This window comes from Gracilibacillus alcaliphilus (genome assembly GCF_016909015.1).
GTDB classification, from domain to species: Bacteria; Bacillota; Bacilli; order Bacillales; family Amphibacillaceae; genus Gracilibacillus; species Gracilibacillus alcaliphilus.
The window spans coordinates 1-115,343 of sequence record NZ_JAFBFA010000002.1; the positions used below are offsets into that span (position 1 = coordinate 1).

At 40.0% G+C, this 115,343-nt stretch carries 93 protein-coding genes and 1 riboswitch (1 of these 94 running past the window's edge); of the genes, 62 read left to right on the forward strand and 31 right to left on the reverse strand.

What is annotated here, in order from left to right:
* Positions 1–120 precede the first annotated feature (120 nt).
* From JOD18_RS01850 to JOD18_RS01865, 4 genes are all read left to right on the forward strand, one after another.
* Entirely contained in the window at positions 121–951 is an 831-nt protein-coding gene (locus JOD18_RS01850; protein ID WP_204667208.1) for an aldo/keto reductase, read from the forward strand.
* Between the two features lie 409 nt (positions 952–1,360).
* Positions 1,361–2,197 carry a S1C family serine protease gene (locus JOD18_RS01855; RefSeq protein WP_204667210.1) on the forward strand — a complete coding sequence of 279 codons (837 nt, stop codon included), beginning with the start codon at positions 1,361–1,363 and terminating at the stop codon, positions 2,195–2,197.
* A gap of 564 nt (positions 2,198–2,761) precedes the next feature.
* The gene (gene sigI, locus JOD18_RS01860) at positions 2,762–3,484 is read left to right on the forward strand and encodes an RNA polymerase sigma-I factor (RefSeq protein WP_204667212.1); all 723 of its coding nucleotides are present in this window, start codon (positions 2,762–2,764) and stop codon (positions 3,482–3,484) included.
* 4 nt (positions 3,485–3,488) lie between these two features.
* Positions 3,489–4,274 carry an anti-sigma-I factor RsgI family protein gene (locus tag JOD18_RS01865; protein WP_204667214.1) on the forward strand — a complete coding sequence of 262 codons (786 nt, stop codon included), beginning with the start codon at positions 3,489–3,491 and terminating at the stop codon, positions 4,272–4,274.
* 161 nt (positions 4,275–4,435) lie between these two features.
* Here the strand turns inward: JOD18_RS01865 and JOD18_RS01870 are convergent, their stop codons facing one another.
* Complete coding sequence (locus JOD18_RS01870) at positions 4,436–4,669, reverse strand: YhdB family protein (RefSeq protein WP_204667216.1); 234 nt, start codon at positions 4,667–4,669, stop codon at positions 4,436–4,438.
* A 172-nt stretch (positions 4,670–4,841) separates the two neighbouring features.
* Between JOD18_RS01870 and JOD18_RS01875 the strand changes: the two genes are divergently transcribed.
* From JOD18_RS01875 to JOD18_RS25110, 18 genes are all read left to right on the forward strand, one after another.
* The gene (locus tag JOD18_RS01875) at positions 4,842–5,423 is read left to right on the forward strand and encodes a YhcN/YlaJ family sporulation lipoprotein (RefSeq protein ID WP_204667218.1); all 582 of its coding nucleotides are present in this window, start codon (positions 4,842–4,844) and stop codon (positions 5,421–5,423) included.
* A 288-nt stretch (positions 5,424–5,711) separates the two neighbouring features.
* Positions 5,712–6,179 carry an S-ribosylhomocysteine lyase gene (locus JOD18_RS01880; protein WP_204667220.1) on the forward strand — a complete coding sequence of 156 codons (468 nt, stop codon included), beginning with the start codon at positions 5,712–5,714 and terminating at the stop codon, positions 6,177–6,179.
* A gap of 396 nt (positions 6,180–6,575) precedes the next feature.
* The gene (locus tag JOD18_RS01885) at positions 6,576–7,949 is read left to right on the forward strand and encodes a dipeptidase (protein WP_204667221.1); all 1,374 of its coding nucleotides are present in this window, start codon (positions 6,576–6,578) and stop codon (positions 7,947–7,949) included.
* Between the two features lie 39 nt (positions 7,950–7,988).
* On the forward strand, positions 7,989–8,369 hold the full coding sequence (locus JOD18_RS01890) for a rhodanese-like domain-containing protein (protein WP_204667223.1): 381 nt from the start codon (positions 7,989–7,991) through the stop codon (positions 8,367–8,369).
* A 333-nt stretch (positions 8,370–8,702) separates the two neighbouring features.
* On the forward strand, positions 8,703–9,989 hold the full coding sequence (locus tag JOD18_RS24735; RefSeq protein WP_204667225.1) for a protoglobin domain-containing protein: 1,287 nt from the start codon (positions 8,703–8,705) through the stop codon (positions 9,987–9,989).
* Between the two features lie 378 nt (positions 9,990–10,367).
* Positions 10,368–10,883, forward strand: coding sequence for a DoxX family protein (locus JOD18_RS01900; protein WP_204667227.1), 516 nt, complete (start codon positions 10,368–10,370; stop codon positions 10,881–10,883).
* Positions 10,884–11,319: 436 nt separating this feature from the next.
* Positions 11,320–12,729: a SpoVR family protein gene (locus JOD18_RS01905; RefSeq protein ID WP_204667229.1), complete on the forward strand. Its 1,410-nt coding sequence runs from the start codon at positions 11,320–11,322 to the stop codon at positions 12,727–12,729.
* Positions 12,730–12,929: 200 nt separating this feature from the next.
* Entirely contained in the window at positions 12,930–13,409 is a 480-nt protein-coding gene (locus JOD18_RS01910) for a hypothetical protein (RefSeq protein ID WP_338029476.1), read from the forward strand.
* 393 nt (positions 13,410–13,802) lie between these two features.
* Positions 13,803–14,939, forward strand: coding sequence for a sensor histidine kinase (locus JOD18_RS01915; RefSeq protein ID WP_204667231.1), 1,137 nt, complete (start codon positions 13,803–13,805; stop codon positions 14,937–14,939).
* Between the two features lie 14 nt (positions 14,940–14,953).
* Positions 14,954–15,619 (forward strand): response regulator transcription factor, encoded by a 666-nt coding sequence (locus JOD18_RS01920; RefSeq protein ID WP_204667232.1) that lies wholly within the window; start codon positions 14,954–14,956, stop codon positions 15,617–15,619.
* 292 nt (positions 15,620–15,911) lie between these two features.
* Positions 15,912–16,295, forward strand: a complete 384-nt coding sequence (locus JOD18_RS01925; protein ID WP_204667234.1) for a cytochrome-c oxidase — start codon at positions 15,912–15,914, stop codon at positions 16,293–16,295.
* An 81-nt stretch (positions 16,296–16,376) separates the two neighbouring features.
* Positions 16,377–22,742, forward strand: coding sequence for a MucBP domain-containing protein (locus JOD18_RS01930; RefSeq protein WP_204667235.1), 6,366 nt, complete (start codon positions 16,377–16,379; stop codon positions 22,740–22,742).
* Between the two features lie 220 nt (positions 22,743–22,962).
* Entirely contained in the window at positions 22,963–24,693 is a 1,731-nt protein-coding gene (locus JOD18_RS01935) for a sensor histidine kinase (RefSeq protein WP_204667237.1), read from the forward strand.
* A 5-nt stretch (positions 24,694–24,698) separates the two neighbouring features.
* A complete protein-coding gene (locus JOD18_RS01940; RefSeq protein ID WP_239587878.1) occupies positions 24,699–25,811 on the forward strand; it encodes a response regulator in 1,113 nt (370 codons plus the stop codon).
* A gap of 367 nt (positions 25,812–26,178) precedes the next feature.
* On the forward strand, positions 26,179–26,469 hold the full coding sequence (locus tag JOD18_RS01945) for a hypothetical protein (protein WP_204667241.1): 291 nt from the start codon (positions 26,179–26,181) through the stop codon (positions 26,467–26,469).
* The gene (locus tag JOD18_RS01950) at positions 26,466–31,034 is read left to right on the forward strand and encodes a MucBP domain-containing protein (RefSeq protein WP_204667243.1); all 4,569 of its coding nucleotides are present in this window, start codon (positions 26,466–26,468) and stop codon (positions 31,032–31,034) included. The genes JOD18_RS01945 and JOD18_RS01950 overlap by 4 nt, the downstream gene beginning before the upstream one ends.
* Before the next feature lie 424 nt (positions 31,035–31,458).
* Complete coding sequence (locus JOD18_RS01955) at positions 31,459–32,460, forward strand: Rpn family recombination-promoting nuclease/putative transposase (RefSeq protein ID WP_204667244.1); 1,002 nt, start codon at positions 31,459–31,461, stop codon at positions 32,458–32,460.
* A 296-nt stretch (positions 32,461–32,756) separates the two neighbouring features.
* The gene (locus tag JOD18_RS25110; RefSeq protein ID WP_204667246.1) at positions 32,757–38,225 is read left to right on the forward strand and encodes an OmpL47-type beta-barrel domain-containing protein; all 5,469 of its coding nucleotides are present in this window, start codon (positions 32,757–32,759) and stop codon (positions 38,223–38,225) included.
* A 142-nt stretch (positions 38,226–38,367) separates the two neighbouring features.
* Here the strand turns inward: JOD18_RS25110 and JOD18_RS01965 are convergent, their stop codons facing one another.
* The 3 genes from JOD18_RS01965 to JOD18_RS01975 all read right to left on the reverse strand — a co-directional run bounded on the left by JOD18_RS01965 (position 38,368) and on the right by JOD18_RS01975 (position 41,511).
* Positions 38,368–39,288: a cation diffusion facilitator family transporter gene (locus JOD18_RS01965; protein WP_204667248.1), complete on the reverse strand. Its 921-nt coding sequence runs from the start codon at positions 39,286–39,288 to the stop codon at positions 38,368–38,370.
* A 152-nt stretch (positions 39,289–39,440) separates the two neighbouring features.
* Complete coding sequence (locus JOD18_RS01970) at positions 39,441–40,829, reverse strand: ATP-binding protein (protein ID WP_204667250.1); 1,389 nt, start codon at positions 40,827–40,829, stop codon at positions 39,441–39,443.
* Entirely contained in the window at positions 40,816–41,511 is a 696-nt protein-coding gene (locus JOD18_RS01975) for a response regulator (protein WP_204667251.1), read from the reverse strand. Before JOD18_RS01975 ends, JOD18_RS01970 begins: the two co-directional genes overlap by 14 nt.
* Before the next feature lie 581 nt (positions 41,512–42,092).
* On the opposite strand from JOD18_RS01975, the gene qoxA reads away from it, so the two are divergent.
* From qoxA to JOD18_RS02000, 5 genes are all read left to right on the forward strand, one after another.
* The gene (gene qoxA, locus JOD18_RS01980) at positions 42,093–43,157 is read left to right on the forward strand and encodes a cytochrome aa3 quinol oxidase subunit II (protein ID WP_204667252.1); all 1,065 of its coding nucleotides are present in this window, start codon (positions 42,093–42,095) and stop codon (positions 43,155–43,157) included.
* A 17-nt stretch (positions 43,158–43,174) separates the two neighbouring features.
* Positions 43,175–45,121, forward strand: coding sequence for a cytochrome aa3 quinol oxidase subunit I (gene qoxB / locus JOD18_RS01985; RefSeq protein ID WP_204667253.1), 1,947 nt, complete (start codon positions 43,175–43,177; stop codon positions 45,119–45,121).
* Positions 45,118–45,714, forward strand: a complete 597-nt coding sequence (gene qoxC, locus JOD18_RS01990; RefSeq protein ID WP_204667254.1) for a cytochrome aa3 quinol oxidase subunit III — start codon at positions 45,118–45,120, stop codon at positions 45,712–45,714. The genes qoxB and qoxC overlap by 4 nt, the downstream gene beginning before the upstream one ends.
* Entirely contained in the window at positions 45,715–46,020 is a 306-nt protein-coding gene (gene qoxD / locus JOD18_RS01995) for a cytochrome aa3 quinol oxidase subunit IV (protein WP_204667255.1), read from the forward strand.
* Between the two features lie 301 nt (positions 46,021–46,321).
* A complete protein-coding gene (locus JOD18_RS02000; protein WP_204667256.1) occupies positions 46,322–46,750 on the forward strand; it encodes an N-acetyltransferase in 429 nt (142 codons plus the stop codon).
* A 104-nt stretch (positions 46,751–46,854) separates the two neighbouring features.
* On the opposite strand, the gene JOD18_RS02005 is transcribed toward JOD18_RS02000, so the two are convergent.
* The 4 genes from JOD18_RS02005 to JOD18_RS02020 are packed head-to-tail and all read right to left on the reverse strand — an operon-like array spanning position 46,855 to position 50,386.
* Entirely contained in the window at positions 46,855–47,628 is a 774-nt protein-coding gene (locus JOD18_RS02005) for an energy-coupling factor transporter transmembrane component T family protein (RefSeq protein WP_204667257.1), read from the reverse strand.
* A complete protein-coding gene (locus JOD18_RS24740) occupies positions 47,625–49,199 on the reverse strand; it encodes an energy-coupling factor transporter ATPase (RefSeq protein ID WP_204667258.1) in 1,575 nt (524 codons plus the stop codon). The genes JOD18_RS02005 and JOD18_RS24740 overlap by 4 nt, the downstream gene beginning before the upstream one ends.
* A complete protein-coding gene (locus JOD18_RS02015) occupies positions 49,177–49,782 on the reverse strand; it encodes an ECF transporter S component (RefSeq protein WP_204667448.1) in 606 nt (201 codons plus the stop codon). The genes JOD18_RS24740 and JOD18_RS02015 overlap by 23 nt, the downstream gene beginning before the upstream one ends.
* A gap of 1 nt (position 49,783) precedes the next feature.
* Positions 49,784–50,386, reverse strand: a complete 603-nt coding sequence (locus JOD18_RS02020; RefSeq protein WP_204667260.1) for a Ykof family thiamine-binding protein — start codon at positions 50,384–50,386, stop codon at positions 49,784–49,786.
* Between the two features lie 103 nt (positions 50,387–50,489).
* Positions 50,490–50,593, reverse strand: a riboswitch (TPP riboswitch).
* Positions 50,594–51,115: 522 nt separating this feature from the next.
* On the opposite strand from JOD18_RS02020, the gene JOD18_RS02025 reads away from it, so the two are divergent.
* The 8 genes from JOD18_RS02025 (at position 51,116) to JOD18_RS02060 (ending at position 58,439) form a co-directional block, all read left to right on the forward strand.
* The gene (locus JOD18_RS02025; protein ID WP_204667262.1) at positions 51,116–51,958 is read left to right on the forward strand and encodes a DegV family protein; all 843 of its coding nucleotides are present in this window, start codon (positions 51,116–51,118) and stop codon (positions 51,956–51,958) included.
* A gap of 302 nt (positions 51,959–52,260) precedes the next feature.
* Positions 52,261–53,394, forward strand: a complete 1,134-nt coding sequence (locus tag JOD18_RS02030; RefSeq protein ID WP_204667264.1) for a trans-sulfuration enzyme family protein — start codon at positions 52,261–52,263, stop codon at positions 53,392–53,394.
* Between the two features lie 10 nt (positions 53,395–53,404).
* On the forward strand, positions 53,405–54,157 hold the full coding sequence (locus JOD18_RS02035) for an SDR family NAD(P)-dependent oxidoreductase (RefSeq protein WP_204667266.1): 753 nt from the start codon (positions 53,405–53,407) through the stop codon (positions 54,155–54,157).
* A 208-nt stretch (positions 54,158–54,365) separates the two neighbouring features.
* Positions 54,366–54,470 carry a YjcZ family sporulation protein gene (locus JOD18_RS02040; RefSeq protein WP_204667267.1) on the forward strand — a complete coding sequence of 35 codons (105 nt, stop codon included), beginning with the start codon at positions 54,366–54,368 and terminating at the stop codon, positions 54,468–54,470.
* 416 nt (positions 54,471–54,886) lie between these two features.
* Complete coding sequence (locus JOD18_RS02045; RefSeq protein WP_204667268.1) at positions 54,887–56,143, forward strand: rhamnogalacturonan acetylesterase; 1,257 nt, start codon at positions 54,887–54,889, stop codon at positions 56,141–56,143.
* Between the two features lie 315 nt (positions 56,144–56,458).
* The gene (gene map / locus JOD18_RS02050) at positions 56,459–57,220 is read left to right on the forward strand and encodes a type I methionyl aminopeptidase (RefSeq protein WP_204667269.1); all 762 of its coding nucleotides are present in this window, start codon (positions 56,459–56,461) and stop codon (positions 57,218–57,220) included.
* A 51-nt stretch (positions 57,221–57,271) separates the two neighbouring features.
* Positions 57,272–57,472: a hypothetical protein gene (locus tag JOD18_RS02055; RefSeq protein ID WP_204667270.1), complete on the forward strand. Its 201-nt coding sequence runs from the start codon at positions 57,272–57,274 to the stop codon at positions 57,470–57,472.
* Between the two features lie 439 nt (positions 57,473–57,911).
* Complete coding sequence (locus JOD18_RS02060) at positions 57,912–58,439, forward strand: GNAT family N-acetyltransferase (protein ID WP_204667271.1); 528 nt, start codon at positions 57,912–57,914, stop codon at positions 58,437–58,439.
* Between the two features lie 295 nt (positions 58,440–58,734).
* Here the strand turns inward: JOD18_RS02060 and JOD18_RS02065 are convergent, their stop codons facing one another.
* On the reverse strand, positions 58,735–59,607 hold the full coding sequence (locus JOD18_RS02065; RefSeq protein ID WP_204667449.1) for a cation diffusion facilitator family transporter: 873 nt from the start codon (positions 59,605–59,607) through the stop codon (positions 58,735–58,737).
* Between the two features lie 277 nt (positions 59,608–59,884).
* Between JOD18_RS02065 and JOD18_RS02070 the strand changes: the two genes are divergently transcribed.
* Entirely contained in the window at positions 59,885–60,124 is a 240-nt protein-coding gene (locus JOD18_RS02070) for an IDEAL domain-containing protein (protein WP_204667272.1), read from the forward strand.
* A 293-nt stretch (positions 60,125–60,417) separates the two neighbouring features.
* Entirely contained in the window at positions 60,418–61,179 is a 762-nt protein-coding gene (locus JOD18_RS02075; RefSeq protein WP_204667273.1) for a M15 family metallopeptidase, read from the forward strand.
* A gap of 281 nt (positions 61,180–61,460) precedes the next feature.
* Here the strand turns inward: JOD18_RS02075 and JOD18_RS02080 are convergent, their stop codons facing one another.
* Entirely contained in the window at positions 61,461–61,694 is a 234-nt protein-coding gene (locus JOD18_RS02080; RefSeq protein WP_204667274.1) for a hypothetical protein, read from the reverse strand.
* A 284-nt stretch (positions 61,695–61,978) separates the two neighbouring features.
* On the opposite strand from JOD18_RS02080, the gene yabG reads away from it, so the two are divergent.
* The 4 genes from yabG to JOD18_RS02100 all read left to right on the forward strand — a co-directional run bounded on the left by yabG (position 61,979) and on the right by JOD18_RS02100 (position 67,164).
* Entirely contained in the window at positions 61,979–62,839 is an 861-nt protein-coding gene (gene yabG, locus JOD18_RS02085; protein WP_204667275.1) for a sporulation peptidase YabG, read from the forward strand.
* Between the two features lie 582 nt (positions 62,840–63,421).
* Positions 63,422–65,176 carry a cache domain-containing protein gene (locus JOD18_RS02090; RefSeq protein WP_204667276.1) on the forward strand — a complete coding sequence of 585 codons (1,755 nt, stop codon included), beginning with the start codon at positions 63,422–63,424 and terminating at the stop codon, positions 65,174–65,176.
* Positions 65,177–65,491: 315 nt separating this feature from the next.
* Positions 65,492–66,877, forward strand: coding sequence for a class II fumarate hydratase (gene fumC, locus JOD18_RS02095; protein ID WP_204667277.1), 1,386 nt, complete (start codon positions 65,492–65,494; stop codon positions 66,875–66,877).
* A gap of 86 nt (positions 66,878–66,963) precedes the next feature.
* A complete protein-coding gene (locus JOD18_RS02100) occupies positions 66,964–67,164 on the forward strand; it encodes an alpha/beta-type small acid-soluble spore protein (protein ID WP_204667278.1) in 201 nt (66 codons plus the stop codon).
* 341 nt (positions 67,165–67,505) lie between these two features.
* Here JOD18_RS02100 and JOD18_RS02105 read toward each other — a convergent pair whose 3' ends face one another.
* The 3 genes from JOD18_RS02105 to JOD18_RS02115 all read right to left on the reverse strand — a co-directional run bounded on the left by JOD18_RS02105 (position 67,506) and on the right by JOD18_RS02115 (position 71,122).
* Positions 67,506–68,606: an ABC transporter ATP-binding protein gene (locus JOD18_RS02105; RefSeq protein WP_204667279.1), complete on the reverse strand. Its 1,101-nt coding sequence runs from the start codon at positions 68,604–68,606 to the stop codon at positions 67,506–67,508.
* 221 nt (positions 68,607–68,827) lie between these two features.
* Positions 68,828–69,727, reverse strand: coding sequence for a PucR family transcriptional regulator (locus JOD18_RS02110; protein ID WP_204667280.1), 900 nt, complete (start codon positions 69,725–69,727; stop codon positions 68,828–68,830).
* Positions 69,728–69,910: 183 nt separating this feature from the next.
* Positions 69,911–71,122: a YheC/YheD family protein gene (locus JOD18_RS02115; RefSeq protein WP_204667281.1), complete on the reverse strand. Its 1,212-nt coding sequence runs from the start codon at positions 71,120–71,122 to the stop codon at positions 69,911–69,913.
* Between the two features lie 193 nt (positions 71,123–71,315).
* Here JOD18_RS02115 and JOD18_RS02120 point away from each other — a divergent pair, with 193 nt between their 5' ends.
* The 6 genes from JOD18_RS02120 (at position 71,316) to JOD18_RS02145 (ending at position 79,904) form a co-directional block, all read left to right on the forward strand.
* Entirely contained in the window at positions 71,316–72,428 is a 1,113-nt protein-coding gene (locus JOD18_RS02120) for a DUF445 domain-containing protein (protein ID WP_204667282.1), read from the forward strand.
* An 82-nt stretch (positions 72,429–72,510) separates the two neighbouring features.
* Positions 72,511–72,858 carry a YlbF/YmcA family competence regulator gene (locus tag JOD18_RS02125; RefSeq protein ID WP_204667283.1) on the forward strand — a complete coding sequence of 116 codons (348 nt, stop codon included), beginning with the start codon at positions 72,511–72,513 and terminating at the stop codon, positions 72,856–72,858.
* Between the two features lie 415 nt (positions 72,859–73,273).
* Positions 73,274–74,173, forward strand: a complete 900-nt coding sequence (locus JOD18_RS02130) for an ABC transporter ATP-binding protein (protein ID WP_204667284.1) — start codon at positions 73,274–73,276, stop codon at positions 74,171–74,173.
* The gene (locus tag JOD18_RS02135; RefSeq protein WP_204667285.1) at positions 74,166–75,416 is read left to right on the forward strand and encodes an ABC transporter permease; all 1,251 of its coding nucleotides are present in this window, start codon (positions 74,166–74,168) and stop codon (positions 75,414–75,416) included. Before JOD18_RS02130 ends, JOD18_RS02135 begins: the two co-directional genes overlap by 8 nt.
* A gap of 454 nt (positions 75,417–75,870) precedes the next feature.
* Positions 75,871–77,064 (forward strand): metallophosphoesterase family protein, encoded by a 1,194-nt coding sequence (locus JOD18_RS02140; protein ID WP_204667286.1) that lies wholly within the window; start codon positions 75,871–75,873, stop codon positions 77,062–77,064.
* Between the two features lie 11 nt (positions 77,065–77,075).
* Positions 77,076–79,904, forward strand: coding sequence for an AAA family ATPase (locus tag JOD18_RS02145; protein ID WP_204667287.1), 2,829 nt, complete (start codon positions 77,076–77,078; stop codon positions 79,902–79,904).
* A gap of 42 nt (positions 79,905–79,946) precedes the next feature.
* On the opposite strand, the gene JOD18_RS02150 is transcribed toward JOD18_RS02145, so the two are convergent.
* The 5 genes from JOD18_RS02150 to JOD18_RS02165 all read right to left on the reverse strand — a co-directional run bounded on the left by JOD18_RS02150 (position 79,947) and on the right by JOD18_RS02165 (position 83,762).
* Entirely contained in the window at positions 79,947–81,209 is a 1,263-nt protein-coding gene (locus tag JOD18_RS02150) for a hydrolase (RefSeq protein ID WP_239587867.1), read from the reverse strand.
* Between the two features lie 141 nt (positions 81,210–81,350).
* Positions 81,351–82,343, reverse strand: coding sequence for a peptidylprolyl isomerase (locus JOD18_RS02155; RefSeq protein WP_204667288.1), 993 nt, complete (start codon positions 82,341–82,343; stop codon positions 81,351–81,353).
* Positions 82,344–82,458: 115 nt separating this feature from the next.
* The gene (locus JOD18_RS24125) at positions 82,459–82,638 is read right to left on the reverse strand and encodes a hypothetical protein (protein ID WP_239587868.1); all 180 of its coding nucleotides are present in this window, start codon (positions 82,636–82,638) and stop codon (positions 82,459–82,461) included.
* 274 nt (positions 82,639–82,912) lie between these two features.
* Positions 82,913–83,275 (reverse strand): YtxH domain-containing protein, encoded by a 363-nt coding sequence (locus JOD18_RS02160; RefSeq protein ID WP_204667289.1) that lies wholly within the window; start codon positions 83,273–83,275, stop codon positions 82,913–82,915.
* Positions 83,276–83,342: 67 nt separating this feature from the next.
* Positions 83,343–83,762, reverse strand: a complete 420-nt coding sequence (locus JOD18_RS02165) for an HIT family protein (RefSeq protein WP_204667290.1) — start codon at positions 83,760–83,762, stop codon at positions 83,343–83,345.
* A gap of 355 nt (positions 83,763–84,117) precedes the next feature.
* On the opposite strand from JOD18_RS02165, the gene JOD18_RS02170 reads away from it, so the two are divergent.
* Together JOD18_RS02170 and JOD18_RS02175 are read left to right on the forward strand one after the other, a co-directional pair.
* On the forward strand, positions 84,118–84,864 hold the full coding sequence (locus JOD18_RS02170; protein ID WP_204667291.1) for an ABC transporter ATP-binding protein: 747 nt from the start codon (positions 84,118–84,120) through the stop codon (positions 84,862–84,864).
* Positions 84,857–86,068, forward strand: a complete 1,212-nt coding sequence (locus JOD18_RS02175; RefSeq protein ID WP_204667292.1) for an ABC transporter permease — start codon at positions 84,857–84,859, stop codon at positions 86,066–86,068. The genes JOD18_RS02170 and JOD18_RS02175 overlap by 8 nt, the downstream gene beginning before the upstream one ends.
* Positions 86,069–86,114: 46 nt before the next feature.
* On the opposite strand, the gene JOD18_RS02180 is transcribed toward JOD18_RS02175, so the two are convergent.
* Positions 86,115–87,281 (reverse strand): M20 metallopeptidase family protein, encoded by a 1,167-nt coding sequence (locus tag JOD18_RS02180; protein ID WP_204667293.1) that lies wholly within the window; start codon positions 87,279–87,281, stop codon positions 86,115–86,117.
* Between the two features lie 450 nt (positions 87,282–87,731).
* On the opposite strand from JOD18_RS02180, the gene JOD18_RS02185 reads away from it, so the two are divergent.
* The gene (locus JOD18_RS02185) at positions 87,732–88,154 is read left to right on the forward strand and encodes a disulfide oxidoreductase (RefSeq protein WP_204667294.1); all 423 of its coding nucleotides are present in this window, start codon (positions 87,732–87,734) and stop codon (positions 88,152–88,154) included.
* A gap of 1 nt (position 88,155) precedes the next feature.
* Complete coding sequence (locus JOD18_RS02190) at positions 88,156–88,638, forward strand: thioredoxin domain-containing protein (protein ID WP_204667295.1); 483 nt, start codon at positions 88,156–88,158, stop codon at positions 88,636–88,638.
* Between the two features lie 108 nt (positions 88,639–88,746).
* Here the strand turns inward: JOD18_RS02190 and JOD18_RS02195 are convergent, their stop codons facing one another.
* Positions 88,747–89,241, reverse strand: a complete 495-nt coding sequence (locus JOD18_RS02195; RefSeq protein ID WP_204667296.1) for an antibiotic biosynthesis monooxygenase family protein — start codon at positions 89,239–89,241, stop codon at positions 88,747–88,749.
* A gap of 299 nt (positions 89,242–89,540) precedes the next feature.
* Between JOD18_RS02195 and JOD18_RS02200 the strand changes: the two genes are divergently transcribed.
* From JOD18_RS02200 to hemY, 4 genes are all read left to right on the forward strand, one after another.
* Positions 89,541–91,712 (forward strand): transglycosylase domain-containing protein, encoded by a 2,172-nt coding sequence (locus JOD18_RS02200; protein WP_204667297.1) that lies wholly within the window; start codon positions 89,541–89,543, stop codon positions 91,710–91,712.
* A gap of 201 nt (positions 91,713–91,913) precedes the next feature.
* The gene (hemE, locus tag JOD18_RS02205) at positions 91,914–92,945 is read left to right on the forward strand and encodes a uroporphyrinogen decarboxylase (protein ID WP_204667298.1); all 1,032 of its coding nucleotides are present in this window, start codon (positions 91,914–91,916) and stop codon (positions 92,943–92,945) included.
* Positions 92,946–93,345: 400 nt separating this feature from the next.
* Complete coding sequence (gene hemH, locus JOD18_RS02210; protein WP_204667299.1) at positions 93,346–94,284, forward strand: ferrochelatase; 939 nt, start codon at positions 93,346–93,348, stop codon at positions 94,282–94,284.
* Positions 94,281–95,678: a protoporphyrinogen oxidase gene (hemY, locus tag JOD18_RS02215; RefSeq protein WP_204667300.1), complete on the forward strand. Its 1,398-nt coding sequence runs from the start codon at positions 94,281–94,283 to the stop codon at positions 95,676–95,678. Before hemH ends, hemY begins: the two co-directional genes overlap by 4 nt.
* A gap of 93 nt (positions 95,679–95,771) precedes the next feature.
* On the opposite strand, the gene JOD18_RS02220 is transcribed toward hemY, so the two are convergent.
* The 3 genes from JOD18_RS02220 to JOD18_RS02230 form a co-directional block, all read right to left on the reverse strand.
* Positions 95,772–96,710: a hypothetical protein gene (locus tag JOD18_RS02220; protein ID WP_204667301.1), complete on the reverse strand. Its 939-nt coding sequence runs from the start codon at positions 96,708–96,710 to the stop codon at positions 95,772–95,774.
* 21 nt (positions 96,711–96,731) lie between these two features.
* On the reverse strand, positions 96,732–97,901 hold the full coding sequence (locus JOD18_RS02225; protein ID WP_204667302.1) for a M48 family metalloprotease: 1,170 nt from the start codon (positions 97,899–97,901) through the stop codon (positions 96,732–96,734).
* Between the two features lie 253 nt (positions 97,902–98,154).
* Positions 98,155–99,150 (reverse strand): lipoate--protein ligase, encoded by a 996-nt coding sequence (locus JOD18_RS02230; protein WP_204667303.1) that lies wholly within the window; start codon positions 99,148–99,150, stop codon positions 98,155–98,157.
* 797 nt (positions 99,151–99,947) lie between these two features.
* On the opposite strand from JOD18_RS02230, the gene JOD18_RS02235 reads away from it, so the two are divergent.
* Complete coding sequence (locus JOD18_RS02235; protein ID WP_204667304.1) at positions 99,948–101,132, forward strand: IS110 family RNA-guided transposase; 1,185 nt, start codon at positions 99,948–99,950, stop codon at positions 101,130–101,132.
* Between the two features lie 642 nt (positions 101,133–101,774).
* On the opposite strand, the gene JOD18_RS02240 is transcribed toward JOD18_RS02235, so the two are convergent.
* The gene (locus tag JOD18_RS02240; RefSeq protein ID WP_204667305.1) at positions 101,775–102,224 is read right to left on the reverse strand and encodes a DUF3939 domain-containing protein; all 450 of its coding nucleotides are present in this window, start codon (positions 102,222–102,224) and stop codon (positions 101,775–101,777) included.
* A 193-nt stretch (positions 102,225–102,417) separates the two neighbouring features.
* On the opposite strand from JOD18_RS02240, the gene JOD18_RS02245 reads away from it, so the two are divergent.
* Positions 102,418–102,957: a competence protein ComK gene (locus JOD18_RS02245; RefSeq protein WP_239587869.1), complete on the forward strand. Its 540-nt coding sequence runs from the start codon at positions 102,418–102,420 to the stop codon at positions 102,955–102,957.
* A 149-nt stretch (positions 102,958–103,106) separates the two neighbouring features.
* On the opposite strand, the gene JOD18_RS02250 is transcribed toward JOD18_RS02245, so the two are convergent.
* The gene (locus tag JOD18_RS02250; protein ID WP_204667306.1) at positions 103,107–103,514 is read right to left on the reverse strand and encodes a YhjD family protein; all 408 of its coding nucleotides are present in this window, start codon (positions 103,512–103,514) and stop codon (positions 103,107–103,109) included.
* Between the two features lie 179 nt (positions 103,515–103,693).
* Here JOD18_RS02250 and JOD18_RS02255 point away from each other — a divergent pair, with 179 nt between their 5' ends.
* The 4 genes from JOD18_RS02255 (at position 103,694) to addA (ending at position 112,634) form a co-directional block, all read left to right on the forward strand.
* Positions 103,694–104,353 carry a TVP38/TMEM64 family protein gene (locus tag JOD18_RS02255; protein ID WP_204667307.1) on the forward strand — a complete coding sequence of 220 codons (660 nt, stop codon included), beginning with the start codon at positions 103,694–103,696 and terminating at the stop codon, positions 104,351–104,353.
* Between the two features lie 242 nt (positions 104,354–104,595).
* Entirely contained in the window at positions 104,596–105,126 is a 531-nt protein-coding gene (locus JOD18_RS02260; protein WP_204667308.1) for a GNAT family N-acetyltransferase, read from the forward strand.
* Between the two features lie 325 nt (positions 105,127–105,451).
* Positions 105,452–108,925 carry a helicase-exonuclease AddAB subunit AddB gene (addB, locus tag JOD18_RS02265; protein WP_338029477.1) on the forward strand — a complete coding sequence of 1,158 codons (3,474 nt, stop codon included), beginning with the start codon at positions 105,452–105,454 and terminating at the stop codon, positions 108,923–108,925.
* Entirely contained in the window at positions 108,918–112,634 is a 3,717-nt protein-coding gene (addA, locus tag JOD18_RS02270) for a helicase-exonuclease AddAB subunit AddA (RefSeq protein ID WP_204667310.1), read from the forward strand. Before addB ends, addA begins: the two co-directional genes overlap by 8 nt.
* Before the next feature lie 13 nt (positions 112,635–112,647).
* Here the strand turns inward: addA and JOD18_RS02275 are convergent, their stop codons facing one another.
* From JOD18_RS02275 to JOD18_RS02300, 6 genes are all read right to left on the reverse strand, one after another.
* Positions 112,648–112,866, reverse strand: coding sequence for a spore germination protein (locus tag JOD18_RS02275; protein ID WP_204667311.1), 219 nt, complete (start codon positions 112,864–112,866; stop codon positions 112,648–112,650).
* Between the two features lie 145 nt (positions 112,867–113,011).
* Positions 113,012–113,386, reverse strand: a complete 375-nt coding sequence (locus JOD18_RS02280; protein WP_204667312.1) for a spore germination protein GerPE — start codon at positions 113,384–113,386, stop codon at positions 113,012–113,014.
* Positions 113,367–113,576 carry a spore gernimation protein GerPD gene (locus JOD18_RS02285; protein WP_204667313.1) on the reverse strand — a complete coding sequence of 70 codons (210 nt, stop codon included), beginning with the start codon at positions 113,574–113,576 and terminating at the stop codon, positions 113,367–113,369. Before JOD18_RS02285 ends, JOD18_RS02280 begins: the two co-directional genes overlap by 20 nt.
* A gap of 4 nt (positions 113,577–113,580) precedes the next feature.
* Positions 113,581–114,114: a spore germination protein GerPC gene (gene gerPC / locus JOD18_RS02290; protein ID WP_204667314.1), complete on the reverse strand. Its 534-nt coding sequence runs from the start codon at positions 114,112–114,114 to the stop codon at positions 113,581–113,583.
* 25 nt (positions 114,115–114,139) lie between these two features.
* Positions 114,140–114,343, reverse strand: a complete 204-nt coding sequence (locus JOD18_RS02295) for a spore germination protein GerPB (protein WP_204667315.1) — start codon at positions 114,341–114,343, stop codon at positions 114,140–114,142.
* Positions 114,344–114,351: 8 nt separating this feature from the next.
* Complete coding sequence (locus JOD18_RS02300; RefSeq protein WP_204667316.1) at positions 114,352–114,573, reverse strand: spore germination protein; 222 nt, start codon at positions 114,571–114,573, stop codon at positions 114,352–114,354.
* A 137-nt stretch (positions 114,574–114,710) separates the two neighbouring features.
* On the opposite strand from JOD18_RS02300, the gene JOD18_RS02305 reads away from it, so the two are divergent.
* A protein-coding gene (locus JOD18_RS02305; RefSeq protein WP_460578294.1) for a DUF418 domain-containing protein crosses the window boundary here: on the forward strand, positions 114,711–115,343 show its 5' portion. Its footprint extends 555 nt past the window's final position; the window shows 633 of its 1,188 coding nt (coding positions 1–633); the start codon lies at positions 114,711–114,713; its stop codon lies beyond the right edge, outside the window.

Here is a 115,343-nt window from a genome sequence, read left to right on the forward strand (position 1 = left end):
ATAATAAATCCCCCCTACGAAAAGTAGGAGGGAACAATAAATAACGGTTCAAGAAAACCTTGAACCGTCTGAATCGGCGAATGCCGAGAGTCTATATAGGTAAAAAGGAGGCATACATACATGGGTTTAACTAGCACACTAACACTAAACAATGGCACTAAGATTCCAGCAATTGGACTCGGTGTATATAAAGCAGAGGCAGGAGAAGAAGTTTACCAAGCTGTACGATCAGCCTTAGAATTAGGCTACCGCCATATTGATACAGCTTCCCTTTATGCAAATGAAGAAGGAGTTGGACAAGCCATCAAGGATAGCGGTATACCGCGAGACGAGATTTTTGTTACTACCAAGGTTTGGAACGATGAACAAGGGTTCCAAGAAACAAAAGCAGCGTTTGCCCGCAGCTTAGAACGGCTTCAAATGGATTATGTGGACTTATACTTAGTACATTGGCCAGTACCAGGCAAATTTATCGAAACTTATCAGGCGCTAGAAGATATTTATCGTGAAGATCAAGCAAAGGCAATCGGAGTAAGTAATTTTGAACCACATCATTTAGAAGCACTGTTAAAAGAAGCGAGGGTAATACCAGCTGTTAATCAAATAGAGTTGCATCCGCAGCTACAACAGCAGCATATTCGTGAGTTTTGTGCTAAACATGATATTCTGATTGAGGCATGGGCTCCTTTAGGGAAGGCACAATACTTTGATCATCCAACTTTACAGGAATTAGCAAATAAGTATCAGAAGAAGCCATCCCAAATTATTATCCGCTGGCAATATCAAAGCGGGATTATTACGATTCCGAAGTCTGTACGCAAAGCGCGTCAGCAGGAGAATGTCGATATTTTTGACTTTGCCTTATCCAAGGAAGATATTGCTAAGATCGAAGCGATGGATGCGAATCAGCGTCTTGGTCAACATCCTGATGAATTTGATTATGGTGTTTAAAAGCTAGACAGATAATTTTCAAGCACAAAGTTTTCATGGGACAAAAGTGTAGTTGTCAAGTCAGCTTTCGAATAATAAATTGAATGATGATCGCTCCGTTCGGATTTTAGAAGAAAAGGACTTGTACAGAGATGAAGTGCGTTTGTTGAACAAGAGGAGGGGGGACAGATCCAGAAATGGGATGCCCTCTTCTTATTTTGGCTTAATTTCCATGTATATCTGGCTTGTGCTGCATCTATTCCACTACTAGTTCTGCAACATAATCTTAACCAGTTAATCTTTCCTCTGCTTGTTTCCAAGTAGTTAGCAGCTTAAAGCTTCTCTGTCTTTCACACTGATCGAGAATAAACATTTATGGGAAAGAAGATGATATAATAATGATGTATACTAAGCTGGAATGAGGTGACTCATGAAAGAGACAGACGATCGCCAGGATGATATTATCGATGAGGATTTGTATGAAGAAATTGATCCTGAGGAAATGTATGAACTGATTCAGGAAGAAAGGCGTAAATTGCAAGAGAAACAACGAGCAGAGCAAGAAAAACCAAAAAAACGATTTCCAAAATGGATTTTTTGGGTGATTGCAGCAGCCATGTTTATTCAAGTTATTGCCATTTTTCCTCAGACGTTCTCGATACCAGCCATACAATTTATTCAAACTTCGATTACCTTAATGCAGGATGATGATGTCCGCAGTTATCGAGAGGCCGTAGTGGTGATTGAAGGGGCAGACAATAAAGGAACTGGTTTTGCCATTTCAGAAGATGGTTATATTTTGACGAATTACCATGTGATTGAAGATCAGCCAATGATTACTGTTGCCTTCGCACAAGAAGGTTTATATAGAGGGGAAGTCGTGGCCAGCTTTCCAGAGATTGATCTGGCTTTACTTACAGTGGAAGGCAGTCATTTACCAAGTTTGCCGTTAATTCAAGAAGAACAGCCGCATGAAGCAGAGGATGTTATTTTTATAGGGAATCCTTTACAGTTTAACGGTATTGCCAATCAAGGTGACATTATCGGCATGACATGGTTAAAAAATTGGGATCAACCTGTGTACATGCTAGATGCCCCGGTTTATCGAGGTAATAGCGGCAGTCCAGTCATTAATGATCAGGGAGAAGTGATCGCTGTTATCTTTGCAACACAGTCACATCCAGAACATGGTAAAATTGGATTAGCCGTACCGATCAACTATTTTCAGACTTTATATGATAAAACAAGTGAACAAAACCCCGAGTAATAATCGGATTTTTTTATAAATGAGTGTTAAAAAAATAGGTGTTTTATGTTGTCGACTATAGAAATGTAGTCGGCATTTCTACTTTTGTGCCATTTTTTATGAAGCGGAATGGATATATGTTCCATTGTTAAGTGAATGTAAAACAATACTACCATAAATAGTAGAGAGTGTTTAGGTAATTAGGTTTATGTTGAGTCAATGTGCCCATTATCTGCAAATGAATCTTAATGATTTGTAATTAAAACATGGTAGATTGAGACATAGTTTTCTTTTATTCTAGAAAAAACGATCATTTTTGCATGATAAACAAGAATGGAAAATTTGGACTATCTTATAAGTATAAGGAAACAGTGAATAAGTATGGACGAGTTAGCTCGATCCAGCCAATATGTATCATTCCGGCACTTGTCACTTTTTGTGGATTCTTTAGAACAGCTGTAAGCTATCGATCATGCAAAAAAAATAAATAAAAAAATTGGTGAAAATGATGAAAAAAATAAATGAAAACAGACAAAAAATTGTAAATATCAACCGAATTTTTATAAAGGACTGGTGGTGTACATTATGTTAGGAAGCCAGTTAGTCGATAGAGAAAGAAGTCTTGAAGAGCAAATTGAATTGATACAATTAGGGAATGAAGAATTACGGAATCAGATTATTAAATCTTATCAGCCATTTATCGCAAAATGTGTATCAGACGTGTGTAAAAGGTATATTCAGAAAAATAATGATGAATTTAGTATTGGCATGATGGCATTTAACGAAGCCTTAGATATATATACTTGTGAAAGAGGAACCTCATTTCTTTCTTTTGCTCAAGTCATTATTAAACGTAAGGTAATTGATCATATTAGAAAAGAACAGAGACAATATATGTATCCTTCCTTAGATGCAGCCGATGACGATGAATTAGAGGAAAGTCCAATTCAAATTGTGGAAGCCAAAAAGGTCTATCAGTTAAAAGAAGAATCATGGTATCGTAAACAAGAACTCCATGAGCTATCTAGGCAATTAAAGGAGTACCGTATTTCCTTCTCCGAATTGACTGTGATTTCTCCTAAACATAGGGATGCACGGGAATCCGCTATTTTTGCAGCAAAACAGTTAGTAGAAGATAAGGAATTAAAGCAATACGTACTAAATAAGAAACGAGTCCCTATTAAGAAATTATTAAATTTGGTTTCTGTAAGTAAGAAAACATTAGAAAGAAACCGAAAGTTTATTTTAATGATCTTTATTATTTTAACTGGAGACTATCTATACTTAAGAGAGTACTTAAGGGGGTAGATCTGTGAAGAAAGGAATCATTGTGGAACACCGCTCTCATTATACGATTATCATGGATAATGAGGGGATGTTTCACAAAGCAGAACCAATACAGGAGAAGGATATAGGGGTGGAGACGGCTTACCAGCCAAAAACCTTCCCTCTGGATGCTTTTTTTGTTTTTTTAAAGAGGGGGAGATGGACATTACTATCGATGGTCTTGATATGCTTGTTATGCATTAGTCCCCTCTATTTATTGCTGGACAGAAATGAGGCCTACGCTGTTGTCAGTCTTGATGTTCATCCCAGTTTAACAATTAAAGTGGATGAAAATTATAAAGTACTGGATGTAATGGCCATGAATAAGGTAGCTCAAGATGTTGTCCAACAATTAGAAACAAAAGGAAAGACTCTGATTACCTACACCGATGATCTGCTCACATATTTAGAAACACAAGACAATATGTCACCACCAGCTTCCCTGTTAATGGCATTCAGTTACTATGGGGAGCGAAATGGGCGTGGCTGGCAGGAGAATATCAAACAACATTATCAAGACTATAGTTATCCGGTCGTCATTTATGAGGTATCCGAAAAACTGAGAAAAAAAGCGGAAAATGAAAGCATATCGATGAATCAGGCAGTTGCTGATCTGCTAGCCGCAGAAGAAGCAGCAGAAATCCAACCGGTTTTTTTAGAACAAGAAGATTCCAACCTTTTTTTAAATCAAGAACAAAAAGAACTTATAAAAAATTTTTACCAAGCACCTTCTTTCAAGAGTACCGAACTTCAGGAAATAAATAGCTATTAACCTGATTAGCGAGGCAATGGCCTTTCTATCTTGTTTTTGTATGTGCTTGAATAAGTACATAGCAGATAATGGATGAGATCTGATTGCTTTTTTAGAAGGAGAAGGGTTACCTGCTTTATTTGTTGCTGGAAATAGTTTTCTGTATAACCCTCACTTTCTCATTAGGAGATGGTGAGGGTTTGTTTTTGGAATAAGGCATAATCGATATATTCGATTAATTGGTTATACTTGTAGGTTAAATACATTTCGGAGATTGGGTAATGATAAGCATGTAAGAAATGTTCAATTTTTTTGGAGAGTAAATCGTCGTTGGTGCGAACCATTAAGACAAGCAGGTTATCCCACTGTCCCCAGATGGTATAATACAATGCTTTATCATAATCGATAGATGTCAAAGAAAAACCCCCTTATAGTAATTAGTTGCTAAAGCTGGGGTTAAGGATAGCTTGTGCGAATATCGGGTAAAGCAGTCCAACAAACTGCTGGATGGTTTTCCATTTTTTTAATAGCATAGCTTGCTGCCTCTTCACTCATACTAGGAAAGAATAATGTGAAGGAGGTAATGAAATGAAATTCCCTAAGGTTGCTTTAGGCTTAGCGGCAACAGCAATGATCGCATTGGCTGGCTGTAATGGCAATAATCCGGATAATGTTCAAGAAGAAGGAAGCGGAGCACGTAATATCAACTATCAGCAAACAACAGATAATACAGGTGTTGATGATAGGACACGCAATCGTGACGCTGTTGATGAACGCATGAACGATGATAATAATCGTGACCAAAGACAGTATGATGTTTCTGCCGAAGCTGCGGATAAGATCACTGCTGAAGTACCGGATATTAACAATGTCTATGTCTTAACAACAGACAACAATGCTTATGTTGCTGCTTCATGGGACAAAGGTGAAGAAGGTAATACAGACAAGAATGCAGCAGAATTAGACGATGATACCAAGAAGAAAATCACTGACGTGGTAAAATCTGTTGATTCTGACATTGATAATGTCTACATTTCCACTAATCCAGATTTCTTTGAATTAAGCGGTCAATATATCAATGATATGGAAAATGGTCAGCCTGTTGAAGGTTTCTTTGGACGTATTGGTAACATGATTGAACGTGTATTTCCAGATGACAGAGCAAGATAATCATCAGCTTCATTTCTTGTTATTAAAAAGGTTCTGACCGAATCAAGGATCAGAACCTTTTTTGTATGGAATTAGTGTAAAAGCCTTTCTATAGTTATTTTATTGCAGCATACATATAAGTGAATCTCCCAAGTAATGTCTGTCATATCTGCTTCTTTTCCATTATAGAATGGAAGGCTTTTATGCATAAATGGATCAAGTTAGTGAAAATAGATAGGATATCCCCTAAGCATGTGATACAATATGAAGGAAATCGACATAGTGAAGAAATAACAAGGAGTGGTATCGATGGTAAACAAAATGAATGTAGAAAGCTTTAATTTAGATCATACCAAAGTCAAGGCGCCTTATGTACGTCTAGTGGGAGTAACAACTGGAGAACATGGGGACAAGGTATATAAATACGACATTCGTTTCTGTCAGCCTAATCAGGATCATATGGAGATGCCAGGTCTTCATTCCCTTGAACATTTAATGGCGGAGAATGTCCGCAATCATATCGATAATATATTGGATGTAAGTCCAATGGGGTGTCAAACCGGCTTTTATTTAGCTATTATAAATAATGACAGTTACGATGAGGTAGTCGAAGCTTTGGCAAAAACATTACAAGATGTACTAGAGGCAACAGAAGTACCGGCTTGTAATGAAGTACAATGCGGCTGGGCTGCTAGTCACAGCTTGGAAGGCGCACAGGCTATTGCAAAGAAAATGCTGGCTAAGCAAGACGAATGGCATATTGTGTTTGCAGAGTAAGATGATGAAGCAATCCCACATACAATTGTTGAGCTGAATATTTTAATAACGAAAAGACTGTCGCACAATTTATTTCTCATCGTGCAACAGTCTCTTTTTTACTTTACACTATAAGAAAACATACTTCCAAATAAGAGGCTGAATTTTATCAAATACTGACCGTCTGCAACTCCCATCCTAAGCCTTGGTGAAGGGTTAGGAACACTGATTTAGTTTGTAAGTCTAAACGGAAATTCATCACAAATTAGTTTTTTAAGCTTTAATAATGAATTAGTACATTTTATTTCTGTGGGAGGGTGCTTCTTATAAAAAAATCAAAAACTCAAGCTGTTCTAATGTATCATTTGTCACAAACATGTTAAACTATGGAAGTGATAAGAAAGGATAGTGATCCATATGAAGGCAGTTCTTGATTATTTAGAACAACAGCAGGACACACTCTTAGATGAATTGAAACAATTTTTACATATACCAAGTATCAGCACAGATTCCAGTTACAAAGAATCAACTAAAGAAGCAGCTTCGTTTGTAGCTGATTACTTAACAGAGGCTGGCTTTGACCAAGTGACACTGCAGGAGACAGAAGGGCATCCACTTGTATATGCAGAATGGCTGAATGCGGGGGAGGATGTCTCGACAGTATTGATTTATGGCCATTATGATGTACAGCCGCCAGATCCGCTCGAACATTGGAAAAGCGATCCATTCAGCCCGGAAGTAAGGGATGGCCGGTTATATGCACGTGGAGCAAGTGATGATAAAGGTCAGGTATTTATGCACTTAGCTGTCTTGAAAGCTTTTCTCAAAGTAACAGGAAAACTACCGTTGAATGTGAAGATATGTATCGAGGGAGAAGAAGAGATTGGCAGTGCCCATTTATATGATATTCTTCAGCAGCAGCGAGAGAAGTTTCAAGCTGATTTTGTGATGATTTCTGATTCTGGCATGGTAGCCAAGGATCAACCTACCATTTTATACGGACTAAAAGGATTTACAGGTTTAGAGTTCACCTTAAAAGGGCCAGATAGTGATTTACATTCTGGGTTATATGGCGGTGCGGTAAGAAACCCGGCAATGGCAATGGCCCATTTGTTAGCCAGTATGAAAAATGAACAAGAAGTAGTGACGATCAACGGTTTTTACCATGGTGTAGAACCGCTTGATGATGAAGAACGTCAGTTAATCCAACAAGCACCTGGCGAAGATTTTCAAGCAACAACAGGGGTGGAGACAACCATTTCTGAATTAGGTTATACGCCCAAAGAACATACGATGGCTCGGCCAACGCTTGAAATAAATGGTCTTTACAGTGGTTATCAAGGAGAAGGCACCAAGACGATTATCCCAGCTGAGGCTACAGCAAAGATAACGTGCCGTTTAGTACCTGGGCAAGACCCTGATACGATTCAGGATTTACTAGTGCAGCATTTGGAAGAACATGTACCAACAGGGGTAAGCTTGTCTATAAAACGGGAGCCATTATCGGCAAAGGCATATAAGGTTGACCCAGATCATCCATTAATTACACATGCTGCGGAGAGTCTGGAAGAAACATTTGAGAAAAAAGCTGTTTTTGTCAGGATGGGCGGCTCGATACCGGTTGTGGAGTGGTTTGAAGCTTTGTATCACCTGCCTATTGTGTTATTAGGGTTTGGTACGCCAGATGATCGTTTACACTCACCAAATGAAAGTTTTCCTATTGCCCATTTTTATAAAGGGATGCGGACACTAGTTCATTATTGGGAGAAAGTACGCCATACGACAGTTTAATTCGGCGTGATAAATCATATTAACAGTGGGAGGAGAAAGATGGGGATTATTTGGGTAGCTTTATTGATAAGTGCATATTTATTATTTCTATTATTTCGTTTAATGTATACCCGTTATGTCCCGGTAAAAGGTGTGCCGTGCTTAGATAAGGAAAGCATGGAGCCGCATCGGCACGCTATCTTAGATATCCGTGACTATCAAGAAGCAAACAATGATCGAATAGAGGGGGCATTAATGCTGCCATTAGCATATTTAGGAAGATATTATAAAGAGATTCCTTGTAAATCTGTGCATGTGATTGCTTCCAATCGGCTGGAGAAAAATTTGGCGATTCGCTTGCTGAAAAACAAAGGATATCAGATTACTGGATACACACTCACTTCCTGTAACTGTCAAAAGAAAATTGGCAATTTAGCCTGAGTAGGAAAAAGGCTGTTGCACCATGTAATTCTCATGGTGCAACAGCCCTTTTTATATATAAAGAATAGAAGTATACTGCAACAGATGTTTTGTGTATAAAAATATGGGTTGAAGCTCTTCAAAGAAATGAATTTTACTGACAAGGTGAAGTAACTAAGTCATGTGGATTCAATAGAAATTTAGAAAAGTTTTAACGTCTGATTGCCCTATTTTTCCTTGTATATGGTAAAATAGTCTTTAATATGTGGCTGCTGAGCAGGTAAACTCGCCACATGATACTAGTTAGTCTGAAATAATCATACATAACGGCTAGGAAGATGGGGGTATTTTGCGGTGAGAAACATTTTTAAAAGAGAAAAAACAGAAAAAGAAATTCCTAATATTTCAACATTAGACGTATCACTAAATGTACCCAAAGAGAGCACGTTTGCAGTACAATTGAAAATGCTGGCTCTAACAGAACAAGATCTAAGAATGCTGAAGTATGTGCATCCATGGATTGAAGCGAATATTGCTGAAATAGTAGATCAATTTTATGAAAATCTGGAAAATGAATCATCATTATCTAAAATTATAGAGGATAACAGTTCAGTAGAACGTTTGAAAAAGACATTGACTATTCATATTCAAGAAATGTTCAACGGACAGATTGATCCGTCCTTTTTAGAAAAACGTATTCGTATTGCACAGATTCATGTTAAGATTGGTTTGGAAATTAAGTGGTATATGTGTGCTTTTCAAGGAATGTTAAATTCTATCATTACTATTCTGCATGAGAAAATCCCACAACAAACTTTATTTAGTGAGGTCATTAAGGCTACCACTAAAATGTTTAATTTGGAACAGCAATTAGTGTTGGAAGCTTTCCAAGCCGAGATTGATCATGAGAGAAACAGGCAAGAGTCAGAAAAAGAAGAATTACACCAGAAGATCAAGGAGACGTCCGAACAATTGTCTGTTATCTTCCAACGATCTCGATCTTCGACAGCCTCTCTTGTCAGTCAATTGGATGAGATTCTCCAATATGCCCAACAAGGTTCGGAAACAAGCGAAAATGTGGAGGCAGCTTCACTTGATAGACGTAATGATTTACAAAAACAGGAACAACAGATGGAAGTTATTGAAGAAAAGATGAATGGTATCAAGCAAGAAAGTAAGAACTTGACAACTATTTCACAACAGATTGAATCGATTATTCGTTTAGTAACGGATATTGCAGAACAAACCAATTTGTTAGCCCTTAATGCTGCGATTGAAGCTGCCAGAGCTGGAGAAGAAGGAAAAGGATTTGCAGTAGTTGCTGATGAAGTACGCAAATTATCTGAACAAACCAAAAGTTCCGTTAAGAATGTTACGGCACTAATTAAAGAAACCAATGATCAAGTTTCTAAGGTAACCGATTATGTAAATGATATGGAGGACTCTGTTTCAAGCAGCAGTCAAAATATGCGTCATACTTATCAATTCTTTGAAGAACTGGTGGAGAAGATGCATGAATCAAAAGGCCATAATAATACGATTGAAACGGAAATTGAGAAATTCTTTAATCAAATGGACGAAGTCAATCAATCTTTTGGTGATATTTCACAAGCAATTGATGATCTCGTTGCTATGACATGACCTTTTAACAGCTTCCTGCTTGATAGACAGGAGGCTTTTTGTCTGCCTTGAAAAAAGGGAGGATGCAACATATAAAATAAATGTCTAGCCTCAGAATGGGAAATTTCCATCCATAATGATTTGCTATATCCCTATTACATAGTGCTGTGTTCACGTTTCTGTCACAAACAACATATTTTATGTGATTAATTTCACAATTAGTATTGATGCAAAATAATGATCATGCTATGATGTAAGTGTAATAAATAATCATTCATTAAACAATATATTGTTAAATAATGAACAAGGTTTATTGTTAAATAATGAACAAGATTCATTATGAAGTAGCTAGTACATTTTAATGTGAATTAATGAACAATTAAAAAGGAGATGGGAATCATGTTTGTACAATTTTTAAGGGAAAATAAGTATGCAGCCATTATTTTAACGTTTATTCGTGTTTATCTGGGTTATCAATGGTTAACAGGAGGATGGCACAAAATCACTGGCGGTTTCGATGCCAGCGGTTATCTGCAAGGAGCAGTCGCCAATGCCGGAGGTGAGAACCCAACTGTACAGGCTTGGTGGGGTGTATTTTTAGAAAAAGTGGCTTTGCCTGGTGCCGATGTCTTTACTTTCTTGGTGATGTGGGGAGAATTGCTGGTAGGGATTGCCTTAATCCTAGGCTTATTTACTAACTTTGCTGCTTTAATGGGCATTGTAATGAACTTCGCTTTCTTATTCAGTGGTACCGTCAGCACCAACGCACAAATGGTCTTGTTAACGGTATTCTTACTAGTAGCAGGCTACAATGCTGCAAGAATCGGTTTGGATCGTTACGCCTTACCATTCTTAAAACAAAAAATATTTCATCAAGATACCAATAAAACGGTAAAAGAAACGGTGGAAGTATAATCATGAAATAGTCAGCACTTCTCTATTATATAGGGAGGTGCTGTTTTGCTTGTTGTCCAGGAAATAAAAATTTTTTTGCATGTGGACAACTATTTGTAGATAAGCGGCTGCGTCCAGCTCCAAGCGCCAAACTTTAGAGCCTTCACGTCGTGCCCTGCGATAAGTCATTAGCGGTTCGTAAACTCACCGTGATTCCTTTATCTCCGTTACGCCGCTCCAGTCTCTATGTTTTTAAACGGGCGCTTTTGGTTCCACTATAGGAAAGTATAAAAGTTTATAGGTTATAGTATAAGTAAAACTAAGGCTTTCGCTATAAAGACTTGGCGATAAGTCAAGTTTTTCTAAAAATCATGCATAAGTTATTCACTTGGAAAGAGTTTCGGCATGGTTAATTATTTTCATCAGACCTTCATATAGTATAGTGGAGGTGTTTTCTTTGAAATCAGATGAACGAAAGAAACTAGAAACAGCTATCGTTGAGATTACCGAAATTGCTGAAGGATTCGGTTTGGATTTTTACCCGATGCGTTATGAAATCTGTCCACCCGAGATATTATATACGTTTGGGGCATATGGGATGCCTACCCGTTTTTCCCATTGGAGCTTTGGCAAACAATTTCATCGCATGAAGCTTCAATACGATCTCGGATTGAGTAAAATATATGAACTGGTGATTAATTCTGATCCTTGTTATGCCTTTTTGTTACATTCTAATAGTCTGATCCAGAATAAATTAATTGTCGCCCATGTATTAGCACATTGTGATTTCTTTAAGAATAATATCCGCTTCCAACAGACGAAAAAGGATATGGTAGAAAGCATGGCTGCAACGGCAGATCGAATCGCAGCTTATGAGAAACAGCATGGGATACAGGCGGTGGAGACCTTTCTTGATGCCGTGCTGGCTATTCAGGAACACATTGATCCGTCTTTAATCAAAGCAAAGGAGTTAAAACAGGAAGAATCCAAAAAAAAGCCTAAACCAGCCAGTTCCAGTTACGCTGATTTATGGGAACTAGATCAGACATCGAAGGATCACAAACCGGAGGCAGGGAAAAAGAAGAAAAAGTTTCCTGCGCAGCCTGAGAAAGATTTGCTGTTATTTATCGAACAGTATAGCCAAGAATTGGAGGAATGGCAGTGTGACATTTTAACTATGATGCGGGAAGAAATGTTATATTTTTGGCCGCAGCTGGAAACAAAGATTATGAATGAGGGATGGGCTACTTATTGGCACCAGCAAATTTTGCGTGAATTAGATTTAACAAGTGATGAGACGATTGAATTTGCTTCACTTAATGCCAGTGTTGTTCAGCCATCAACTACCCAAATCAACCCCTACTATTTAGGGTTAAAGATATTTCAAGATATTGAGGAGAGATATAATCATCCAACAGAAGAAATGAAACGATTTGGTGTTCAACCAGGAACAGGACGGGAAAAAATATTTGAAGTTCGCGAACTCGAATCTGATATTTCTTTTATTCGTAACTATTTAACGAAGGAATTAGTACAGCAAGAAGATCTATATTTATTTCAAAAGCAGGATACACAATACAAAGTAGTCGATAAAGATTGGCAGCAGGTGCGTGATCAGTTTATTACCAATCGCTTTAATGGAGGCTTCCCTTATATTACAGTGACAGATGGAGATTATATGCGAAATGGAGAACTCTACTTAAAACATCATTATGAAGGAGTAGAATTGGACCTGCGCTATTTGGAAAAAACTTTACCATATATCTATCAATTATGGGGGCGGCCAGTACATTTAGAAACAGTCGTGGAAGGGCGGGATTGCTTATTTTCATGCAGTGATACCAATGTCACTAAAAAAAGCCTTTAGATATATCTCAGGGCTAACCTTGATTCAAGGAGGTCAAAAAATTAGCAGGAAGACATCAGCCTCTAACAACCTGATAAGTTGCGCTAAACCTCAGTAAGGATGGAAATTTTCACTGAGGTTTCATTTTCTTTAGAAACAATGCACTGGACAAATTGCCTAAACCGTAACACCGCATATAGTGTTAGGGATAGGAGGTAACAATGATGGAATCATTTTATCCAAACGAAAATTATGTCTATGATACAAATATGGATTATGGCAGTTATTATGATCCAAACTTTGATGCGCGTCAAATCACGATGTTTCCCGGATTTCCACCGTTTGGCCAGGGAGGTCCTGGTTCTCCGCCGCCATTTGTACTTCCGGGTCAAGGTTCTTCCCCCTCACCAGGATTTAATCCATCTGGTCAAGCCGCCCCTCCATTAGGGCCACCGCCTCAACAGATACCACAGCTGATGAGTAGCGGTCCGGGAGGTGCACAGACGCTAGCAATAGATGCTGGCTCAATGAGACACTGTTTGTTTCGTTTTACGTATGTATGGCTGAGTCCTAACCGTGGCTTTTGGTTCTATCCTACCTTTTTGGGGCGGAGATCAGTAGCTGGCTTTCGCTGGACCGGATTCAATTGGATCTATTTCGGGATTGACCTAAATCGAATTCATTCTTTTACCTGTGTGTAAGAAACTGGAGAAAAGGTGACCCTTTATTCTCTCGCCGCCTTTCTCCTCACTTTTCCACTATTGGCAGTTTCTTATTAAGTGAGACTGCTGGCTAGTGAGGGTTTTATGGATAGCCGCCTCAGGATAAGCAGGCGAAAATGTTGCTGTGATGACAACATTTTCGCCTGCTTTAAATTGGTCTTGTGATGAAAAATATAATCATTTGAATAGTCAGCAAGAACCATTTTAAGAAAATTATATTTATACCCAGAATAAAAAAGATTGAAAAGTTCGGACATCTAACCTATGAATATGGTATTCTTTTGTTAATGATATTAAAACATACATAGATATTTCATGTATGCGTGATTCTTACAAAAAAAGTGATAGGACGCACATAGGGAGAGGATAAGCTTGCAGCTTTGGCCCAAATGGATTGGCTATATTCTGATTAGTATCCAAGTGCTAGTTGTTTTTTTGCTTATTTATGAAAATGAACTATCTATCCAATTAATAGGAAGCAGTATCTTATTTATTTTATGTAGCATAGGCAGGGAACTATTTATTGACATGGATCATCAGCCCCGCTTACATAAGTTTTTTCTATGGGTGCAGCTAGCGATAGGATTTCTGGTTACTTGTTTCGATACTTCTTTTATTTCCAGTATCTATCTATATTTTTTGATTTCGGAAATGGCGTTAACTTGCCGTTTTCGAGAAAGCTTCTTATATATGATATGCTCCTATATCCTCTATGTAGTAAGCCGGTGGATTGTCTTTGATTTTCCGGCGTTCCAAGAAATTAGTTTTGTAATTCCTCGCAGTCTGGAATTTGTGATCATTTATGCTGCTTTTTATGTAACCAAAATTGCCATTGATCAAAAACAGGAGCTAGCAAAAGCATACGACAAATTAGATGAATCCAGTAAAGAAATCGATACTTTATTGATAGAAAATGAGCGTGTTCGCATCTCAAGAGAAATTCATGATTCGGTTGGTCATGTGTTGACCAATACGATCGTAGGTATTGATACTGCCAGAAAAATTCTTCAGCATGATCAGGCAAAGGCAGTTGCGATGTTGGACAGTGTTAGATCATCTGCTCAAGAAGGCTTGGAGGAAGTGAGAGCAACTGTTCACAAGATGAAAGCAACAGACGATGCTTTTCTCGATTATCGCTTAGCTGTCGATCAGCTGTTTTTAAAAACGGAAAAAAATACAGAAGTACAAATCACAAAAGAAATGCCTCCGGATATTCCGATCCGCTCTCCAAAAGTCCAAATGGCGGTCTATCGTATGCTGCAGGAAGGACTGACCAACGGATTGCGTCATGGTAAAGCAAATCGGTTTACTTGTCTTATTACAGTCTCTGCGGAAGATGTGGTGATTCAACTTAAAGATAATGGGAGTGGTTTTGAACCGCCAATAAAAGAAGGATTTGGATTACATGCCATGAGGGAAAGAATAGAGGATTGTGGAGGCAAGCTGCAAATAGAATCGACGCTTAGGGAAGGAACTGTAATTACTTGCAGAGTGCATGCTGAAAAATAAAGGAGCAGGGCATCATGAAACAATCGGTACGGATAGCTATTGCGGATGACCAATCCATTATTAGAGAAGGACTGGCTACTATGATCAATTTGGAGGGGAATTGTAACGTGGTCATCCGGGCACAAAATGGAGTAGAACTGATAGAGAATTTAACTAACAATTCAGTTGAGTTAATTTTATTAGATATTCAGATGCCAGTAATGGGTGGCCTGGATACATTAAAACAGCTTAGAAAAATGGCATATAGTGTACCAGTTATTATGTTAACTACATTTGCAGATGATCAATATATGATAGATGCAATGAAGCTAGGTGCAGCCGGGTATGTATTAAAGGATATCGAGATAGAAGAGCTGTTTATGGCGATGGAAAGAGTGGTCCATGGACATATGGTGTTTCCTCAAATAGTGCAGAAGAAGTTGATAGAACAGCTAAGTCAGCAACAAAAACCAGAAGTCACAATGAAAGAACAACTGCTTGAACAGGGGATTTCTATTAATAGCAGAGAGGAAGAACTGTTAAAATTAATTGCGCTGGGATACTCGAATCAGCGGATAGCAGATGAAGTCTATCTCTCCTTAGGGACAGTCAAAAATTATTGCAGCAAACTTTATGGAAAGTTACGGGTAGAAAACCGGGCAGAACTGGTTTCTTACCTCCATCAATTATTGAAAATATAGCTGCATGGATAGAAATACGATGTGTACGGGAGTCCTTTATTCAAAGGAAGGATTCCCGTACACATTTTTATTAGAATTGATCAAGTCAATAGAGGAACATAGAGATAGATTCTTTTTACATAAAATTATCCCTGTGATACATTCAATAATTTATAAAGGGAAAAGTGACGGAAGGACGGAAAGATGTGACTTTAGTCATTCCCTTTTTATTATATACTTTTAACCAAGAGGATTGCTTTATTTATTATAAATATTTTGGCAGGAGAGCAGGGAGAGGAAGGGGTATCATATCATGGGAGTAAAATTAATTAAAATCTCGGTTGTTTATTTTGTATTAGGAGTGTTACTTGGTCTTTATATGTCTATGGCGCAAAATTACAGCTATACGGGAGTACATGCACATATGAATTTGTTAGGCTGGTCTTCTTTGACCTTAGCAGGCATTTTGTATTTGATGTTTCCGCGAGCTGGCAGTAGTCTGTCTGGGAAGATTCACTTTTGGCTGCACAATCTTGGTCTGCCTTTGATGATGATTGGATTATTCATGGGAATTAGCGGATACACACCATTCCTTATTTTGATTCCAATAGGAGGAATGACCGTTGTCTTAGCTATTCTAGTTTTTGCTTTTAATGTGATGAAAAATATTAGTCTTTCTGATTATTCTTCATCGTAAAAGAGCTGCAGTGATAAGAGATAGCTGTCTATAAAATGAATTTGTATGCTTTCTTAGCGGTACAACGAAAGGATGGATAGGATGCCAAAACAGAAACAAAAATCAGGGGTCTTTTTGATGGTAACTTTGCTTATCGGCTTATTATTTACACTAATATTGATGCCTAATAAAGAAGTGGCTTATGCAGAGGGTTCTCCAGTTAAACAACTGAAAGATCTGAACCAAGGCGATGAAATCTCTTTTGCTGATCAAGAGTGGACTGTGTTGGAACCGGAAGAAGGCTATATTTTGATCAAAGATTCACTTGGAAGAGGACAGTTTGATCAGGAATGGTCTACTAGGTTTGATGTATCGAGGGAGGTCAATATTGGTTATTATTTAAATACAACATACTACGATACATTAAACGATGAGGAAAAGGAAGCGATCTTACCGAGGGAATGGGGAATTGGTCATGAGGGTGATGAAAATGGCGGAACGGTGGAAGCAAAGATTGGCTTATTATCCCACAGTGAATGGTCGAAGTATAGCAAGCGTCATAATAGGGAGGCGGGTTTTTTAAATCCTCCTGCAGAAGACACCTGGCTGCGGACACCTTATTCTGCTAGCATTGGTCATGTTTGGGGAATCTGGGCAGAGGCTCGTGGTAATTTTAATCGATATCAAGTGCACAGCGGTCGTGCAATTAGCCCCGCTTTGACTTTGAATCCGGAACTTTTTATCTCTGTAGAAAATGAGGTTATCTTGACGGAAAGAGTAGAGGGAGAGCCGCCTTTTCAGTTACCTACTCATATCGCTGCCGCAGCAACTTTTACGATCGGTTTAAGAAGTGATGGCACAGTCATTGCAAAAGGTGATAATAGTCAAGCTCAGACAAATGTCAGGAATTGGAGCAATATTGCACAGGTTGCAGCAAATAGTTATCATTCAGTCGGATTAAAGGAAGACGGTAGTGTGGTTGCAGTCGCATCGGGCCTTTATGGTCCGTTGGATGTGAGTGGCTGGAGAGATATTGTTCAAGTGGCGGCAGGTCAGCTGCATACGGCTGGTGTTAAGAGTGATGGAAGCGTAGTTGCAACGGGTTATAGTCTTCATGGGCAAACAAATGTGGATGAGTGGGAGGATATCATTCAAGTGGCAGCGGGTGCTCATCATACAGTTGGCTTAAAAAATGATGGCAGTGTGATCGCAACAGGCAGGAATAATTATGGTCAAACAGACGCGGAAGACTGGGAGGACATCATCCAAATTGCAGCAAGCGGTGAACATACGGTTGGTCTTAAGAGTGATGGAAGTGTGGTTGCAACGGGTTATAATCTTCAGGGTCAAACGGATGTAGGGGATTGGGAGAATATTACCCAAGTCGCAGCAGGTAATAGTCACACAGTAGGTCTAAAAAGTGATGGTCGTGTCATTGTGGCGGGGCGAGATCCTTTTGGGTTTGGTCATACAGATGTGAAGGCATGGGAGAATATTATCCAAGTCGCAGCAAGTGGTGGTCATACGGTCGGTCTAAAAAGTAATGGACGTGTCGTCGCAACAGGCTCGAATTCTAATGGCCAGATAGAATTGAATGATTGGACTATAAAAACGTTTGCTCCACAGCCTGCTCAAAGGTTGACCGCAAAAAGTGCTCCTAATGCCGAAACAGACGTAGAAGTGAGTTGGCAGCCTACACCAGATTGGGGGATTGGGACAGCTTTCTCCCGTAAGTATGAACTGGAGCAATGGGATGGAGAGGGCTGGATCGTGTTGGATGAATTTTCTGAAAGCGATACATCATGGCAAGGAGAATTGCCAGAGATAAATCAGTCACAACTGCGAATTCGTACAGTTACAGATTTTCATGTATCTGACTATACAGAGTCTAATTTATTCCGAGTCGGTTCCCCGGCCTCGCCGGAGATTACCGCTTATCCAGAGATAACCAATCAATCTGCCATTGATATTTCAGGAACAGCAGAAGCTGGCAGTGATGTAAAGGTCACATATGGCGATGAAGAAAAAAGTGTATCAGCTGATGAAAAAACAGGCGAATTTACAATAGAGGGAGTGGAGCTGATTCCCAATCAGGAAAATCTATTAGAAGTTGTAACCATTTCTTATGGTATAACAAGTGATTCGGTCCAGCTATCCATTTTACATGATGATATAGCTCCGCTTGCTCCAACAGTTGAATTAGAACCAAATGGTTGGACAAATGAGGAAGAAGTGCTAGTCACCATTACGAATGGAGAGGAAGCAGGAAGCGGTGTGGCAAGAACGGAATACCGTATTGGCGAAGAAGCTTGGAAAACTTATGAGGAAGCATTTACGATAACAGAAGAAGGCGAGACACAGGTAGAAGCTCGTACGATAGATCAGGCAGGAAATGAAAGTGATATGGCTACAGCTACGGTAAAAATCGACCGTACCGATCCAAGTATTACGATTTCTATGACACAAGGTGATGAGGAAGCGGATTACGAACATGATACATGGACGAATCAAGCAGTACATCTATCGGTGCAAGCAGAAGATCAAGTGTTGGAGGATTTAGTGATTCGTGTAAACAATGAGGAGATCGAGGATATTGCTGACTTTCAGCATGTGTTCTCTATTTCCGAAGCAGGAACATACGCCATAGAGGTGAGCGCTTCTGATCAGGCAGGGAATAAAGCGGAAGAAGAGCGTATCGTCAAGATTGATCAAAGTGCTCCAGGCGCACCGGTGATAGAACTTGACCCAGAAGGCTGGACTAATCGAGAGAAAGTAACCGTTACGATAGAAGACGGTGAGGATGAAGCGAATGGCAGTGGTATTGCGGCTACGGAATACCGAATAGGAGAAACAGGTGATTGGATGACATATGAGGATCCTTTTGATGTGGAAGCAGAAGGGAAGACAGCCGTTTATGCCCGAACGATAGATAAAGCAGGGAATACCAGTGAAGGATCCGAAGCAATCGTCCGAATCAAACGAACGACACCAGCGGCTCCAAGTATAGAAGTGGAAACAAGCGAGTGGACAAACGCCGCCAGTGTTGCTGTAGACTTAACAACAGAGGAAGATACAGCAGAGATCGTATACCAGCTAAATCGTACTGAAGCAGACGAATGGCTAACCTATGCTGGTGATTTGGTGATAACAGCAGAAGGAGAAACAACCATTTATGCCCGATCGATAGATCAAGCAGGTAATAGCAGTAAGATTGTGGAAGCAGTTGTAAAGATAGATCACACTGCTCCAGAGTTGACTCTGCTTGGTGAAAATCCGCTGTATATATTATATGGGGAAACGTTTGAGGAACCTGGTTATCAAGCGGAGGATAATTTTACCGATGATTTAGAAGTAGTTGTGACAGGAGAAGTGGATACGAACCAAATAGGCAAGCAAGAATTAATCTATGCCGTACAAGATCACGCTGGGAACAAAACAACCCAAACTCGAACGGTATATGTTGTGGATGAAGACCAGCCTGTCATTATCCTGAAAGGCGATAACCCGCTTATTCTTGAAGTGGGAACAACCTATGAAGAAGCTGGAGCAACTGCTGAAGATAATGTCGATGGTGATATCAGTGATCAAATTAACATCACAGACAATATGGACACAGCCAAACTGGGAGTCTATCAGGTCATCTATCAAGTAGAAGACAGTTCTGGCAACCAAACGGAAGTGATTCGCACCATAGAGGTTGTAGATACTACCGCTCCAGAAATGACACTGGATGGAGAAGAAGAGATAACCATCGAACTTGGTGATGATTATCAAGAAGCAGGTGCTCAAGCCCTAGATAATTATGATGGCGATCTGAGCGATCGTATCGAAATCACTGGGAGTGTTGATACCAGCCGGATAGGAACATATCAGCTAACCTATCGGGTGGCAGATAGTTCAAATAATGCTGTCAGCCAAATCCGTACCATCCATGTGACAGATACAACACCGCCAACAGATGTTATTTTCGAAACAACAGGAGTAACAACAGAGCATGTAACATTCACTTTCTCTGCACAAGATTTGGGTGGGATCAAAAATTACATGCTGTCACGGGATGGAGAAGAAATCGCTCTTATCGCTGGAGACGAAACAACCTACACAGATAATGAGGTACGGGCGAGAACCACTTATCTTTATCAACTTACAGCCGTTGATTTTTCTGATAATGTTTCTTCCGCAGTAACTGTCAAAATTACAACAAAAGAAAAACCTAAAACAGGCGCACCAATAACCGTAGAGTATGTAGATGAAGAAGGAAATCAGCTCGCTGATACAGAAGAAATCACCGGAAAGATAGGAGAAGTCTATGAAACTACAGCCAAAGAAATCGAAGGTTATCAGTTAATTCAACATCCAGAGAATGCAGCTGGTGAATTTACCGAAGAAGCGCAAACGGTGAGATATATTTATACACCAATAAAAGAAGAGCCATTACCAGGAGCACTTGTCACAGTGAAATATGTGGATGAGCAAGGAAATGAACTGCTTCCAGCTGAGGAGCTGAACGGAAAGATAGGCGAGCCCTATCAAACGTATCCAAGTAACATCGCAGGTTATGAATTAATCCAGACACCTGATAATGCAGCCGGTGAGTTCACAGATAAGGCGCAAACAGTGACATATGTGTATGCACCTGAGGAAGGAAATCTTGAGGGAATGATTATCATTGCCTATGTAGATGAAGCTGGTCAGCCAATCGCTAGTCGAGAAACAAGGGTAGGCATAGTGGGAGAGCAATACGAAACCGAGCCCAAAGAAATCGAAGGCTACGAATTAATCCAAACACCGGAGAATGCAACTGGTAAATTTACAGAAGAGGTACAAATGGTGACATATGTATATGCCCTAGAGAAAGAAGAGCCGACACTGGGAGCACCCGTCACGGTAAAATATGTAGATGAAGAAGATAACGAACTTATCCCTTCAGAAGAATTAACGGGGGAAATAGGAGAAGTCTATAAAACCGAGCCAATCCAAATTGGCGGCTATGAATTAATTCAAATACCAGGTAACGCAGCAGGTGAATTTACAAATGAAGCCCAGACTGTTATCTATGTGTATGCGTCAGTGGAAGAAGCAGTTGAGGGAACGATTATTATTGCCTATGTAGATGAAGCCGGTCATGCGATTGCTAATCGAGAAACAAGGTTAGGCGTGGTGGGAGAGCGATACGAAACTGAACCAAAAGCAATCGAAGGCTATCGATTAATCCAAACACCAGAGAATGCGACGGGTCAATTTACAGAAGAGATACAAATGGTGACATATGTATACGCCTTAGAGAAAGAGGAACCAAAACAGGGAGCACCTGTCACGGTAAAATATATTGACGAAGCAGGTGTTGAGCTTCTTCCAGCCGAGGAATGGAACGGAAATATAGGGGAATCTTATCAAACGTACCCAGCGAATATCGAAGGTTATAAATTATTACAGACTTCTGAGAACGCAGCAGGTGAATTTACAAATGAAGCCCAGACTGTTATCTATCTATATGCGCCAGTGGAAGAAGCGGCTGAGGCAATGATTCTTATTGCATATGTAGATGAGGCTGGTCAGCCAATCGCTAGTCGAGAAACAAGGTTAGGCGTGGTGGGAGAGCAATACAAAACTGAACCAAAAAAAATCGAAGGCTATCAATTAATTCAAACACCGGAGAATGCAACAGGTACATTTACAGAAAAAGCGCAAACCGTTACGTATGTGTATGCACAAGAGAAAACTATAGAACCAAAAGCGCCGGAAACAATAGAAATTGAGCTGGATCAGCCACCATTAGAGATGTTTCCAGCTATAACAGTAACCATTAAAGAGACACAGACAATCATCGAATTGCCGGCTGATTTACCAGAAGGAACGAGACTGCAGGTAAAATCAGTCGATAGCCTGACTTTTGAAGGCTTTCAAGTAGCTGGCGAGCTCTATGACTTTATCTTTATCTATCCAGAAGGAAAGGAAGATTACACCGGTGAATTTATCCTGACGATGGGAGTAACAGAAGCTAGCGACCAAGCCGTTATCTATTATTATCAGGATGATAGTGGAGAATGGGAACGTATCGGAGGAACAAGAGAGAAAGATTTGGTGACAGCAACAGTCACTCACTTCTCCATCTATGGTGTTTTATTGGCAGAAGCGGACTCACCAATACCAAAAGAAGAAACACCAGAGCCGAAAGAATCTGGCAAGGAAGAGCAGAAACAGAAACCGAAAGAAACCAAAAAAAGCACACAGCCTCAAACAGATAGTAAGCAAGCAGCAGATTCCGCATTACCTAAGCAAACAATTGGCTCTACAGCAGTTACAGGAGCCGGAGAACAAGGAACTGGTCTCGAACAGAATACTGAGGCCAAGACAGGTGACTTACCTAATACGGCTACACAGCAATATCACTGGCTGCTAGCAGGTAGTATATTAATACTATTGAGCGGCAGTATCTGGTGGTTCCGAAGAAACAGTAAACAGTGACAAGTTTCTATAACAGAAGGTATTTACCGATTATTTGGTAAATACCTTTCTTTATTTCTAGGGAATCATTTAATCTAGGAGTAATTTTTTCTTTTATAAAAATATAGGAAAAAACAGTTAGATCGTTTATCATAAACTTAAGACAATATTATCTAGCTTTCATTAAGAATTAGAAAATGATAATACGGATTCTCAAAAACTTAATATGGAGAAGCAAACCATGAATTATATCTTATATTTAACGTTAATTGTCTCGGCGATGATGATGTGCCTATTGCTTATCTATTCATTCTTACACTTGCAGCAGCGTGCTGTTCGTTATTTCGCTTGGGCTATGGTCTGCCGAGTGATATTTGGCTGCAGTGTCATTATGGAATTATACAGTGATGAGTTATCCATGAAACTGTTTTTCCGACAAATCGAACAGACAGCATTGGTGATGAATATTCCATTGATTATCATGTGTGCGCTGGATTTATATGGCCGAGATAAATGGCTGAAATGGCAGCGGCAGTTTGTCCTATTTCTTCCCTTTATGGGCTGGACGGCACTGATTTGGACAAATAATAAAACACATGCTGTCTTTGAGTCGGCTATTCTTGTAGACGGTTACTTAGAAGTATCAAGGACGAATTTAGCATTTGGTTTTATTAGTATTTGTTATTGTATTTTATTGACATGTGTTTATTTCATTATGACTTACTTTCGAAAGGCACGCCCGGAAATTCGCAAACCGGGCATTATGGTGATCGTGCTGGCTTCGATCCCGGCAATAGTTGAACTGATTAAATTAGCATACCCAAATCTGTCGGAATGGCTGCTTCCCCTGTCTGTTTATTGCGGGGTGGGTGGTCTTATCATCCTCTGGGTCGTTTACCGAAATAAATTATTTGCTATTGTCCCTATGGCAAGAGATTTCATCGTTGATACGGTGAGGGAGGGGATGTTGACGGTCGATCAGAAAGGAATAATTATTGATTGTAACCCCTTTATACAGCCGCTATTTGAAAAGAACGGCACGTCTATTATTGGGAAAGATATTGCTGAACTCTTGAGGGAGTGGCCTGAATGGCAGACAGCCTGCAGGCTGAAGCAAGAGGCAGCAGTAGAAATAAAGAGTGAGATAAATGGAGAAGAGAAGTACTTTATGACAAAGGTTTATCCGCTTTATTCCAAGAGAGACCGGGTACTTGGAACGGTCTCAATACTGTTTGATATAACAGAAAAGCAGCAGCGATTAGAGGAAATTGCTCATCTCAATTTTATGAAAGATCAGTTGTTTACCCTTGTATCCCATGATATTCGCGAGCCGATTGCGACGCAGGTCAGTTTAATAGAAATGCTGGAGGAAGAAAAACGCACATTTACACCAGAGAATGCGGAGCTGGTTGATTTTTTAAGTGTCCAGATTCGATCCACCTATATGACGGTTAACAATGTATTGGAATGGTTTCGCGGTCAAAAAAATGACGTATCGCTTCATCCCGAGTCCATCGCTTTGTTCGACCTTATCTATGAAGCATACCGTATTCTGTTTATTAAAAGTAAGGAGAAACATATTAACATTGATATCCATGTCGATGAAGCGATTTATGTCTATGCCGACCGTGAGGCGATCATTATGGTGCTTCGTAATTTATTGTCCAATGCAATTAAATTTTCTGAGCGGAAAGCAATGGTTGAGATACTGGCGGAAAAGGATCAGGAAGACAAGGTTATGATTACTGTACGTGATCAAGGGATTGGCATGACAGAGGAAAGAATCCGGAGATTATGGAAGGAAGAATCATTAACTTCTACACTTGGAACAGAAGGGGAAAAGGGAACAGGATTAGGTTTACAAGTTAGTCAACAATTTGTCAAAATGAGTGGTAGTGTTCTGAGCGTAGAAAGTGAATTAGGGAAAGGCAGCGCCTTTTATTTTTCATTGAAAGAAGGTGAAAAAAGTTGAAAGTTATGATTATTGATGATGAACTAGCGATGCTTACGGTTATGCAGCGATTATTACACAAAATAGAAGGCATAGAAGTAGTAGGAAGTTTTCAGCATATGAAGGATGCCCTCCGGTTTACTCAAAAAGAATTGGTAGATATAGCTTTTATTGATATTATGATAGCGGATGAAAGCGGCTTAGAGCTTGCTCGTCAGCTCCGTGCCGAACAAGCACACCTGGAGATTGTTTTCGTCACCTCGCACAGGGAATATGCAGTAGATGCATTTGATACCTATCCATTGGATTATATGGTGAAGCCAGTATCACAAAAAAGACTCGCACAAACACTGGAAAGAGCCAAAGTTAAAAAAAGAAAATCAGTCAGCGAACCAATAAAAACAGACTCGAATCAATTAATAGTGAAGACATTAGGTGGTTTAGAGGTGAGCAGTAGCGTGGCCGGTGAAGTGAAGTTTATTTCAAAAAAGAGCCAAGAGTTATTTGCCTTACTGTTGCTTCAGCGCGGCCGAACTATATCCAAAGACAAGGTAATGGATGAAATGTTTGCAGAAATGCCGCTAGAGAATGCAGTGGGTTACCTTCATACGATTGTTTATCAATTGCGCAAAGCCTTGAAATCACATGGTTTGAAATCAATTGTTCGTTCTTTTGATGAGCAGTATCTGCTAGAAATAGATCGAATCGAGGCAGACTTTATTGCTTTTGAATCCTATGTAAATAGTAAAGAGGAATGGAATGAAACGACGGTAAGAAAAGCAATCGAATGGGAGACAAGATTTGCCGGAGATTTGTATGAAGGTAAAGCCTATCCATGGTCTGTCCTCGAACAAGAGGCACTCGCCATACAATATCATGATTTTGCTGTCCGGCTTGTCCGCTGGCTGTTGGAACATAAGCAAGTAACACAAGCGATTCTGATTGCCAAAAAGTTAGTTTCTCGAAATGAATTAGATACAGAAGCTAATGCCCTTTTACTGCAAGCCTATCATTTAGCGAAGGACAACATCTCCTTTCAAAAGCATTACCAACGTTTCTCTAAATTGTACCAACAAGAAATCGGTGATTCTCCATCTATAGAAGGGGTGGAGTATGAGCATGAAAGAAAGCCACTGTAAGCTGTAGATCTGCCTCTTTAGACCTTTATCGAAAAAAATACGTCACAGAGAGTAGTTCTTCTGCTCTTTTTTTGCAGCTTTAGGCTATAACATGTTTATTCTTTCATTTTTCTTTCATTATAGAATGATAGACTGTTTTCAAACTTGTGAAAAGTTGCAGAACGGAAGGGAGAGGAAAGATGGTATCAAGAAAGCGAAAAATGAAAGCGATACACAAAGGAATCGAACTTGATACGAAGCGAACAGAAAAGCGAACACAAACGGTCAAAGCATAGGAAAGCCTATCGATTGCGAAAAAAGTGTTGACAACTCCTTTGTTTTTCATCGATAAATAGCAGCTGGTATTAGATAAGAAGGGACGGGTTAGATGGAGAAACGAAAACGTGAAATAGGAATATTTTTGCTCATTATTTTAATAATCAGTACATTATTTCCTCCAATGGAAACGCTGCATGTACAGGCAGAAGAATCCGAGCTTCAGCAATTGCAGAATTTGAACCAAGGTGAAGAAATTATTTTTGCTGGTGCGGAATGGATTGTGTTGGATCCGGCAAGGGGTATATTTTCAGTAAGGAATCGATTGGGAGAAGAGCGTTTGATACAAATCGGTCGAACCTATTTAATCCCTCGAATACAAGTAATCTTGCTCACTATTTGAATGGAGAATACTATAACGAGGCATTTACCCCTGGTGAACAAGCTGTTATCGAAGAAAAAGCTTGGGAAATTGGAGGCATTGATTTACATGATGATGGCGATGAGAGTGCGGATGAAGTAAACGCCTCGATTGGTTTATTGTCCTATAGAGAATGGAAGGAGTACAGCAAATATTATAATGATAGTAATGGATTTTTAGAAAACCCTGGCCTTCTAATGTGGTTACGGACGCCAGATTCCTACAATCCGGATCCTCATATTTGGGCAGCCTGGGAAGATGGTGTGCTCCGTAATACGCGTGTGTCCTACGAACGTGTCGCAATCCATCCCGCTTTGACACTGCAATCTGACCTCTTTGTGTCGGAAGATAATGAAGTGATTGTGCCACCTCGACAAATACAATATTTAGACCAAGGCGATGAAATTATTTTTGCTGGTACGGAATGGATTGTGCTGGATCCGGCAGAGGGGTATATCTTCAGTAAGAACTCAATTGGAAATAGGGTGTTTGATGACACAGAACCTCACACGAATCAATTTGACCCAGAGGATGAAAGCCATCTTGCATATTATTTGAATGGAAAATACTATAATGAGGCGTTCACCCCTGCGGAACAAGCTGTCATTGAACCGAAGACTTGGGGAATTGGAGATGAGACTAATGAGGGTGCGGAAACAGTAGAAGCCAATATCGGTTTAATGTCCTATGAAGAATGGAGAGAGTACAGCAAATATCAAAATAGCAGTAATGGATTTTTAGATAATCCGAACACTGCTATGTGGTTACGGACGCCAAATTCTCAATATATTTTTGATAATGTTGTTTGGGGAGTCTGGGAGGATGGTGTTCTAGTTGGGGTTCCTGTGACGTACACCCATCTCTTTGTGCATCCCGCTTTGACTATGAAACCTGACCTCTTTGTATCGGAGGATAATGAAGTGATTATAGCAGGCGTAACGTTTGATCCAAATGGAACAGGGGATACATGGGCACAGGCACATGAAATAATAGTAAACGTAAAGTTTGTCGATATGTCTGAGACTGTACAATATGCATGGTCGCTGGAACAGGAGAAGCCAAGTGACGGATGGGAAGTCTTAATGTTAGATGAGAATGGTCAATCGGAGACCATTCAGACACCTGAAGAGGCAACAGGAGAATATTATCTTCATATCCAAGGGAAAGACATATTTAGTGAAGACTTTCATCTGTATTCCCAAGTGTTTAAAATGGATAATCAAAACCCTACAGAGCCAGCAATCCATGCACCAGATGAATGGACAAATGAGGAGGTAACGGTGACGATAACTGCTGGAGAAGATGATCACAGCGGAGTAAATCAAATCGAATACCGACTTCAGGAAGCAGCTAGTGAGGATTGGGGAGACTGGCAGACACTGGATGATTCCGGCGAGCTGAAAATAGCAACAGAAGGAGAAACCAAACTGGAGGCACGTACCGTGGATCAGGCAGGTAACCAAAGTGGGGAAGCCAAAGCTGTGGTTAAAATCGATCAAACAGAACCAACTATAGCCTTTGAGCCAAATGGTGATACAGAAGCGGCAAAAGAAGCTGCTACACAGGTAACGGTGACAGATGCATTAAGTGGTGTCAACGAAGATTCGCTTCTCTATGTTTGGTCGGAAAGTGATGAAGTGCTAGATGAGGAAGCGGATTGGGAAGCCTTTGCGAATGAAGATGAATTAACGAAAATAGAAGCAAACGGCAATTGGTATTTGCATATTCAAGCGACAGACCAGGCAGGGAACCAGGTATACGCAGTAACGAATCCTTTTGTACTGGACAATACACCGCCGGAATTGACCTTACATGGTGAAACAGAAATGACGATAGAGCTAGGAGCCAGTTATACAGAAGCAGGGGCAGAGGCTATAGATCAACAGGATGGCGATATCAGTGAAATGATTGAAATCACTGGCAATGTGGATACCAGCCAAGTGGGTACCTACCCAATTACCTACACTGTAACAGATCGTGTTGGACATACAGCCAGTGCTGCACGTACGGTGGATGTGGTAGATACTACAGCTCCAAGTGATGTGACTCTTGAAGCGGTCGAAGTAACCACAGAAGCGGTTGAGTTCACTTTCTCCGCAGAAGATCTAGGTGGAATCAACACATACATTTTATCGCGGGATGAGGTAGAGATTGCCCGCATCGATGGCGGGGAAACAACGTATACGGATGAATCAATCGAGGCAGGAACCAAGTATCAATATGAGCTGATCGCTGTAGATGCCTCTGATAATACATCTTCCCCAGTGACGGTAGAGGTGTTCACACCGTTAGTGTATGGCGAGCCAGTGACAGTAGAATATGTAGATGAAGAAGGCAATGAGCTGGCGTCTTTCGAAGAGTTAACCGGAAAGCTGGGAGAAAGTTACGAAACAGAAGCGAAAGAAATCGAAGGCTACGAATTAATAGAAATACCAGACAATGCAAGTGGTGAATTTACAGAAGCAGCCCAGACAGTGACATATGTATATGCACTGGAAGAAGTAGAGCCAATTCTAGGTGAACCAGTGACAGTAGAACATGTAGATGAAGAGGGAGCCGAGCTTCTTCCACCAGAGGAGCTGATTGGGAACATTGGAGATTCCTATCAAACCGATCCGGCTGACATTGCAGGCTATGAATTACAACAAACTCCGGACAATGCAGCTGGTACATTTACAAATGAAGCACAAACTGTCGTCTACGTCTATACCCTAGTAGAAAGGGAGATAGAAGGAACTATCATTATAGACTATGTCAATGAAGCAGGGCAGTCCATTGCAAATAGAGAAACCCAAACAGGCATAGTAGGAGCAGCCTATGAAACAGAGCCAAAAACGATTGAGGGCTATGAATTAGTAGAAATGCCAGAAAATGCGACTGGCGAATTTACCGAAGAGCCGCAAATCGTGGTCTACATCTATGCGCCAATCAAAGAAGAGCCAGCATCGGGAGCACCAGTGACCGTGAAATATGTGAATGAGGAAGGCGAAAACCTGATTCCATCTGCAGAATTAATCGGAAATATAGGTGAATCCTATCAAACAGAAGTAATCGAGATAGGCGGCTATGAAGTGGTACAAACACCAGACAATGCAAACGGCAAATTTACAAGTGAAGCACAAACCGTCATCTACGTCTATACCCCAGTAGAAAGTGATGTGGAAGGAACGGTCATCATTGAATATGTCGATGAAACGGGGCAGGCGATTGCAAATAGAGAAACCCAAACAGGCGTAGTAGGGGAAACCTATGAAAAAGAGCCAAAAACAATCGAGGGCTATGAATTAGTAGAAATGCTAGGCAATGCAAGTGGCGAATTTACCGAAGAGCCGCAAATCGTGGTCTACGTCTATGCGCCAATCAAAGAAGAGCCAGTATTGGGAGCACCAGTGACCGTGAAATATGTGAATGAGGAAGGCGAAGACCTGATTCCATCTGCAGAATTAATCGGAAATATAGGTGAATCCTATCAAACAGAAGCAATCGAGATAAGCGGCTATGAAATGGTGCAAACACCAGACAACGCTTCTGGTACATTTACAGAAGAAACACAAACGGTGCTTTATGTGTATGCCTCAGTGAAGGTAGAAGAGCCTTTAGAAGGAACCATTATGATAGCGTACGTGAATAAAGATGGTCAATCACTGGTAAACAGAGAAACGCAAACAGGAAAAGTAGGCGAAGCGTATACAACAGAAGCAAAAGAAATCGAAGGCTATCAATTAATCGAAACACCAGAGAATGCGACAGGTACATTCACCGAAGAAGTACAAACCGTGACGTATGTGTACGCACCGGTAAAACCAGAGGAACCAAAAGAACCCGAAATCCCAGAAAGCCTCGAAATTATTCTGGATGAAACGCCAGTACAAGTATTTCCGGGAATTCTGATAACTATTAAAGACACGCAAACAACGATTCATTTGCCAGATGATTTACCGGAAGGCACGTTATTACAAGTTCTCACTGTACAACTGGAAGAACAGGAAGGTTTGAAGCAAGCAGGCGAAGTGTATGACTTTCTCTTTACCTATCCAGACGGACAGGAAGATTATCATGGGGACTTTATCCTGACAATGGGTGTAGATGGAACCAGTAACCAAGCAGCCCTTTATCATTATCAAGAAGAATGGCAGTTGATTGGTGGAAACGTAGAAGGAGATACAATCACAGCAACAGTCTCTGACTTTTCTATGTATGGTGTGTTTATGGAAGTAGAGACAGAAGCAGAGCCACCAGTGAAGGAAGAATCAGAAGAGAAGGAACCAAGGCAAGAGCCGAAAGAGCAAGAAGCAGAAGAGAAGGAACCAAAGCAAGAGCTGGAAGAGCAAGAAGAGCAAGAAGCAAAAAGAAAGGAACCAGAAATAGAACGAAAAGCGGAAAAAACAGCAGAGAAAGAAGCTACAGCCTTGCCAGCTACCGCAACCAATCAATATAATTGGTTAATCGCTGGTATTATATTGCTGGTATTGGGAAGTGGCCTATGGTTCATCCGTCAAAAAAGGAAGTCTAATGAAGATATTTTTAAGAGCGGAGACAGCATGTAACATTTTCATAAACCTAAACGTATCCTGTATTCTGTCGTTAGAATAGAAGGAACGTTTAGGTTTTTAAGAAAGTATAAGCGCAATGAAGGTTGTCCTCTAAAGATTTGGTGACGTGACAACCTTCATTTTTTTATTGTGCAGGAAATAATAGAATGGACGAGCCAAAGTCATATCCGATTTGGCACTGTCAAATTCAGCACATTCTTATGTTAATACAAGTGTACGAATCCATATTTTTTCTAAAATGCATTAAAAATTAAATACGACTGTATTTTTATGATCAGAAATCGCAAAATAACAAGCTGGCATACCATTTTTATAGACGTTTTTACGAAAGAAATCTTTTTTTACTGTTTTGTCTTCCCCATACAAAGTCGATATGATGAAAGCCTAATTTATTATTACTTGGGGATGTGATAAAATAATGATAACCGCAGTAACAGAAAATAAACAGGCTTATCGTGCAAGGAATACGGATTATGATGGGCTTTGGAAAAACTTGATTGAAGAACTATTTCAAGAATTCATAGTCTATTTTGCACCGGATCTGTACCCGAAAATTGATTTTGAAAAAGGAGCAGACTTCTTGAATTTGGAGCTTTCTCAGTTTGTGATAGATTCGAGAAAAGGAAGAAATTATGTGGATAAATTAGTAAAGGTGCTGCTGAGGAGTGGAGAAGAAAAATACGTCTTCGTTCACATCGAAGTACAGGCCATCATGGAGCAAGCCTTCGCTGAACACATGTTTAAATATTTTTACCGAATCTACGATAAATATAATCAGCCGGTATATTCTATCGCTCTGTTGACGGACGCGAGCTATCCACATCATGCAGAGGCGCTTCATTATTCTTTTTATGGTACAGAGTTAACTTATGCGTATAATACTTATCGATTTTATGGAAAAGATACGGAAGAACTGAAAAAATCTGATCATCCATTTGCTTTGGCTGTTCTGGCAGGAATTTATACGAGTAAAAATAAAGGCAAGACAAATGAAGATAACGAAGAAAGGTTCCAGTTTAAACAACAACTTATCAGCTTGGCATTCGAAAAATATTCGCACCGTGCGAGCTATCTTTCAGCCCTATTGTACTTTATTGATTATATCCTGCAGATACCATTGGAATTACAGGAAAAACTGTATGAATCGTTACCAATCATCCAAAACGAAAAGGAGGAAGGGAAAATTATGGGAATGGAAAAACTAAGAGATACCCCGACTTTTGGAAGGCTGTTTAGAGAAATTGAGGAAGAAGCAACGAAAAGGGGCATGGAAAAAGGGATAGAAGCAGGCATGGAAAAAGCGGAACGAAATTTTGTTAAAAAGCTTTTAAACAAGAACTATTCGGAGAAAGAAATAGCTGAATTAACCAGCCTTGAAGTGAAGGAAGTAAAAATACTTCGAAAATCATTTAGGGATTAATGTAAGAATGTAACTGAGGTTGTTACTAAAAGGTTTTGTGACAATCAGGTTTTCTAATAAATTAAGAAAGCATAAAATTTTGGTACGACCATAGTGATGAACATTGTTGTCAAGGAGATAGAAAAGTTTAGATGATATTCCTATCGCTATTATGGAGAGAGTAGTTCTTCTGCTCTCTTTTTTTTGCGTTTTCAGTCTATAACATACCGATTCTTTCATTTTGTTTTCATTACATGATGATAGACTATTTCCAAGCCTGTTAAAAGAGAGAGAAGGAAATTGGGGGCATCATAAATATGTCAGGTGTAGCGGACTGGAAAAATATTGTTCAAGTCGCAGGCGGTAGCAGCCATACCGTTGGGTTAAAGGAGGATGGCACCGTTGTAGCCACGGGAATTAATTGGGAAGGTGAAATGAATGTAACGGATTGGGAAGATATTGTTCAAGTTTCTACCAAAGGGGTAGTTACCGTTGGTTTAAAAAGTGATGGTACTTTAATCGGTGTAGGTCGGCAGAACTTCGGTCAGCTGAATTTCCTTCCTCAAGAACCACGAGCATTAGAAGTCACAAGTGTCGCCGACCTGGAAACAGACGCAGAAGCGACCTGGGAAGCCCCGGCAACTTGGGGAACAGGAGCAGCGGCCTCCCGTAAGTATGAATTGGAACAACAAGATGGAGAGGATTGGGTTTTATTAGCAGAGGTAACTGGGGATCAGACATCATGGACAGGAAAACTGGCTGAGACAAAACAAACAACATTGCGTATGCGAGCAGTTACTGATGCTGGTGAATCGGGTTATACAGAGTCCGATTCATTTCGAATCGGTGCACCTGTTCCACCAGAAATTAGTGATTATCCAAAGCGAACGAATCAAACTGTTGTTGATATTGCAGGGACTGCTGAACCTGGCAGTGAAGTAATCGTCAGCTATGGTGAGGAAGAAGCAAGTGCCATGGCAGATGAAGAAACCGGCGAATTTACGCTGGCAGGATTAGAATTGACTCCAAATCAGGTGAATGCATTCGAGGTTACAGCTGTTTCTTATGGGCTCACCAGTGTTCCTGTGTCCCTGTCTATCCTGCATACGGAGTTAGAATTTCCTGCATATCCTACGCGAATTGCAGCAGGCGACGGGCATACCATTCATTTGAAAGAAGATGGTACAGCCGCCTCTGTAGGAAGGAATGCAGCAAATATACTCAATTTGGATGATTGGGAAGATATGACGCAAATTGCGGCAGGTGACTTGCATATTGTGGGTGTAACCAATGCTGGTAAGGTGAGAGCGGCAGGCTGGAATAATCATGGAGAGATGAATGTTACAGACTGGGAGCATGTCGAACAAGTTGCAGCAGGTGAAGCGCATACTGTCGGTTTAAAAACAGATGGCATCGTTGTCGCTGTGGGGACCAATGCCTCTGGTCAGCTGAATATAGGCGATTGGGAAAATATCGTCCAAGTTGCAGCAGCCGCCAATCATACGATTGGTCTAAAAGCAGATGGTACTGTTATCGCAGCTGGGAATAATTCGCAAGGTCAACTAAATGTAACGGATTGGGAAGATATGATCCAAGTGGAGACAGGCGCTCTACATACGGTTGGTTTAAAACCTGATGGTACCGTTGTCGCTGTCGGGAATAATTCGCAAGGCCAATTAAATGTAGAAGAATGGCAGGATATTGTTCAAGTTGCAGCAGGTACCTTGCATACGATTGGTTTAAAAGCAGATGGTACAGTGGTAGCTGCAGGGCACAATTTTTGGGGGCAATTGAATGTAGGAGGCTGGGAAAATATTGTTCAAGTTGCGGTAGGGAGTTATCATACCGTCGGTTTCACAACAGAAGGAAAAATAGTTGGTACGGGCAGCAATAGCTATAGACAACTCGATTTTTCACCTCAAGCACCTCTAGCTTTAGAAGTTACTAGTGTAGCAAACCCAGAAACAGAGGTAGAAGTGAACTGGCGTTGGTCACCATTTATTTCGGTAATCTGGGGGATTGGAGAAACAGATTCCCGTACCTATAGATTGGAACAATGGGATGGAGAGGATTGGACTTTAGTAGCGGAGTTCGACGGGGATCATACATCATGGATAGGAAAATTACAAGAGACGAACCAGACGAAGCTGCGTATTCAATTAATTACAGACATTGGAATATCCGCTTATACAGAATCTAACCTGTTTCGAATCGGCGCCCCTGAGTCACCAGATATCGAGGACTATCCAGAGGTGACAAATCAATCTACCATTGATATAGAGGGAATAGCAGAACCCGGCAGTGAAGTAAAGGTCACATATGGTGAGGAGGAAAAAAGTGTAACAGCAGAGGAAGAAACAGGCGAATTTACGCTGGAAGGTGTGGAGTTAACGCCAAATCAGCAAAATCAATTAGAGGTCATAACGATTTCTTATGGTATAGCAAGCGAGCCAGTCGTTTTATCGATTTTACATGATGATATTGCTCCTGACGCTCCAACGATTGAACTGGAACCAAGCGGCTGGACCAATGAGGAAAACGTGCTTGTTACCATCACAGATGGAGAGGATCAAGGCAGTGGAGCAGCTCGAACCGAGTATCGAATCGGGGAAGATGGAGAATGGATACTTTACGAGGCAGCTTTTCCTGTTTCAGAAGAAGGGGAAACCACTGTATATGCACGAACGATCGATCAAGCAGGCAATATCAGTGAAGTTGCTGAAGCCATGGTACAAATTAACCGTAATCTTCCCGCTGCCCCAAGTATTTCGGTAGATATCAAGGAGTGGACCAATGCTGATCAGGTAACTGCTCGTATCATAGTTACGGAGGAACACACCACGATTGAATATCAACTAGACGGTACAGAGGGAGATTGGCTGACTTATGAAGAAGAAATCGTCCTTAGCAAGGAGGGCGAGACCACGATTTATGCCAGGGCAGTGAACCAAGCTGGCACTAGAAGTGAGATTACAGAGGAGACGATTCGGATCGACCGTACCAATCCAGTGATAAATGTCACGATGACACAAGGTGAGGATGGAGTTGCCTATGAACATGACACATGGACAAATCAAACGGTTTATTTATCCGTGGAAGTGGCCGATCAAGCGATGGAGGAGTGGATGATCAGCATCAATGGTGAAATTATTGAGGATAAGACTGATTTTGCCTACGATACCTCCATTACTGAAGCAGGGACACATCAAATAGAGATAAGAGCCTCTGATCAAGCAGGAAATCAAGCGGAAACAACACAGATCATCCATATAGATCAAACGGCTCCAACGTCCCCGTCAATACAGCTGAATCCAGTTGGCTGGACCAATGCGGATGCAGTTACAGCAATGATTACAGCAGGTGAGGATAGGAAAAGTGGTGTAGATCGGACAGAATACCGTATAGGCGAAGGCGAATGGCAAACCTATGATACAGCTTTATCGATTACAGATGCAGGCGAAACGGCGATTGAGGCTCGTACTGTCGATCAAGCAGGCAATACTAGTGAAATAGCCAAAGCGATGGTACAAATCAAACGGACCATGCCTGCTGTTCCAACCCTCACCGTGGAAACGAATGATTGGACCAATGCTAGCAGTGTGTCGGTGACGATGGCAACCAGTGAGGACAACAGCAACATCGAGTATCAATTAAATGGTGAAGGAGCATGGTTTACTTATGCAGATGGATTAGCTATTACCAGAGAAGGAGAAACAACGATTGTAGCCCGAGCTGTTGATCAAGCAGGTAATATCAGTGAGACGGTACAGGATGTGGTCCGAATCGACCGTACAGCACCAGAACTGACTTTGCTTGGAGATAATCCTCTGACTGTTCAGCATGGTGAAGTCTTTACGGAACCCGGTTATCAGGCAGAAGATAATTTTACGGGTGACTTACAAACAACGGTTATAGGAGAAATAGACACGAATAAAATAGGAGCGCAAGAGTTAGTTTACATGGTGCAGGATGTGGCCGGGAATCAAACCAGCAAAACACGTGTGGTACTGGTAGTCGATAAGGAATACCCTGTTATTACTTTAAAAGGTGATAACCCACTTATCTTAGAGGTAGGAACAGACTATCAAGAAGCTGGAGCTGCTGCAACAGATAATGCAGACGGTGATATCAGTGATCAAATTGAAATAACAGGTTCTATCGATACCTCAAAGATAGGATCTTACCCAGTGACCTACCAAGTAACCGACCATTCTGGAAATCAGACCGAGGTAATCCGTACAGTAGAGGTTGTAGATACCACAGTTCCCGAGATAACGTTACAAGGAGAGGAAGAGGTCACCATTGAACTTGGTGATGACTATGCTGAAGCAGGAGCCACCGCTTCAGATAATTATGATGGCGATATCAGTGAACAGGTTACTGTCACAGGCAGTGTTGATATCAGTCAAATCGGAACATATCGGTTAACATACATCGTGATGGACAGCTCTGGTAACACAACTCGTGTGATACGCACGATCAATGTGATAGATACGATAGCACCGACAGAAGTTACGCTAGAAGCTACTGAAGTCACCACAGATAACATTGTATTCACATTCTCTGCCCGAGATTTGGCAGGTATTAAGGAATATCGCTTAATTCGTGATGATGAGGAAATTGCACGAATCGATGGCGAAGCAACAAGCTATACGGACCATTCTGTGCAGGCAGGCACAACCTATCATTATCAGCTAATAGCAGTTGATCCATCGGATAATACTTCAGCAGCGAATATAGAAGTTACTACCAAACAAGCTTCGGTACCAGAAGAGCCGGAAGTAAGTATTCAGAGAATTTTCACACTGGTGAAACAGCAAGTAGCCAAGGGGACTCCTTTGTTTAAGCTGTCACTTCCAGAAGAAGTGGAAGTATTATTAACTGATGGAGAGCAAGTTAACTTATCTGTTACTTGGGATGAAGGCATACCTGTTTATGATGGCGAGATGGCTGGCAATTACTTTTTTACCGGAGAGGTAACTTTACCAGATGGTGTAACAAATCCCAATCAACATAAGGCGTTAATAGAAGTTATTGTGGAGGCTGAACTAGAAGAACCACAAGAGTCAGCAGTAACCGAGGTTATAGTAGATAAACCGCCAGTATTGGTTGCAGCAGATACAACGATTACTGTGAGAGATACACAGACAACGATCCAATTGCCGGCTGACTTGCCGGAAGAAACGAGACTACAGGTGAAATCAGTCGATAACCTGACTTTTGAAGGTTTTCAATTAGCTGGTGAGCTCTATAATATCATCTTTATATATCCGGAAGGGGAGGAAGATTACACCGGTAAGTTTATTCTAACGATGGGGGTAACAGAAGCCAGTGATGAGGCCGGATTCTATCATTATCAAGAAGATAACAAAGCATGGGAACGTATTGATGGAAAAAGGGCAGGAAGTATCATAACAGCAACAGTCACCGATTTTTCGATCTATGGTGTATGGATGACAGAAGAAATTTCACCCATACCTGATAAAGAGACATCTGAACCAGAGAAAACAGATAATCACATGCCGACTGAGACAGATGATACAACAGAACAAGGAACCCCAATACCAGACCAGACACCCGAAGCGAAGCCGAACACATCGGACACCGCTGCACGGACTGGAGCTGCAAAACAAACAGCCGGTACTGAGCAGGATTCGGAGCCCACACCTACCGTCGATTTACCGAATACCGCCTTACACCAATACAACTGGCTTCTGGCAGGAGGCATATTACTTGTATTAGGAAGCAGTATCTGGTGGTTCCGCAGTAAAAGAAAGCAGCTATAAATTCCAATAAAAGAGGCACTTACCAAATACTTGGTGAGTGCCTGCTTTGTTATTGGATAGAAAATTGGTTAGGTTCATTTTTATGGTGCAGCATGATCAATCGATTGCTTAAGCCTCTTGTTGAGGAAAATCTCCCGTTGGATTATTGACAATGATTTTCTGACTGTTGAATATCTGCTTGTACCCCTTCGATTTGAATAGTGGTATGCTCGATCTGGAATGTATCTTTTAATAAGGCAGAAGCCTTTTGTAACAATTGATCTCTGTCAGTTGATTCTTCTACCACGATATGACAAGTGAAAGATGGAAAATCAGATGTAATCATCCAAATATGCAAGTCATGGATATTAATTACGTTATCCAATTTCATTAAAGCTGCCTCTATTTCTTGATAAGAAAGGTGTGTCGGTGTTCCTTCCATTAAAATATGGAAAGAATCACGTGTGACACGGTAACCGCTAATCAAAATTAAGACAGCCACGACAATACTGGCAATAGGGTCTGCAAGATTCCAGTTAAAGAACAAAATCAATAAACCGGCAATAATTGCCCCAACAGAACCTAATAAATCGCCCATGACATGCAGCAGGGCACTGCGCATATTCAAATTGCCCTTGGTATCGCCGCCAGACATCAAGATAAAGGCTACGACAATATTAACAATCAAACCAATAATGGCAATCCAGAGCATCATTGGGCTGACATTTGGCGGATCAAAGAAGCGGTGATAAGCTTCATAAAATATATAAACAGAAATAGCCAGCAAGGTCACACCATTAATTAAGGCTGCTAGAATTTCAAATCGTTTATAACCGTATGTTTTAGAAGCATTGGCGGCCTTCTCGCTTAGTTTAAAGGCGAATAAACTTAAACCAAGTGCAACGGCATCACTTAGCATATGGCCTGCATCTGACAATAATGCCAGACTATTTGTCAGCAAACCGCCGATGACTTCAACAATCATGAAAGTTGCTATTAATATGAAACTAAGCAATAATGCCTTTTTATTATTTGTATGGTGATGATGGTGGTCATGACTGTGACCATGATGATCGTGTCCCATAAATAAACTCCTCCTAAATCAAATATATGAACATATATTCATATTATAAAATAATAAAAACACAGATGCAAGCCCATTTTATAGGCTAAACAATAAAAGATGAATAGATCCGTTTATTTTGTAAGCTAAAAAGACTAGGCGGTCACCTAGTCTCACTGTTTAGGAAAGTATAAACTAACCGTAGTACCTTTGTTTAATTCACTGTTTATTTCAATACTGCCTTCATGCATTTCTACTAAGTGCTTAACAATAGCCAGCCCAAGTCCGGTGCCGCCATTTGCCCGTGAACGGGATTTGTCCACACGGTAGAAACGCTCAAATAGATAAGGAACATCTTCCTGCTTAATGCCGATTCCCGTATCTATCACTTGCACGAGTACTTGATCGGATTGATTCGCTATTCTTAAGGTGATCCTGCCCTTTTCTGTGTAACGAACGGCATTTTCTACTAAGTTGGTAAGTATTTGATCCATTCGGTTTCGATCCGCCTTAATCCAGATGGTATGGTCAGGTATATCTAAGTGTAATTGGAGTCCTTTTTCTGCTGCTCGAAATTGAGATCTTTTCAGCATTTCTTCAGCTAAATGGTTCATATCCAACTCTTCCACATTGAGATCGATTTTACCCTCTTCAATTTTCGACATATCTGTTAGGTCATCCATTAAATTGCTGATATGATCACTCTCATTCTCAATAATTTCGAGAAATTCGTCTCGTTCTTCTTTGGATTGGTACATCTCATGGCGGACAGCATTGGCATAACCTTTCACATAAGTAAGAGGTGTTTTCAACTCATGTGTAATATTAGAAAAGAACTCATTTCGATTGGTTTGATAACGTTCTAATGTTTCAGACAAATGATTGATCGCCTGAGCTAAGGAACCTATTTCATCATTCGCTTTATAATCCACTCGCAAGGAAAAATTCTTCTGTTCTGCTATTTCCTTGGCTACTTTCTCCATCGTAACGAGTGGTGCACCTAATTTTTTGGAAATAAAGATAGTAAAACCAATGGCTAAGACAACGGCGCCGAGACTGGCCAGAATAACAAGAAAGATAATGTTATGAATGGAATTGCTAATTAACCCAAATGATGAAAATAAGACGACACTTCCTTGAATTCCATCGGGAGTAGCGATTGGCTGTGCTACTTTCAAGTAATTCGAGCCATTGAAATTATATCCTTCGACAATCGTTTCCCCTTCTTTTAATTGTTGAAGCTGAGGGTTTTCTAATGCCTCGTCTACAATGTTATCGTGCCAATTGGTCTGCAGTACCATTTCTCCTTGTTGGTTAAGGATAGCGGCACTTGTATCGGTCATTGTGGTTAATTGTTCCAACAATTGTTGATTTTCCGGTGCTTTTAAATCATCGACTTGTTCGGCATATTTTTCTGACAGCTGGATGAGCTGTGTTTCTGTCTGATTGATCGAGTAGTTCAAAATTAATTGTAAGATAATATATCCTAATGGAATAAGAATAATCAATTGTAAGAATAAAATCGTAGCCCCAAGCTTAAAAACCACACTATTCAGCTTCATGTTTATCCTCCCAATCAAATTTATAGCCTACTCCCCAGACAGTTTGGATTGGCTGATAGGACAGACCGGCTTTTTTTAATTTATCACGTACATATCGAACATGAGAATCCACGGTCCGGATGTCAACGACTTCGTCTAATCCCCAGATGATATCAAGCAGCTGCTCTCTCGTGTATACTCGATTTGGATGGGCAGCTAATAAATATAACAGCTCAAACTCTTTCGGGCTATATTTTACCTCTTTGCCTTTTACCTTTACAAAATGAGAGACAGGATTAATCTCCAGTTCGGCAAACTGTAAGATATTAGCGGGCTTCTCTTTGTGAAAATGACGTAATTGTACATGAATTCTAGCCAGTAATTCTTCTGGTTCAAACGGTTTGACTATATAATCATCTGCCCCATTAGTCAACCCTTCTACTTTTTGAGAGGTTTCATTTCGTGCAGTCAGTAAAATAATAGGCACATCAGGGTTCAATGCCTTCATTTGTTTACAAGCAGCAACACCATCCAGGTCTGGCAGCATTACATCAAGCAAGACAAGGTCAACTGAATTATTTTTAAAAAGCTGTACGGCCTGCTTGCCATTTTCTGCTTCCATTAATTCAAAATTATTTCGTAAAAACAACTGCAGCATAGAACGCATCCGTTGTTCATCATCGACAATCAAAAGCTTCGTCATCGTTATCCCTCTCAATTTATACAAATTAATCGCAGTGTAATTGACTGTAAGTCTTCCACTTCATAAAGTTTCACTTTATCATAGTTTGCAGCTTAATGATGAAGGGAATGACATCCCCTATTCAAATAGTATATAAAAATAGGCAATTAGTAAAATAGATTGTGTTAAATATACTTAAATGAGCAATATACCCGGCAATTATTATAAATGTAACAAGTTGTTTCCTAATTGAAGATTTATTAGTTCACCTCCTCCTCCTCACAAAAATGACGGACAAAGTCTTGTGACTAGTCGTTTTACTGTCCGTCAAAACGAAACTAAAGGGCAAAACCCTGTAAGTAATCGCTTAGCTGTCCGTCATCACAAACATATGATGAAATCAACTACCTAGGTTTGCTTGCCTATGCATTCATTATAACGTTATCAGTATATGGATTTTTAAAACAAGGTTTAATTTTGAACAATTTTTGACAAATTTTAATCCATCATAATTTCATCATATTTTGTTGAGAAAATAAATAATCGTGAGCTTATTAATCAATTAAAAAATATAGAAAGTGTACAGAGAGAGGGGAACAACTATGACAGCGATGAAGAAGTTACTATATACTTTCACATTGTTACTACTTCCTGTCTTCCTTGCGGGCTGTGAATCAAAGTTATTGGTCTTTGATCCAAAGGGGCCGATTGCAAGAAGTTTAACAGACTTAATTATATATTCGATTATTTTCATGCTGGTGATTGTAGTCGTTATATTTGTCTTATTTGGTTACTTTATTTGGAAATATCGGGCTCGGAAAGACGATGGTGATTTTGAACCGAAAGAAGAAAAAGGAAATCATTGGCTTGAAATTACATGGTTCACCATCCCAGTTTTAATTGTTATTGCCTTGATGATACCAACTGCCAAAACCATTTATGAAGTAGAGGATGTTCCACAAGGCTATGAAGAAGAGGAGCCATTGGTTATTCATGTGACCTCAGCGGATTGGAAATGGATCTTTAGTTATCCGGATCAGGATATTGAGACAGTCAATTATATCAATATCCCAGCAGATCATCCTGTTCAGTTTAAAATGACATCTGCTGGTACGATGCAATCGTTCTGGGTGCCAGAATTGGCAGGTCAGAAATACACAATGGCCAATATGCAGACAGAGCTTTATATGGTTGCCGATAAACCAGGAACGTTTTATGGCAGAAACACGAACTTTAATGGGCAAGGCTATGCCCACATGACATTTGATGTAGAAGCATTAGAAAAGGATGACTTTAATGAGTGGGTCAATGATGTAAAGAATACAGCATATGACCTCACGGAAGATCAATATGGCGAATTGCTGGAGCCGAGTGTATTGGGGCGGATGACGTTCAATGGCACGCATTTAGACTGGATTGATCATGCTCATGGCGGTTCAGAACAATATATTGATCCGGAACTATATAAAGAATACCATCAAGAAGGTTTTCAAGATGGGGAAGTTCCTGTTCGAGAAATAGAACAATCAGGTGTGAGAGAAGAAACTGATAATGAGCAGGAAACACATCAACAGCATGAGACCGAAGCTTCCGAACAGGGAGCTCATGAACATCATGATATGGAACAAGACAGTGAATCTGATACAGCAGATCACTCACATCATTAATAGAGGTGGTGAACAACATGACATTTGATGAATTTTTCGTTACTGGTGACCCATTAATTTTAGCATCACAAATTGCCATAGGTCTTACCTTAATCGGTTTGGTTGCTTTAGTCAGCTATTTAAAACGATGGAAATGGTTATGGCGAGAATGGTTCACAACAGTTGATCATAAAAAAATTGGGATTATGTATATTTTGGCAGGGGTGTTAATGTTTTTCCGCGGTGGTGTGGATGGTTTATTGATGAGGGCACAGACGTCCCGCCCGGAACTGCAGTTACTCGATGCCCAGCACTATGATGAAATCTTTACGACACACGGTGTGATCATGATCTTATTCATGGCGATGCCATTGTTAATCGGGATTATGAACGTGGTGATCCCGCTGCAAATCGGGGCAAGAGATGTTGCCTTTCCGAAATTAAATGCATTAAGTTTCTGGCTATTCTTTGCTGGAGCAATGTTATTTAACTTATCATTTGTTATCGGTGGTTCACCTGATGCAGGCTGGACTTCTTATTTCCCATTAGCAGGGAAGGAATTTACTCCTGGTGTCGGTAATAACTACTATGCGATTGCCTTGCAGATTGCAGGGATTGGTACATTGGCAACAGGTATTAACTTCGTGGTGACCATTATCAAAATGCGTGCACCTGGTATGTCTTGGATGAAGCTGCCGATTTTCGTCTGGACGACGTTTATTACATCGATCATTATTGTGGCGGCCTTCCCAATCTTTACAGTAGCATTGGCTTATATGTCACTAGACAGGCTCTTTGGCACCCATTTCTTTACGGTTGCCAGTGGCGGTGATCCGATGCTATGGCTGAACTTATTCTGGTTATGGGGCCACCCAGAGGTATATATTGTTGTATTACCGGCATTTGGCATGTTCTCAGAGGTGATTGCTACCTTTGCGCGTAAGAACCTGTATGGCTATAAATCGATGGTATATGCTGTCGCAGGTATTGCCTTCCTCAGTATGCTGGTATGGGTACACCATTTTTATACGATGGGGAATAGTGCAGCAGTTAACTCGATTTTTTCGTTAACTACGATGATGATTGCTATTCCAACTGGTGTGAAGATATTTAACTGGCTGTTTACACTACGAAAAGGCAGGATCGAATTCTCCACATCAATGTTATGGGCGTTGGCCTTTATCCCTTGTTTCACCATTGGCGGGGTAACAGGTGTTATGCTTGCGATGGCAGCGGCCGATTATCAGTATCATAATACGATGTTCTTAGTCGCGCACTTTCACTATGTATTGATACCAGGTGTGGTGTTTGCGGTATTTGCGGGATTATATTACTGGTGGCCAAAAATGTTTGGCTTCAAATTGAACGAAAAGATTGGGAGATGGCATTTCTGGCTGTTCGTAATTGGCTTTAATTTGACGTTTATGCCAATGTTCTTTGTTGGATTAGACGGTATGTCCCGCCGTATGTACACTTATTCTGAAAGTACTGGCTGGGCTCCGCTTCTGGGCTTATCAGCGATAGGAGCATTAATTATGGCAGCAGGCTTTGCCGCCTTATGTTATAACATTTATTGGAGTTTCCGTTATGCGTCAAGAGATGTAGGTAATGACCCATGGAATGGACGGACATTGGAATGGGCAACAGCTTCACCTGCACCGGAATATAATTTTGCGGTCGAACCGCAAGTAGAACAATTAGATGATTTTTGGCATAAGAAAAAACAAGGTAAAACCGGCTTAAAAAAATCAGAGTTGAAATCCGTTCATATGCCAAGTAACTCGTGGACACCGATTGTGTTAGCTGTAGCCTTTGGTGTAGTTGGTTTCTTCCTGGTATTTGAGTGGTTTACTTTAGCGGTGATTGCTTCCATTGGTATAATTGTCGGTCTGGTAGCCAATTCATTTGATTATGATGAAGGCTATCATATTGAACCGGAAGAGTTGGAAGAAGAGGAAAGAAAGTGGAGAGGTGATTTACAATGACATCACAGACAACACCATTAGAATATAAATCTCATCAAAGCCAAATGAATATCTTAGGTTTCTGGGTATTTCTTGGTGCGGAGATAGTGTTATTTTCAACCTTATTCGCCTCTTATTTTATATTGGAACACAATACGGCAGCTGGGCCGTCCGGTCAAGACATCTTTATTTTGAAAGATGTCTTGATAGAGACCTTCTTATTATTGACCAGTAGTTTTACATGTGGTTTGGCGATACATTCGATGCGCAATCATGATAAAAAGGGCTTGCTTATTTGGATGATCGTAACCTTATTATTAGGGGCAGGCTTCTTATACATGGAGATTAATGAGTTTATCCATTATATCCATGAGGGGGCCACGATTCAAACAAGTGGTTTTACTGCTGCCTTTTTCACTTTACTAGGAACGCACGGAGCCCACGTCACATTTGGTGTCTTTTGGATTATTATGTTACTCATTCAACTGGTGCGCCGAGGTATTACAGAGAAAACATCTAGTAAACTATTTATTGCTAGTTTATACTGGCACTTCCTTGATGTCGTTTGGATCTTTATCTTTACCTTTGTTTATTTGAAAGGGATGGTGATGTAAATGAACGCAAAATCACATCGTTTTCCATGGAATCACTTAGTTGGATTTGTACTATCGATTGCCTTCACGCTGTTAGCTGTCTTTGTTGCCTTTAATACGGATTTCTCAGCAAGCACTATCCTGTGGATTATTGGTATCTTCGCCATCTTCCAAGCGGCAATTCAGTTATTTATGTTTATGCACGTTACGGAAGGAAAAGAAGGTAAGATAAACCTCTTCAATATAGGCAGCAGTGTGATATTAGCATTAATTATTGTGTTCGGTACGATCTGGGTATTAACGTCAGGTCATGCTCATTTACACTAATGCAAAACAAGAAGAAGCTTCCAGTCGGGGCTTCTTTTTTGTTCCAATTAAAAGATGTTTATTCTGGTGCAATCGTTCGTAAGCTCAGTGCTTGCAGTGTTGCCAATGGGGATATATAATGACATATCAAGGGCGGTTGGCAGCGGCCAAGATCCAGTGCAAGGCTTGGAACCATCAGATAACTACGTATAAAATCAGTTGATATGGACAGGAATATAACTGCCTTAACTTCTGTGATATAGTAGGATCGCAACCGTTGGAGGTTATAGTGGCAAATTAGTAACAAGAAGGAGAAAAAGCAATGAATATTAGAGCATTTCACATAGAGGATTCTGATAAATTAGCAGAATTATGGTATCAAAATTCGATTAAAGCCCATCATTTTATTAATAAAGATTACTGGGCTTCGCAAAAACAAGCTATGAAAGAAAAATATTTACCGATGGCAGATACCTATGTGATTACTGATCAAGGTGGAATCCAGGGATTCCTTTCCGTTGTCGATGAAACACTGGCGGCTATTTTTGTAGATGTTGCACAGCAAGGAAAAGGTTATGGAAAACAATTATTAGAATTTATCAAGGGAAAAAAGGATAGATTGGAATTAAAAGTTTATCAAAAGAATCAGCCTTCGATTGATTTTTATTTGAAGAATGGTTTTGAACTGACAGGCGAATCCCTTGACGAAGATACAATGGAAAAGGAATTTATCCTAGAATGGAAGAAATAATCAGGAAACACATGGGAATCAGCTGATGATGAGCCTCCCATGTGTTTTTTGATGTTGTTATAGACTATAGAGGAAGAATTGGCGGTAAATCATCACTCCTGCCTTTACTGACCGATCAGGCGTAAGTACCCTAGCTGGTAGGAGAGATAGTAAGCGAGTGCTAAGGCTGCTAACATCCCAGCTAAAAAAAGCCAATCTTTGAGAGAAATCGTTAAGGCATGATAAAAAGTGCGATGACGATCACCAGTAAAACCTTTGGACTCCATTGCAACAGCCACTCGTTCGGCTTTTCGAATTGAATTGGCAAGTAAGGGAATGGCATATTGCTTATAATGCTGCCACTTTTGCTTGAAGCCTTTTGCTCGCTGTACCCCCCGAATTTGATGGGCTTGTTTAATAAGAACAAGCTCGGTTTGGAAGGTAGGTAAGAAACGATATCCTGCCAGAATACCATAAGTTATCTTAGGTGAAAGCTTTACCTGTTGCATTAAGCTAAGCATAAATTTCGTAGGGTCCGTGGTTAAGGCAAACAGCAGGGATAAGGTGATAAAGCATAAAGAACGCAATGCCAAGCTCACACCTACTTGCAGACTACCCAGAGTAACTTCAAACCAAAGAAATTGAAAAAGGACCGGGCCGGTTTGATAAGATTCATCCGTATAGAGCATGGTCATCCAGGCGACACCCATTGCAAATATAGATAATGGTAAAAAGAACAACAGCCACTTTTTCCAAGGAATAGCAGCAAAAAAGAAAGTTAAAACCAACAGATATACAAGGAACAGCAGTGGTGTGACTATATCAAAGGCAAAGCTTAGTAAAATACCGGGAATTAACACAGCGACTGCTTTTATGGTTGGGTTAATGGTCTGTATCATCCGATGGTCGCCGCCTTTTGTGTAACTCGCTCGTGATAAGGAGCTCGTAAGCGAGCCTTATCTAAAAGCTGATTCTCTTTCCATAAGTGACATGGGGGGCCGTCAAACACAATACCACCTTCACTTAATACGATGGCCCGCTGACAATGTTGTGCCACTAGTTCCATATCATGTGTCACCATAACAACAGCCGTTCCTTGTTGCTGCAAGTTATCGATAATACCTAGCAATTCCTTGGTGGTCTGTGCATCTTGTCCATAAGTCGGCTCGTCAAAAAATAATATTTCCGGTGTCTCATCCAGCATGGTAGCAACACTTAAACGCCGCTTCTGTCCGCCACTTAACATAAAGGGATTTTGAAATTGATGTTGTTCTAAATCTAATAATCTCAATAAAGCAGCGGCTCTGTTTTCGATATAGGCTGAAGGCATTTCGTTGACTTCCATTCCAAACGTAATTTCTTGATAAACCGTATCACAAATAAATTGATGCTCTGGTTGCTGAAAGACAAAGCCGGTTCGTTGTCTTAATTCATATTCAGACCATTGTGCTAACGGTTTCTGCTGGAAAGTAATCTCACCCTCCAGAGGCTGTTTTAATCGTGTAAGCAGCTGTAATAACGTCGATTTACCTGCACCATTTTCACCTAATATCGCCAATAGTTCCCCCGGATAAATAAAGAAGGATACGTCATGTAATATAGATTGAGACCTATGTCGGAAAGCGAGCTGTTGAACTTCCATGACCGGCACAGCAGCGGTTGGACTGCTTTGCGGCAGTGACTGTCTTTTAAGATATGCAGGAGGCAGGGCAATGCGTTGTGCATGTAATATATCTTGATAGTTAGCAAAAACTTTTGCTGGCTGGTCATCAATAATCACTTGACTAGCTTGATTGAACACCACCATTCGATCGGCGCGCTCTACCCAATCTTCAGCTTGGTGTTCAATCACAAGTATGCCTTGCTGTTTCTCCTTTTGTACCTTGATAATCACCTCGATAAATTCAAGTCGAGAGACCGGATCTAAGTTTGCCGTTGGCTCATCTAAGATCAAATAGTCTGGTTTCATCAGCAGCACAGAGGCTAAGGCGATCTTCTGTTTTTGACCGCCAGATAAATCATGAATTCGGTGATAAAGGTAATCTTCCATACCTACCAGTTCCAATGCCGCTTGGATTTGTGCCTGCATGTCTTCTCTAGGTACCGCTAGATTCTCTAAAACAAAGGCTAGTTCATCTTCGACACGGATCATACAAAATTGGCTTTCGGGATCTTGAAAGACTATACCGACCTTTTGATTAAGTAATCCCTTGGCATAGGCTTGCGTTGGTTTTCCTTGATATAGAATGACTCCTTCTGTCTTTCCTTCTACTGCTTCTGGATACAGGCCATTTAAGCAGAGGGCAAGAGTGCTTTTCCCTGCCCCGCTTGCCCCCATTAATAAGGTGATTTCGTCCGCAAATAAAGAAAGCGAAAGCTGATCAATTACGGCTTGCTCCTGACCTTGATAATAAAAGGAGAATTGCCTTAATTGAAATAAGGGCTGGCTATGCGGATCGCTGTTCTTCACGTTGCTGTCGCTCCTTTCCTAATGGATACCCACTAAGCACACCGGTTGCAGCTAATTGATCTGCTATATATTTTCCTAATAAACCGGCAATCAGTGCTCCACTAATCATACGGGTGATAAACATGGTGATAACCAGCCAGCTGGCATGGGCAGCAAAACCAGACATAAAGTAGTGATAAGGGAAGCTGACCATAGCTGCTGTAACACCCGATAAAAGCAGAATCCGTAAACGGTAATCCTGCCATTTAGTAGCAGCAAAAGCTAATTCAGCTCCCAGCCCTTGTACCATTCCAGCCAAAATAAGGGTAGGTCCTGCCGTAGAACCAACTAATACCTCTGTTAAGGCAGCAATCGTCTCAGAAGCAAAAGCAACACCTGGTTTCCTAATAATATAAGCAGCGATAATCGATACGATAAACCAGATGCCAAAAATCAATTCATAACTAAGCGGCCCTAAGCCTACAGGGGTCAACAGGCCATAGAGGACATTGCCTACCCCGAAGAAGGCCAGATAAATCAGCCCAAATACTACACCAAGCATCGATAGTAAAACAATATCCTTTAGCTTCCATTGGTTCATGATACTAATTCTCCTTCACTGTTTGTTGAGAGGGACTGTTGGCTGAAATCGTAAAGGACATCGTTACATGTGAGACTACAGCCTGCACTTGTTCAAATGAATGCTGCAATACACGGAAAATATCATGAACATCACCATCTAGTCTTGTTGCATAATGGGCATGGCTCACCGTCACTTCTGTTGTTTTTGACCAATCAATCTGTTGATAGATCTTATCCATATAGTCTTCTCGTCCTAGTGGATACAAAGAGAATTTGCATCCAGCTTGCTGTTGTATGTTGCTCGATGAAGGCTCATTCATTAATTGATTAGACTCATCCATATAGACATCTCCTGCTGTATCTCCTGGACAGCCAATCGAGAAGGTGCCGCTCATAGCAACATGTTCCCCCGTTTTCGCTGCATGAAGAAAGATGGCTTTTGTCACATCAAAGATATGCACTTGCTTTCCTCTAATACAAGTTGTCACATCATCTGTCTGTTTCCACACTTTAGACGTATCGACTTCTTCTAATGTCGATAAAATGATCTCAACAAAAGCATCACTCATTGGAAAGAGTGTAAACTGACATCCGGCAATTCGACTTGTTCCACAATGATTTAGCATAGTTATCCCTCCAGTTTGATTTTCTCCATAAAAAAACTGCACTCCGATGGGAATGCAGTTTGTACGTATGTGTAAAAAAGAGTATCACCATAAAAGGATCAACATACGGTTCACTACACTTCCCCACGCTAGTATTATCTAGATCGGGTAATAAGGGTCAGGTATTTACCTTCTCAGCCGTTTGTAACAGCTCCCCTAGTGACTCGGTTTATGCAATTTTTGTTATGGAAGGGAAGTTTGTTCCCTTTCTAAATGCTATCATACATAATTCTTAGCAGGATGTAAAGATGTTTGTGTCAAAAAGATTGGTGGAGCCATTCTTCATATATGCAGCAATCAACAATCTTTATAAACTGTAACTATCGATTATATCTTTATTACTAAATTTTGATTATTTTTTGTGGTATAATTGCTTTGTACTGCTTTAAGTGTGTGTTCAGAAAGACCTCGTAAAAAAAGCAAAAAACGGGAACCAATATAGAAATTTCTCGAACATCCCCTTTAAGTCAAATAACATTTCCTCCCCTATCTCCTTTGAATTTTTTAATATCCAATTAATATATAAATTTCAACGCGGGTAGTATAAGGATATCAATAGGTACCAACCAACTGGACTTTTTCAAACATCCATTTTTACAGAACGGGTCTAGCTAACCTTTTTTCAAGGAATTGGATCATGATTAACTGAAATATAACTGCATTAGCAGTATAAGAAATGGGGCTAACCATATGACAAAAATCGCATGGGTAACAGACAGCACATGTGGATTAGATCAAACTTTTGCTAAGAAAAATGATATCTTTATTATTCCGTTGCATGTTATTGTTAATGGAGTTTCCTATAGAGAAGATATTGACCTATCAAAGGAAGCCTTCTATGAAAAGCTGAAAGTACATGGAGAGGGGGCAAAAACCAGTCAACCGGCCTTTGGTGACTTTGTTTCGCTGTATGAACAATTACAAAAGGACTACGATATGGTAATTGCTATCCATGCCTCCAGCAAGCTTACAGGAACCTATCAAAGCTCTGTAGCAGCCTCTGATATGTATGATATACCCGTACATGTGGTTGACTCAAAGATCGGTGATTTTGCCTTAGGTCAAATGATTAAAAAAGGGATTAAACTAGCTGATCAAGGTTTAGCAGTTGATGAAATAGTTAGAAAATTACAAAGTTATCCTAGTAATGCCCAAATGTATCTAATGCCTCAGAGCTTTGAACAGATGCGCAGAAGCGGCAGAGTTAGTGCAGCACAGTCCTTGTTTGCCTCTTTGTTGAAGCTTCATTTAATCCTTGGATTTGAGGATGGGAAAGTAGTTGTTAAGGATAAAGTACGAATTAAGAAACGTGCCAAGCTGCAGATGTTTCACTTGCTAGAAGAAGCGATGGAGACATATCGGTTAAAGGAAATCTGCATTTCACATGCAGGTGTGATAGAGCAAGCTAATCAGTGGAAAACAGAAATTACTGAGAAGTACAGCGAGCTCAAAGTACATGTCCAAACATTGGTCCCTGTAGCTGGTGTACACACTGGACATGGTACGATGTGTATTTCATGGCTGCGGGACTAATCAAGTTTATTTCAAGGCATACTTCGTAAAGGAGGTATGCTTTTTTTGTCTAGACAGTACAAGCTGCAGGGAAGAATTGAAGAACGCTTTTTCTGCCTCCATCTTTTTGCTTATCAAAGGTAGTTATTTTCCTCTAAGAACCTGAACCTATCTTAGTCTCATTCCCGTGATATATAGTATAATAAACGGACGGATAATTTTTCCTTTTAGATCGATTTTTCTCATTGGAAAAACGCCATTTTTGCGTTAAAGTAGTATAATAGAAAATACAGAATATTTAGACAGAGAGGACGTTAATAATAATGGGACAAGGATTTGATACAAAATCTGTACACGTGTCGATGCAAAGGGAGGGGATTCCAACTAAAGTAACCCCTATTCATCAAAGTTCGGCATTTACCTTTAAAGATTTACAGGACATAGAAAATTTTTATCATGGTGAACGAGATTATTTATATAGCAGAGTAGGGAATCCAAATACCGATGAATTGGGAAAAGCAGTTGCCCAATTAGAAGAGGCACCAGATGGTATTGCTACGTCTTCGGGCTTGTCTGCTATTTTGATAGGAGTTCTTGCAGTGGCAAAGGCAGGAGATCATATCATAGCATCGGAGGACTTATATGGCGGTACATATGAATTATTATCGGAAGAATTGACTGCTTTTGGCATCGAGGTAAGCTTTGCTGATTTTACCGAAGATCTTTCACCGTTTTTGCAAGATAATACCGTACTGCTTTATACAGAATCAGTGACCAATCCGTTGCTGCGTGTGGAGGATCTTACGAAAGTGAAAGAATTTGCAGATCGCTACAACTTGAAAGTAATGGTAGATAATACATTTGCTACTCCGTATTTGATACAGCCATATTTACAAGGTGTTAACTTAGTCGTCCATAGTGCGACCAAGTATTTGGGGGGGCATAGTGATATTACGGCAGGAGTGTTAACCGGTGACAGTCCATTAATTAAAGCGGCCCGAACGAAGGCAATCAATTTAGGAACCAATTTAAGTCCGTTTGAAGCCTGGCTGACAGTTCGTGGCATTAAGACATTAAGTGTGCGGATGGAACGTCATGTCAGAAATGCTGCTGCTTTAGCGGAAGCATTAAAGAAGCACCCTGCTTTAGATAAAGTATATTACCCTGAATTTATTTCAGAACGCGGCAATGGTGCGATTGTTACAATAGAACTGAAAGAAGATACAAACGTGGAAGCATTTTTTCAATCGTTGGGATGGATCAAAATTGTAGCCACATTAGCCGGAGTTGAAACAAGTGCATCTTATCCAATGGGGACTTCCCATCGCAATATGCCAGAGGCGGCATTAAGGCAGCTAGGTATCACCAAAGGCATCGTGCGTATTTCGGTTGGATTAGAAGATATTGCAGATATTATTGAAATGATGACAAATGCATTAGATCAATCACAGAAATGAGGGAACAAGCTTGAAGTATGCAGTAGTAACAGGTACATCGAAGGGATTAGGAGCCGCTATTGCCAAGTTATTGATGGAACGATCAATCCATGTGATTGGCCTAGCTAGAAACGATAACCCGGCATTGTCACATGCTGAATTACCAGGTAGCTATCAACATGTTACCGTTGATTTAGCAGATATAGGTCAAACAGAACAAGTATTTCAACAAATAAAGACGCAACTGGAAACAAAACCGTTAGAGGCATTGTATTTGATTCAAAATGCTGCTGTTGTATCACCGATCGAGCAGGTAGGAAAGCAAGAAACGAGTGCACTATCACAACATCTACATGTAAACCTCTTATCACCAATGGTAGTAACAAACTACTGGCTTGGAGCATGGCGTGAAGCAAATCTTCCACTCGTGGTGATCCATGTGACATCAGGTGCTGCTAATCGTTCCGTTTATGGCTGGAGCGCTTATGGAAGTTCTAAGGCAGCCTTGGATCGCTACACAAAAACTGTTGCCTTAGAACAGGACATATTAGGGACAGGGCATAAAGTTATGTTATTTGATCCTAGTATTATGGATACGGATATGCAAGGGGAAATTCGATCATCTGATTCTGCTCAATTTCATGATGTCGAGCAGTTTAAAAACTATAAAACAGATGGCAAGCTGCGTGATACAGAAGTAGTTGCCAAGGTGTTGACGGATTATATAACCAACATGGAAAAGATAGAGAATGGCAAATATCTTAGTGTGAAAGATATTCTTTAATATCTAAACAACGAACTTCTGTGTTACCGACACAAGTCGGATGGACCTAAGTAAAGATATGGTTGCGGTAATACAGTAATCCGCTGTATCCTTTTTTAGGACTTTTTCTTTAATATAGTAGGTGAATACCCATTTCGCTCATTTGCAGGGACTTTTTTTGCTCTTTTACATACTTTATAAGTGTAAGTATGAAAAGGAGGGATTTTTGATGAGCGGACAATACGGAGGTTATGGTTCAGGATTTGCATTGGTTGTGGTGTTATTCATTCTTTTAATCATCATCGGTGCTTCTTGGGGCTATGGTGGTTACTAATTCAAACGTTCAGAAACCTAACAATCAGTTCATGGTTGTTAGGTTTCTTTGTGAGGAAACAAGGTGAAAATCTTACCACTTTCATCAACGGAGTCGCGGATTTATTTAAACAAAATTTCTCTCGAAGCAGGGGGAATTTTTTCAAAAAGTATAAGTAAGATCTAACGGGGTTCTTTGGTTTTCCTAATGAATAAAATGAGACAAGCAGCTGGAAAATTAAGCTTTATTCGACAAATTGCCTGCTTATTTCTAGAAATAAAGTCGAAAAAGATAGCGTTATTTTTTAACACAAAGCCGGATTTTATATACTTAATTATCCGATCGTTTTTTAGCGGTTACAATAAAAAGCGGTGACATATTTAGTGAGTATTCGTGTAATCTAATTAGTAATTCCAAAAGAAAGGTTGAATAATGTGTTGAAAAAAAGAAATATATGGATGTTGATATGTTTATGTATACTGCTCCCTCCTCCAAATATATCATTAGATCATGAATCCATTATTGCAGCCGAAGAGATACAAAAATTTGATTTTGGAACAGGGGAGAGTAAGGTAGAAAAAGGATATACGAGGGTAACCGACACAACGGCTTATTCGGAAGAACAAGGATATGGATTCCTTGATACAGAGATGGTAACCGCAATTCAATTCGATGTGGAGGATCATATACAAATGGATGCTGTTAGCTTTACGGATACAAGCTTTGAAATAGATCTTGAACCAGGTGATTATGAGATAACGGTGATAGCTGGCGATCCAACTGAATCCATGTCGTTAGGCATTCTTGCTGAAAATATACAGAAAATAGAGGAACAGGCTTTAGATAGTGGCGAATTCTTAGAGGAAACATTTGAATTGGCACTTATTGATGGAACATTATCTATTCAATTAACCGGAGAGAATACGAGACTAAACAGTTTAACCATTAACAAATTGCCGAAACGGAGGCCCGCTGATCATCCAACAGTATATGTAGCGAGTGATTCTACCGCTCAGACCTATGCCCCTTATTGGAAACCGCAAGCAGGCTGGGGGCAAATGTTAGATCGATTTGCAGCAGATGAGATAACGGTAGCTAATCATGCCATCAGTGGCAGAAGTTCGAAGACATTTTATACCGAGGGCAGATTAGATAATATTTTGCGCGAAATCAAACCAAATGATTACTTATTCATTCAATTTGGTCATAATGATGCAACCATCAGCCGTCCGGAACGATATACGACGGTAGAGGAATTTAAAGTTTATTTAACGGATTATGTGATGGGTGGACGGCAAAGAGAAGCGATCCCTATTCTGATCACTCCAGTCAATCGGCGTGATTTTAATGCAGAAACTGGTGAATTTAATATCAGTTTTCCGGAATATAAGCAAGGTGTGGAAGAAGTTGCTGAGGAATTAGATGTCCTTTTAGTTGATTTAAATAGTTTAAGTCGTGCTTATTTTGATGAAATGGGTCCAAAAGGTACGAAGGCAATTTTTTTACATGCAGATTCAGGTTTGTATGAGGCCTTTCCAGAAGGGGTAGCCGATGATACACATTTCCAAGAATATGGTGCAATTCAAGTGGCGAGATTGCTGTCAGAAGGTATTTCTGAGTTGGATACACCACTGGCGGGTTATATCGACGTGGAAGAAGCGGAACATGTTCCAAGCGCTCCAGTAAATGAATAGTATAAATATCAGGAACCCTGTACGATGGGGTTCTTTTTGTTTAATAAAAATGGCCTGTATCACGTCTCTTTTAAGCAACATAACGAATTAGATAAGCAGACGAGACAAAAAATATTTGGATAGGAAAAGGGAAAGAATCTTGTATGATTTTTAATTTCTTTGGAACAGTACATTTGAAGCGTGTATAATATAATGGATCTGTAAATAACTTTTTGATTCCAAATACCAGTGTTTTTTCAAAGAGTTTTTATGTGAAGTATGGTAAACTTTAAAGAGAAGAGATATGTTATTGGAGCTAGAAAGGAAGTTAAGGAAATGATTACAAGAAAGAGCCAACGTGAAATAGACATGATGAAAGCGGCTGGCCGAATACTGGCTCGCTGTCATCAGGAAATTGCCAAGCGAATCAAACCAGGCGTTACAACAGCAGAGATTGATGCATATGTGGAACAATTCTTGGCAGAACACGGTGCTAAACCAGAGCAAAAAGGTTATAACGGATATGAATTTGCTACTTGTGCCTCCATTAATGATGAGATATGCCATGGTTTCCCGCGTGACGAAAAATTAGTAGAAGGCGATATCGTAACAATCGATATGGTGGTCAATCTAAACGGTGGTTTGGCTGACTCAGCGTGGACTTATTGTGTAGGAGAACCAGATGAAAAGACGCAGAAATTACTAGATGTAACCAGGACTTCTTTATATAAAGGAATTGAGCAGGCACTGCCAGGCAATCGTATAGGTGATATTGGCTATGCAATTCAGCAATATGCAGAGGGAGAAGGTTACTCTGTTGTCCGGGAATTTACTGGTCATGGAATTGGACCAACCATTCATGAGGATCCGCAAATTCCTCATTTCGGCCTTCCAGGCAAGGGTTCTAGGCTGAAGGAAGGAATGGTTATCACCATTGAACCTATGATTAATGAAGGGGTTTGGCAAAGCAAAATGGATGATAATGGCTGGACGGCTAGAACAGCCGATGGTGAACGATCTGCACAATATGAGCATACATTAGTTATTACAAAAGATGGTGCGATGATTTTAACAGATCAAAATCATATGGAAGACTAAACACAATAAGCATAATGTGAAGCCCCCACCTAGGAGGTGGGGGGAACAGGTATGGCTAGATATGGAGAATGCTCCTTAGTCTATGATTTCTTCCTAATTCAGAAGTTTCTGACAGAACAGTTTGTAAACGGTAACATAAGGGTGTTAGAACTGAAATACCTGACAAAAAGACAATCAATTAGTTTGGCTGCTTGTATCGTTGCCATATATTTGCATGGCTTCGTATACATAGTTAATAAAAGAACGATATAGTGTGTGTTCAAAAAGTTCGGTGAAAAGGCCCATCATCGGTTCAGTTCGCAACATCATGGGACTGCAGTTACTCGTCCCACAGAAAACATTTGTTGCAACACCGATACTAGTACGTCCGTACGTCGAAAGTTCCAAGCCGCGCAGCCTTTGAGCAAACGATCTTGCACGCAGAAAAAGCGACCTTCTTTTTCAAGGAGATGGTCTTGCACGCCGGAAAAGCGATCTTCTTTTCCAAGGAACGGAGCGTATGCTTTTCATACGTGAGTAGCAGACTTGCACAGGATGTGTTGACTTCAGCGTTACCCACACGATTGGGCGGTCTTCTTAGATGTTCCTCTACTGTAAACGCAGAAATTCGCCGTGTCATTTTTATTGGGCTTTTTTGCACAACCACTACTATCATCAGATTCACAATATAACAGGTTAGGGTGTTCATACCATGTATCAAATTCGTAAAGCAACACTTGAAGATGCAAAGTTTATTGCGGAAGTTTATATACACAGTTGGAAGGCTACTTATCAAGATTTAATTAACGAACAAGATTTATCAAACACAACTGTCGATCATCATCAAATTTATTGGGAAACAATTTTGAAATTATCGAGAAAACAACAGCCGGTAACGGTTATTGAAGATCAAGGGGAAATAGTCGGGTTTATTTCTGGAGGAAAAGAACGGACCGAACGATTTGGCTATGATGGAGAAATTTTTGCCATTTACTTACTGCCAGATTATCAAGGGAAAGGCTTAGGCAAGCAGCTTTTAAAGGCGTTCGCTGAAGAGATGCAAGAATTAGGTTATCAGTCTTTACTTATATGGGTATTAACACATAACCCTACTCATCATTTTTACCTGCATTTTGGTGCAGAAAAAATTGAACAGGAACAAACGACAATTGGTGATGGCACTTATCAAGAGACAGCATATGGCTTTTCCAGTATTCAAAAATTATTACAACAATTGTGAGAAACTGGTCTTTCAACAGAGTGTTAGCATTTTTAAAGAGATTGGGACAATTGTGCAGTTTTCAGCAAGGATTGGAGGCTATTTTTGTTTGACTATAGGAAAACAAAAAAGTTGATGGATTGTAGTATAAGTAACACTTAGGCCTTTGCCATAAAAACATAGTGATAAACCCAAGCTTTCTAATGAAAATGTATAGAGGAAGCTAGCTGGGGTTTTCATTCGCAGCTAGCTTTTTCGGTTTTTGTTAAAATAGACGTGAACGATAAACTCGTGTAAAATTCTCTTGTTTATCCATTTAGTCCTTTTCGTATGGTTCAATATGGATATGGGCATGTGGAACATCGTGTTTTTCCTTTAGAATAGTTTCAATCTGTTCAGTTATATCATGACTTTCCTTGACGGTCATATAAGGATCGACGTATAACGTAACTTCTATATAGGATTGATTACCATGTAATCGCCCCTTTATATCTTTCACTTCTATTACCTTAGGTTCGGTTGCAATGGTTGCCTTTATTTCTTCTACCTCACTGGGATGAAAACCATCAGTTAGTGTATGGGTAGCTTCTCTAAAGATATCCCATGCCGTCTTACAAATAATCATACCTACAATGGTACCGGCTAGCGGGTCAAACCAGAAAAGCTGAAATTGTGCGCCGATAATACCAACCAAAGCGCCGATACTTACTAATGCATCGGCCTTATTATCTTGGGCAACTGCCTTAATGGCTGTGCTGTTAATTTTTTTTCCGAGCCGTACGTTGTATTGGTAAACACAGAACATCACAATAGCAGAACCAAGTGCCGTCCATGCTGTTAGCATACTAGGAGGAGTATATACCCCGGCAATGATAGTTTGCACGGTGTCATACAATACATGCAGCCCAATTGTCATCATGATAAAGGCGGCAATCAATGAAGCAATCATCTCTGCACGGACATGCCCATAGTGATGATCGGCATCAGGGGGTTTCCGGGAGATTTTTAATCCGACAAGGACTGCGATAGAGGCAATGACGTCTGTTGTATTATTTAATCCATCTGCTCGTAATGCAGCAGAGTTGCCAATAGTTGCAATAATCAATTTAATACAGGCAAGAAGAATATAGGTTATTATGCTTAACCAAGCCCCTTTTTCTCCCTCTTTATATTTTTCGTACTGATTCACAGCCATCCCCTCACTCCATTAGCGTAAAATAAGTTTATCACAGCATTAAGTGTCCGTAAAATTTCCGCTTGAATCCATCTTATTATTGTGTGATGAGACGGCCGAATTATGTAAGATTACACAAGTATTGAGAGAAGATGTTTCACAGATATAGAATTTGGGAATATATTATTAAATATTATTTATTAAAGGGCAGACCATCAGATAGAGAGAGGCCCTTTGATGACAAATGCATGTTTATGAACCTTAGAAAAATTCAATTGAGGGGGCGTTCTTTATGAAAAAACATATGATTGATTATCAATTGAAGAAGTTTGATCGTAATGCGTCAAAGGTTATTTTCGCTAGAAGGGAAATCTCCTTCGAGGTTCGTTTAACAGCACAAATGATATTGGATGAAATATGCTTTCAGGGAAATAAGGCGCGTTTAGATCAGGCGATTAACCAATCCTTAGATCAAAAGGACAAAGAGCGGTTTCAAACCTTAAGCAAACAATACAGCTATATATGGAATTAAAAAATACCTCCTTTGGGAGGTATTTTTTTACACTAGTTATAAAAATTTATGGATTTTTGTATAAGTAGAACTCAGGTTTTTCGTCATAAAGACTTAGCGATAAGCCAAGTTTTTCTTATGGTGATAGATACATAAAGTCACAAAGCTGTCTAGGTAAAGTACTTGAGGTACAGCTGCTTTTCTTAACAATTTTCTGACATATTTTAAATTGATAGGATAACTGGATGTCAATGTGTTATATTATAGGAAGAGTTTTTGGATATAGGTGATTAATGAAGAAGGAAGGATTTACAATGGGTTCAATATTTAGTGTTTTATTATTGATTTTCTCTATTTCAAATGGGGAAGAAACAACGCTAACAGCAAAAGACATGCCAGCCAGTCACATTCAATTAATGCATAAAGCACATGCTCCTGAGTTTGTTGCAGCGTTAAGCAGTAATCAAGAAGAAATAGATGAAGATGGTCTGACCATTGTCAGTGATCCTAGAGATGTTGAAGTGGTTGTAAATAAGCAGCGTAAATTACCAGATGGTTATGAACCAGATGATTTGGTGGAAGCCGATGTTCCTTATTTGGCACCTAGCGGAGATCCTAAACGTTTATTGCGAGAAGAGGCAGCCAAAGCCTTGGAAGAATTGTTTGCTGGAGCAGCCGCTGATGGCCTCGATTTAGTAGCTGTCTCTGGTTATCGATCTTATGAACGGCAACAGGATGTCTATGAGGCAAATGTAAGGAAAAATGGCGAAGAACATGCCAACCAATTTTCCGCGAAACCAGGCACAAGTGAGCATCAGACAGGCTTGGCTATGGATGTGGCTTCGGCAGCCCAAGTAGCAGTTCTGGAACCTAGTTTTATTGAAACAGAAGAGGGACAATGGTTAGATGAGCATTCCCATGAGTATGGTTTCTTGATCCGTTACCCGGAAGGTAAAGAGGATATTACAGGTTACAGTTATGAACCATGGCATCTGCGTTATGTTGGCAAGGAAACAGCAGCTGATGTCCATCAGGCTGAGGAAACATTAGAGGAATACTTTGGCTTAATAGAATAAATAAAAAACAGCTCCCTTATTCGATACGACTCGAAATGAGGGAGCTGTTTTTGATACTGCTATAGGAGTATGCTTAGCCAAGGAATCCTCACCTCACCTAAATCAAAGAAGTGGACAGAAACGTTTTAAACTTTCAACAGAACGCTGCCTGAAAATCCTTAATTGGTCAGTCATTTCAGCGTGTTTATCTGCCCATGCAACACCAGCTAAGCCTTCAAGTGATTAATAAAGGGTTAAACGCTTCCTATCGAGGGATTTTGGAGATACCTTTTCCCATCCACTTATGAAATGCTGCTGTAATTCAGGGTTATTATTATTTGCGGTACTCTAACATCTTTGGTATATAGAAAGTTTAAGCTCTTTATTTCTCTATTAAATGACTCCTCTTGCTGATGGATCTTCATGGCAATCGTTTTGTCGTTTGACCTTCCTTTATAAACAGATACATCTGGCCTAGCTGTTACCAAATTAAATGATTCCACACCAAATTTCTTGCTGATAAGTGTTAAATTCATATTTTCCTCCCTCCATAAAATTTTTCTTAGAATTTCATCGTTTGGCTCAGTATATCACCATGTGCCATTTATTCGCTCATACTGAGGGCTTTTTTAATGTATGCTGCCAGGTTAGGTTCTTGTTACCAGAATGGTTATTTTTATTATATATCAGTAATGTGAGTATTTACCATATAAAAATTGATGATGAAAGCCGTTCGATTGATCACTTACAATCGAGACAAATCACCAATTATGTTTGTTAAACATAAGCTATTCTAGTAGTACTAATTGGAGGTGAAATGGTGAAATTAATGACAGGAATGCTTGTCACTCGTTATTCTCACCAACATGATATTGTTTTTCGAATTCAGCATATTTATGATGATAAAGTGATTCTGCATGGTGAAGATCTGCGGCTAGAAGCGGATGCACCGATAGAAGATTTGCGAATTCTGCCAGAAAAGGATATTAGGAAGCGTCAGGAAGAAATGAAAGAACAAGAGGAGTTCTCCTATCGATTATTTCGCCAAGATTATCAATTAATGAAAGAGCGAAAAACAGCTGATCATAAGAAACAAGAACCACGAAATGTCAAACGATTTCAGCTGCCTGCAAAGGTGCTCCATATTGACGGAGATCGTTTGTATTTAAGGAAATGTATCGAATTATATCAGCGATTGGGCCTCCAAGTACATGGTGTATATGTACCAGAGTCTGAATTGCCGCTGGAAATCGAAAGCTTGATTCAAAAGATTCAGCCTGAGATTCTAGTGATAACTGGTCATGATGCTTATTCGGAAGGGAAAGGCAGCAAAAAAAATATCGCAGCATATCGTAATACTCGCTTCTTTGTAGAAGCAGTGCGAAAGGCACGCGCCATTGCACCAAGTTTGGATCAACTAATTATCTTTGCTGGGGCTTGTCAATCCCATTTTGAATCACTTATTCGCGCTGGTGCTAATTTTGCTAGTTCCCCAGACCGCATTAACATTCATGCACTGGACCCCGTCTATGTAGTCGCAAAGGCAGCTTATACCCCTTTTATGGAGAAAATAAATATTTATGATATTTTGCATCATACATTAACAGGCGAAAAAGGACTTGGCGGTATTGAATCGAGAGGCCTGTATCGAACTGGTATCCCTTTTTTAGAAATGGAATAGGGTAAATAGCTTTGACTGGACAGCTATCGTCCATTTAAAGCTATTTTTCTTGGGCTAGAAAATAATAGAATTCTTACTTGTGGATATCTATTTGTTAAAGGATAACCACGTCTAGCCCCAAGGCTCAGCAACTAGCGCAACTTCCCTCAGCTCCGTACGATACTAGAACATCTAAGTAAAAATAAGGCTTTCATCACAAAGACTTGGCGGTAAGTCGAGTTTTTCTAACATGGTTATTCTTGAATAAGAATGTATTCATTATATACTTGCTGACCTTATCTAATACTAATGGAGAAACATTCTTTTTTAAAAGAGACTAAGTGCTTAGGTATTTTGAACTTGTTATAAAATGTTTGTGGTATAATAGTAATAATAATCACTTGAGTTGCAATTCTATAAATAATTTATCAAGCAGAATGAGCGGAAAACCATATAAGCGATGGAATAACGTTTTTCAGCGCTTTTTTGATGTAAATGTGTGAATGTTAATAAGAATTTCTCTCTAGCTGGATCTAAATGTTTATCTGACCAGACAATTCCAGTGATTATTCATATATACATTATACATAATGGGGGATTAGCGTGAAAAAAATAAATATAAATTTTCATTCCATTAAGACCAAATTGATAATTGTTTCGATACTGCTCTTAACGGTACCAATTATTGTGCTAGGCTTTTTCAGTTATCAGAAGAGTTCCTCTAGTTTATCCGAATTAGGAGAGACAAACTTAAAAAACAGTGTTGTCATGACGATTGGATTAATTGAGTCCTTAAATGAGGCTGTTGAACAAGGAGATATGACGTTAGAAGAAGCACAAGAACAGGTAAAAGAAACTATTTTAGGTGAGATGAATAGTGACGGCACACGTCCAATCAATGAAAGGCTAGATCTAGGTGATAATGGTTATATGTTTGTGTTGGATGATGAAGGAAATGAGATTGCTCATCCTTTTCTAGAGGGAGAGAATGCCTGGGATTCAGTCGATCCGAATGGTGTGTATTCGACACAGGAAATCATTAAAGCAGGAAATGAAGGTGGTGGATTTACCTATTTCGACTGGCCGCTGGGTAATAATAATAATATCATTGAACCGAAAGTAGCTTATTCGGAAAAGGATCCAAACTGGGGATGGATTGTCGTATCAGGTACTTATATGATGGATTTTAATAAACCCGCTGATGCGATTCTGTTCAATATCTTTATTATAGCGGGAGTAACATTAATCATCGGCATTTCTGTGATCTGGATTTTTGCGAGTAACATTTCGAACCCAATTAATAAAGTGTCGAAACAGATGAATCTATTGGCAAACGGAGATCTGACCGCAGATGATATCACTGTCAACTCTAAGGATGAGATGGGCAATTTAGCCAATTCGATGAATTATATGCAAGGCAAATTGAGAAATTTAATATCCAATGTATCCAGTGCGTCTGAAAGAATGACAGCTCAAAGTGAAGAATTGACACAATCCGCTAATGAAGTAAAAGCGGGCTCGGAGCAAGTAGCAACTACTATGGAAGAATTGGCCTCAGGTGCTGAGAAGCAGGCAGATAGTGCAACTGATTTATCAGCTGCGATGCAAAATTTTTCAAAAGAAGTAGCCACAGCTAATGGAACTGGCACAAGGATTCATGAATCATCTGGAAATGTATTAGACCTTACAGAAGAAGGAAATCAAGCGATGCAAGTTTCTAAACAGCAAATGGAAAAAATTGATCAGATTGTCCAAACCGCTGTTGACAAAGTAAGAGGGTTGGATGCTCAATCACAGCAAATTTCTAAACTGGTTATTGTGATTAAGGATATTGCTGAACAAACAAATCTTCTGGCTTTAAATGCGGCTATTGAGGCGGCCAGAGCAGGGGAACATGGAAAAGGTTTTGCTGTTGTAGCGGATGAAGTAAGGAAGCTGGCAGAGCAAGTATCAGAATCGGTAGAAGATATCACTAAAATTGTAACCAATGTCCAAAATGAATCTGCTGTTGTAGCAGATTCATTATTAGGTGGCTACCAAGAGGTGGAAGAAGGTACGAATCAAATTGAGGCTACTGGTGAGAAGTTTAAGAAGATAAATCAAGCGGTGCTGGAAATGGTTAACAATATGAAAACAGTAACCGATAATTTAGCAACTATTGCTGAGAACAGCCAGCAAATGAGTGGTTCGATTGAAGAAATTGCTGCAATATCGCAAGAATCTGCCGCAGGAGTGGAAGAAACATCGGCTTCCTCACAACAGACGAGTGCTTCCATGGAAGAAGTGACACAGAGCTCTAATGACCTCGCAAAGCTAGCAGAGGAATTAAATAATTTAGTAAACGAATTTAAAATATAAGTAAATAAAGGGGCAGGGTTGTCCTCTTTATTTATACAGCAAACCCTATTTTTGTTTTTGCGATAAAATCGATAGATGAAAACTGATTCCTTGTGAAAATGGTTATCACATAAAAAAACGCTTGGTATCATTTAATAGCCAGATGAGTTTTTACTTAGCTTCAGCGATTACACCTATCGATTAATGGGGTTTCCTTGACTTTAGTTGAGCTATTGTGTGTATGTTTTTCTAACGTAGTTTTCCCTTTTGTCTCTATTTTTTATGTCTTTTTTGATACAATAGAGAGGAATGATACGAGAAAAGGAGAGAGAGTTAATGGATTACCGTGTAGAACGCGATACAATAGGCGAAATAAAAGTAGCAAGTGATAAGTTTTGGGGTGCACAAACACAGCGCAGTAAGGAAAATTTCCCAATTGGTAATGAATTAATGCCAGTGGAAATTATTGAGGGATTCGCTATCTTAAAACGAAGTGCTGCTATTGTAAATAGCGAACTTGGACTAATGGATGAGATCAAGGCAGAAGCAATTAAGGCGGCCGCAGATCGTATTTTGACTGGTGAATTAGCGGAACATTTCCCATTAGTTGTTTGGCAGACAGGCAGTGGAACCCAATCCAATATGAATGTAAACGAAGTAATTGCTTATGTCGGAAATGAGTGGTTAGCAGATCAGAATAGTGATGTTCGATTACATCCAAATGATGATGTCAATAAATCACAAAGCTCAAATGATACGTATCCAACAGCCCTACATATTGCTGCTGTACGTAAACTAGAGGCAGTTGTACTTCCTGCTTTAGCTACATTAAAGCAAACATTTAAAGAGAAAATGGAAGCGTTTGATGATGTTGTGAAAATTGGCAGAACCCATTTACAAGACGCAACACCATTAACTTTAGGGCAGGAAATTAGCGGCTGGCATCGGATGTTAGAAAAAACAGAATCCATGATTAAAGATAGCATTCCGTATGTAAAAGAATTAGCGATTGGCGGTACTGCAGTAGGTACTGGTTTAAATGCACATCCTGAATTTTCGGAACGAGTCACAAAGAAAATTAGTGATTATACAGGGATAGAATTCATCTCCGCCGCAAATAAATTTCATGCCTTAACGAGTCATGATGAATTGGTATATGCTCATGGCGCCTTAAAAGGTCTTGCTGCTGATCTGATGAAGATTGCTAATGATGTTCGCTGGCTGGCAAGCGGACCGCGCTGTGGAATCGGCGAAATTACCATTCCTGCCAATGAACCGGGTAGTTCTATTATGCCAGGTAAGGTGAACCCAACGCAGAGCGAGGCTATTACCATGGTGGTAACGCAAGTCATGGGAAATGATGCAGCTATTGGTTTTGCTGCGAGCCAAGGCAATTTTGAATTAAACGTATATAAACCGGTTATTGCCTATAACTTCTTACAATCCGCACAATTATTAGCAGATAGTATGCTGTCATTTAATGATCGCTGTGTGGCAGGATTAGAGCCTAATCATGAACAAATTGAGAAAAACTTAAATGACTCACTTATGTTGGTTACGGCTTTAAATCCGCATATTGGTTATGAGAATGCTGCGAAAATTGCGAAAAAGGCATTTGAAGATAATTCTACATTGAAAGAAACGGCTATTGCATTAGGATTGGTAACAGCAGAGCAGTTTGATGAATGGATTAAACCAGAGGAAATGACTTACCCTAAATAATCGATAAATTGTTATAAATTACTAATATAGTTTGCGAATATCGATCACTTTTTGGTTCACAATATGTGTACAGGAGGTGATTACAGATGGCAACTAACAATTCAAATCAATTGGTTGTTCCTGGTGTAGAACAAGCACTTAATCAAATGAAGTATGAAATCGCACAAGAATTTGGTGTGAACTTAGGCCCAGACAGTACTTCTCGCGCGAACGGTTCTGTTGGTGGAGAAATCACAAAACGTCTAGTAACAATGGCTGAACAACAATTTGGTGGACAACAACAATAAATACAAACTAGAAGAAGAGTTGATGAGTATTCATTAGCTCTTCTTCTTTTGTCACAAACGCTGACCCTTTAGTTTTGCTGTTGCAAGGTTCTAACAAGCGGGAGGATATGGTGATTTCTAATTATAATCAAAAGAGGCTGTTGGCATTTCGTAACAGATTTTTTGAATATTGAGTAGTTTATTTTGATTATTGCTAATGATGGCAACAACCTTCACATAAGATATCTTTTATGTCCTCGTCTTCCAATTATTATACACAAGAATCTGCTTTTGTCTGGCACAAAAAAGGCTGTCGCAAAAAGTAGTTCTCATTTTGCGACAGCCTCTCGTTTATCATATTATTATTTAATTCTTTCTTCTGAATCTTTGTCAAAGAAGTGACATTTATTCATATCAAATGCAAGTTCAATGCTTTCGCCGCCTTGAATATCTGTACGAGAATCTACACGAGCAACGAATTCTTGTCCGTTAACTTCAGAGTAAAGGTAAGACTCAGAACCCATTAATTCGGCAACATCGATAGTTGCTGTAATTTTCTTACCTGGGTTAGCGTCTAAGAAAACAGGCTCATCATGGATATCTTCCGGGCGAACACCTAATACTAATTCTTTACCGACGTAACCTTGGTCACGAAGGATTTTCATTTTTCCTTCAGGGACTTCTACAGCGGTATCTCCAAGCTTGATAGAACCTTCAGAAAGTTCACCATTAAAGAAGTTCATAGCAGGTGAACCGATGAATCCACCAACAAATATGTTGTTAGGCTTGTCATATACTTCTTTTGGTGCCCCAACTTGCTGGATTAGACCATCTTTTAGTACAACCAAACGAGTTGCCATTGTCATTGCTTCTGTTTGGTCGTGTGTAACGTAAATAGTGGTTGTTTGCAGACGATGGTGAAGCTTTTGAATTTCCGCACGCATTTGCACACGAAGTTTCGCGTCCAAGTTTGATAAAGGCTCATCCATCAAGAATACTTTTGCGTCACGAACGATTGCACGTCCAAGTGCCACACGTTGACGCTGACCACCGGAAAGGGCCTTTGGTTTACGATCTAAGTATGCTTCTAGACCTAAGATACGAGCTGCTTCTTTTACACGACGCTCAATTTCGTCTTTTTTGAATTTCCGTAATTTTAAACCAAATGCCATATTATCGTATACATTCATGTGAGGATATAGGGCATAGTTTTGGAATACCATTGCGATGTCGCGGTCTTTTGGTGCCACATCGTTCATTAATTTACCATCAATATAGAATTCTCCAGCGGAGATTTCTTCCAGACCTGCGATCATACGAAGTGTGGTTGACTTACCACAACCAGATGGACCTACAAAAACGATAAATTCTTTATCTGCTATTTCAAGATTGAAATTATCAACCGCTTTTTGTCCACCTTTGTCGTAAATTTTGTCAATATTTCTAAGTGATAGTTCTGCCATTGTATTCCCTCCTAGATTTGAAAGCGTTTCATGATATGTTACTTAGTTTACTAGGTAATCCCTTTCATGTAAATAGAAAGCGTGCACAAAAAATAAAGCTTTATTTGTGCACGGTTACAAAAAAGTACTTGTCATGTCAAAAAGGTCTGCATGATCGAACATTAACCGTTTTCAATATATGGATAGATAAACAGCGGGTGCTGTTTCCCACTGTCTTCAAATTAACTTTTATTCCACTTCAAAATAAGGCACAAGTAAACAGCAATCGCTCCCTCGAACTGTTTCACATCGATGCCTGTTTTTTCAATGAATTTATCGACACGATACTGCAAACTGTTCCGGTGCATATACATTTTCTTGGCTGCTAGAGTGGCATTGGAGTTTGATTCTAGGAACACTTGTACCGTTTTTAGTAATTCTTCCTCTTCTTTTACATGATATAGAATAGAGTCTAGGATAAGCTGCCGCTCTTTTGAACTGATATTATGTAAGAAGAGGTAAGGGATAGCCTGAATGTAAGGCATAACATCATGGTTATGCTGTTTCGTAATATGGAAGCATTTCTTGATCCATTGATAAAAGGCAGGTGCTTGCTGAATATCGTGTAAGGTTGGACTGACAAACAACTTGATATTAATATAAAAATCGGATGTCAGCACTTCAATGATTTCACCATAGGATACCATGTCTTCGATTGAATGTGCTTCTTCCTGAATAATGACACCTTCCCGGCTATTTTCCCATAAGATCGGTGTTTGATTAGGGAATAAACCATAAATGGCTTCCCGAAAGGATTCAGGGTCAATTAATTCTTCTGATAATGAGAAATAGACAAAGTGAAAAGCAGAGACAGGATGATCGGCTGTGCTTTTCGAGGATTCTTGATGAAATAGAACATTCATCCACCATTTTTCCTGCTCAGTAGTTGGCAGTTGATTGCCTTTATGCGGCGTTAGAAATAGTTCTAACAGATCTATTTCGCGCTCAGATAATTCATCTTCTGGAATACCCACAATCTCATGATCTGCCGTGACGTACCATTTATAATCACCAGCTTCAGCTGGTGATTCATCCGAAATCATGATTATATTGGGAAACATTTGTTGTAGTTGCTCAAACATAGTTAGGCCTCTTTCATTGATAGTCTCCATTCTATTATAACAAATAAAAAAAAGAATGGGACAAAAGAAGGCTTTCCCAAGCAGAATAAGTTGGAAATGGTAAACGCAAACAGCCTCCAACTGCCTATTCCTTCACACATATTTCTTGATCAAAAACAACATGACAGATACCTATCCATGGAATTAGTCGATAACCTGAACTTGTAATAATTTTTGGAAATAACCTGAAGCAAACGGCGAGAATGTGTTCTTCATAAAGATCTCCCAGCTAGGTTTGGCATACAGATCCAGCAGCCAGATACGCTGTTCATTATCTAGTACAAATTCCAGCATTAGTTCACTTATACCTTCATCTATTAGTATTTCACTAACTTGTAAGGCACACTTCGCCATCTTTTTCAGTTGATAAGAAGGGATCTTTGTTTCTGTAACTGGCTGTAAGTTTCCATCCAAGTGATGTTTTCCATACTGTAAAACCAGTTCCCATTCACTTGTATGAATGGTATGGATACGAATGGTATAAGGTTCATGAAATGTAGTTGCTTCTTGTAAAACCGTATGACTCAGCCCTTTAGGAAAATAAGCCGCTATCAGCTGTTCTAAAGCTTGATAACGATCTTGCTTGCTGGAACCTATCGTCGCTGTAAATGATCCCTGGTGTCTTTCGATATATACTGCTTGATGATTTTGCTGATTATACAGGTAGACCGGCTTTTGTTCCAACTTTTGTGCAAGTGTTTCAAACGAAGGCTTGAAGATACATTCTGGTAAAAGATAAGACAAGTCCTGACGTTGTATTAGCTGATCATATATTTTCCATTTGTTAAAAAAATCAGGATTAAATATAATAGAATGTGCAGTCAAATAGTTTTTTGTCTGCTTAATAGATGGATGAGATTCTATGGTGCGATTAGGCAGACGGTTATAAATTATAGGCGGTATATCAAGAGTTATGGACTGCCACTGTTGATCTTTCCAGATGAGTCCCGTTAATTGATCTTGCTGGATGTCGACTTGATCGGCAGTGAAAAAAATAACCTTGAAACCAAGCACCTCGCCCGTTTCTGCCATTTCCTGCAGCAGTGTTTCCCATTTTGATTGATTGGGATGTTGATGTAACATAACTGCAAATGGATGATAAATGGAAGCGTACTCGTCTTCTTTTAAGATCATGATTTTGCCAGCTTCATTTACTTGCAGCTGATAAGCCAGGGCGGACGATAAATATATTTGATCTGCCTGTTTTTGGTGGCTTAATATATCATAAGGGAGACGCTTAGTTTTATGTTGAAGGAAGCGGGCCGGCTGAAAAGATGAATAATCCGTTTGCGGGATAATCATCCGGTACTTATCACTGGCATATATGGTCACCTTATATACATGTTCGATGTTCAACACCTTCTTTTTTCATCAGGATACGATTTGTCGAAAAGCACTTAGAAAAAAAGACATCAGCGTCCTTGGTGATCCAGCTGAAGGGCTCTTATGGCTGTCCTGATAGAAATTTAATCGTAATGCTTGTTAACTTATTGCTACATTATATGCATGGATCAAGCGGCTATTCATTATAGAAAGGCGGAAGAATAAATTGGATATCTGGATGACAATCTTGTTGATGGTTATCATTGGCGCTTTTATTGGTGGTTTAACCAACTATCTTGCCATTAAAATGTTATTTCATCCCCATCAACCGAAATATATTGGTAAATGGCGGGTTCCCTTTACACCTGGTGTGATTCCCAAAAGACGTGATCAATTAGCGAAACAGTTAGGACAATTAGTTGTAAATCATTTGCTTACTGTGGAAAGTCTCCAACTCAAACTGCAGGATCCTGTGTTAAAACAGCAGCTGGAACAAAAGGCAGTCAACGAGTGGGAGAACTTCCTGCAGCAATCGACGACTATACAGCATTTACACGTAAATATAGACGGCGATCACCTGCAGGCACAACTGGCTGACCGTATTGTAGATCAGGTGGAAGCCATGATAGAGACACACAGAGAAGAGGCAATTAGTCAGTGGCTGGATCGTATTATCAATCAGGAAGACTTAAAAAAAATGGAACAGCTGTTACGAGAAAAGCTAGTCCTGTTATTAAGCAGTGATATGACAAAACAGAAAATGGAATTAATTATTCAGAGCTATGCCGCTTCCAAAGGATTTGCAGGAAAAATGATTTTGTCGATGATTAGCGGAGAGGAACTAGCTGGCAAAGTCCAGCGACTACTCGCAGATTATCTGTTATCTGCAGACGGGAGGGCGTGGCTGCGGGAAGTATTAGAAAAGGAGTGGCATGACATAAGGTCTGAAAAAGTCCAGATTATTGAACCCATATTAAAGAAAGAAAGCACGCAACAAGTATTATATAGCATTATTAAAGCACAATTGCCAGTGAATAAATGGCTTTCTGCCCCTTTGCAGGAAATGTTGCGCCCTTACTCTGATCAATTCAAACAAGAGGTCATTCCGCGAGTAGTTCAGCGTTTATTAGAGAGCTTGTCAGGAAATACGGCAAAGATTTTACAAGAAATGAAAGTGGCTGAGATGGTGGAGAACCAAGTAGCTGAGTTTCCAATCAGCCGGATTGAAGAATTGGTTTTATCAATATCACGTAAGGAGTTTACCTTAATTACATATTTGGGTGCCCTGTTAGGAGGAATAATTGGATTAATTCAAGCGATCCTCTTTATCGTGTTTTGATTGTCTGTTATAGTGGTAAAGTACATGTAGGAGACATATGTATGAAATGGAAGCACTACAATTTTTAGGAGGATTTTATTTTATGTCAAACATTTATGACAGTGCACATGCTTTAGAGAAAGCCATTCAAGAAAGTGAAGAATTCCAGGATTTGAAGTCTGCTTATGATACAGTCATGAACGATGCAACTTCTAAGCAAATGTTCGATAACTTCCGTAACACACAATTAGAACTGCAGCAGAAACAAATGCAAGGTATCGAGATCACAGAAGAAGAAATTGAAAAAGCGAAACAAGTAGTTGAACTTGTACAGCAGCATGAAACAATTTCAAAATTGATGGAACAAGAACAACGTGTCAATGTACTAATAAACGACATTAGCCGCATTATTACGAAACCTTTAGAAGAATTATATGGTGCTCAACAATAAGAGGATATAGCATGTTGACGAGCGTTACAGATAAACTGTGACGCTTGTTTTATGTCATCTTAATGTAAACTTGCTAGCAGAGAGGATAAATAAGTTTAATGAGTGCATTTCAGGGGAAATGACTAAAAGTGCGTGTTCAAAAAGTTCGATAAAAAGGACCAAGAAGTTCAAGGCGGCGCCGATTTGAGCAATGGAGCGTATGCTTTTAATACGTGAGTAGCGGACTTACACAGGAAGTGTTGACTTCTGCGTTACCCACACGCTGTGGGTGATTTTAGTAGAAGTTCCTCTATTGCCAACGCAGAAATTCAATGCGTCATTTTTATTGGACTTTTTGAACAACCTCTATAAAGAAATTTTATGAAACTTTTCACTTCATTTTGCGTATGTAATAAAAGAAAGGAGTGTGGGAAATTTGACGTTGAAATTAGAAAATGTAACAAAGCAGTTTGGCAGTTTTACGGCAGTCGATCATTTATCATTAGAAATACCAGATCATACTATCTTTGGTTTTCTAGGTGCTAACGGTGCGGGTAAGACAACAACTTTTCGGATGATTTTAAATTTGATTGACCAAACTTCAGGTACTATAACTTGGAATGACCAAAAAATTGACTACAGTAGGACAGATGAGATTGGATATTTACCAGAAGAGCGAGGACTCTATCCGAAATTAAAAGTAAAGGATCAATTGATTTATCTTGGTAAGTTAAGAGGGATGCAGAAGCAACAAGCAGAAGCAGAATTGATTACCTGGTTAGACCGCTTGAAAGTACCGCACTATTTGGATAAAAAGGTGGAAGAGCTTTCAAAAGGAAACCAGCAAAAAATACAATTTATTTCTGCAGTGATACATAAGCCTAAATTATTAATCTTGGATGAGCCGTTTTCTGGTCTGGACCCTGTTAATGTAGAGCTTTTGAAGGAAGCGGTAGTGGATCTTAAAGAATCCGGTACATCGATTGTTTTTTCCTCCCACCGGATGGAGCATGTCGAAGAGCTTTGCCAGCATTTATGTATGATGCAGCATGGCAGACCGATTCTTGACGGAAACTTACGGGAAATTAAGCGTTCTTTTGGTAAGAAGAACTTAGCAATTGAAGCCGATTTTGACTTAGGTTTTGTGGAAAAAATCCCAGGTGTTGTGAAGGTGAAGTATCTGCAGGATAGTATCTTGTGTCAAATCGAGAATGAAGCAGTCTCCCAAACGGTGTTACAAGAAATTACCGGAAAAGGCTTCATTCGCAAATTTCAATTAGATGAGCCAAGCCTGAATGATATTTTTATTGAGAAAGCAGGTGAGTCTTATGAATAAGTTTTGGACTGTTTTTTCTTATACTTTTTCTTCGAAGATTAAATCCAAATCATTTATTATTACAACCGCCTTGTTTATCGGGTTTATTTTCCTTTTATCTAATATTGATTCTCTGGTGGACGCATTTGGTTCAGAGGAAGAAGGAGATAAGATTGCTGTTGTTACGGAACAAGAAGGCTATTATCAGCTGTTACAAGAAAGTACCACTGATGAGTTAACATTGGAATCCTATGAAGGAACATTGGAAGACGCCCAGTCGGATGTATTAAATGAAGAATTCCAGGGTGTATTAGAAATAAGAGAATCTGCGGAAGGACTGCCTGAAGCAACTTACTATGGTACAGATAATTTAAATCAAGCGACGGAAGGGATGTTGACCGCACAATTACAGCAAATCAAAGTCGCGGAAGTTATGAATCAGGCAGGTATTGATGAAGGAACGCTTGCTGCTTTGTATGAACCAGTGGCATTTGATCAAGAAATGATGTCAGCAGAAGGAGATTCAGGAACAGCAGCAAAGTCTGAAGAAGAGCGAATGGGAGCAACCATGCTAGTCTATGTGATCTTATTCTTGCTCTATTTTGCAGTTATTGCCTATGGTAATATGATTGCCATGGATATTGCCAATGAGAAAACATCCCGTGTCATGGAAATTTTGATCTCGAGTTCTTCGCCAATCAGTCAAATGTTCGCCAAGATTCTAGGAATCGGTTTAGCTGGTTTAACCCAAATGTTACTCCTCTTTGGAGCAGGTTATTTCATGCTGGTTCAACAAGATGAGAATGGTATGCTCAGTGATCTAGGGTTAAATGAAGTGAGTGCAGGTACATTTATATATGCGATTATCTTCTTTATCCTAGGCTATTTCTTATATGCTACCTTGGCAGCTATGTTAGGTTCATTGGTCAGCAGAACCGAAGATGTACAGCAGTTAATGATGCCAGTCACCTTATTAATCGTTGCAGCGTTTGTTATTGCGATGATGGGCTTAGGTATGCCAGAATCCGGATTGGTTGTGGTTTCATCGTTTATCCCATTCTTTGCACCAATGACCATGTTTCTTCGCGTAGGTCTGCTGGATATTCCATTTTGGGAAATTGCCGTCAGCATAGGAATCTTAGTTGCATCTATCCTTGTGTTGGCTTGGCTGGGCGCCAAAATTTATCGCGGTGGTGTCTTAATGTATGGATCATCCACTTCTTTGAAGGATTTCAAAAAGGCCTTACAGTTGTCTAAAAAATAATTGTAAAACTACCTCAACCGGGATAGATGGTGAGGTAGTTTTTTATTGTTTTAAAGGTAAAGCTATAATCTTTGAAGGGCAAAGATAGGTGGTCTATGTGATCGAAAGAGCTGTCTGGAGGCAGTGAAGAGTAAAGATAAGCTTTATCTCATCAGCAAGCGGTAGGGGTAAAAAAATCTTGTAATGATTTGAATTTTATCGCAGTGTAACTGGCTGTAAGGCTCCACCTTCAAGAAATAAGGGAACACGTCACCTCTAAATAGGAGATCCAGAGCCTGATTGATTCAACTAACATTCAGTGGGGAGGGAGGAAACAGACTGAGTTCGCAACCTCGTGACGCAACGTCTGCCTAACACCCTTATGCGTCGAAACCCCACTCAACGAAGTTTTACTTTGTATCGAACGTGCATTCTTATGTGTGCTTTGGTACAATAAAGGAAAGGAAGTGATCAAATGAAACAAGTATCCTTTATTCACTGTGCTGATCTGCATCTGGACAGCCCTTTTAAAGGGTTGACCTATATACCGTCAGATAGGCTGGAAGATATCCGCCAAAGTACATTCCACGTACTGGCCAATCTGACAAAGGCAGCTATTGAGCATAAGGTTGATTTTGTGTTGATGGTAGGAGATATCTTTGATCAGGCAGAACAGAGTATGCAGGCACATATGGCTTTGCGTCAAGCCTTTACCAAGCTGCAGGCACATGATATTCCTGTTTACATGTCCTTTGCTAATCATGATTTTTTGCAAGGTCAATCTTTTCCTCATCATTATCCGGAGAATGTCTATTGGTTTGATAGTGAACAAGTGCAGGCACTGCCTTTTTATAAAGAAGGTGAATTACTAGCACAAATATATGGCTTTAGTTACGAGCAACGTGCCATTTACATAGATAAAAGTAAGGAATACAAGAAGACCTCTGATTCCTGCCTGCATATTGCTACATTACATGGCAGTAAAGGAAAAACAGAACATGCTGCATATGCCCCCTTTCAATTACAGGGCTTAAGAGAGATGGGCTTTGATTACTGGGCGCTTGGTCATATTCATAAACGCGAAATATTATCTACCAATCCGGTTATCGCTTATCCTGGCAATATGCAAGGCAGGTCAATAAAAGAGACAGGAGAGAAAGGCTGCTATTTAGTTACCCTGTCTGAACATGACACAGATCTTCATTTTCTTCCTCTTGCCCCAATTATTTTTGAAAAGAGACAGATTTCTTTGAAAGAATATCATCAGCTAGATTGGTTAGCCGAGTTTATGATGACGGAAATAAACAGGGAGCAGCTGCATACTGTTTTTTTACAATTAGAATGTCTCGATGTCCAAGTTGATCAGGAAGCTTGGTTTCTTGATGGAAAGGTGACGGAAATGATCGATTATGCGAATCAGCAAGCGGAAAACACCTTTTTGATTGGATTAAAATGGCGGCCTGCCAAGACGCAGTTAAGGGGACAGACTGGCGGACGATTTTTGGAAGAAGTAGAAGCTGTGTTTGCTGGTAATGAGGTGCCGGAAGTGATGAAAACAATGATCACACACCCAGAAGGGAAAAAGTGGACGATGGATTGGGAAGAAGCCGAACAAACAGCTATTAACGAAGAAGCTAGGCATTTATTGGATCGTTTACTAAGGGAATAGGAGGTGAAGCGATGAGAATTGAACAGGTGGATATATATGGATTCGGCAAATGGGTAGATAAATCCTTTTCTTTTCAATCGGAGAAATATCTGGAGATTGCTGGTGATAATGAAGCAGGAAAATCTACAATCAGAGAATTTATTCTCTATATTTTATTCGGTTTAAAGCCAAAATCATTAGAACGGTTTGTCCCGCGAAAAGGTTCTACCTTGGGCGGACGCTTAATTATTTCTGGATTAGACAAAGAACCAGTTACAATTGAACGGATATATCGTCAAAAGCAATCACAAGCCGTGATCACAACCAGTGATGGACAGTCATTAGACGAGTATTGGTTAAAAAACCAGCTTCAAGGGCTTGATCGGGATCAATATGGATCCATCTATGCGTTCACTGCCCATGATTTGCAGCAAATTCAAGATCTGGATAACCAAGCTTTACATGAGGTGCTGCTTGCCATTGGGATGACTGGGTCTGATCGGATTTATCAAGTGGAGAAGCAACTGCATAAAGAAATGGATGCCTTATTTAAACCATATGGTAAGAAGCCACTGATCAATCAGCAGTTTCAGGTATTAGCTGATACCCAGCAACAATTGCAAGAGGCAAAACGTTTGGAGCAGACCTATCAGAGTCAGCTGGATGCGATTGCAGAGGGAGAAGCCAATCTCCAGCAATTACATCAGCAAAAAGGTATTCAAGAACAAGAGCTTAAACAATTGGAAAAACAACTAACCAACTATTCATTGATCAATGATTATTATTTGACCTGTGCACAGCTTAAACGATATGCCGATGAGATTGCTTTTCCAACAGCAGGTGCCGAGCGTTTAAAGGAATGGAAAGATAAACTGCTCCCAATTCAGAGTAAAGTACAAGTGTTGCGAAAGGAAATCGAACATATCAAAGAACAGACTAGTCAAATTAACTTGGTATCTGCAGAGCAGGTGGCAGAATGGGAAAAGGCAGCTGCAGATCAGCAGCGCCTTTATGAACAACAGCAGCATGTTCAGCAATTAGAAGAGCGTATTGCAGATAATCAGGCAGAGATATCAACCATTTTAGCCTCTTTACAGCTTGGAATATCGGAAGAGGAATTAGCTGAACTGGAGTTGCCTTTTTATTTAGAAAATGAATGGAGCGATCTAAGGGATCAATTAGATAAATTACAGGTAGAACAACAGTATTTGCTAAATGACCAGCAATCGGTTATCCGTGTGCGGAAAGAATTAAAAGAGAAGAAACGTCACCTGATGTCTCAACAGCTCGATCAAGGACATATACAACACTTACAAGAGCAAATACAAACGGCACAGAGTACAGAACAAACGAAGAGGCAAATTGAGAAATTCCAAGAGTGGCAGGAGACCTATCAAAAACAATTACGAATATCGCTAATAGTGGGGGGAATAGGTTGGCTGTGTGCGTTTATACTCTTTTTTGTGACAGACTTTATTTGGTCAGGAATCATTATTGGGTTAGCGACGATACAATATGTGGCATTCAGGTTATATGGTAAGACAATTACACAATGGCAGCAGTCTGATGCTAACGAGTCTGCGGTTTCTCATTTAACACCTGATAAGGTCCGAGAAATAGATCAGCAACTGCAAAAACAGGATGAGCTTTATTCGGCATTAGAAGCACTGGAAAAGGATCTCCAACGCTATCAAATAGATGAATTGAAACTGAATGAACGAATTACGTTTATTGAGGAAAGATTAGCACAGTTACAACAGAGGATAAATGATTATAAGGCAGAATTCCCGTTTTTAGCAGCTATTCCTTTTACCTATTGGCCAAAATTATATCCACAGTTCAAGTCATTAAAAGGACTGGCAGATAAGAATAGGGAGTTGCGTAAAAAAAGAACAGATGTAATCCGAACGATGAGTGAGATAAAAAACATAGAAGGACTTGACCAACGACTGAAGCAGGAACAGCAGAAGAGACAGCAAAAAAAGCAGTTAAAGGAAAGATGTCAAACAATAGAGCAGCAGCTAGCCCTTCTTATAGAAGAACAGCGACCATACCAACAAGAGGTGCAACATTTATTAGCAGAAGCCCAAGCAAAAACAGAAACAGACTTTTGGGAGAAGGCGGCAATGTTTGAGGAGTATGTACAACTCAAACAGCAGCAAGAACGTCTTTATGATAGTCTGCGAGTAAGCTTTGATCAACAGATGATCCAATGTATCAGCCAGGGGAAATTTGAGGAGGAACAAAGCTTACAAAAACAAAGAACAGCCCTGCAGCAATCTTTGATAGAGTTAGAAGAACAAATTAAATTGCAGCAGGCTGCAATAAGTGATGAGAAAGCGAAGATAGCTATGCTGGAAGCAAACGAAGAAACATCGATTCAACAGCATCGCTTAGCTCAACAACAAGATCAGCTACAAGAGCAAGTGAGACAGTGGACAGTTTATCAAGTAGCATTTAGAAAATTGTCGATGGCCAAGGTGAATTATACCAAAAAGTATTTGCCAAAGGTGTTGGAGTTGGCCAGTGTTTATTTTCAGCGTTTAACCCTTGGGCATTACGTCAACCTGCGCATGATGGAAGATCAAACATTGACAGTGGAAACGAAGACAGGTTATCTATTTCAGGTTACTGATTTATCCCAGGCGACAATGGATCAGTTATATATTTCGATCCGTTTCGCCTTAAGTCAGATAATGACTGACCGTATAGCATTACCGTTTTTGATTGATGACGGTTTTGTTCACTTCGACCCCAGTCGTAAGGCTGTTATCTTGGAAATAATGGAAGAATTAAGCAGGGAACACCAAATTATCTATTTTACTGCTAATGCAACGGCTCATTCTGTTATCCAGCTATAAGAACAACACGCGGAGGACAGCTTCGCGTGTTGTTAGCGTGTATTATTTTTCAGAGTCTGCCTCGGTATTTTCGTAGCGGCTGTCTAAATAATCGACAATATGGATAATGTATCCTTCTAAATTTTGCGGTTTACGAATGGCACTGCCCCATTCAGGTAAGCCATGGTGGCATAGGATACAATGAGCGATTAAGTGAATATCTTCCATGCTGACAGCAATCTGGTAGTTATCAATCACTTTCGACAAAACTAAGACACCGTAAGGAATATGCCCGATGGATACACCGAGAGGGTCCATTGCAATACCAGCTTGTTTATGCTTTCCTTCTGTAAAGGTTGCCGTAGGAAAAAGAAAATGAAAGATATCAAAGGATTTACCAGCATAATCGTATTCGGCTAATTTACCAATATCGTGGTAGAGAATACTAGTCATCAGTGCTCCATAATTGATCGAATCCAATTTATATTCAGCCATTCCTTGCAGCATATGATAAAGGTGGTCAATACTATCTTTCCAAACATAAGCTGGGTAACTGTTATCTTCTTTTAGCGTATCCCAGATCTCCTGTTTATACTGTGTCTCTACTTTATGTATTAATTTCATGATAGCCTGGAATGGGTTATTAGATTGAACAGTGATATAGCGACAGAAGCGCATGAGTCCGACTGTATGTTTCAATAATCCTCCAAGATAGTTATGATGAAATCCTTTGGCAGCAGGGGAGAGACGGAATGATTCCCATAGCTGTTCCATTGCCTTCAGGGCTATATCTTGATAGGGCTGGTCTAATTCAAGCAAATAGGCGAATAATTCATTGCTTAATGCTGTGATATCCTGTTTGGTAAAGGCGAGTAAATCAAAGGGATTGATAGATTCTTGAACAGGCGTCATGTTATAGATGGTCAGGCTCTTAAATCCATTAAAGACGTCTACTTGACCGCGGACATCAAAGACACCTTCTTGTTCCAGAATAGGGAGCATTTGCTCGACTTCGCCGTTGTTATCCCACATTTTAGCAGAGATCGTTCCCGATTGATCGCCCAGAGATAATCTTAAAAAAGATTTATTTGTTTTTGTTTTTTTGACTTCAAAATCATTTAACAGTACGCGTCCTGAGACACTGTCACCTTTCGAATATTGCTCGATATCGATCCCTTGTACAGCATTAGGTAATGCAGGGGAAGGGAATTGCTGCTGAATCCATTGCAGCTGATCGTCTGTTAACTGATAATCGATCGTAATCATCTCATAGAAATAAGGCTTCATCATATTATTCACTTCCTTTTGCTGGGGTGGATGTGTCATGTTGCGTTACCTCATATGTAATCCCGAGTTCAGCTACAGCAAGCTGATGGGAAAGGATGGACATTAATGTGAAGATAAGTTGCAACTCCTCCTTTATCATAACATAAACACCCTATCTTCTTAAGAAGATAGGGTAGTGGTTTATTCTGCAGATTCTTCTGAATTTTCTTGCTCTGATTGATTTTCCTCATCAGCCGGAGCCTCTTCTGTGTCATCGGCAGGTGCTTCTTCCTCAGCAGGTGTTTCCTCCTCGGCAGGAGCCTCTTCTTCAGCTGGTTCTTCGAATACAAATAAATCGTCATACTCATCAAGTTTAACATCGATATTGGCGTCTTTCATCATTTCTTGAATTTTTGTTTGGAAGGCCGCTTGATCTACTTTGGTAGTAGCGATTTCTCTTCTCAGTCGATCTTGGATATCTTCTAATGGTTCAATATCTTCATTTTCGACACGATCAGTTACTTGAATGACATGGAAACCGTGAGTAGTTTCGACAGGTTCACTAATCTCATCTATTTCTAGTGCATAAGCAGCATCTTCAAATTCTGGCACCATTCGTCCCGGACCGAATTCCCCTAAGTCACCGCCATTGCTGGCACTGCCTGGATCAGTAGAGTACTCTTCGGCTAATTCAGCGAAATCTTCACCGTCATCTAATTTCTCAATCACTTCATTAGCTGTTTCTTCATCTTCCACTAATATGTGACGAGCTTGCAGGTTAGTGCTCATTCTATCGTAGCGCTCTTGAATTTCTTCATCAGTTACTTCTACATCTTCCGTAGCTGCTTTTTGTTGCGCAAGATTAAAACGTACCTCTTCTTTAAGAGCATCCTCATCTGTAAAGCCGTTTTGTGTTAGGAAAAAGTCCCACTGATCGCCTGCTTCTTCTTTGTATTGCTCTACTTCTTGATCTACCTCTTCATCAGATACCTCAAAGTTACCGGTGACCACCTTTTTAAGCACTAGTTGTTGAAGTACTGGACTACCGTTAGCTCTTTTAAGTTCTTGATAGAATTCTTCCTTGGAAACATCGCCTACCTCTGTTTCTACAATTGTTTCCGGATCATCGGAAGAACAGGCAGATAGTGTGAATACGCCTGCTGCCAATGCTGCTGATACTAATAACTTTTTCATCTCTCATACACCCCTAATTCATTTACAATATCTATTATAGCTCTTGCAATAATATACCACATATTATACACAAATAAATACTAAAGATTTATATTACATGAATTTTCCTTAATTTTTATGCATATGTAACATTCACATAGGATGAAATCAATAAAATTGTAATCAAAATATTAATGGTGCGAAATACGTTGGATTGCTTCTCTTGTCCCATTTCAGTCTGTAAACAAAGTCTTAGAGTAAGCGAATTAAAAATAAATAAAACAAATATAGAAAAAAATAAAAAAATCACGAACATTAAGATACCCTCCTTCATCTCACACTCATTACTTTAACAAAAAAAAATCAATTTGAACAGTATCTATCATTCAGATACTAGAGTAGGCACTTTTTTATAAAAGGAAAGTGTGTTCAAAAACTGCCATTATTAACTATTTCAGAAATAACCTCCATAAAAGATATGGAGAGCAAGGCAATCGCTGAGGCTGACCGTTTCACTTTTCGTTCATAAATCTTACTGCTATATTTTATAGGCAAATAAACAAAGGTCAGCGCTAAAGGCTGACCTTTGTTTATTCTGGGGTTTTTGTTTTTTCCTCTAGTTCTCTAAGGCTCTCTTCAATTTGCGTTAAGTATTTTTGAATGTTCTTTTGATGCGGTTCTACTGTCTTTTTCCAAGATTCAATAGAGTCCTTAATATCGGTGGCAAGGTCTTTAATTAAGGCAGCACCTTCTTTAGAGGTCTTTGTAATTTGATCTTTTAAGTCTACGCCTTCGGTTTTTAAGTGATCGATATAACGTATGGCTTCTTCGCCTTTTACTTTCATATCTGATCTTAATTCTTTACCAGCCTTTGGTGTGCTTAGTAATGTAGCAGCAGCACCTACTACACTGCCTGCTAATATGCCGATTAGTAACGATTTCGTATTAATCATAACAAACACTCCTTTCTAAATATAACATTCTCTTTTTTGGCGAATATCAAACCCCTATTTTTGAAAATTAGAGATTCGTGGAGATTTCGGAAGCAATTGCTGCTAAGTCATGCTGATTTTCGTGGGTAATCCACTGTGCTTGATAACCATCGGTTTTGTCATAACGTGGAATCAGGTGAAGATGGAGATGGAAAACCGTTTGACCAGCAAATTCTTCATTATTATTAACTATATTAATACCGGCCGGCTGAAATGCCTGGTTTAGTGCATTGGCAATCTTCGGTACTCGAGCAAATAACGCTGCTGCAATGGCTTCATCTGTTTCATAGATATTTTTGGTATGTTCTTTTGGGATGACTAACGTATGGCCCTTCGTAACCTGGCTGATATCAAGAAAGGCATAAACGTCATCGTCTTCATAAACTTTGGCAGAAGGGATGTCTCCAGCTATAATTTTGCAAAAAATACAGTCAGCATCTGTTCTCATCCTAATCGCTCCTTTGATTAATGTGGTTTTATCAAGGGGCTTTGTAAAGCAGCAACTCCTTAATAATTCTGATAATAAATTCTATTATACAATATTATCACAATTTTATCATCTAACCGAGGATCCTTCTGAGTATCTATATCATATTTTTGGTATAATGAGGGATGGTAGATCATAATAGAGTGTAAAGAGATTTTTTACGATCTAAATCAACCGCATATACTCAGCTCAAGTGTACAGAAAATCAATGAAGTTAATTGGAAAAACGGTGAGTTATAACTGGAAAAAACTTCACCGATATAAATCTGATTTTGTCAAAGTGCGAATACTTCACAATATAAAAGGGGTGGCGATGATGGAACCTTTGTTACATATTAAAGATCTAGAGGGTGGATATACCCATAAAAATGTATTACACGGTATTTCTTTTGATGTACAGCCAAACGAAGTGGTAGGATTGATTGGTTTAAATGGAGCCGGGAAAAGTACAACTATTAAGCATGTGATTGGACTCATGCAGGCAAAAGCAGGTACGGTGGCCATCAAGGGGAAAACGTTTCAAGAAGCACCAGATACTTACCGGCAGCATTTCTCTTATATTCCAGAGATGCCGGTATTATATGATGAGTTAACACTGGAAGAGCATTTGCGATTAACGGCTATGGCCTATAACCTGCCTGAAGATGTCTACCAAGCTCGTGTGACACCATTATTGAAAGAGTTTCGTCTGGAAAAAAAGCTGAAATGGTTTCCGATCCATTTTTCAAAAGGGATGCGGCAAAAGGTAATGATTATGTGTGCCTTTCTGGTTGAGCCTGATTTATATATTGTAGATGAACCTTTTGTCGGTTTGGATCCGATTGGTATTCAATCATATTTACAATTAATGAATCAAATGAAGGAACAGGGGGCAGGTGTATTAATGTCTACCCATATTCTAGCTACGGCAGAGCGTTATTGTGATCGTTTTGTTATTCTTCATGATGGTGTGATTAGAGCCTATGGCACTTTAGAGGAATTACGAGAAACGTTCGATCGACCACAGGCAACACTGGACGACCTGTATATTCAATTGACGAAAGAGGCGGATCAATATGCTTGATGTGCGGAAAATGTTTATGGATCGACTTTCTGCTCATTTTAAAGAGCTGAGCCGCTATTTGCGTTATATATTGACAGGACATTTTGTGATTGCGATGATGTTTATTATTTCCGCCACGGCGGTCTATTATCAGCGGTTCTTAGAAGATATCCCAGCATATTTCCCATCTGGCTGGGTAATTGCTTTTATCCTTGGACTAGCTGCCGTGTACAGCCCGATTCAAACATTATTAAAGAGGGCTGATATTGTTTTTTTAATTCCGGCAGAACATCAGATGCATGACTATTTCCGGCGTACACTGGTATACAGTTTTATTTCGCAGCTGTATTTGTTTGTGATTGCGATTGTAGCCGTTGCGCCTTTGTATATGGAAGTGTTCCCAGACAGTTCCTTTATATGGCTGTTTCTTGCCTTGTTAGTGATTAAAGCATGGAGCCTGCTTGCCAACTGGTCGATGCTGAAGATACGTGACCAGCAGTTGCGTCTTATCGATCAAATTGTCCGCAGTGCTTTAGTCATTACTCTGGTCTATTTTTATGTTGTCCAAGCAATGGTGTTTTTATTGGTGGTTACGGTATTATTGGTGATTCTATTCGGGGTGAATGTGATGGTCGGCAGAAGGAATCCCAGTCTTAATTGGGATTTGTTAATCGAGAATGACTACCGGAGAATGCGCCAGTTTTATCGTTTAGCTAATATGTTTACCGATGTCCCGCATATGGAGACAGAAGTCAAAAAGCGCCATCTGCTTGTACGTCTACTAATTAAGCCGCTGACGTTTACACAAAAGGATGTCTATGCTTATTTATACCGCATCACTACTGTTCGGAGTGGGGAGTATCTGGGAATATACTTCCGGTTACTGGTCATTGGGGGCTTACTGGTTTATTTTATCCCTAATCAATGGCTGAAATTAATCTTTGCCATCTTGTTTGTATATATGATCTTTTTGCAAGTCGCCCCACTTTGGAAACATCATGTTACCATTGTCTGGCTGGATTTGTACCCGATCTCTTTACAAGCTCGAGCTCAGGCTTTTATTAGCTGGATGCAGCGGCTTACTTTAGTTGCAGCTGCTTTATTTATCATCTTGTTATTAGTGATGGGAGAGTGGCTGGCCGCTGTTTGCTTAGTAGTGATTGCCCTGTTGTTTATTTGGATGATAGTTCCTGGTTATCTTCAGAAGAAAATGAATGCGCAATAAGCAAAAGCTGTCCAAGTATGAGGACAGCTTTTGCCTATTCGAGCTATTATTTATTTTCATTTAAAGTGGCAGCTATTAATGTTTTGGCGGCAATCATCATAGCTCGTTCATCAAAATCGAACAATGGATGGTGATGTGGGACAAAACCATTGTCTATTTGGGCTCCGGTAAAAAAGAAGGCTCCCGGCTTTTCTTGCAGATAATAAGCAAAATCTTCACCAGTCATGCTTGGCTTTATCATTTGCACCTTATCCACTTCTTTTATTTGCTGAGCCGCCTGCAAGATTTTCTCTGCATATGGCTGATGATTGACAACCGGTGGATACCCGTATAGATAATCATATGTATAGTCCATCCCATTTGCCAAACAAACACCGCGAGTAATGGTTTCTATTTCTTCACGAATGAACTGCTGTATATCCGGATTAAAGGTACGTACAGTTCCCTCCAAGTGCCCTGTTTCTGGAATAACATTATAGGCATTACCGGCATGAAACTTACCAATCGAGACTACTGCTGTCTCTAGAGGGTCAACGCGTCGACTCACAATTTGCTGCAGGCTGACTGTAAGCTGCGATCCAGCAACAATCGGATCTTTGGTTTGATGGGGGATAGCACCATGTCCGCCTGCTCCTTTAAGCTTAATCACAAAACGGTCAGCAGCAGCCATAAAATTCCCAGGGGCAGTCTCAATCACGCCATATGGCGTACTAGTCCATAAGTGTGTTCCATATACTACATCTACATTATCTAAAATACCAGATTCTATTATGGGTTTAGCCCCGCCAGGAGCTACTTCTTCGGCATGTTGATGGATAAAGACAACCTGGCCTGCGAGTTGATCTTGATGTTTTTTTAATGCATTCGCAATTGCCAACAAGACAGCTGTGTGACCATCATGTCCGCAGGCATGCATTACATTTGGATATTTTGATTTATAGGGTACGTCTTTGTCATCTTGAATAGGCAGGGCATCAAAGTCAGCCCGCAGTGCTACCGTCTTCCCGGGCTTAGAACCTGTTAATGTAGCAACCACGCCATTTCCACCTACATTAGCTTGGAATGGTATATCTAATAATTGATATTGTTCTTGAATAAAGGCGGATGTTTTCGTTTCTTGAAAGGACAGCTCGGGGTATTGGTGTAAGAACCGTCTTGTCTTTACCATCTCTTCATAGAGCGCCTCAATTTCTGCAAAAAGTATATCTTCCATCTCATCACCCCATTGCGATTGTTTCCTTTTATTATAGCATAATCGCTAGACGGTGTTGGAATAAATCCTAACTCTATTACACTAACGTAATCTTAATTTTATTCAGGTATGTATGGAAACAATGATTATAGGGGGTAATGTTAAGTCCCTCATAACGTATATTGTTATTTCGGCTAGCTGTTTGAATTGGACAAAATTAGTGTCACAGGAATGTCACAAAGATAGAGTAAGCCAAGCAAGGGAGTGGAAATAGGTAGCTGTTCATTGACGATGTATGTTGATATCTCCCGCCTTTTTCTCTGCCTATAAGAAAAAAATCTTTACCTGTGTATTATCTTCCTCTATCATGGAGAGGTCTTGATGTCGACGACTACCCATCCTATACAGGCGGAGTGTTTGTGTTTCAAAGGCAGTTATGTATAATAAATATGAAAGGGGAATAGAACGAAGATGGACAAGCGATCAGAGATACTGTTATTTGTAATATGGGCCCAAAGTGCAGTGGCCATGGCAGGCAGTCTGTTTTATTCAGAAGTAATGAAGTTTATCCCTTGTGAACTATGTTGGTTTCAACGTATTTTGATGTATCCACTAGTCGCTATTTATGGTTATGCATTATATAAGAAAGATATTCGATATGCCTTTCCAGGCCTTATTCTTAGTGGGATAGGCGTATTTGTATCTGCGTATCATTATGCTATTCAGAAGGTACCGAGTTTACAAGCGGCAGGTGATGCATGTGGAGTCATCCCTTGTACCACTACTTATGTTAACTTTCTTGGCTTTGTCACGATTCCATTTCAAGCGTTGATTGCCTTTCTTGTGATTTCGATTATTCATATTTATCTTATTGTGAAGCAAAGGAGAGCTTAGTGTGAAGAAAGTAATTATATTTATATCGATACTAGTTGTTGTGTTTGTAGCGCTTATATTTGTGGTAAACTATCAAAATTCTAAACAACTAGAAGGGGTAGAGAATCCCTATAATAAGTCTAATTTAAATCAGGCGACGATCGATCAGCTGGAAGATCCGTTATATCAAAATCAGATTTTACCAGAAGATTTAGAAGAGAGGATAGAAGCTGGTGAAGATGTGACTGTTTATTTCTACAGTCCTACTTGTGTTCATTGTCAGCGTGTGACACCAACTGTGGTGCCGATGACTGAAGATATGGGGATAGATTTGGTGAAATTAAACTTGCTAGAATTCAATGCGGCTTGGGATACGTTTGCGATAGAAAGAACACCAACTATTGTTCATTACAGCAATGGCGAAGAGACAGCAAGACTTGTCGGTGAACAGCCGCAAACTAATTTCACTGATTTCTTTAATCAAGAAGTGTTGGGTGAATCCTAAAAAGGCTGTGGAAAAACTGCTCGCCTTTGATCCATGTATAAATAGAATTTATTTGCATAGAAACATCAAGGGACAGGTCCGTAATGGGTCTGTCCCTTGATGTTTCTATTAGCCTTCATTCGTGTCCTCCTCTTCCTGTCTGCCGACTTGGAAGATTTCATTATAGGCAGGCCCATTTAGATAAGGTCGGTTTTTCTTTGTGGGTAAAGGAGAGTCTGCCTGCCATTTATGATAGTCTTGCAGATCTGTCCATTCCAATAAGATGACATAGATATTTCCCTGCATAGGACGTAATAAACGAGCTGCAACAACAGAGGAGAACTGTTGAATCACTTTTTTATACTCCGATTCAAAAATAGGCAAGCCTTCGGTTGTGACCGGAATGAATGACAGACTGGCATAGCCTTGCTCTTCTAAGCTGCCTTGCTTTGCAATAATTTGATAATCTCTGCTTTCCGTGAACACACTAGGTTTTTCATCCTCATAATAGGCAACCGTCTTGATGTCATTTTCCAGTAGAAGAAAAGGAGAAATGACATGTTTTTCTTGCATCTCTTCTAGATACGCAAATGTTCCGTTTGTCATATAAGCCTTCAAATTCATCCACTCCCTCTTTTTATTTTATCCCCGGTACAAATGTCCGTTAGCCTTCACTTCCAGTTCTGGAGGTAGTATAAGTAAGGATAACAGACGGTAACATCCTCGAAGCCTTGATTATCATCAGCATACCATAACAGAGGCTAAATTATTCGTCGCTTACCACTATTCTGTGCTAAAATAAGACTGTTGTCTAATTTTAAAGAATGTAATCAAAATGATATATTTAAGTTGTTTTGCAAATAATGAAAGGTTTTTGGCATAACCTATTGGTGACAAGTTTGCTGAGAAAGGCGGTGAATGGTATGGATAAAGAAAAACTGAAACAGTTTGGGATTAGCTGTTTACAGACAATGAAGCGATACAGATGGATCTCCATTATATTTGCTTCCATGTTTCTTATCTCAATTCTTGGTTATTTGTTTATCATTTTTGGTGGACGATTTGTATTTGACGAAAAAGCCGTCATTCTTCCCACTACTTCCACCGTTGTTGCAGAAGATGGAACTATCTTAGGTGAATTATACACGGAGAATAGGAAGTATGTCACGATAAATCAAATCCCTGAACATGTACAGCAAGCCTTTTTGGCAGTAGAGGATCAACGCTTTTATGATCATGCCGGGATCTCGTTTCCAGCTGTGGCTCGAGCCATTTATCGCGATATATTAGCGATGCAGAAAGTAGAAGGGGGCAGCACCATCACTCAGCAATTAGCCAAAAACTTATTTCTGGAGAATGATAAATCTTGGATGCGTAAGACAAAAGAAGTGATGGCTTCAATTTATTTGGAGCGTAATTATACCAAATCAGATATTTTAGAACTTTATTTAAATGAGATTTACTTGGCCCACGGCATTTATGGAGTAGGAACTGCAGCGGAGTATTTTTTTAATAAACCAATTGAGGAGCTTACTATTGATGAGGGGGCCTTGTTGGCCGCAATGGTAAAGGCACCGAATAGTTATTCTCCTCATCATGATATCGAGCTGGCCAAAGAACGACGGAATATAGTGCTGCAGCAATTAGCGAATGTTGGTGAGATTTCAACAGAAAAACTGTTGGAATTGGAAGCAAAAGATGTAAAAGTGACAGACCAACCTGAAGAACGTGATCCATGGCTGGATGACTACTTGGCTTATGTATTAGAGGAAGCGGAGCAAAAATATCATTTGAGCCGTGAATCTTTAAAACGCGGAGGGTATACGATAGAAGTGCATGTAGACCCAGAGATGCAGCGGATAGCTTATCAGCAAATGCAGGATCATCGCTTTTTCTCTGGTTCTAATCAGGAGATGGACAGCAGTTTTGTCTTGATGAATCAGGAAACAGGCGCTCTCAAGGTATTAATCGCAGATCGCCAGTTTCAATTGGGGGATACTAATCATTTGTTAACAAGGAAACAGCCGGGATCGATTATCAAACCAATTGCCGTATATGCCCCGGCTTTAGAACAGGGGGACTACCAGCCGTACGGGCTGCTCCCAGACCAAGACATGAGTTATGACGGCTATCAAGTAGGTAATCCTGATGGACAATTTGAAGGAGAAGTTACCATGTATGATGCCATCAGAACCTCTAAGAATGCTCCGGCTGTATGGCTGCTAGATCAAATAGGGATTGGCTACAGTAAATCCATGTTAGCAAAGATGAACATGACGTTAGAAGATAATGGTTTAGCAATTGCCTTAGGAGGGCTAGAACAAGGAGTTACTCCTATACAGATGGCGGAAGCTTACCGCCCATTTATTCATAATGGAGAATGGTTGGAGTCTTCGAGCATTCGTGCGATCTATAACAATAAACAAGAGGAAGTAGAAAGAGACGCTATACAAACGAAGCCGGTATTTCAGCCACAAGTTGCTTGGGATATGTTAAAAATGCTTGAAGCTGTTGTGACAGATGGGACAGCTGCCTCTGGTGATTACACGAAAGCTTTAGCTGGCAAGACAGGATCAACACAACACCCGGAAGTACCTGGAGAAGTAAAAGATGCATGGTTTGCTGGGATTACGCCTGAGTATGTAACAGCCACATGGATAGGATATGATCAAGCAACAGCAGATAATTATTTAACAACTGGTTCGGAGTCAGCCGTACAACTAACCAAGTCCATTCTTACTGAAATGGATAAACTAACACCATTAACTGAGGAATTTGAGGTGCCGGAGGATGTTGAGGATCTCCCGGATCCCATTCGTCTGCCAACAATTGATGATGTAGATGCTAAGATAGGCATTGGTGGTTTTTCCTTATTACAAGTAGAGCTAACATGGACAGCTGCAGAAGATAGTCGTGTAGTATATCGTGTCTATGAGCGCAATGACCAAGAGGATGAGCTAGTTGGTGAAGTGGAAGGGGAAGGGACATACACAATCAGCCCGATTCCTCTGTTTCAGACAAAGGAATATTATGTGGTACCTTATAATCCTTTAAGTGATCAAACCGGAGAGCCGTCTAACATTGCTGCATTGTAGAGGTTGTTCAAAAAGGCCGATAAAAAGGATCTTCATCGGTCTTTTTGAACACGCACTATTAGATTGACAATAGCTTGGTTGTAAATTACAATTATTTTTTAGTTATAATTATTACAATTTATTGAACGTTTGCTAAAAGACTATACAGATTCAGATAAACCTTCTATAGTTAAAATGGGAATATAAAAAAGGGTGAAGCAGATGACGAAATTTAATGACACGATTTTGAAGGCCTTTCGAGGGGAAGCAACAGATTACACACCGGTCTGGTATATGCGCCAGGCAGGCAGGTCACAAAAAGAGTATCGGGAATTAAAAAAGAAGTACTCTTTATTTGAAATTACACATCAGCCAGAATTATGTGCTTATGTGACAAGGTTACCTGTAGAGATGTACAATGTAGACGCAGCGGTATTATACAAAGACATTATGTCACCCCTGCCGGCAATTGGAGTGGATGTGGATATCAAGGCAGGGATCGGACCTGTGATTGATAATCCAGTTCGGTCGTTCCGTGACATTGACAAACTGGGGACGATAGACCCGGAAAGTGATGTTCCTTACGTCTTAGAGACCATTCGTTTATTAACAAAAGAACAGCTGAATGTACCGCTTATTGGTTTTAGTGGAGCGCCATTTACTATAGCAAGTTACATGGTTGAAGGCGGCCCTTCGAAGAACTATCATAAGACAAAAGGGTTAATGTATAGTGATTCAAAAGCCTGGTTTGCTTTAATGGATAAACTGGCAGATATGACGATTACTTATGTAAAGGCACAGGTGAAGGCAGGGGCCCAAGCTATTCAAATCTTTGATTCATGGGTAGGGGCATTAAATGCTGCCGACTACAGAACTTACATAAAACCAGTAATGCAGCGGATTTTTAGCGAATTACGCGACACTAATGTACCGCTTATTATGTTTGGCGTAGGTGCTAGTCATCTAATTAAAGAATGGAATGACCTGCCCGTGGATGTTATTGGATTAGACTGGCGTTTATCAATCAAAGAGGCACGTGCATTAGGAGTAACAAAGGCTTTACAAGGTAATCTGGATCCAGCGTTCTTATTATCGGATTGGGACGTGGCCATAGAAAGAACGAAACAGATTATTGAGCAAGGAAAGGAACAGCCAGGTCATGTGTTTAACTTGGGACATGGCGTAGTACCGGAAATCAGTCCAGAACGTTTACAAAAACTAACTGCCTTTATTCATGAATATTCACAAAAATAATCGATCATGATAGAGGTTACGAGCAGGAAAAACATAGTACTATGGAGTAACATATATTTAACTAGCAGTGTGTGTTCAAAAAGTCAGACAAAAAGGACCATCATAGGTTAAGTTCGCAACATCGTGTTGCAACACCGATACTAGTACGTTGTGTGTGTCGGCAGGCTAAACCCATAACATCCTGTCATAACGCCTGCACTAGTACGTCCTGTACGTCGAAAAGTTCGAGGAGGCGGCGCAGCTTTGAGTAACGGACTTGTACAGGATGTGTTGACTTCTGCGTTGTCCACATGATGGGGGGCGGTTTTAGTAGAAGTTCCCTATTATCAACGCCGACATTCGATGTGTCACTTTTAGCGGACTTTTTGAACATCCTCTAGCAGGAAAGGGATGTTTCATCGTGACAAAGAAAAAAGTAGGTCTGCTTGTGATGGCTTACGGAACGCCATATGAAGAGGCAGATATTGAACGATATTATACACATATCCGTCATGGCCGTAAACCATCACAGGAGATGCTAGACGATCTAACTGCACGCTATCAAGCAATTGGAGGCATCTCGCCTCTTGCACGTATTACGAAAGAACAGGCAGAAGCAATGGAAAAGCGGGCAAATCAACTGCAAGATCATGTAGAGTTTGTACACTACCTGGGATTAAAGCATATTGAACCCTTTGTGGAAGAGGCTGTCGAACAAATGGCAAAGGACGGTATTACAGAAGCTGTCTCCATTGTATTGGCACCTCACTATTCTACCTTCAGTGTTAAATCTTATAATGGACGGGCTCAAGAAGAAGCAGTGAAGCATGGAATCACCTTAAAATCAGTGGAAAGCTGGTATCAGGCAGAAGGATTCATCAACTATTGGGCCGATGTGATTACACAGGAATTTCAAAAGATTGAAGATAAGGAGAAGGCCGTCTTGGTTGTCTCTGCTCACAGCTTGCCAGAGAAAATTCTGCAAAACGGTGATCCTTATCCAAAGCAGCTGGAAGAAACAGCAGCAAGCATCCAAGAGAAGACTGGCATTGAACATGTAGAAATCGGCTGGCAGAGTGAGGGAAATACTCCTGATCCATGGCTGGGCCCAGATGTTCAAGACCTAACAAGGGACTTATTTGAACAAAAAGGCTATCGTTCATTTGTTTATGCACCAGTAGGTTTTGTCGCAGATCATTTAGAAGTATTATATGATAATGATTATGAGTGTAAAGTGGTATGTGAAGAGCTGGGGACAGATTACTACCGCCCGCCAATGCCAAATGTTGCACCAGCTTTTATTCATACTTTGGCTGAGATTATCATTGACAAGTACCAAAGTGATGATGAACAATCATGAGAACGATCACGATTATAGGCGGCGGTATTACAGGCTTGACAGCTGCTTATTATTTAGAGAAACAGATCAAAGAAGCTAACCTAGACTATCAAGTCCGTCTGTTGGAAGCAGGTAATCGGCTAGGCGGTAAAATCCAAACAGAACGACGTGATGGCTTTATGATTGAACGCGGACCTGATTCGTTTCTGATTCGCAAACAGTCTGCTGAGCGTCTGGCACGAGAAGTAGGTATTGGTGATAAGCTGGTTAAGAATGGTACAGGCACGTCCTATATTTTAGCGGGTGAGAAACTGCATCATATGCCTCAAAGCTCTTTTATGGGGATTCCTACACGTGTCCGTCCTTTTCTGAAATCAGATTTGTTTAGCTTATCAGGAAAGCTGCGTGCCGGTATGGACTTTATCAAGCCTAAGGGAGAAGCCGCTGATGATCAGTCACTTGGAAAGTTTTTCAGACGCCGAGTAGGGGATGAGGTAGTGGAGAACCTGATTGAACCTTTATTATCAGGGATTTACGCTGGTGATATTGATGATCTAAGCCTAATGGCGACATTTCCTAATTTCTATCAATTGGAGCAGCAACATGGAAGTCTTATTCGTGGATTGCGTAAGACAATGCCTGCTCAGCCTTCAACTGCAGGCAAGAAGAAAAGTATGTTCTATAGCTTAGATGGCGGATTAGAATCATTGGTCGAGGCCATTGCGGCAAAGTTGTCAGATGAAGTAGTTCAAACTAATAAAATAGTAGAGACCATAGAAAAAAAAGGTTCACACTATCAGCTGCATACCAAAAAAGGAACTGTTTTGACAGCAGATGTCGTATTAATAGCTACACCACATGGCGTTATGAAAAAACTGCTGAAGCCCTTTGAATTTGCCGCTGATCTGCCTAATATGAAGGCTACTTCTGTAGCAAATGTAGCGCTGGCTTTCGATTTATCGGCTGTGAAAGATGATATAGACGGTACCGGCTTTGTTGTATCACGTAATAGCAACTACCGCATTACGGCTTGTACTTGGACACATAAGAAATGGCCGAAAACAACCACACCTGCAGGAAAAGCCTTACTGCGTTGTTATGTAGGCCGGCCAGGAGATGAGGATGTGGTCGATCTCTCGGATGAAGCATTAGAAGAAATTGTTTTGCATGATCTAAAGAAGATTATGAATATCGAAGGGGATCCCTTATTTTCTGTGGTGTCACGCTGGAAAGACGCGATGCCGCAATATAACGTGCACCATAAACAAATGGTTGAGCAGTTAGAAGCCAATCTGAAGAAAGAGCTGCCAGGCGTGTTTGTAGCAGGAAGCCCTTATAAAGGCATTGGAATTCCAGACTGTATAGATCAGGGCGAGGCAGCTGTCAAACAAATATTGGATTTTTTAGCAGAGTAACGGACTACTCTGCTTTTTGCTTGCAGGAACGAAAAAAATGTTTTCGAGATTAGGTGCCTGTCTGTACATCTCTGCATGCGAAAAAATGGTATACTAAGAAGCGTGATAAATAATTTGCTCCCATTGCTTATAGGCATCTTCGGTTAGTTGATTCACCTCTTGGTTGATTTCCTCCAACTGTGCCAGTGTCTGCTCTACCTTTCTGGACATTTCGTCTACTTGTTCTGCCGATCGTTGGATTTTATCTTGTACAAACCAGTCAACAATCAATCCATCAAAGAAATAATCAGCAAAGGTGAGACCGCCCGATATATCGATACTTGTTTGAAAGGACCTGCCGATATCATTTAATTCATAAGAGAATTTACGCAGTAATCTTTGCGCCTCATGAGTTGCTTGCTTGGCGTCATCCATATGTCCGTGCTTTAGTGAGGTCGTTATCATGCCTCCTCCAAGCATATCTGCAGTTCCCCAATTCTTGGCTTTTGCTAATGAAGTCTGTGCTTCTTCTAGTTTGTCCTTCACTTTCTCTCCCGCATCGCTTGCCTCGGCAATTTCTGTTTTCTCATCTCTTAGATTACCTATTTGTTCTAAGATAGCCAAAGCTTCCTGCCCGCTTTCATGATCCATATCTAGCAAGCGGTGATATTTTTCTTGTAATAAGGAGTGATAGCGCAAATCAGGCTCACCAAGGGCTTGTATCTGTTGCTCTAATTTCTTGATATCTTCCGCAATATCTGCCACTGATTCTTTGGCTTCTTGATAACTTAATTGGGCTTTTGCCAACTCTTGCTTTTCTTGATCCAATTTTTCGGTTTTTTGTCCGATAATGGAATAAAAAAGATTGACGAGACTAATGGATTCCAATTTCTCTACATCAATTTTTTCTGCTTGAAGTTGTTGATAGAGAGCCTTTTTCTGTCTTTCTAGTTTTTCTAATTCCAGTGTTAATTGTTTTCGCTCTTGATTTAGACGTTGCAGCTTCCGTTTATCTCCTTGAGCTTGTACGATTTGCTGATAAAGTTCTTCCATTCTGATCACCTCTACTAACTTTTACGAATCAGGTGCAGCATTTGTTTCACGTGCTTCGATTTCTTTTTGGACGCGTTCGATCCGGTCAGCAAGCGATGGGTGGCTGGAACGAAAGAAGACAATCCATGGAGCCGGTTTGATATCTGCTTTTGATTGTTCAGCCAGCTGTATGTAGCTGGTTAAGGCAGGTTCTAGATTTTCGGTATGTGTGATCGCATAATCGTCGGCCTGGTTTTCCATTTGGCGCGAAACCCATAATTCGATTGGCGAAACAAGCAGCAATATGGCTATGACAATTGTCAATAATTTCGTCATTGCAACAAGGCTATGCGGCTGTCGCCAATTTTTTGTCCACCGCTGTAATCCGAGTAAAACCGCTAGACTCAACAATAAATAAAGCCCGACTCCCCAGTACATATGATGAAATAAATAATGAGCCATTTCATGAGCCATAATATAGAGAATTTCGTCGGTATTCATTCCTTGAATCATTGTATCCCACAAAACAATCCGCATGTGGTCAAAGATGCCATTGACATAGGCATTATAGGTTGTCACCTTTTCACTTTTATTTACCATTAACAATGTGACATCTTCCATACCAGCTGCAGCAGTTAAGTTTTCCAATTCTGTCCGTAGTTCTCCTTGTTCCAAAGGCTGAAAGTCATCAAATAAGGGATCAATCCAAACTGGCTGAATAAAAGTAATAAATAGTACAACTGGTACAGCTAATACCCAGACAATCAGTCCCCACCAGCGCGGAATTCGCTTTAAAATAAACCTTGTCACTGCTAGCATAACAAACAAGGCAATCCCTAGTAAGAGGCTGGATAACCACCCATCTATCAGCCAAGAGCTAACAGACTGTGTCCGAATTCCCTCATGTACACCTATCCAATACCAAATAAACCGGAAAGGAAAATGCACCAGATAGTTTAGGCTCACTAATAATAAGGTATACAGTGCCAGCTTTTTTGCAGCGGATGGCATCGCTTCTAAATGCTGAATCAGCGCAGTTTTCTGCCACAGGACATAGAGCAGAAGCAGCTGCAACGGCCACATTGCAAAGAAAAAGGCGTGAGCTAAGGCGCCATAACGGCTGTCGCCAAAAGAAACAAGCGGATACAAGAAATAAAAATAGCCAAATAGGACTGCTAGATAACTGATATAAGCGACTAGTATTTTTTTCATCATGCACCTCGATTTTATTTTCGCTAACATGAATTCAGGGGATTACTTTCCTTATAGTGCGTGTTCCAAACCAGTATCTCTTATCAGATACCGCTCTATCCATAAAAATTCTAGTTGCCCTACGTATTTGTGCAGTTGTGCGTTTCTTAATAACTTTGTGTAAATGAATCAGGTGCAAGCACGGAGTCAGTGTTTGTGAACATCACTTTATATGAGAAAACCCCTTACCCACAACAGATAAGAGGTTATTTACTTAATAGATAAGGCTGAGGAATTCTTCTTTACCAATTTTACCTAAGTAATGAGAGATATCTATATCTTGAACGGCCTCAGCAATCGCTGCCCGGTCATAACGAACTCCTTGTAAGGCTTCCTCTAGTTCTTTTACATCTCCAACACCAAAGAAATCACCATAAATGGTACAATGTTCGATCATACCTTTTTGAACATCTAAACGAATATCTACTAGCCCGCTGTCGAATTTGTGACTGTGTTGGAGATTGAAGGCAGGGGACTTCCCATAGTTCCAGCTCCATTGTTGATAACGTTCTTCTGATAGTTGGTGGATATTGGCCCAGTCTTCATCTGTCAATACATATTGTGGTACCTCTTCTACTTTGTCCACATCAAAGATGTACTTCAAAATATGCTCCTTAAATGCTTCCATAGAAAGCTTCTCTTCCATAAATTCCGAAATATTTGCCACCCGGCTGCGAATCGATTTAATTCCTTTTGATTGAATTTTCTCTGTTTTGACATTAAGCGAACGCACAACATTCTCGATTTCGGAATCATACATAAGTGTACCATGACTAAACATCCGGCCTCTTGTCGTAAATTGAGCGTTTCCTGAAATCTTGCGGCCATCGGCAACTAAGTCATTACGTCCTTTTAACTCTGCCGGCACACCTAACTTACGCAAAGACTCTACTACCGGCTCCGTAAATTTCGCGAAGTTATGGAAGCTGTCTCCATCATCTTTGGTAATAAAACTGAAATTCAAGTTACCTTCATCATGATAAACGGCACCACCGCCTGATAAGCGTCGCACCACTTTAATTCCTTCTGCTTCAACATAGTCAGTATTAATTTCCTCAATGGTATTCTGATTTTTGCCAATAATAATGGATGGTCCGTTTATATAGAACAATAGATACGTATCTTCCTCACCAAAATGCTTGAGCACATATTCTTCTATCGCTAAATTAATATATGGATCTGTAATTCCCTTATTATCTATAAATTTCATTCGGTTAAGCCCCTTTCTTTAAACTGATTTTAGTATAGATGAAATATAGTGATAACTCAATTTTTTGAAATTGTACTAATACAAAGTGTTGATTTTTTCTTTTTGTTATACTACAATTAGATCACAACGCACAATTGATAGTTCTGTTATCTATTGTGTAACAAGTGCGGAATGAATAGTGCAGATAATTCCACTGCCATCATCCGCCATCTAACCTGAGATGTCTTTTTTGCTATATCTTTCATGTCTTCATCCCATTTATCCTGCTATTAAAGGGTGATGAACATTCCCATCCAAATGAAATTTAGATATACGCAAAAGACAACATGTGCAGCTAAGGATTAGCTGCACTTTTTTTATACGAAAAATGGGCGTGTAATCGTTCCCGAAAGCGCCTCACGATAAGCCTCCCACCGGTTCGCTCCTCTCTGTGGTTCCTTTATCTCAGCTGCTATAGTCCAGTTGTTACATTTAATCTGACATTTTCCGCCTTGTATATTATATTTAAGGTTTTAGTCTTCCGACTGTAAAAGGAAAACCTTATGAACCTATGTCATTTCTTATTTGGTATTTCCTCAATTATTTGAGAAAATATATTTAATGGATTGAGAGGTTGATCGTGTCCTCCTTGAGCCGACGAGCTCGTTATCGAAAGACTGATCCCTCTCTCTGTTAAGCTGATTACGAATGAGTTAGATGTTGAAGGCACTTTGCCTTACTCCGTATTTAGCACAAGGTAGTGACGCTTTTCAGATGAGTGGCATTCAATCCAAATAGGTAAAGAAAAAGGTGAAGCTATGTTTTATCTTGGTATTGATATTGGCAAGCGTACTCATGTTGCTTCTGTTATGGATGATACAGGAAAAATAGTATTAAAAGGCTTTTCTTTTCCTAACACTTTAGAAGGCGGACACGCACTACTCACTCGTTTACGTACTATTTCAGACAACCCCTCCCATTTTCTTACGGGAATGGAAGCGACGGGACATTATTGGCTCGCTCTTTTTTCCTTCCTAGATGATGCCGATTATTTTGTCCATGTCATCAATCCTATTCAGACAGATGGCTGGAGAAAAGGTACTGAAATACGAAAACGTAAGACTGACATCATCGATTCCGTACTAATTGCCGACCTTATTCGTTACGGATCATTTGAAGATACTGCTTTAGCGAATGAAGAAATGTTCTCCTTACGTCAGTTAACCCGTTATCGATCTTATTTAGTTGGAACAGCTGGGGATTTCAAACGTAAAATCATTGCCGTTTTAGATCAAGTTTTTCCTGAATATGATACGGTATTTTCAAAAATTGGTGTCTTTGGAAAAGCATCCAAGGCAGCGCTTTTTGAATATTCTACACCCGATGCATTTAACGAAATTTCTGCGGATACGTTGGCCGAAACACTTCGTTTAGCGAGTCGTAATCGCGTAGGTTTAGTTAAAGCAGAATCGTTAAAAACAGCTGCTTTAGATTCCTTTGGTATTCGATTTGCACAAGATGCATTTACCTTCCAGCTTCGCTCGATGATTGAACAGCTAAACTTCCTGGAAACACAAATCAAACAAGCAGAAGAAGAAATAAACCAATTGATGACTTCCGTTAATTCTGTTATTGAAACCATTCCAGGAATCGGGCCAATTACTGGTGCGACGATATTAGGCGAAATTGGTGATATTCATAAGTTTTCTAACCCTAAAAAGTTAGTTGCCTACGCTGGTATTGATGCCTCTGTATCACAATCTGGGCAATTTGATGCAACACACAACGTCATGAGTAAAAGAGGATCCCCTTATTTACGAAAATCACTGTTTCAGGCAGCCATTGTCGCCTCCAGAAGTGACCCTGTTTTAAAAGCATTTTATGAGAAAAAGCGCTCAGAAGGAAAACATCATCTAACAGCGATTGGTGCCGTTTCACGAAAATTGTGTTACATCATTCATGCGATTTTAACTAAAAACGAACCCTACGAAATTCGTCAGTAAGTGAAAAAATTTGATGCTCTGATGCTTATTTGGCATGCATTTCATTCATATATTTTTCTCATCATTTATTTTCTTTTTCACTTGACTTTATATAGTTAGTCTTTCTCATAGGAGTATCCGTCTATTCCTTCCGCTAGCCAAAAGAAAACGTAAAATAAACGTTTTTAGGCAGTGCTCAAGTGGAATTTGTACAAAAACATATATGAAAGATGAAGAGATTACTGCAAAAAAACAATATTTCTTCAGCAATCCAATCGAAAAGGGCTAAAAATTATTAATGAGGTTCCTAAGTTGTTGAATCTCCACATTGTAATAGAAAGTAATGAGTCTGGCACAAAGATTATACTAACTAAAATATAGCGGAAGAATATGGAGATAGGGCAAGTAATGCATATCACTGGTACGGTAGGATTATTCGTGCTGTCAATAGGACATCCCGAAAGACAGAGGAAACATGATTAAAAATACAGAGTTAACCAATATGGATCCTAAGTGCAGAAATTAACGTAATAGCTAATGGTTATGTTGGTGATTCAGATAATATAAGCGCCTCTTTTACATCGGTGAAAGGGGTTATTTTAGTGGAATTCTCCTTTATTTGTGCAGATATCTGAGGTATAGAGAAAATCAGCTCCTTCCTGTTTAGTCAGGTTTCTCCATCGTCACAAGATGTTCTAGGTCCGAAATATAAAAATCGATATCCGGCCGTTCTTTAATAAGGCCTAACTGTTCCAATTTGAAAAAGTTTACTTTTTGATAGGGATCGTGATCAATCACAGGCAGACTGTTCGTTTGGGAGATATATTGATCCACAGCTCTTTGCACTATGTCCAATGCCTCTGCAAGGTGTTTATCGTCCTCTGTGAAGACTTCATAAGTTTCTTTGGACATGTAGTACGTTTGTTTTGGAATGGCTTTCAAAAAAGGGGCGAGCAATGAATGATCAAGTGATCCATCTTCTTGGATCAGCACCCTGAGCGGAATATTTTCAGATAATTCTTTCTCATATTGATGAATTGCTGCATGTATTTCCTCTATTGCTACATCCCTGACTGGGAATTTCTCTTTCTTCTTCTTCTTTTTAAACCACATTTTCTGTCCCCTCCTGATTGCGAAAATTTTCGTCAAAATGACCACTCAGTGGCTCTATTTATAAAAATTATACTAAAATTTTCACTGCTAGGTCGAATAATACGGAAAAAAGGGTTATTTTGACTCATTTTATTCCCAAATTTAAAGTGATTTGTTACTTTGAAGTAGAAAAACAAACAAGGAGGAAAAAAGAATGAAAATGACTACATCTCTTAATAAAGTAATGCCAGAAGTAAGTCCAAGCACCTTGGCAGTAATCGGTTTTCATGAAGGGAAATCTTATTGGACAAAGGTGATGGAGATGGAAGAAGCAGATGATTTTGAAACAGATTGGAATGCACAGCAGGTTATGGATCATACATGCAAGGGCTTTGGAATTAGTTTGAAAGGCTTATTGGAAGGGACTCGTATGCTGAGTGGTATATCGTATAAACCGCCGATTGCTATTGACCGTTTTAGCGGGATGTATTTCTTTCCACTAGAATCACCCTCTAAGAAATCCTGCTCTTGGATTGCTCATTCACATGTCTTGGAAATTGATAAGGCGGATACATATTATACGCGTATCGTTTTTAAGAATGGTCGTGAGTTACTGCTGAATGTCTCTTATGCCAGTTTACTGAACCAGCTTTATCGTACTGCACAGTATCGGTATTTATTAAGCAATAAAATAGAGTCTCTGTTAGAGCATTCCCAGTTTGTTTCTGAAACACCCTGGCAGCGCAAAAAATAAGTTTAGGAAGCTCCGGTAAGCTAATCGTGCCGGAGTTTTTCTGTTATAGAATAACAAAAACAATCTTCTTTAATGAATGGGCAGCAATGTTACCGAGTTTTATGCCAAATTAAGCCTTTATAACGGCGCTGAATTGGTTAGAATTATACCTATAGCATTGACATCATCTGGGCCGGATCCGAATGTGACTGCTCCAGTCTCTGTTCTAGCAGTTCTTCCAGCATAAGCATGACTTTTCGACGAATAGCTGGATTATAAAAATTGCGTTTCACTTCTTTACCTTGACAAGTAAAAAGGTAGGGAGTAAAGGCGTCCTCTGGAGTATGGGGCAGTACTCGGACATGAAGCTGTTTCTGCTTCATCATATGCTGTAATTCCGCCTTTTCTGCGGAGGCAAGCTGCTCCATTCGCTGCAATAAAGTGATATAAGGTTCACTTATTTTAAAAGGAGAGGCTTGCTGCATGTTGATTAGGTCTTGTTTAATGACAGTCAAAGTCATTGATAAAAATAGAAAACGTGTTGCTATATTCCATTCATCTTGGGTGAAGTACTTCATTTTCTATTTCCCCCCTATCACGGAACGTTTGTTCTATTTTATTATATCATGTATAAAATTGCAATGAAAATGGGAAAGAAAATGAAAGAGAGAAGTGAAAAATTAGGAAAATAGCGCAAAACATATTAAAATAAACTTAAGTCATATATGTAACGGCTAAAAAGGAGTTAAAGGGCAGAATGATTCTATATAGTATAAATAATATTGAACATATCGATGTAGATGAAATGAAGGATTTATTTGAGGCCAATGAATATGGACAGTTAGTCGATATTTTATTGCAAAGCTATGAAAGTCTAGGCCCCCTTCCTGGATTTTTATTGCCATTTATTGAAGCCTTTCTGCCTTTCTTGCCAATTATTGCCTTTGTGATCACCAATGCAGCTGCATATGGTTTATTAGAAGGATTTTTACTATCATTATCTGGTACAAGTGCTGGGACAATCCTTGTGTTTATCCTGGTAAGGCGTTATCAACACTGGAAGGTTTTCAGGTGGTTAACGGCTAATAAACAAGTATCGAAGGTTACGAACTGGTTTACACGGCATGGTTTTGGCCCGCTGTTTCTATTGTTATGTTTCCCTTTCTCGCCATCAGCCATTATTAATGTGGTAGCAGCTTTGTCTAATGTGAAGTTTTACCAATTTGTATTGGCAGTATTACTTGGAAAGGGAGTCATGGTGTTTACCATCTCCTTTGTCGGTGACAGTTTGGTTTCTTTTGCGCAAAATCCGATAAGAACCGTGTTGGTGGCTATCGGTGTCGTCATCCTTTGGATGCTTGGTAAATATATTGAAAACTATTTACATAGCCGATCCGAAGGGAAAAAACAAATATAAAAGGTTAATCATATCTGGAATTTAATTAAAACGACCGGCAACTTACTTCTCCAGCAAAACCGTAAATGTTAGAATGAAGGACTAATCAATGGAAGGTGAGGCAATAATCTCTGTTTTAGTGTCTAGAAATGATTTATCAGGGGCAGTTGTCCACAAGCTTTTTAGATAGATTGAAGGACAGATCAGAGGATCACGGAGGCTAAACATCGATAAATCTCACTTTATGAGAGGAAGGTGATAAGGTGTTAGTTGAAGGGAACAATATCAGCATTCGCAGGTTACAGCAGCAAGATGACCATTTATTGGCTAAATGGCTGTCAGATCCAGACGTATTAGCTTTTTATCAAGGACGTGATCGGCCATTGGATTTAGTGAAAGTACATGATGAATTTTATAGTCAAGAGAATCGGATCAAAAGATGTATTATTGAGTATCAGTGCCAGCCAATAGGTTACTTACAATTTTATCCGTTAGATGAACAAGAGAGACAGGTCTTTCAGCTGGAGGCCAATGCTGTATATGGTATGGATCAATTTATAGGAGAACCAGCCTTTTGGGGTAAAGGAATCGGCCAGACATTTGTCCGTATGATGGCAGCTTATTTGATTAATCATGAAAGTGCGAAAAAGGTTGTCGTTGACCCGCAGCAAAGCAACCTTCGGGCGATTCGATGTTATGAAAAGTGTGGATTCGTTAAAATCAAAGTGTTAGCAGATCATGAATGGCATGAAGGTGATTTCCGTGACTGCTGGCTGATGGAGTATACAGTTTAATGAAGCGACAGAGACAGATGATCACCTTCCTTAAAAAACAAGTGGTCTTATGCAAGGTTATACTGTGCTAATCGTTGACAATCTCTAAAAGAAAAATAGGGACCGTTTCAGAAAATGAGGCGGTCCCCTATTCTTTTCCTGCGAGCAAGCTCTATGTTTACATATGCCACATACAGCTTATTTTGATCTTGATGAAAAAAGCTGACTATTATTTGAGGTGTGCTTCAACTGTATGTTTGTCTCCAACACTTTTTTGCTTAAATACTTTATTGCAGAACGAATGTTTGATAAAATGTATATATGCTAAAGAAAGTAGGTGTTTTCTTTGTTGCGATTTTTACTAGGAAGTGCAACGGTAAATAAAAGTAAACAATGCTTATCAGAAATAAGAGATGATTTGAAACAAGACCCTGAAGGAATGCCGATTATCTATTTAGTTCCCGATCAGATGACTTTTCAACAGGAATACGCATTATTGAATGATGAGGAAATTAATGGATCGATCCGAGCCCAGGTGTATAGCTTTTCACGATTAGCGTGGCGGGTGATGCAGCTAACTGGCGGGGCGACAAAGAAATATATCACATCAACAGGTATACAAATGCTTTTGCGTAAAATTGTGGAAGAGCGAACCGGGGAATGGAAAATGTTCCAAAAGTCAATTGAAAAACAAGGATTTATTGAACAATTAGAAAATATGATGAAAGAATTCAGGCATTACTGTGTGACACCAGAGATGCTGGCAGGACAGCTGTCAAAGATGGAGCAGCTACATCATCAAACGGTAAACGAAGTAGCACTTCAACATAAATTGGATGACCTTTTTTATATTTATCAACAATTGGTACAGGCATTGCAGGGACAGTATACCGATAGTGAAGATCAGCTGCAGCAGCTGGCGGAGAGATTAGAGCACTCTTCCTTCCTAGAAGGTACAATTGTTTATATAGATGGCTTCCATCAGTTTACTCCTCAAGAATTACTGATCTTAGAGGTCATGTTAAAGAAAGCAAAACATGTAACGGTCACCTTAACATTGGATAAAACCGATACCACAGATCCACTTGATTTATTTTATCAAACACAAGAAACATATTATCAGCTGCAGCAATTGGCAGCAGATGCAATGATTCACGTAGACACAGAATATATTAAATCCAGTCAGCAGCCAGCGTCTGCCTTTGCCCATATCGATAATCATTTCGATAGTCGTCCGGTACCAAGTATGGAAGGAAAGGCATCCGTACGATTGTCAGAGGCAGCACATCCGCGAGCAGAGGTTGAAGGGGCGGCACAGGAAATTATTCAGCTAGTGCGTGATCAAGGCTATCGTTATCGCGATTTGGCCATTCTGATTCGTGAGCCAGATGTGTATCATGATTTAATAACAACTATTTTTCAAGATTATCAAATTCCTGTCTTTGTCGATGAAAAAAGAACGATGCTCAGCCATCCCTTTATTGAAACGATCCGGTCTTTATTAGATGTAATTGATGGTAATTGGCGCTATGAGGCGATTTTTCGTTTGTTAAAGGCTGGATTTATTCCTGAAGGCGAAAGTGATTATCCGCTTGATCAAGAGGCAATTGATGAGTTGGAAAATTATGTACTGGAGTATGGCATCAGAGGTCGATCCAGGTGGCTAAGTGATGAGGTTTGGGTTTTTCAACGATTTAAAGGTTTTGACCAGTCAGCTCAAACCGACCAAGAACAAGCAGTTCAGACACGTATCAATGCTTACCGACAGCAAGTTGCGGCCATGCTGAAAAAGATTGATCAACAGATGAGATCGCTTCCGGGAATACAGGAGAAAGTAGTTGCCTTATTTGAATGGTTGGAGATGATTCAAGCGCCTAAGCGTTTAGAGGCAATCCGGGAACGGCATGATCAGCTAGGTCAAGTGGAACGCGGGCGTGAACAAGATCAGGTATGGGAGGCAACGATTCAATTACTTGAGGAAATGACAGAAGTAGCGGGTGAAGAAAATCTGGAACTTACTACATTCCGTAAGGTGTTAGATTCCGGCATAGAGGCATTGCGCTTCTCCCATGTTCCGCCAAGTATTGATCATATTGTAGTCGGTTCGGTGGATCGTTCACGGATGCATAATATTAAATGCGCCTTTTTACTAGGGGTAAATGAAGGAACTTGGCCGATGAAGCCCCAGGGAGATGGCTTGATTTCGGAAGAGGACCGCTCGATTTTACAATTGCAAGGCATTCAGCTGGCTGCAGGTAGTAAACGTCAATTATTGGATGACTGGTTTTATGTCTATTTGGCATTTACACTTCCTTCTGATTATTTGTGGATTAGCTACCCAATCAGCAATGAGGAAGGGAAGCAAAAGGCACCGTCACCATTGGTCAAGCGAGTCAAAGAGTGGTTTCCAGATCGAATAGCAGGCCTCTTTTTACAAGATCCCGAAGAAATGGCGGAAGCAGCTCGGTTTGTCACCACGCCTGTGAAGACAAGGGGCGCTATGACCGCTCAATTAGCCAGAAAATTACGCGGTTATCCGATCGATCCTGTCTGGGAATATGTCTTAAATTGGTATATTGACAAATCCGAACACCCTTTACTGCAACAGCGTGTACTGCAGAGCTTATTTTATGAAAACAAGCCAAGAGATCTTGCCAAGGATACAGTTCAAGCCTTATATCCAAAGGAAGTCAAGGCCAGTGTATCAAGGCTGGAAATGTATCATCGTTGTTCTTATCAACATTTTGCTAAATACAGCCTAGGCTTAGAAGCACGGCCAACTTATAAACTGGATGCCCCAGATATAGGGCAATTATTCCATGAAGCCTTAAAACAGATTACCGAATGGATTCAACAAGAAAATAAGCAGTTTGCCAATATTTATAATGAAGAAGCTCAAAAATATGCCCGTCGTGCTATTAAAGAATTAGCGCCAGTTTTACAGCATCAGATCCTGCATAGTTCTAATCGTTATCAGTATATTCAACAAAAGCTGGAAAGCATTATTGCCCGAGCAACTTATGTATTGAGTGAACAAGCACGTAAGACAGATTTTGCGCCTGTTGGTTTGGAAGTAGGTTTCGGTTATCCTAATCAGTTGGCACCATTACAGATCGATTTACCGAATAATCATCAATTATTGCTGCGTGGCCGAATAGACCGAGTAGATCAAGCGATAGAAAATGAACAATTATACTTGCGAATCATTGACTATAAATCCAGTGAACGAGGTTTAAGTTTGACGGATGTATACTATGGCATTGCTTTACAAGTGCTTGCTTATTTGGATGTGGTTTTACAAAATGCGGAAAACTGGTTAGGCAAACCTGCCGAACCTGCAGGTGTATTGTATTTCCACGTCCATAATCCGATGATAGCTGCAAATGATCTGCTGCCTGCAGATAAATTGGAACAGGAAATGCTGAAAAAGTTCAAGATGAAAGGCCTATTAGTCAATGAAACGGACATTATCAGGATGATGGACAACACACTAGAATCAGGACGAAGTAACATTGTTCCAGCTGGTTTCAGTAAAACAGGCTCTATTTACAAAGGATCAAATGTAGCAGAGCGGGAAGTGTTTAACGAGCTGCGACAATATATACATCATTTGATGCGACAATCTGGTCTGCACATCACAGAAGGGAAAGTAGAGCTGAATCCGTTCCAGCAAAAACAGCATACTGCTTGTACGTTCTGTGATTATCGCTCGGTCTGTCAGTTTGATCCTACTTTAACAGAGAATAATTATCGCAAACTAAAAGATATGAAGGACGAAGAAGCAATCAGTGCTATGAGAAGAGGTGATTTCCATGCCTGAATGGACGAAGGAACAGGAAGAAGCAATTTATCAATCCGGACAAGATATTCTCGTCGCAGCCGCAGCTGGATCTGGAAAGACCGCTGTATTGGTGGAACGAATTATTCAAAAATTACTCAATAAAGAAGATCCAGTCGATATCGATACCTTATTGGTAGTGACTTTTACTAATGCAGCTGCTCAGGAGATGCGGAATCGAATTGGAGCTGCGATTGAGGCTGCACTTGCCGAATATCCGCAATCGAATCATTTAAAGAAACAGCTTTCTCTGGTGCAGAATGCCTCGATTTCTACACTGCATTCCTTTTGTATGGATTTGGTGCGCAAATATGCCTACCAACTTGATATTGATCCAGGTTTTCGCATTGCCGATGATATGGAAGCAGATTTAATTCGGCAGGATGTATTGGAGGACTTATTTGAAAGCTGGTATGGAGAACAAGAGGAAGAGAAACAAGCTGCGTTCTTCTCTGTAGTCGATCGTTTCAGCAATGACCGAAATGATTTGGAAGTAGAATCACTTATTCTTAAGATGTATGAATTCTCCATTCAGCATCCGAATCCTGATCAATGGCTTGACCAAATGGCTGAGGTATATCGAGTGAATGAAGCTACACCAGAAGCAGAATTAACATGGCTGTCCTTATTGAAGCAAGAGCTTAGTGATCAATTAGAATTGATGGATAAACTGATTAACCAAGCACTCGATCTTACGCAGGAAGCAGATGGACCTTATCATTATGCAGAGGCTCTGGACAGCGACCAGCAGGTGATTCAGCAGGCAAAAGGGGCGATCGCACTTTCCTGGCAAGAGGCAGGTACTGTCTTTACCAGTGCGAAATTCAAAGCCTTATCTCGAAAAAAGGCAGACTGTGACGAAGACAAAAAAGAACAGGTAAAATCTCTTCGAGAACAAGTAAAGAAGCGCTGGAAAGATATTGCCGAAGATTGGTTTACACGTGATTTGACAGGTCATCTTCGTGATATGGAAGAACTTTACCCAACCATATATGCACTAACTGATTTGATTAAGCAATTTAAACAAGCTTATCAAGAAGCAAAAAAGGAGAAAGGGCTAGTTGATTTTGCCGATTTGGAGCACTTTGCATTAAGTATTTTATTGCAGGATAAGCAATCATTGCAGCCATCTGCAGTAGCAGAAAGCTTGAAAAAGAAATATACCGAAGTCATGGTTGATGAATATCAAGATACGAACTTAGTACAAGAGACGATTATTTCATTGGTTGCCAACCATGAACATGGCGGCAACATGTTTATGGTTGGAGATGTCAAGCAAAGTATTTACCGTTTTCGTCATGCTGAACCAACGCTTTTTATTGAGAAATATAATCGATTTGCCGACAATTCGACAGCTGGGCTCCGGATTGATTTGGCGCGAAACTTCCGCAGCCGTGAACAAGTGTTGACAGCGGCCAACTATATTTTCCGACAATTATTTGATCAAAAAGTCGGCGATATTGAATACGATCAGGCCGCCGAACTGATCTATGGAAATAAATCATATGATGAAGTACCGTTAAAAGAACCTGATACCGAATTGATAATTATAGATCAAGAAACACAAGAGCAGGCAGCAGCAGAACAGGGAGACCCGCAGGAAACAGAAGAAGATCTAGAGAAAGCTCAGCTGGAAGCACGCGCTTATGCAGCCAAAATCAAACAATGGATCGGCGCTAATGGAGAAGAACCGACGAAAATTGTCGATAAGCAGACGGGACAGCCGCGTCCAGTCGAATATCGTGATATTGTGATTCTGCTTCGTTCAATGACATGGGCTCCCGCTATTATGGAAGAGTTCAAGAAACAGCATATTCCTATTTATGCCGAACTGTCTAGCGGTTATTTAGCAGCGATCGAGATTCAAGTCATGATCAGCCTGTTAAAGGTGATTGATAACCCGAGACAAGATATTCCGCTTGTATCTGTGCTGAAATCACCGATCGTCGGTTTGAATGAAGATCAATTGACAAAAATCAGAATGACGAAGCGAGGGCTGTCTTATTACGAAGCATTAAAAATCTACCAGCAAAAAAATCACCAGCCAGAGCTGCAGCATTTTCTTGAGCAATTAGCTCATTGGCGCCGTGAAGCAAGACAGGGCGAACTTTCGGCATTGATTTGGCGAATTTATCAAGAGACTGGTTACTATGATTTTGCAGGCGGTATGCCTGGAGGACGACAGCGACAAGCTAATTTACGCGCCTTATTTGATCGGGCAAAAAGTTATGAAGCGACCTCTTTCCGAGGCCTTTTCCGTTTTCTGCGCTTGATTGAGCGAATGGAAGAGAAAGGAGATGACCTAGGGGCTGCGAAGGCATTAGGAGAACAAGAAGATGTAGTCAGAATCATGACAATCCATAAGAGTAAGGGATTGGAATTTCCGCTGGTCATTGTTGGGGCAATGAACAAGCAGTTTAATCAACAAGATTTACGGGCAAAATATTTGCTCCATAAAGAATGGGGCTTTGCCACCAAATATATTGATCCAATTAAACGGATTATCTATCCAACCTTGTTATATCACGGAATAAAAAAAGAAATGCAGCGCGAAATGCTGGCAGAAGAGATGCGCGTTTTGTATGTTGCATTAACAAGGGCAAAAGAAAAGGTAGTATTAGTCGGTACGGTTACATCATTTGAGAAGAAACGCAAGAAGTGGAACAGTATGGTCTCACATCCAGATTGGGTACTGCCCTCCTACTATCGTTTAGAGACGCTTAGTTATTTAGACTGGGTAGGGGCAAGTTTAGTCCGGCATCATCAAGGAACAGCATTGCGTATAACAGACGTAGATTGGAGCGCGCCAGAAGAGATCACTAAAGATCCATCCACATGGAAGATTACTGCTGTACACCAATCAGCGTTTCAATCAGGAGAAGAGGACAGACAAGAGCAAATGGCAGAACTGCGACAGGCTATTACCGAATGGCGGCCGCTTGAACTGCCTGATCAACCAATGAAAGAGCAAGTGGCAGCACATTTAGCGTTTCGTTATCCTTACCATGATTCTGCTTTCTACCGCGCCAAGCAAACCGTTACAGAGATGAAACGGCAGCGAGAAATGAAGGACAGTTATAGTGATGAACAAATCATTGCACCATTTCGGGCGCCAATTCGCAGACGGCCGCGTTTTATGCAAAAAGACAGACAGTTGACACGGGCAGAAATTGGAACAGCTATGCATGCGGCGATGCAGCATTTGCCATTAGACAGAGAATGGACAGTTGATCAATTACAGGAATATATTGCAACATTAGAAGCGAATGAGATGATTACCAGCGAAGAAGCAAAAGTAATTGATATTCAGTCGATTCTGTATTTCTTAAATACGGACATGGGACAACAACTGATGCAGGCAAAACAGGTAGAAAGAGAGGTTCCTTTCAGTATGACCTTGCCAGCAAAAGAGGTATATCCAGACTGGCAGGAACAAGAGCAGGAGAGAATTTCCCTGCAGGGTGTAATCGACTGTGTCATTAAAACAGAGCAAGGCTTTATTTTGTTAGATTATAAAACAGATCATATTCAAGAAGAATGGAGCGAGTCCTTAGAAGAAAAGCTTGCCCAGAGATATCAGCTGCAAATAAATTTGTATGCGAGGGCTTTAGAAGATATTTGGAAAAAGCCTGTCTTGGAGAAGTACCTGTACTTTTTTGATAAGAACCTCCTTATACAAGTAAATGCATAAGGAAGTTACTTCCTTATGCATTACCTCCAATCGCTTGATCAGAAACATCCGGGTCAACAGTATTGGTAATGTTAAAGCCTGTATTGGTAATAGAGAAATCACCGTTGTTATTTGCTCCGGCACCAGTTGCCTGCTTGGAGGCGCTTTTTGGTGAGAGGTAAAAGCTGTCTCCAAAGTTAATCACACCGCCTCCAACACTGTTAATCTTAATAGGACCTACAATGGATGGCAAAGTATCACATCCTTTCTCAACAAGATTATGAGATGAGACTTCCATACTTATGGGCGGTGAACGTCTATTTGTTTGATTTTCCGAAAGTGGGCAGGCGCTGCCACATTAAACCAGAAACATGAAAAAGGATGATAAGCACATTTTCTTATCTGGCCTTGTTTGGAACAATCCGGATATGTTTTTGTCTGGCAAGTGAGTGAACACGCTGATTGTTTCCTAGCTGGACAACAGAGGACGCAGATACCGCTGTAATATCGATCGATTGAACGCGAATAAATGGATCATCACTGTTATGAAAACCTCTCACTATTTCGGCATCATAAAGAAAAGGGAGGTTTACTTGGAAAAGTGGATAGCGTTGAAATTCAAATCCCTTGTCAGAAGAAATCGTGCCTTGTTTTTGCACAGCAAGAATATCTGCTTGAGGTTCGATGATAGCTGCGTCACCCATTTGCAAGACAGAACTATAGGTCAAACTCTTGACTCTGACTTGATTGACATTAGTCGTCCGTATTTGCAAGGTTTATCAACCTTTCGTCCGCTGCTTCTGCACTATCTAGACCTACAATATAAGACTCGGGCGGTGTGTCAAACAGAGAGGCTAGTTGGATATGATGACTATCGCCAACCAAGCATAAGGACGAACTAGAAACACCAAGTATAGAGATATTTCCGACACCGATATGATGATTATTGACTTGATAATACATAATGTTACTCCTTTTGCTGCTGGATAAACCAGTTATTAAGCCCATGCTGCATTTCTGCCTTTACCTGCTCGACAATATGCTGTGGTAATTCCTGCGGCGGCATATTGGCTTGTTGGTAATGGGAAATCCGGCTAGGGAGCTGTTGTTTAAGGTCTGTGATTAGTGCTTGACGATAATTGCTTTCTAACGGATAATGGTATTGTTTTTCCAGTGATTGTATATATGTTGGCAATTCATGATCAATATGTGATTCTAATAACTGTTGAACAGAGGCTTGTGGATGAGTGATACTAGGAGAAACGGCGAATTCATCCATGGATTGCAGGTCTTCCGGTGTCACGCCGATATGGAGTGTACCGTCTAGACGTTCAATTTTTAATTGATCGAAATGATATTCTAATTTCTCAATGGAGGTTTTGGCTGGTTGCTGTTGTTCTAATTCTTGAACACGATGTGTTAAGGAGTGAACTTGTTGTGTAAGCTGCTGTATTTGCTGCTGCAATTGTGAAATATAATAGACTAGTGTTTGATCGTTCATTTGTAATCACTCCCTTTCCCACTGGTTAAAAAGGTGATAATGGAACTAGTGGTGTCGCAGACTCCTCGATAGCTGCTGTTTCTGCTGGCACTGTAAATCCTCCTGTATTATACAGCTGTGACATAGTCTGCATCTTCCCTGTACTGCCAATCTGCAGAACAGAAGAGTTAGAGATATTGCCAACTTTAAGAAAATGAATATAAATCGATTGATTAACGGTCAAGATCATGAGGTCACCTACCACATTCCAGTAATATTTTGATCGAATTGGTCCTGATCGACCATAGTTGTTTGAGCATTTTCCATGTGTACGCGAATGCCATCCCCAGTATTAAACGAACCTCCACCAGCAAACGTTTTTGCTTGTGTATAGGGCTGGATTTTATATACATCACCAATGTGAAAGATGCTCGAAGATCCAATATTGATTACTTTTACTGCACCAACGACAGCCGGCATAGAGATCATCCTAACATTATAGCAACTTACTCATCTTAGATTATGCGCATAACAGATAAATGGTGAAAAAAGATCTATATGTGACGGCGGAAAGGAAAGTTTTAATTGATAACAATACATAGAATGAAAGCAAAGGAGTGTTTGATTTGAATCAGCCGATGCCATTGCAAGAGACTAAACGTCTCCCGTGGATTGACAGTGCACGAGGATTTGCGATATTAGGAATTTTTATGGTGAATTTACCTTCCTTTCACGGGCCGTACTTTTTGTATGGAAATGGACAAAATTATTGGGGATTAGGAGAACCAGGCCTTGTCCATATCTTGATTGATATTTTCTTCCAGGCAAGTTTTTATTCCTTATTTTCTTTTTTGTTTGGTTTTGGTATGTATATTATTTATGAGAATTTGAAGCACAGGCAAGTGGAGGTTCCGTATAAATGGCTGGTTCGCCGCCAAATTATCTTGTTAGTGATTGGTGTACTGCATGCCTTTCTGATTTGGCACGGAGATATTTTAATTACTTATGCCCTTATCGGTTTACTGCTGCTGCTGTTTCTAAAACGGAAAGATATTACATTGTGGATATGGGGAGCTTGTTTGTTGCTGATACCAACCATGTTAATGACAGGACTATTATTCTTAGCTAGTCAGTTGGAAGATTTGGGTTCCATTGCTAATACTGCCGGTATCGAGCAGTCATATCAACATTATGGAGCAGGGAATATAGCAGATATTTTACAACAAAACCTAACAGATTGGTTATACTCT

Excerpts from the sequence above, each read along its gene's own strand:
- JOD18_RS01850 (WP_204667208.1), top strand. The coding sequence starts at position 121 with ATGGGTTTAACTAGCACACTAACACTAAACAATGGCACTAAGATTCCA.
- JOD18_RS01855 (WP_204667210.1), top strand. The coding sequence starts at position 1,361 with ATGAAAGAGACAGACGATCGCCAGGATGATATTATCGATGAGGATTTG.
- sigI (WP_204667212.1), top strand. The coding sequence starts at position 2,762 with ATGTTAGGAAGCCAGTTAGTCGATAGAGAAAGAAGTCTTGAAGAGCAA.
- JOD18_RS01875 (WP_204667218.1), top strand. The coding sequence starts at position 4,842 with ATGAAATTCCCTAAGGTTGCTTTAGGCTTAGCGGCAACAGCAATGATC.
- JOD18_RS01880 (WP_204667220.1), top strand. The coding sequence starts at position 5,712 with ATGGTAAACAAAATGAATGTAGAAAGCTTTAATTTAGATCATACCAAA.
- JOD18_RS01885 (WP_204667221.1), top strand. The coding sequence starts at position 6,576 with ATGAAGGCAGTTCTTGATTATTTAGAACAACAGCAGGACACACTCTTA.
- JOD18_RS01890 (WP_204667223.1), top strand. The coding sequence starts at position 7,989 with ATGGGGATTATTTGGGTAGCTTTATTGATAAGTGCATATTTATTATTT.
- JOD18_RS01900 (WP_204667227.1), top strand. The coding sequence starts at position 10,368 with ATGTTTGTACAATTTTTAAGGGAAAATAAGTATGCAGCCATTATTTTA.
- JOD18_RS01910 (WP_338029476.1), top strand. The coding sequence starts at position 12,930 with ATGATGGAATCATTTTATCCAAACGAAAATTATGTCTATGATACAAAT.
- JOD18_RS01920 (WP_204667232.1), top strand. The coding sequence starts at position 14,954 with ATGAAACAATCGGTACGGATAGCTATTGCGGATGACCAATCCATTATT.
- JOD18_RS01925 (WP_204667234.1), top strand. The coding sequence starts at position 15,912 with ATGGGAGTAAAATTAATTAAAATCTCGGTTGTTTATTTTGTATTAGGA.
- JOD18_RS01930 (WP_204667235.1), top strand. The coding sequence starts at position 16,377 with ATGCCAAAACAGAAACAAAAATCAGGGGTCTTTTTGATGGTAACTTTG.
- JOD18_RS01935 (WP_204667237.1), top strand. The coding sequence starts at position 22,963 with ATGAATTATATCTTATATTTAACGTTAATTGTCTCGGCGATGATGATG.
- JOD18_RS01940 (WP_239587878.1), top strand. The coding sequence starts at position 24,699 with ATGATTATTGATGATGAACTAGCGATGCTTACGGTTATGCAGCGATTA.
- JOD18_RS01945 (WP_204667241.1), top strand. The coding sequence starts at position 26,179 with ATGGAGAAACGAAAACGTGAAATAGGAATATTTTTGCTCATTATTTTA.
- JOD18_RS01955 (WP_204667244.1), top strand. The coding sequence starts at position 31,459 with ATGATAACCGCAGTAACAGAAAATAAACAGGCTTATCGTGCAAGGAAT.
- JOD18_RS25110 (WP_204667246.1), top strand. The coding sequence starts at position 32,757 with ATGTCAGGTGTAGCGGACTGGAAAAATATTGTTCAAGTCGCAGGCGGT.
- JOD18_RS01965 (WP_204667248.1), bottom strand. The coding sequence starts at position 39,288 with ATGGGACACGATCATCATGGTCACAGTCATGACCACCATCATCACCAT.
- JOD18_RS01970 (WP_204667250.1), bottom strand. The coding sequence starts at position 40,829 with ATGAAGCTGAATAGTGTGGTTTTTAAGCTTGGGGCTACGATTTTATTC.
- JOD18_RS01975 (WP_204667251.1), bottom strand. The coding sequence starts at position 41,511 with ATGACGAAGCTTTTGATTGTCGATGATGAACAACGGATGCGTTCTATG.
- qoxA (WP_204667252.1), top strand. The coding sequence starts at position 42,093 with ATGACAGCGATGAAGAAGTTACTATATACTTTCACATTGTTACTACTT.
- qoxB (WP_204667253.1), top strand. The coding sequence starts at position 43,175 with ATGACATTTGATGAATTTTTCGTTACTGGTGACCCATTAATTTTAGCA.
- qoxC (WP_204667254.1), top strand. The coding sequence starts at position 45,118 with ATGACATCACAGACAACACCATTAGAATATAAATCTCATCAAAGCCAA.
- qoxD (WP_204667255.1), top strand. The coding sequence starts at position 45,715 with ATGAACGCAAAATCACATCGTTTTCCATGGAATCACTTAGTTGGATTT.
- JOD18_RS02000 (WP_204667256.1), top strand. The coding sequence starts at position 46,322 with ATGAATATTAGAGCATTTCACATAGAGGATTCTGATAAATTAGCAGAA.
- JOD18_RS02005 (WP_204667257.1), bottom strand. The coding sequence starts at position 47,628 with ATGATACAGACCATTAACCCAACCATAAAAGCAGTCGCTGTGTTAATT.
- JOD18_RS02020 (WP_204667260.1), bottom strand. The coding sequence starts at position 50,386 with ATGCTAAATCATTGTGGAACAAGTCGAATTGCCGGATGTCAGTTTACA.
- JOD18_RS02025 (WP_204667262.1), top strand. The coding sequence starts at position 51,116 with ATGACAAAAATCGCATGGGTAACAGACAGCACATGTGGATTAGATCAA.
- JOD18_RS02030 (WP_204667264.1), top strand. The coding sequence starts at position 52,261 with ATGGGACAAGGATTTGATACAAAATCTGTACACGTGTCGATGCAAAGG.
- JOD18_RS02040 (WP_204667267.1), top strand. The coding sequence starts at position 54,366 with ATGAGCGGACAATACGGAGGTTATGGTTCAGGATTTGCATTGGTTGTG.
- map (WP_204667269.1), top strand. The coding sequence starts at position 56,459 with ATGATTACAAGAAAGAGCCAACGTGAAATAGACATGATGAAAGCGGCT.
- JOD18_RS02055 (WP_204667270.1), top strand. The coding sequence starts at position 57,272 with ATGGCTAGATATGGAGAATGCTCCTTAGTCTATGATTTCTTCCTAATT.
- JOD18_RS02060 (WP_204667271.1), top strand. The coding sequence starts at position 57,912 with ATGTATCAAATTCGTAAAGCAACACTTGAAGATGCAAAGTTTATTGCG.
- JOD18_RS02070 (WP_204667272.1), top strand. The coding sequence starts at position 59,885 with ATGAAAAAACATATGATTGATTATCAATTGAAGAAGTTTGATCGTAAT.
- JOD18_RS02075 (WP_204667273.1), top strand. The coding sequence starts at position 60,418 with ATGGGTTCAATATTTAGTGTTTTATTATTGATTTTCTCTATTTCAAAT.
- JOD18_RS02080 (WP_204667274.1), bottom strand. The coding sequence starts at position 61,694 with ATGAATTTAACACTTATCAGCAAGAAATTTGGTGTGGAATCATTTAAT.
- fumC (WP_204667277.1), top strand. The coding sequence starts at position 65,492 with ATGGATTACCGTGTAGAACGCGATACAATAGGCGAAATAAAAGTAGCA.
- JOD18_RS02100 (WP_204667278.1), top strand. The coding sequence starts at position 66,964 with ATGGCAACTAACAATTCAAATCAATTGGTTGTTCCTGGTGTAGAACAA.
- JOD18_RS02105 (WP_204667279.1), bottom strand. The coding sequence starts at position 68,606 with ATGGCAGAACTATCACTTAGAAATATTGACAAAATTTACGACAAAGGT.
- JOD18_RS02110 (WP_204667280.1), bottom strand. The coding sequence starts at position 69,727 with ATGTTTGAGCAACTACAACAAATGTTTCCCAATATAATCATGATTTCG.
- JOD18_RS02125 (WP_204667283.1), top strand. The coding sequence starts at position 72,511 with ATGTCAAACATTTATGACAGTGCACATGCTTTAGAGAAAGCCATTCAA.
- JOD18_RS02135 (WP_204667285.1), top strand. The coding sequence starts at position 74,166 with ATGAATAAGTTTTGGACTGTTTTTTCTTATACTTTTTCTTCGAAGATT.
- JOD18_RS02140 (WP_204667286.1), top strand. The coding sequence starts at position 75,871 with ATGAAACAAGTATCCTTTATTCACTGTGCTGATCTGCATCTGGACAGC.
- JOD18_RS02145 (WP_204667287.1), top strand. The coding sequence starts at position 77,076 with ATGAGAATTGAACAGGTGGATATATATGGATTCGGCAAATGGGTAGAT.
- JOD18_RS02150 (WP_239587867.1), bottom strand. The coding sequence starts at position 81,209 with ATGACACATCCACCCCAGCAAAAGGAAGTGAATAATATGATGAAGCCT.
- JOD18_RS02155 (WP_204667288.1), bottom strand. The coding sequence starts at position 82,343 with ATGAAAAAGTTATTAGTATCAGCAGCATTGGCAGCAGGCGTATTCACA.
- JOD18_RS24125 (WP_239587868.1), bottom strand. The coding sequence starts at position 82,638 with ATGTTCGTGATTTTTTTATTTTTTTCTATATTTGTTTTATTTATTTTT.
- JOD18_RS02160 (WP_204667289.1), bottom strand. The coding sequence starts at position 83,275 with ATGATTAATACGAAATCGTTACTAATCGGCATATTAGCAGGCAGTGTA.
- JOD18_RS02165 (WP_204667290.1), bottom strand. The coding sequence starts at position 83,762 with ATGAGAACAGATGCTGACTGTATTTTTTGCAAAATTATAGCTGGAGAC.
- JOD18_RS02170 (WP_204667291.1), top strand. The coding sequence starts at position 84,118 with ATGGAACCTTTGTTACATATTAAAGATCTAGAGGGTGGATATACCCAT.
- JOD18_RS02175 (WP_204667292.1), top strand. The coding sequence starts at position 84,857 with ATGCTTGATGTGCGGAAAATGTTTATGGATCGACTTTCTGCTCATTTT.
- JOD18_RS02180 (WP_204667293.1), bottom strand. The coding sequence starts at position 87,281 with ATGGAAGATATACTTTTTGCAGAAATTGAGGCGCTCTATGAAGAGATG.
- JOD18_RS02185 (WP_204667294.1), top strand. The coding sequence starts at position 87,732 with ATGGACAAGCGATCAGAGATACTGTTATTTGTAATATGGGCCCAAAGT.
- JOD18_RS02195 (WP_204667296.1), bottom strand. The coding sequence starts at position 89,241 with ATGAATTTGAAGGCTTATATGACAAACGGAACATTTGCGTATCTAGAA.
- JOD18_RS02200 (WP_204667297.1), top strand. The coding sequence starts at position 89,541 with ATGGATAAAGAAAAACTGAAACAGTTTGGGATTAGCTGTTTACAGACA.
- hemE (WP_204667298.1), top strand. The coding sequence starts at position 91,914 with ATGACGAAATTTAATGACACGATTTTGAAGGCCTTTCGAGGGGAAGCA.
- hemY (WP_204667300.1), top strand. The coding sequence starts at position 94,281 with ATGAGAACGATCACGATTATAGGCGGCGGTATTACAGGCTTGACAGCT.
- JOD18_RS02220 (WP_204667301.1), bottom strand. The coding sequence starts at position 96,710 with ATGGAAGAACTTTATCAGCAAATCGTACAAGCTCAAGGAGATAAACGG.
- JOD18_RS02225 (WP_204667302.1), bottom strand. The coding sequence starts at position 97,901 with ATGAAAAAAATACTAGTCGCTTATATCAGTTATCTAGCAGTCCTATTT.
- JOD18_RS02230 (WP_204667303.1), bottom strand. The coding sequence starts at position 99,150 with ATGAAATTTATAGATAATAAGGGAATTACAGATCCATATATTAATTTA.
- JOD18_RS02235 (WP_204667304.1), top strand. The coding sequence starts at position 99,948 with ATGTTTTATCTTGGTATTGATATTGGCAAGCGTACTCATGTTGCTTCT.
- JOD18_RS02240 (WP_204667305.1), bottom strand. The coding sequence starts at position 102,224 with ATGTGGTTTAAAAAGAAGAAGAAGAAAGAGAAATTCCCAGTCAGGGAT.
- JOD18_RS02245 (WP_239587869.1), top strand. The coding sequence starts at position 102,418 with ATGAAAATGACTACATCTCTTAATAAAGTAATGCCAGAAGTAAGTCCA.
- JOD18_RS02250 (WP_204667306.1), bottom strand. The coding sequence starts at position 103,514 with ATGAAGTACTTCACCCAAGATGAATGGAATATAGCAACACGTTTTCTA.
- JOD18_RS02255 (WP_204667307.1), top strand. The coding sequence starts at position 103,694 with ATGATTCTATATAGTATAAATAATATTGAACATATCGATGTAGATGAA.
- addA (WP_204667310.1), top strand. The coding sequence starts at position 108,918 with ATGCCTGAATGGACGAAGGAACAGGAAGAAGCAATTTATCAATCCGGA.
- JOD18_RS02285 (WP_204667313.1), bottom strand. The coding sequence starts at position 113,576 with ATGTATTATCAAGTCAATAATCATCATATCGGTGTCGGAAATATCTCT.
- gerPC (WP_204667314.1), bottom strand. The coding sequence starts at position 114,114 with ATGAACGATCAAACACTAGTCTATTATATTTCACAATTGCAGCAGCAA.
- JOD18_RS02295 (WP_204667315.1), bottom strand. The coding sequence starts at position 114,343 with ATGATCTTGACCGTTAATCAATCGATTTATATTCATTTTCTTAAAGTT.
- JOD18_RS02300 (WP_204667316.1), bottom strand. The coding sequence starts at position 114,573 with ATGCCGGCTGTCGTTGGTGCAGTAAAAGTAATCAATATTGGATCTTCG.